We start from the raw sequence: 91705 nt of genomic DNA on the forward strand, positions 1-91705 counted from the left end.
ATGTCCTATTCGTTTCTGATGAAATTCAATCAGGACTTGGACGTTCAGGAAAAATGTTCGCCTCTGACTGGGATGGAGTAGTTCCGGATATGTACATTTTAGGCAAGGCGCTTGGCGGCGGGGTTTTCCCGATCTCTTGCGTAGCTGCAAACCGCGAAATCCTTGGCGTATTCAATCCTGGTTCCCATGGTTCTACATTCGGCGGCAATCCATTGGCATGTGCGGTTTCCATCGCTTCTTTGGAAGTACTTGAAGATGAGAAGCTTGCGGAACGTTCATTGGAGCTTGGACAATATTTTATGGATAGCTTAAAAGAAATCAAGAATCCCATGATTAAAGAAATCCGTGGTAGAGGCTTATTCATCGGGGTTGAATTGACAGAAGCTGCAAGACCTTATTGTGAGCAGCTTAAAGAAGAAAAACTGCTATGTAAAGAAACACATGATACAGTCATCCGTTTTGCTCCGCCATTAGTGATTACTAAAGAAGACTTGGATTGGGCAATCGAACGCATTAAAAGAGTTTTATCCTAATATCCCTATGAGGTGAATTCCATTGAGTACAACTGTCAAAGAAGAAAAAGAAACTGCCAGCTTGCTTGATTCAACACAGGTCGTAATCAAGGAGGCGCTTGATAAGCTTGGCTATTCTGAAGAAGTGTTCGAGCTCTTGAAGGAACCTCTTCGGATGCTGACCGTCCGGATTCCGATTAAGATGGATGACAATACGACGAAGATATTCACTGGGTACCGTGCCCAGCACAACGATGCTGTCGGTCCGACAAAAGGTGGAATCCGTTTTCATCCAGAAGTCGATGAGGAAGAAGTCAAAGCACTTTCAATGTGGATGAGTTTAAAATGCGGAATTGTGAATCTGCCATATGGCGGAGGAAAAGGCGGCATCATCTGTGATCCGCGCCAAATGTCCATCGGTGAATTAGAAAGGCTTAGCCGTGGGTATGTTCGGGCGATCAGCCAAATAGTTGGGCCGACTAAAGATATTCCGGCCCCGGATGTTTATACAAATTCACAAATCATGGCATGGATGATGGATGAATACAGTAGAATAAGAGAACACGATTCACCTGGTTTCATCACAGGTAAGCCACTGGTTCTGGGCGGTTCACACGGTAGGGAAAAGGCGACTGCTCAAGGAGTCACCATTTGTATCGAGGAAGCGGCAAAGCGTAAGGGTATAGAATTGAAAGGTGCACGCATCATCGTCCAAGGGTTTGGGAATGCAGGAAGCTTTTTAGCCAAATTCATGCACGATGCAGGTGCGAAAGTAATTGGGATTTCGGACGCATATGGTGCCATTTATAACCAGGATGGTCTGGATATCGATTACTTACTTGATAAAAGGGATAGCTTTGGAACGGTAACGACACTATTTGATAATAAAATCACCAATCAAGAACTTCTGGAACAAGATTGTGATATTTTAGTGCCTGCTGCCATTTCCAATCAAATCACCAAAGAAAATGCACATCTTATCAAGGCCCAAATTGTCGTGGAGGCAGCGAATGGACCTACCACTTTAGAGGCAACCAAGATCTTGACGGAACGCAATGTGCTTCTCGTACCCGATGTATTGGCAAGTTCAGGCGGTGTGACTGTTTCTTACTTTGAGTGGGTTCAAAATAATCAAGGTTATTATTGGGAAGATGAAGAGGTCCAAACCAAATTAAAAGCGTTATTGGTCAACTCATTTAATCAAGTATATGAAATGTCCGAGACAAGAAAAGTGAATATGAGGCTGGCTGCATATATGGTGGGTGTCAGAAAAATGGCAGAAGCCTCGATATTCCGTGGCTGGGTATAAGCTTTAGTCTAATAATGGAGGGTGGAGGAGTGATTCCGTGTTAAAACCGATTCATACCATCGAGTGTGCTCAGGATGGGACCATCGAACAAGTTTACGTTCAAAAGAATTCCTATGTTTATGAATGGGAGAGGCTCTTTTTAGTGAAAACGAAAGATGGGAAATTGATTGATGTTTCAATTGGTGCAAGTGGTCATATTACTGAAATTAATGTCTCGGCAGGGGATCCTATAAATAGAAAGCTTCCTTTAGCTTTGCTCCAAGACGATTTCGTTATAACTGGCTCTGATTGATCATAGGAAAAAGGGCGTTCCAAGGCGATTTAGCTTTGGGATGCTCTTTTTTTGTTGTGGTCAAATAAATGGTGATGACAAAGCCAGGAAGGAAAAAAGAACTATATAACGAAAAAACTTTTAACCAAGATAAATAAAAGCGCCTTCGCTGACCATACACCTTAACATGGTATGGTTTCGCGAAGGTATTTTTCATTTGGAAAGGGCATATTGCCATATTCCCTTTCATAAACTGTTATACAAACAAGCCAAGTCGATTTGGGAGGTGATCCTGATTGCTCGAAACTGGTTAAGCCGTTTTTCTTTATCCGTGAGTGCTTTCTAGGAATTTAAGCCCATGGCTAGAAATATTATGTTAAAATACTAAGTGAGATTTAGACATCAATTAAAAAGCGGTTTTTCTGAATTCATCCATATTTACAATGAAATGGTGAATGTTCAGAATTCTTCCGTATAAAAAGGGGAGTTAATCAGAGTATGAGAATCTCAGAATTAAAAAGGAAAGCCCTTCATTCGTTGGGAGGTAAATGGGGTGTAGCAGTTTCGCTTATGTTGCTCTTGTTCTTGATCAATTTCATTTTACCTATAATTGTCGATGTGATCGGAAGCGGTGGGTTTTCACAATGGTTCATGCAGGAAGAAACACCGTTATGGTCTGATATCTTCAGCATGGTCTTTTCCATTGCCTTAATCCCGCTTACCATTTCAACCACTTGGTTCTACCTGAATTTGGTTAGGGAAGGAAACCCTGATATTCCAGAAGTATTCGCTATCTATAAAGATGGAAAAACCTCTTTCAAGCTTATTGGGGCATCCATCTTACAAGCTATTTTCATTTTTTTATGGTCATTATTATTAATCATTCCGGGTATCATCAAAGGCATTGCCTATTCGCAGGTGTTTTTCATATTGAAGGATCATCCAGAATACACGGTGCTTGAAGCCATTACAGAAAGCAGAAAAAGAATGAAGGGCTTGAAATGGAAGTATTTCCTTATGCATCTAAGCTTCATAGGTTGGGGCATCCTTTGCATGTTCACGATAGGAATTGGTTTACTATGGTTGTTTCCTTATGTCGGAACTACATTGGCAGCATTCTATAATGAATTGATTGTGCCCCAAGAAGATACTGAAGATAAACAAATAGAGGTATAAAAGATTAACCGATAGCAAATTGGCTATCGGTTTTTTTATTCTCGTTTCTCCTTAAAAAGGTTAAAATGTTAATTTTGCCTGGTGTATAATAAATACTGAGAATGCCATTTTAGGGGGATCACATAGTGAGTAGTTTTAATATTGCTGATCTGATATACCAATTGTTTTGCCTTGTATTTCTAATCCTGATCATTGTTGGCGCCGTATCCCTTTTCCGTTCCAGCAAGCACCGTAAAACCAGACTAGATATCATGGAAAAGAAAATGGATGATTTACATGAACTGATTAAAAGAGGCAAAAATTGACGGCTGCATCGTACAGCCGTTCCAACTGCAAGCAAGCTTGATGAGAATCGAGTTTGCCTGCAGTTTTTTCTTTTAAAAAATTCCAGTTGATTTTAGAAATTCGCTCCCTTGCCGAAAGCGCCTCCGGGGTCTCGGCTAGCAGTTTCGGCAGGAGTGTCGTAAATTTCTTCAATCTAGTAATGGTTTTATTCCATATATGCGGGAAAAGCATGTCCAAGGGAGACCCCAAAGGCGCAAAGACCGCCCGCGGAAAGTTAGTGCCCTGCGTTCCAATCAACGTTCAGGTTTTACAAACTCCGGCAATTATAAAAAAATCTATACTGAAATAACTTAGTCAAAAGCACTGTCCCCGAATTTGAAAAAGAGGATTGGATTTTAAGCATCAATTAAGAGACATAAAAAAATAGAAAAAGAAAGGGAATTGTCAAAAATAAGCAGTTTTACATAGATTGTTGGGAATGTGGGGCAAATTTCATGTGAGGGTGCTGGTATGGAAGATGCATGGTCTGCTACAGTGTTTTACCCTATAATGGAATAGATTCATGTTTAAGGTAAATGGTAAAAGTCTATCAGGAATGCTCGACCCTATTCAAATCGACTGAGATTTAAGAATACTGAACATTCGATCCTTTTGTTAGGTATCTTTGAGAAGTGGGAGGAGTCGGTATCATGAAAGAAGTTATTGCAATAAAAGAATTTACTAGGTTTAAAACACGGACGGAGGAATTTAGTCCGTACGCTTGGTGTAAACGGATGTTAGAAAATGACCATGTGAGTTATCACGAAGGAACGGATACGTGGAATGTTTTTAAATATGAAGATGTGAAGCGGGTTCTCAGTGATTATAAACATTTTTCAAGTGTTCGGAAACGGACTACCATATCGGTTGGAACGGATAGTGGTGAAGGAGCAGTCCCTGAAAAGATCAGAATAACTGAAAGTGATCCACCTGAGCATAGAAAACGCCGCTCTCTGCTGGCCGCAGCATTCACACCTAGAAGTCTTCAAAACTGGGAACCACGCATTCAGGAAATTGCAGATGAATTGATTGGACAAATGGATGAGGACACGGAAATCGATATTGTGCAATCATTGGCGAGTCCGCTTCCGATCATTGTGATGTCAGATTTAATGGGTGTTCCCTCGAAAGATCGTTTATTGTTTAAGAAATGGGTGGATATCTTATTCCTTCCTTTTGATAAAGAAAAACAAGAAGAAGTAAATGAAATGAAGCAAGTGGCAGCAAAAGAATACTATCAATATTTATATCCAATTGTTGTGCAAAAACGATTAAACCCGGCAGATGATATCATCTCAGATCTATTGAAGTCAGAAGTGGATGGGGAAATGTTTACGGATGATGAGGTTGTCCGGACGACCATGCTGATTTTAGGAGCAGGGGTCGAGACAACAAGTCATTTACTGGCCAATAGCTTTTATTCCCTGCTATATGATGACGTTGAAGTTTATCAGGAATTACATGAAAACCTGGATTTGGTTCCGCAGGCGGTCGAAGAAATGCTCCGTTTCCGGTTCAATCTCATTAAATTAGATCGCACCGTACAGGAAGATAACGATCTATTGGGAGTGGAATTGAAAAAAGGGGAAAACGTGGTTGTTTGGATGAGTGCAGCTAATTTGGACGAAGCGATGTTTGAAGACGCCTTCACCCTTAATATCCACCGCCCTAATAATAAGAAACATTTAACATTCGGGAATGGTCCTCATTTCTGCCTAGGAGCTCCGCTAGCGAGGCTAGAAGCAAAGATTGCGCTTACTACATTCCTGAAGAAATTCAAGCATATTGAAGCGGTGCCAACATTCCAGGTAGAAGAAAATCTTACTGATTCAGCGACTGGGCAAACTTTGACATCACTACCGCTTAAGGCACGCCGTACACATTAAAAAACGAAAAGAACCTTGTGCACTAACCTGCATAAGGTTTTTTGCTTGTTGAAGTGAATCCCGAATACATCACGATAAACGAACCAATATCTTTTAAAACCCACCTTACTTCCTTTAGAGTTTCTTCTCTGTCAATTCAGTGCCAAGCCCTTAAAACGGTTGCGATGTCGAAAAATCACTTTTTAGGGTAGTGGTTTCTGCATACCGGGTTAAAGTATTATATAATCAGTTGTCCATCGATATTCTTGGCTTCTTCGATCAATTCTTTTTTGATGGTTCAACACTAATCACCGTTGCTCCTTCATTATATAAAGTACTGCCCAGAACCCCAAATCCAGAACATAGGTCTGCCACCTGAACCTCAGCAAAGTTCATTCCCCTCATTTTTAACTTTCCATCAATTCATCCGGTAAATCATTTCTCCATTCAGCATAATTTTTCGCTACTTGCCGAAATTTACATTCATGCTTCTTTTTCCTTTGGTTTAAGAATGAAAATACAAAATATGTATATTTTGATTGTGCCATGATCGATCATTAGAATGATTAAACAAAATGGTAAGTGAAACGAAACCGAAGATGTAACGATACATGTGAATGTATGAATCTAAAGTAACCTGAAGTTGAGGTGATAATGACCAATAGGGTAGTATGAAAAAGTAGATGGAAGTGTGCTCCGGCATCCTCTGGGTGAGGTTTGCGGGCGATGAAGCCTTTACATTCTGCCTATAATGAAGAAGGTTAGGATAAAATAGATATTTCCATTTGAAACGGTTTCAAAAGTGAAAGGATGTTATTATGAGATTAAAGCAACAATTAACCATTGCCTTTATAGTAAGTGTACTTTCTTTAATAGGGTTCAGTTTCATTGCATTTACCATAAGTGCAAAGGAATACCTGAAATTTGATGAAGTCGTGATTGCCTTAGTGCAGGGATTGGAATCGCCCTTACTAACGAGCATCATGAAGTTCTTTACCTACATAGGTTCAACCAGTGCCTTGATCATCCTTTCCTTGTTCATATTGTTTTTCTTATATAAGGTTTTAAAGCATCGTTTGGAACTAATTTTATTCAGTGCTGTCATAATTGGTTCACCTCTTCTCAATTTGATGGTTAAGCTTTTCTTTAGACGCGCCCGGCCCGATTTACATCGACTCATCGAAATAGGGGGGTACAGTTTCCCTAGTGGACATGCCATGAATGCATTCTCTTTATACAGTATTCTCACATTTTTGCTATGGCGTCATATTACGGCTAAGTGGGCAAGGGTTCTATTGATTCTGTTCAGCATGACGATGATCCTCTCAATAGGTATAAGCCGAATATACTTGGGGGTCCATTATCCTAGTGATATCATTGCCGGGTATTTGGCGGGTGGTTTTTGGATTGCGATCTCCATTTGGTTTTTTCAAAGGTATCAAGACCGGCGGAAGAACAAAGATATGTAATAAAGGGACAAGAATATTGCAAGATTAGCAGCCGGAGGGTAACAGGGTCAGATACTGACTCAATACAGTTAGGAGAGATTAAATGGAAAATTGGATTACGGAATTCATGAATGATTTTGGGTATATAGGAATCTTTCTATTAATAGCATTGGAAAATATTTTCCCGCCGATCCCGTCAGAGGTCATTCTGACTTTTGGCGGTTTCATGACGACGACGGCGAATATGACAATTATCGGTGTTGTGATTGCTTCGACACTGGGGTCAGTGGCAGGAGCGGTCGTCCTTTATGGGATTGGTTTACTTCTTGATGTGAAAATAATTGAAAAGTTCGTGGATAGATGGGGGCATATTTTTCGGTTAACGGTATCCGACGTCCATAAGGCGAATTCATGGTTTGATAAGTACGGGGCCTGGACCGTGTTTTTCTGTAGACTCGTTCCGCTGATCAGAAGCTTGATTTCGATTCCTGCAGGCATGTCCCATATGAGCTTTTGGCTCTTTCTGCTATACACTACATCCGGTACGTTAATTTGGAACGTCATCTTGGTGAATATCGGGGCGGCCGTTGGATCTTCGTGGGAAGATATTGTAGGGTATATGGACATTTATTCTAACGTCGTTTATGTAATATTGGCCTTGCTATTGATTCTTTTCGTTGTTTTGATTTTTAGAAGGGATAAAGGCAAAGGGAAATAATTGATTGGGGCCAAACGAAAACGGCACTTTCATTACATAACCGAACATAACCGCCAAAGGCTGTCATTGCGACAGCCTTTTTCTTGTGTGAGCAAGAAGGTGGAACTCAGAATAAAGGGAATGTGCTTTGGACAAAATGAGTGAAACGAAAAAGGAATGAGGTTCGGTGCTATGGCTTCTTTTTTCAAACAAAAAAGACAAATGAAACAAAATGAAAAGAAAAAGGAAGATGAAGGTCAATCCAAAACACCTGATTATATTGAAAGTTCCATTTCGGCCAATCTGGAAATCGTGAAGAATAAGACGGGAAACAGTCCGGACATTATTATCCGAACGTTGAAAATAGGTCAAAATCCGGAAATAAAAACGACTATTTTGTATGTGCAGGGTCTGATTGATAATCCAAGCGTTACGGATTTTTTAATTGAATCTATCATGAAAAACCCTCATCTATCAGAAAAAATACTTCCACAAGAAGCGTTGGATGTAATCTCTGAAGACGTGATTTCCCTCGGTGGTGTAGAAACCGTCAAGGAATGGGAAAAATTATTTTTGTCATTATTATCAGGGGATAGCATCATTTTTGTTGATGGTATAAACATAGCCTTGGTTGCCAGTACAAAAGGGGGGGAACGGCGCTCGATTCAGGAACCAAGCACGCATTTGACTGTCAGGGGATCAAGAGAAGGGTTCACGGAATCGAATGGAACGAACATCGCCATGTTACGCCGCATCATCAATACCCCGGATTTATGGATAGAGTCGATGAAAATAGGCACCGTGACAAAAACGGATGTTTCCATCATGTATATAAATGGGATTGCCAAGGAAGGGATCGTCGAAGAGGTCAAGAAGCGCTTAAACCGAATTAACATCGATAGCATTCTTGAATCAGGATATATTGAGCAATTGATAGAAGACCAGGTCATGACACCATTCCCAACCCTTAATCATACAGAACGGCCGGATATGGTCGCAGGGAACCTACTTGAAGGAAGAGTGGCTATATTCGTTAATGGAACGCCTTTTGTCTTGGTGGCACCGGCCTTATTCGTCCAGTTTTTCCAATCTGTCGAAGATTACTATAATCGCTTCGATATTGCTTCAGCCACACGCTTTTTACGGATCATCGTTTTTATAATCTCTATAATCGGGCCTGCTGTCTATGTTGCAGCCACGACCTTTCACCAGGAAATGATCCCAACGAAGTTGCTGGTCATCGTTGCGGCCCAAAGGGAAACGGTTCCTTTGCCGGCCGTCATTGAAGCGCTTCTCATGGAAATGACTTTTGAAATATTAAGGGAAGCAAGCCTACGGATGCCAAAGGCTGTCGGTTCGACCATGTCCATTGTAGGGGCATTGGTGATTGGGCAGGCTGCAGTCCAGGCTGGCATCGTATCGCCGGCAATGGTCATCATCGTTTCGATCACGGCGATTGCCAGTTTTGCTACCCCATCTTATGCAATAGCCATTTCAGCCCGTATAGTGCGTTTCGGATTTATCATTTGTGCCGGTGTTTTAGGTTTTTATGGCATGATTTTAGCCTTTATCGTCCTTATTGTCCATTTATGCAGCCTTCGTTCACTTGGAGTTCCTTATATGACACCGCTGGCCCCTCTTAATCCGGAAGGGTTAGGCGACACATTCTTCAGAAGACCGATGTGGGCGTTTAAAGAGAGGCCCAAATTAGTAACCAACCCAAATAATCTGATAAGGGAAGGCGATAATCAAAGACCACTGCCTCCTGAATCGCGTGGAATGAAAACTTCTGACCAGAAAAAAGGTGAAGGCAATGAATCGTAAACGATTAGTCCTGCTCTTGATGTTGATCTGCATTACATTCACCTCCGGCTGTTGGGATAAAAAAGAATTAAACGAAATGGCCATCGTTTCGGCAGTGGGAGTCGATAAAAATAAAGAAGGGAAATTAGTGGCAACGTTTCAAATTATTAATCCAAGCAATGTTGCGGGAGCTCTTCAAGGGGGCGGCGGAACAAATCCACCCATCTCCATTTATAGGGCCAGCGGAGATAATATATTGGAAATGGATAGTGTTGCTTCAACCAAAATTTCAAGGGATATGTATTTTGCCCATGCAAACCTGATTGTCATAAGTGAGGAAATAGCAAAAGAAGAGGGCATCAACGCGATTTTTGATGCCTTTGAACGTTCCCCGGAATTTAGGGCGACTACGAGGATCGTGATTGCCCGTGGTATAAAAGCAAGGAATATAGTCGAAACGCTGACGTCAATCGATAAAGTAACAGCTGAAAAAATCATCAGGACAATTGAATCTACGGAAAAACAACAGGGCGGAAGTGTCAATATCAATCTTCAAGAAGTGATCAAGAATCTTGTAAGTACCGGAAAAGAACCGATAATAAGTGGTTTTACCGTGAACGGTCAGAAAGGTAAAGAGGACAAAATGGAGAATACCCAGTCTTCAGATATTCAGGCAAACCCTATAGCAGCTGGTATAGGTGTTTTTAAAGAAGGGAAATTGGTTGACTGGCTGGATGGTGATAAGGCAATCGGATCCATGTGGGTATTGGATAGGATTGAAGGTACCAATCTAAACATGGATTGGAAGGATAAAAAAGACGCAATCACCTATCAGGTGATTCGCCAAAAAACCAATGTTTCGGTAAAAATGGAAAATGGTAAACCTAAGATATTTATAAAGGTCCGTGCAGAAGGAGATATTCGCGAAGCGGATGTTCCCTTGAATCTAAATAGTCCGCACGTCCTGATTGATATTGAAAAGAAGTTAGCCAAGAACTTGAAGAAGGAGATGGAAGATGCAATCGTACGGGCCCAAAAAAATAAATCCGATATTTTTGGATTTGGTGAAATCATGCATGAATCCCATCCAAAAGTATGGAAGAAGTTAGAAAAGGATTGGGACGATGTTACTTTTCCTAAACTGGAGGCACAGGTGCAGGTAGAGACTTTCATTCGCCGTACAGGATTACGTAATAAGCCGTATCTTTCAAATATTAAAAAGGGTGATCAATAATGGGAAGGAAGTGGCATCTTCGTGGAAAAGGCACAAATTAGCGGCTATCAGCTGTTCGTCCTTATTTTCCTGTTTGAAATGGGCAGTGCTCTATTGGTTCCTCTTGCAGGAGATGCTAAACAGGGTGCATGGCTAGTCATTCTTATTGCGATGATAGGCGGTTTTTTATTATTTTTCGTTTATTATAGTCTTTTTCGATACTACCCTGATCAGCTGTTAACTGATTTTGTAAGAAATATATTGGGGAACTTCTTAGGAAGGATAGTAGCCTTTTTATACATTCTTTATTTCATATATCTCGCTGCAAGGGTGTTGAGGGATTTCGGAGAGACACTGCTTACTTTTGCCTATCCTCACCTTCCATTATTTTTTGCTAATGCAACATTCATTTTGGTAGTGGTATTTACGGTTCGTAAAGGGATAGAGGTAATGGCAAGGACGGGTGAAATGTTTTTTGTCTTGGAGAATTTACTTTTACTGACATTCATTTTTCTGATAGTCGTTTCAGGCATGATCCATTTAAACAACTTAAAGCCCGTTTTCGAAATCAGTGGGGCGGAGATGATCAGAATGGCCTTTACTGAAACCATATACTTTCCATTTGGCGAAATCATTGTCTTTTTGATGATTTTTCCTTATTTGAACGAACCTCAGCTATTGAAAAAAATCGGGATCGGGAGTTTGGTTACAGGAGGTATTTTTCTCTCGTTTATAATGGCTATGAACGTAGCGGTACTTGGAGTGGATCTTACAACCCGTTCGCAATATCCACTGCTTACACTCATTCAGTCCATTGAGATCGCTGGCTTCCTCGAACGCCTTGATGTTTATTTTTTATTGAAGCTGATGATTGGCGGGTTCATCAAGTTAAGTATATTTACCTATGCAGCGTTAACGGGTACGGCGAATGTTTTCAATGTTAAACAGCCTTCCAGACTTGCTTATCCGATCGGCTTTGTCATTTTACTGATTTCCATTGTAATCGCAAGCAACTATTCGGAACATATCCATGAAGGATTAGACGCCGTTCCGATCTATATCCACCTCCCATTTCAAGTGATCATCCCGATGCTTCTCTTGATCATTGCCTTTTTCAAGAATCGAAAAAGAAGCAAGGCCAGCACCAAAATAAGTTCCTAAAAGGGGAATAGATGAAAAATGAAAATTTTCGGTATTACGGTTTTGCTGCTGATTCCATTAGTGGCCTTTTCTTTAGGTATGGATTTTCTTTTAGGATTTGATTTGGATAATTCAATGAAACATGCCTTGAACCCTTTTTTGGTGAAAGAACCGGCTGAACTAATCCTATTTCTTGTTCTTCTTGTGTCCTTATTGTTCAGCTTCATTTATCGAAAAAAAAAGAAAGGCAACAAAGTCAAGGGGCAACAATAAAGTTGCAATTCCCGTTGCTGAACTAAGATAAACTCCATCAATCAAATCTTAATTTGAATGATGGGTTTGTCTTTTTGCTTTTTTGCAACCTCGTATACCCATTTCATAGTATGATGATTAAATGAGCTTTATTTATCAGCGGAATGTAAAATCAATTAACAAAAAAACCTCAGGAGGGAGGACGGCAATTTGGATATCAAATTGAATCAAAAAATCATAAAAGACATGTGCGGGGCCGTCTCCTTCAAAAGAGGGGAAGCTTTTCATCGTGCCAATAAAGTGACATTTCAAAGTTACCGTCCTGATGGTTGTGAAGCAGCGGTTAAAGGAATGGAAGATTTCCATGTCTCGATCGAAGTGGATTCTGTCGGTGGTTTTCAGACTACATGCAGTTGTCCTTCGCTAGCTTCCTACCAAAGGGATTGTCAGCATATTGCAGCCGTACTGCTGTCGGTTTGCGATCATCAGCGAGAGGGAACGATCCCTGATGGCCTAAATGTACCTGGTTCTGATATTTCAGCCAATAAGAAGTTGTCTGAGGGCTTGCTGACCCTATTCAATAATCAGCCTGTACGCAAAAGCGGTCAGCAGCTCCACTTTGAAAACAGGCAATTGCTTGATGCAGAGTTTACGTGTAAACCTGTAAGGATAGTTACTGGACAATATATGTTAGGAATGGAAATGAAAATCGGTTCTTTCAATTTGTTGAATGTCCGGGATTTCCTGAAACGGGTAAAAGAAGGAAAAACTGCCCAATTGACCCTTTCATTTTTATATGACCCTGAATTGCATTGTTTTCATAAGGAAACGGATGCAGTGCTTCAGGAGCTTATTACAGTGATATCGGATGAAAAGGTTTATGTTGATGCCCTTACGGACAAATTTAAATATACAATGGACGATCACTTATTACTTCTGCCTCCATCTTCCTTTCAAAGACTTGTCCCAATCCTTGGTAGGGCGCCATTGGTGAAGCTTGCATATGGAGGCCATACATTTGATGGTCTTCGTTTATCCGGCGAACCGCTTCCTTTACAGTTTGATTTTACCCAAAGCGAGGGCGAAGATTATCAGCTGAATATTAAAGGTTTGAATGAGATGATGGTGATGAATGCATACAAAATGGTCCTATTTGAAGGGAATTTGGTTCAGCTCGAAAAAGAGGATTGCAAACGCCTTTCAGAATTGAAGCAAATGCTCGAGGATTCGGGAATGAATCGAATTCCAATCCATCATGACCAACTGGAATTATTCCTGGACAAAGTGGTACCAGGTTTGAAAAGGCTCGGTGAAGTCCATATAGCAAGGTCCATCACCCAACTGTTTTTGAAGACACCGCTGGTTGCTAAGCTATACTTGGATCGAGTGAAAAACAGGCTGCTTGCGGGGCTGGAATTCCACTATGAAAATATCGTGATCAACCCATTGGAAAAACAGGAATCCAAGGCGGTCGCCATGCTTATAAGGGATTTAGATAAGGAGGCGGAGATACTAAAGCTTATGAAGGAAAGCCTGTTTGCCGAGACTGACGGCGGCTATTTCTTACATAATGAAGAGCTGGAGTATGAGTTTTTATACCACATCGTTCCAAAACTTCAAAAGCTGGTACAAATCTATGCCACGACAGCTGTCAGAAACCGGATTTCCCGTGGGAATGCTGCACCCCGCATTAGGGTCAAAATCAAAAAAGAACGGACTGATTGGCTCGAATTCAAATTTGAAATGGATGCGATCCCCGATAAACATATACGTGAGGTCTTAGCAGCGCTTGAAGAGAAAAGGAAGTACTATCGTTTAAGAAATGGATCGCTGCTTTCCCTTGAAACAAGGGAGTTCGAGGAAATCAATCGGTTTCTGAATGCACTTCCCGTACAAAATGAAGACCTGGAAAACAGTCTGAACATGCCAATCGTAAAAGGGCTGCAACTCCTTGATTCCGTTAATGACAGCCAGACATTCACATTAGAGGAATCATTCCGTCAGTTTTTGGATAACATCGGGAATCCGAGTGCCTTGGAGTTCATGGTGCCAAATAGTCTTGGGCCGATTTTGCGCGATTATCAAAAGAACGGCTACAAATGGATGAAAATACTTGCCCAATACGGATTTGGCGGGATTCTGGCTGATGATATGGGACTGGGCAAAACACTGCAAAGCATCACATTCATTTTATCGGAGCTGCCTGGAATCCGTAAGAAAAGGGTTCCTGCGCTTATTGTCTGCCCTTCATCATTAACCTACAATTGGCTGAGCGAATTCACTAAATTCGCCCCTGATATACAAGCCGTCGTCGTGGATGGCCATAAAAAGGAAAGGTCGAAGCTGTTTAAGGAAGTAATGGACGTGGATGTAGTGATCACCTCTTATCCATTGCTCCGGAAGGATATCACGTGGTTTGAAAAAGAGGACTTCCATACGGTGTTTTTCGATGAGGCACAGGCCTTTAAGAACCCAGGGACACAAACGGCACGAGCGGCCAAGAAAATAAAAGCGGCACATCGCTTCGCGTTAACTGGTACACCCATCGAGAATTCACTAGAAGAACTTTGGTCCCTTTTCCATGTGGTATTCCCTGAACTATTCATGGGGTTAAAGGAGTATAGTAACCTCTCAAGGAAACAGATTTCCCGGAGAATCCGGCCATTTTTGCTGCGGAGAATGAAAGAGGATGTGCTTTCGGAACTCCCGGAAAAAGTCGAATCGCTGGAATCGATGGAACTGCTTCCAGATCAGAAGAAACTGTACGGCGCCTATCTGGCGAAGCTGCGGCATGATACGCTGAAACACTTGGACAAGGACACCCTCAGGAAAAATCGGATCAGGATCCTCGCTGGCTTGACCCGGCTTCGGCAAATATGCTGTCACCCCGCCTTATTTGTGGACGGTTATAAAGGCAGCTCGGCAAAATATGAGCAACTGATGCAAATTGTTGAAGAATCGAAGCTTTCTGGAAGACGGGTACTGATTTTCTCGCAATTTACAAAAATGCTTCAAATCATCGGCAGGGATTTGGCTATTAAAGGACAGGTCTTTTTCTACTTGGATGGACAAACTCCATCAAAGGAACGTGTGGAAATCTGCAATCGGTTTAATGCAGGAGAACGGGATGTATTCCTCATTTCATTGAAAGCGGGCGGTACGGGTCTCAATCTGACGGGTGCCGATACAGTCATTCTATATGACCTTTGGTGGAATCCAGCAGTGGAAGAACAAGCCGCGGACCGTGCCCATCGAATGGGGCAGAAGAATGTGGTTCAGGTCATCAAACTTGTTGCCCGTGGCACAATTGAAGAAAAAATGAATGAACTGCAAGAGAAAAAGAGACACCTTATTGAAGAAATCATCGACCCTGGGGAAAAATCATCATCTGCACTTACAGAGGAGGATATCAGGGAAATCCTGATGATATAAGGAGAGGGATACGGTTACACAGACCAGTAGAGCTAAGGGGAACCATAGTTATTAATTTATGAATTGAATAGTTTAGTTATGGAGCATTTCTTCGTAATGAGGAATGCTTTTTTATTTTTTTTAAAATGAAAAGGATATTTCGGTAACAATAATAATATAATAAAAAACAACAATGTTTTATTGTAAAACGATAAAAGGTGTGTTAAATTCAAATGGACAAAAAATTAATGAGGTGCTTTTTATGAAACAAGTGTCAACGATCTTTTTAAAGATAGCTGTTATTCTTATTGGAATGCCGATTCTTGCTTTGTGCATCTTTTTGGTGCCTGGGATAGCGAAGTTTGCAGCAGAATTGTATCCGGATATGGCTTATTTGAAATATCTCGTTTTAATCGATTTGTATGCATCGGTGATACCATTTTACTTTGCTCTATATCAAGCTTTTAAACTTTTAAGCTTTATTGACAAGAACAAAGCTTTCTCGGAATTATCCGTAAGAGCTTTAAAAAAGATAAAATACTGTGCAATCACAATCAGTAGCTTGTATGTGGCAGGCATGCCGCTCTTTTATCTTATGGCGGAAATGGACGACGCCCCAGGTATCATATTAATCGGATTGGTCGTCATTTTTGCTTCAATGGTGATTGCAGTCTTTGCTGCTGTTCTTCAAAGGCTTTTACAAGAAGCCATCGATATAAAATCAGAAAATGACTTAATAGTCTGAGGTGGAAAACATGGCAATTATAATCAATATTGATGTGATGCTCGCTAAAAGGAAAATGAGTGTTACAGAACTTTCTGAGAGGGTTGGAATAACGATGGCTAACCTTTCCATATTGAAAAACGGTAAGGCAAAAGCGATTCGATTATCCACTTTAGAGTCAATTTGTAAGGCTTTGGAATGTCAGCCCGGAGATATTTTAGAATACCGAAATGATGAAGATACCCAAGGTTAAAAAGTGGAAGAAAGGGGAGTTACTCATGAATTTAACCATTAAAAAAGTGGAGGCACCAATCATGAGAGCACTGAAACAACTCGTTCGTTTTGGTTGGGAGCAAGCCCTGTCATGTTTGTTTCCTGCCGTTATTTTTGCTTCTTTGGCCATTACAAGATTCATTCCGCTTCCCTTCCTGCCACGGTATGACTGGCTGCTCATCATCTGCCTTCTGATGCAGTGGTGGATGGTGCGTTCTAGGCTTGAAACAAGAGATGAGCTAAAGGTTATCACATTGTTCCACCTTATTGGACTTGCACTTGAACTTTTCAAGGTACATATGGGCTCCTGGACTTATCCAGAGGAAGGATATTTCAAAATTTTTGGAGTGCCTCTTTATAGCGGATTCATGTACGCAAGTGTAGCGAGTTATCTTTGCCAGGCGTGGAGGAGGTTAAAGGTCGAACTGGTCAAGTGGCCACCATATTTGGTCGTTGTACCTCTTGCTGCTGCTATTTATTTAAATTTTTTCACACACCATTATTGGATTGATGTTCGTTGGTGGTTATCCGGACTTGTTATCATCGTCTTTTGGCGATCATTGGTCATATACGAGGTTGGTGGAACTCGTTATCGTATGCCAATCGCACTTTCATTTATGCTCATCGGATTTTTTATATGGATAGCTGAAAATATCGCAACATTCTTTGGAGCTTGGGAGTATCCAAACCAAACCGATGCATGGAGTCTCGTTCATCTAGGAAAGGTAAGCTCATGGCTCTTATTAGTGATTGTTAGCTTCCTTATAGTAGCGACGCTAAAACAGGTTAAGGGGAACGATTCCACTAAGATGGATGCAAGTCAATTTTTATAAAATGACTTCACGTGAAAAATTCTTCTTAATTCAAGTTAGGTAAAAAGACGGCACATAATATATATGTACCGTCTTTGATTTTCTATGCTTTTATAAAAAATTGTAGTGTATATTCCTTTTTTTCTTTTGGAATTTCTACGAAAAATCGCCTTCATTCATTCCTATGAAACAAGTTTTAATCCCACTGCTGCACCAAGGACCATGGCTATAAAAACGATCCTTCTCCAATCTTTGGATTCTCCATATAAGAGCATCCCGATTATCGCTCCTCCTGATGCGCCAATCCCTGTCCAGATAGCATAAGCTGTCCCCATCGGCAAGGTTTGCATGGCGTAAGCAAGAAATAGAAAACTTGCTCCAAATCCGATGAATAACAGTAGCAAGGATTGCCAATTCCGGTCTTTATGCAATTTATTTATCATCGCAACCCCAAACATTTCAAATAGCCCCGCTAAGATTAAAGAGACCCAAGCCATTAAGATTCATCCCCTTTCTCAGCCTTATCATCAGTCACTAGCTTCAAGCCGATCACCCCTGATAATAAGAGGAGGATCAATAGCATTTTGCTCAGCTTGAAGGATTCTCCAAAGAAAATGATTTCGGAAAAAACGGTCCCCGCGGTCCCCATACCGACAAAAACGGCATATACCGTTCCGACAGGAAGCTTCCTTCCAGCCATAATCATCAAATAAAAACTGATGATGATCGAAATGACCGTTCCAGACCAAGTCCAAAAGTCATCTGCATGTTTTAAGCCAATCACCCAAAATACTTCAAAAAAAGCTGCAATGAATACTTTAATCCAGTTTGTGCCCATGAAATATCGCACCTCCGATTTTATTCTTTACCAAAAAAACAAAAAAGCCCAAGAGATAACCGTTAAACGGTTTCTCCCAGGCTTTTATCCTTCCGTGACACAGCATGCTGTGAGTTTTCTCTCGGACCAGACCAGCAATAGAACGCACTGCGGAACCCTAGAAAACCTTTGACATATACAATTACCTTTCATTATACATACTTTTTGAACTTACTCAAGGTAAAAGTTTAATGAAAAAAATGAATGGTGAACTTTTTTGCCACTCTAAAAATCATCAATTTATCATGACCTGTCAATGGTAAAAAAGAGCGTAACAGTTTCTTTTTTTCTTGCTATTTAAGCACTCACGGTCCGTTTCCCTGATGAACCTTCTTTTTTATGTGACACATAGCTATGAAGGATCATTCCTATGATAACGATAAAGATGCCGAACCACGATAACGGAGAAGGAATCGGTAACGATAGGAATAGTAATTCGCCAGCTAAGGCAAAAAGCACCTCCATTGATTGAGTAGCTTCAACTGAAGCCAACTTCTGCATATTTCCGCTTACCAAATCAGTCGCTTTGAAAAAAAGGACCGTGGCAATGACACCAGAAAATAGTGCTACCAAAAGGGATTGGAAACTCTGCATCTTCGTCGGGGCCCCTACTGTAAAGAAACCGTACAATGAAAGCAGAAACCAGAAAGGCAGACTCGCCAACGTCATTCCTAATACACGTTGATAAGCATCCAAACGTCCTTCGGATACTTCCATCATTTTTCGATTTCCCAAAGGGTATGCAAACGAGGCGATAACGATGGGGATGACCCCCAACCAGAGATTGGCCATTGAAATGTGCTTGGTGTGTTCGAGTTGCATCAGGATGATCCCAAGCAGAATGATCATGGACATGAGGAGGCCTTTCACAGAAACCTTACCTCTTTGCCTTTCGAGCCCATCCTTCGTTTGGACATTTTCAAAAAACAGCGGCGCAAGTAATGCACCCGAAATGATCGTGATTTGCCAAGTGCCGGCGATTAGCCAGCCAGGTGAGTAGGCGGATGCAAAGCATAAAGGAGCATAGAACAACCCAAATCCTACAAAACTCCAAAGCAGCCAAGGTCCCGGCCGTTCTCTCATCACCCGTAAAAGGGGGCGCAGGTTTTTTCTGCTTAATACGATACATAGCAGAAAAGGCACCATAAAGATATATCGAAGTGAAGCACTCCATATCCAACTTCCACCAGACAACTCCATGGATTGATTTAAAACAAACGTGAATGCAAAAAAGAAAGCAGAACAAATACCTAATATAATCGGACGCAATTGACTCACCTCAATCTGTTTTATGAGCCAGTAATTAGCCAAGACTCTTTAAGTGTGGCAATCGTTTCGGCTTTCTTCTTATTATAAAAGACTTTAAAACATTCTTATCAGAAGTATCACGTTCCACTGCATCAAAGGCAGAAGAAAAAATTTTCGAAATTTTAAAATCCATCCATTTAAATTGTCCTTCAAATGCAAAAGAAAATCAACAGGATTCTTTAAGACTAGTGATATTCCTTCTCCATCATTCGACATGGAATGAAAGGAGTTGTTGTTAAAAATAAAATGGGAACGTTGGCAGTGTAACTGTAAAATTAGTAATATATACCATCATAATAACAGGGAATGGCGGTATGACGGGCTTTATGAAGGGTTTACTAAAATTGAATGTAAAAATGTTATTAAGGCAGATAATATACGAAGATACGAGAATTGACGAATATGGTAGGGAGTGGTATCTTAATAGAAGTGCAAATAATGTCGAATGGTGACGAAATATATAGAATCCCCATTTGAAAGAAAATTAGTGAGGTAAATTATATGAAATCTACAGGTATTGTACGTAAAGTTGACGAATTAGGACGGGTAGTCATTCCAATTGAATTACGCCGTACATTAGGAATTAATGAGAAAGACGCTTTGGAGATCTACGTAGAACAAGAGCGCATAATCCTTCAAAAATATAAACCAAACATGACTTGTCAAGTAACAGGTGACGTTTCCGATGACAATATGAAACTTGCTGACGGTAAATTAATACTTAGCGCTGAAGGTGCTGAACTTCTTATTAAAGAAATTCAAGCCAGCCTGGAAACCGCTAAATAATTAGTTTTCTAGATAAATAGCATTAAAGTGTAGGGAAAAGAAAATTTTCCCTACACTTTTTTATATTAAATGGTGAAATGATAAAAATAATTCGATTCACGAACGAAACCAATTTTCTCGTAAAGCTTTTGTGCATTTACATTATCCTTACCTGTCTCAAGTAAAACCCCCTTGGCACCTGTTTCCCGTGCGTAAGTGATGGCCGCCTTCAATAACTCCTCGCCAAATCCTTTTTTGCGGGCGGACTCTTTCACGTATAAATCGTTCAATACCCATGACCGCACCATACTTACAGATGAAAAGGAAGGGTATAATTGAACAAAACCAATAGGATTCCCTTCTTCAAACGCCATAAAAACCACAGACTCTCCATTCGTCAGTCTTTCTCTTAAAAACTCCCTTGCACGATCAGGATCGGATGTTTGCTCATAAAACACCCTGTATAAATCAAAAAGTTCTGTCAGAGTTTCAAGCTCAAGTATTGTCGCTTTCTGAATGCTCATTTGGAAACCCCCATTGCTAGAATACTCTTAATTTACCATTTTTTTATGCTTTATGATATAAATCCCACTAAAAAATGAATAGTTCCCAGCTCAATATTCAGGAACCAAAAAGGCACCATCCTGAATTTTTTCATAACTAAGAGGGCTTTTAAACACAAGATGAGCAGCAAACTCATGAGATAAGAACGTTTACTCATGAATTTAGTGGATTTACTCGTGAAATTAGGCCATTTACTCGTGAAATTGGATCAAATACTCGTGAATTGATCTTTACTCGCCTGAATGAGCAGCAAACTCATGAGATAAGAGCGTTTACTCGTGAAATAAGTGGATTTACTCGTGAAATTGGGTCATTTACTCGTGAAATTGGATCAAATACTCGTGAATTGATCTTTACTCGCCTGAATGAGCAGCAAACTCATGAGAAAAGAGCGTTTACTCGTGAATTTAGTGGATTTACTCGTGAAATTGGATCAAATACTCGTGAATTGATCTTTACTCACATGAATGAGCAGCAAACTCATGAGAAAAGAGCGTTTACAAGTGAATTTATTTGTGTATCAAGTCCTAATATATTACCAGATACGTTAACGTCAAGATCGAGCTTTTATTTTTCATCCTTGAAAACAGTTTTTACTTAATGATGTGGATGGAAGCATAGATGTCTTGATTATTCAATCCAGCGTATAGCGGATTAATTAGAAAAGCGATCAAGATCAATATAGGGGTTGCATTAGCTAAGGGTTGCAAGTATAAAGGACTTGTCAGCATTGATAAAGAATTATATATAGGTGCATTGAACATAAAGGGGGAGAATGAGATGGATTTGAGATACCCGATTGGAAGGTTTCAGTTTGATGGGGAAATTACTAGTGGTGTGGCCGAGGGCTGGATCACGGAGATTGAGGCTTTGCCTGGAATGCTGCGGGAGGCAGTAGGCAGCATGGATGATGAACAGCTTGATACGGCTTATCGTCCTGGAGGATGGACGGTCCGCCAAGTCGTGCATCATGTTGCTGATAGTCATATGAATGCCTATATTCGCTTTAAATTGGCCCTTACGGAAAATAGCCCGGTCATTAAACCGTATGAGGAGGGGCGATGGGCAGAGCTGCCTGATTATGATTTGCCGATTGATATTTCTTTATCACTAATCGAAGCGGTACACACCCGCTTAGGCAAACTTTTATCACGCCTTCATGCAGACGATCTGAACCGGGCATTCATCCATCCTGATTCGGGAGAGGTAACGGTCGGTGAAAATATTGGCATTTATGCATGGCATGGCCGCCATCATCTTGCTCACATTACTTCTTTATCAAAGCGTCCGGGGATGGTGAATATAACTGTATCTCCTGAAAGTGAGTGAAAACTGTGAGTGCTGATGTGAGAGTAGAAAGTTTAACATCAATTGGAGCCTGTCTTAATGAGCTTTCGGACCTTTTGATGCAGGTGGTGGAAGATGGCTTGTCCATTGGTTTTTCCCTCCCATGAAACGGTCTTTAGTTCATTCCTATTGGGAGAGTGCCATAAATCCTGATGTAATTCTATTTGTCGCTAAATGGGTGAGACAGCCGGAAGTGTACAGATACATTTATGCTCAAAGCGGAACGGGGGCCATCGGGCGGAAATGGCAAAATTAATGACGTATACTGAGTATAGACGAGGCCGTTCAATCATGCAGCAGGCTGAGGAGTGGCAAGGAGGGACGGACATTGATGCAAGGGAAGTTTCCTGTATCTCAAAAGGAGAATTCCATCCTACCATTTTTTATCATAAAAATCAGATCTAGTAGGCCGGAACATTTGGACGAATTGAATGGGGAGGAATGTATATGCAAGCTGTAATCGAAAAAGAAAGAAATGGGATCATCGCAAGATTCGATCGCCAGCTCAATCATTCGGTGGAAAAGGTATGGGGTGCTTTAACTGAGAATGATCAGGTGGAAAAGTGGATGTCCAACCTGGAAATGAAGGACCTTCGAAAAGACGGGACCATAAAATTCAATATGAATGATGGGTCAGGGGACTCCTTTGATATGAAGATAAGGGATTTTCAGGAATCTGCCGTTTTAGATTTTGAATGGGGTGACGGCTGGGTTCGTTTCGAGGTATCCCCTGAAAAGGATGGATGCTCATTAGTATTGAAAGAATCCATCCGGCCAGTTAATGATCATACATCAAAAGATTTGGCAGGCTGGCATGTTTGCCTAGATATGTTAAGAGATTTACTGGATGGTCAATATAAGGATTTTCCAATGGATGAATGGGAAAAATGGCATAAGGAATATACGATCGCCGTCAAACGTATTGATGGATGAATGGCATGCAGGCTGATACATAAGGATTATAATAGGCGCAATAGGACAGCCATTCACCAAGGCGAATAAAAGGTAAGGGAAGGCACTTGCTTTTATGGAAATGATCAGCATCAATCAGCAGACCGGCATATCATCAGTCGGTCTGCTTTTATATTAAAATAATGCATTAGATGTTCGTATCATTTTCACTGGTACGCATTTCCTGTTTAATTTCATTCATTCTGTTTTTTTTTCCACGATCCATTGAAAGCATCTATCTACAAAAAGAAACGGTCGTTAAAGTGATAGAGGAAATAACCGCCGTATCTCAGCAAACGACGGCTTCATCAGAAGAAATTGCATCATCGATGGAAGAACAAGCCGCTTCATCCAATGAACTGGCGCAATATACGCAGCAGCTTACACAGCTAATAAATGATTTGGAGCATACGCTGGGGGAATTCCAGATAAAGAATGAGAAGACCGGAAACATAAGCTTTGCAAAAAGGGAGGCCACTAAAGTGGTTTTCCCTTTTTTGTGGGGTACGATGGACCGCCATACTATCATTCTGTAGGCACCTAACCATGATTCTTGGAAAGGGGCATCTCTCTTTAGTGGACAAAATGACTAGAAGTACAAAGGTACAATTTGGAGGGACTGGTTATATATCCATGCTTTTTTTACAAAGGTGAATAGTATATAGGAATCGGACAAGTAGGATCCAATGGCTCAAGGCCCAAAAAGGGGAGAACTACATGCATTTTGAAATTGGAATGACTATTTTTGTGTTCGCCATGACAATGATAGTTATATTATGGAGGCCGGGAGGAATAAATGAAGCATGGCCAGCTTCAATCGGTGCTGTGATTATTTTACTGACTGGCATAGTATCCCATGGCGATATTTTGGATATTATCAATAAAATCGGGGGCGCATCGATCACCATCATGGCAACGATTGTCATGGCTGTTATATTGGAAAGTTTTGGATTTTTTCATTGGGCGGCTGCAAGACTTGCCAGCCTTGCAAGAGGATCGGGGTATCGCCTGTATTGGTACATTCAATTATTGTGTTTTTTAATGACCCTGTTATTCAATAATGACGGCAGCATCATGATTACGACCCCCATCTTGATTTTGCTTCTGAAAAATCTTAGATTAAAACCACATGAGGCCATCCCGTATCTTTTGAGTGGGGCATTGATTGCAACAGCTTCAAGTGCGCCTATTGGCGTGAGTAATATTGTTAATTTAATCGCATTGCAAATCGTGCATATGACGCTTTATATGCATACTGCCATGATGTTTGTACCTGCAACTCTGGGGTTGGTCTTTATGTCATGGTTGATGTTCGTAGTGGTCAAGAAAAAATTGCCTAAGAAATTACCGGATATTTCTTATGACATTGAGGAAAGTTTCTTTACTAAGAATTTCCATCCTTTAAAGGGGAAAATGACAGTTGAAACAAAAAGGCAACGCACAAAGTTCATGTTGAAAGTATTGCTCTATGTGTTCGTGGTGCGCTGTTTACTCTTTGTAGCTTCTTATTTTTCCATTCCAATTGAGTGGGTTGCTGTACTTGGTTCTTTATCTTTACTGGTATGGAGATGGTATCATTTACGGACAAATCCTGTCGATATCTTAAAAAAGACCCCATGGCACATCCTGATATTCGCATTCTCCATGTATGTCATCATTTATGGTCTCCACAATGTAGGACTTACAACCATACTTGTAGAGATATGCGAACCGATTGTTAACCAAGGGTTAATGAGTGCGAGCCTTGTCATGGGAGGATTGGTTTCGATCCTATCGAACATCTTCAACAATCATCCGGCATTAATGATAGGCACCATTACCTTAACGGAAATGGGACTTGATCCAATCACCTTAAAAACTATCTATCTAGCTAATATAATCGGTAGTGACATGGGATCATTGTTATTGCCCATCGGTACTCTTGCCTCGCTTATCTGGATGCATATCCTGAAACAGAACAAAATGAAAATAAAGTGGAAAGATTATTTAAGCGTATCCCTGATAGTCATACCCATAACAACAGTGGTGACACTGCTATTATTATATTATTGGGTGCAAATGATTTTTAGCTGAATAAACCTCTAGGAGGAGATAGTAATGAGTGATGCTGTTGCATTACTGGGTAAACAGATTGATGTTCAACTCTCAGGAAAAGAAACCTTCAAAGGAATTCTGACTGATCTGAGCACGGATATTCTAGTGTTGTTCAATGGACAGCGGTATTTGTATTTTCCAATGCTGCATGTCCATAGATTCAATCTGAGTACAGAGATTGATAGCGAGATTAAATATCCTATTGAGTCCCCCATGATGGAAGAGATGGCGTCCATTTCCTATCGTAAAACATTAATGAATGCAAAAGGGGTTTTTTCAGAAATCCATGTTGCGGGACATATTCCTTTACACGGTTATATCACAAATGTTTTCAATGATTACTTTGGGTTCTACTCGCCTGTATATAAAATGATGTATGTATCGCTGCACCACCTTAAATGGCTTACTCCGTATTATCAACATGCCACACCATACACCCTCAATAAAGAGAGTTTCCCCATCAACCCGACAGGTGTGCCAATGCTTCGTTCTTTGGAGGACCAATTAAAGAAAAATGCAGGAAAGCTTGTAGTATTTGATGGGGGAGAGGACCCTATGAAAATCGGTGTCCTTAAAAAGGCTGAAAACAACTTGGTTGAGTTAACGACAGCTAGTGGGGATGATGTGTTTTTGAAGCTTTCACATATTAAAACCGTGTATATGCCTTAGATTAATAGAAATGAGGGGAAAGCCAATCATGCTTGCCCCTCATTTTCATCTTCTGCTAGATGATGGGGGATACCAACGGATTCGGGTTCCTGATTAAAAATCCATCGTCTTCGTAATCAATTTCCGTTTGATCTGTAAAATGGGAATCCGAGGGGTCAATCAAAATTTTAATATCGTGTAAAACAAGTATTTCCTCTTGCTCCTTTTTCGAGCTTGCCAAGCTTAAAGAGTAATTCATCTGGTTACAGCAAGTTCTGTTTATACCAAACCTCAAATACGTTTCCTCTCCAAAGCTATGTTGTCTATCTTTAATTGCCTGCCGGGCTTTCTCTGTCAGTTTTATCAAGATGTTCACTCCAATGTCGTTAGGCTGTTCATAAATAGGGCGAGCAGTATATGTACCACTTTATCAACGTTCGATCTTCACGGTTAAAGGAGCACTGGCGTACAAATAAATAAATTTCGCTGTTCCATAATCCTTTGGATTGCTCCATTTCCACTATGCACTTTCCTTATTCTTAAATCCCTCCCTTTTAAGAACGGTTATTTTGAAAGCGGTTCCAACGCGACTTCAGTATGGGTATAATGATTCATCTCAGATCGCATCATTGATAGCGACCATTAAAAGATAGGCTAAAAGTTTTATGTTGTTCACCGATAATACTATTGCGATGAGTATAAAGGTATATTCATATTGGTTAAAAGTAGGTCTAAAGATTCGAAAATGTTGCACTGTTTTTGGAAAATAGTGAATTTTAAAATATTTAAGCGGATAAAGGAAGGGTTAAAATGTTTAAAGGAAAATTAAGCTATATGGTAATTTTATTGGTATTCATGGTTAGTTTCACTTTTTTACCTGGTTTAAAGGTCGAGGCGGCAGATCATGTGCATACTGTAATTTCTAATGAAACGGTGGAATCGATTGCCAAGACTTATGATATATCGAAGGAGCAATTAATGAAAACGAATGGTTTACCGGATGATCAGTTATATGTGGGCCAAAAGTTGACGATCATTCAAACTGCTTATACTCCTTCCATTTATCAATGGTCGGAGAGAGGAAAACAAATTGCGAACTATGCGAAAACCTTTGTAGGGTTTAAAAAGACAGCAGGAGAAGAGACGCCTGAAAAAGGGTTTGATTCCAGCGGACTGATTCATTGGGTGCTTTCCCGGCAAAGTGTGCCGATCGACCGTTTGACAGTAGATGGCTTTTATAAGCAAGGGATGGATACCACCACTCCGAAAACTGGAGATATTATATTCTTCCTGGAAAAAGACAGCTTAAAGGTTGTGACTGCAGGTATTTATCTCGGCGAAAACCAATTTGTCAATTCTGGATATGGTGCAGAAACGGTTCAGGTTAGATCCACTACAGAAGATTACTTTGCAAAATACCAAGTGGCGTACAAAACATACTCGCCTAAAGGAGAGCATATCGTCCAAAGGGGTGAAACGCTTAAAAGCATATCGAAACATTACAGCATTTCCATGAGTACGATTAAAGATCGTAACGCTTTACCGACTGATGAGTTGATGCAAGGACAGTATCTACAAATATACAGCAACCCGTTGTATCCGTTTTATGTAAACCAAGAAGCTGCATATGATAAAGCATATGATGTCATCAAGTATGCATACACTTTACGCGGATTCACCTATGTTTTTGGGGGAGAAGATCCGATGACCGGAATGGATTGCAGCGGCTTCATTTATTGGGTCATGAAGGAGCAGGGCCTTTCAGTACAACGGGGTTCCTCAGCGGATTACTTCTCATTGGTACCCAAAATCGAAAATCCAAAAGCAGGGGATTTAGTATTTTTCAGCAACACAGGAACAAGGGTGGGTGTGACCCATGCAGGCATTTATCTAGGGGATGGCCGTTTTCTCAATGCAACGGAAAACGCAGGAGTTCATATCTCCAACCTTTCGTCAAGTTATTTTGCCGAGAGTTTCGAAAGCTTCGGTCAAGCTGAAAGCCTCATGGACTAAGAAGAATAGGAAGCCTGCTTGAGTGTTTCTGGTAGCCTCTTTAAAAAAAGACGATAGGGAAGATCATTCAAACTGTTTATATTCCAGAGTCGCTTTTTCAAGGGCACGAACGAACCGATTAAAAAGATCCAACGGATTTACCCTGTTTTTACTAGTAAAGTCATTACCTTTGAATAAGCTTTTTCTAAGCTTCGTGGAAAGCTCCAATTGCACGCCTGCACCCGCTTTGGATGTGTTGGTAATGTTGTTTCCATTCATGCCTGAAAGGTGCTGCGGTGCGTCTTCAGTTTGAAATCCAGCTTCATTGAGTGAATGTTGAATCAAGTTCTTATAGGGTTCATTCCGTCCTCCAATGTACACCAGCGCGTTATGAACGTCGTAGTGGCCATGGATGGAAAGGATGGTCTGTGCGTTCGCTGCCATTGAAACGCCGATCGGTTCATTGAATAAGTTGGATGTTATATGAAGAACCTGGTTCCCTCTTGGTTTAAGACCTTCGAATAGATATGTGCTTGCACAAAGCCTTTCTCCAAGGGCGGCAGCAATCTCGCTAGTGCCTGGTTCGATATTCCCGCCATGTATGGCTAAGACTGCAATATCAGGTATCCTATGATGAACGATGATGCGGTAATCGAGGTATTCGTGTTCATTTTGCTGCAGTTCAGCAAAATCAGTATAGCTTTTCATGGTTATCCTCCCGTATCTGTAGCCTATTTATATTCTATACCCGTTGAAAGCAAAAATAAAAAAAAAGCGGGGATGCCCCAGCTTTTTTTATTTTTCGATAGTCGTATATTGTTCTATTTTCTTTTGCTCATCGGGTGTTAAAGTTTCCGTGCGTTTGAACATATTACTGGTCACAAGCAGGGCTGCTATAAGAACTACAGGTATAACCCAGCTTGCTATTTTTTTTACGATATTCATATTCTAAGTCCCCTTATGCATTACTAAAATTCATATGGTATTTGAAAGGAGAAGCTGGATAAGCATTTTTATTGCCGCGCTTTCCAGCTTCCATGTCTTCTTTTATCTCCAGCTCCGGATAGTCGTCCGTCTTTCTCGTTTTTAACGAGTACTTGAACCCCGCCATAATACATGGGTGAAATCTTCTGAATGACTTCGTATCCTGAATTTTCCAAGTCGGATATTATTTCATTCGAAAGCCTGGATTCCGTATAAATTTTCTTTCCATCAAAGACGAACCGATTACGGTCGATGATATCCTGAAATGAGCCTTCATTCTCTGTATATGAATAAAGGACCTGCATCAATACTTGAGGAATCCTATCACCGCCGGGTGAGCCGATCCCAATCGATTCCTTCCCTGGTTTCTTGAGAATGGTTGGTGCGGTGAAAGTTCTTGACCGTTTATATGCCTCTTGAGAATTCAGGCCGGACCGGAAATTTTTCAATTGATCGTTAAGGAAAAAGCCATTCGTATAGTCACCAGATCCGAAAAAGTTACTGAGTGTATTTGTTGTGGAAACGACAGTGCCATATTTGTCCATGATCACAAAATGTGTCGTGCTTTCATGTTCTTCGGAACCAAACGCTTCCTCATTTTTCCAACTTCCACTATTGATCTTATTTTTAAGATTATTCAAGTGAATGGGTGAGAGCAATTGTTCAGCCTTAGAGTGACTTATTCCATCACCAGTATGTGCTGATCGATCTTGATAAGCAGTATTTGTGATGCCACCCAGGATTTTCATATAATCTGATTTGCTTGAAGACTCGCCCAGGTTGGTTTCCTCGGCGAGCTTTAACATTTCAAGAACTGTAATCCCTGAAAAGGGAGGAGGGGCTGTAAAAACGTCATAACCGGCAAATGTTCCTTGGACCGGGGTACGTTCTTTCACCTCATAGCGCTTTAAATCCATCAAGTCGATGTCTGTTTTTCTTTTAATATCCCGTGCAATTTTCCCTTTATAAAAACCATCAGGACCTTCCTGTTGAATCTTCTTCAATGTTTCAGCAAGTCTTTTTTGGATGAGGGTTTTGCCTGGTTCAATGGCATCACCATCAGGATAAAAAAGTGAAGTGTTATCGGAATAGACCCTTGGCTGAGCTGCTTCTAAGCGTGATGATAACGTTGCGTCCACTTTAAAACCTCCTTCAGCCAAATCTATCGCCGGCTGAAGAAGATCTGCCATTGGTACGCTCCCATACTTATCGCTTATAACCTGCATGCCGGCCACTAAGCCAGGAATCCCCGCATTGTGTCTTGAACTTGGGTCTTCCGGAGAGGATTCACGATAATCGATAAAATTGGGGTCTCCGGATCCAGGGGTAATCAGCATACCGCCGCCGCCACCCACTCCAGATCCAAAAGGTTCGACTACACCTAATACATAGGATACCGCAATTGCGGCATCCGCCGCTGTTCCGCCGTTATCCAATATTTCCATCCCGACATCTATTGCGATTGGGTTTGAAGAACTGACCCCATATGATTGTTCCGTTTTACTCTTTATCGGATCATTCGTGTCAGAAATAGGGGGTGTCTTCGAACATCCAGCTAAATATATGAGCATGCAAAGGGAAATGAATACTTTTCCCGTCATACGATTAATCATCGATTATTCCCCCTGTTCGTTGAGCTTCCAAGTTGTTTCACTTTTCACATAGTATCCAATCGTTCCTTACTGAATGGGTTGTATGTTCTGTGGTGTAGCTTTTACTTCTTGTTTCTCTTGTGCAGCTTTCTTTTCTTTTGCTGCTTTTTCTTCTTGTACAGCTTTCTTTTCTTTCGCTGCTTTTTCTTCTTGCTCACGTTGAACTTTATGGTCGATTACTTTCTTGTGATCCAATGTAATCTCGATGTTATCCTCTTTTTTCGACCATTGGGCTTTTTCACTCGTTTCCTTCGTCAACTGACGGTAAACACGTGATTTGTCGATTGAAGAGGTAGCTGGCCTTGGTGTTGCTTCTTCAATTTGCAGTGGAACGACATCGACCGTAGCTTTTCCGTCTTCCGCTAAATGGTATTGAACCATTGCTGAATCCTTTGTGCGTGTCCAGCCTTGATCGAATATGAAGTTTCCTAAGCTATAGAAAATGATTCCATCTTTATAAACATCAAACGATTGAAGCACATGGGGGTGATGACCGATGATGATATCAGCTCCCGCATCGATTATTGCTTTAGCCAATTCTTTTTGGCGATCGGTTGTAGATGTTGAATACTCTATTCCCCAGTGAACATTCACCACAACCAAGTCTGCGTTGCCTTGCTTGGCATCTTTTGCTTTTCCAATCATTTCAAATAATAAATCAGGGTTGGTGTTCAATATCCCGGCTTTATTATTTTTTGGAACGGCATCCTTACCGTAAACATCTGTAAAGCCAAGTGTTGCGACACGGACGCCATTAACATCCGCATAGTTGATGCTATTTTTAGCTTCGGTGGTGTTCGATCCAACACCGACATAGTTCATATCCGCAGTTTTGAATTCATCAATCGTGTCAAGCAGTCCTCGTTCTTCGAAGTCCATCATATGGTTATTGGCCAAATTCATCACAGAGAAGCCTGCATCTTTAACGGCTTTCACACCACTATTGTTGGAGTTTAACCTGATGGCCGTGTCTGCTTCCTTGTAGTTGGATGCCTCTTCTTTTAAAACAGGATGTTCATAATTCCCACTGACATAGTCTGAATCGGCAAAATAGGGTTTCATATAACGGAAGAGGTAATCATACCCGTGCTTATCCGTCACTTCTTGAACATAACGTCCCATCATCACATCACCGACCATTGTCATCGTCAATGGTTGATCAGTTTTTGAAGCAGGTGTTTTCACTTCTTCAGCCCGTCCCATCCAAGTGGTAATGACTAAAGCGATTAGTAATATAGGTAGTATGATTCCAGTGTATTTAAGATTCTGTTTCTTCGTACGTTTAATAAAGATAAGTGTTTTTTCTTTTGCATTTAAAGTCCGTTTCATTTTTTGCACCTCAGAATAGGTAGTACACGTTCATTAAACCGAAAGTTAAGCCGGATAATAAAAGCGTGCTGCCAAGTGTCAATGGCATTCCTTGTCTTTGAATGGTATTCGCTATCAATCCGGGTACGATTATACCGATTCCCCGAAACTCGAATATTTCAAATGGCATGACGGGGTAGACCATGTCCAATAGGAGTTTCAGGCAAATCCCGGTCACCATCATGGCTGCGAATTTTCTTCTTCCATATAAAATCACCCATCTTGAAAGGCCGTGAGTGACGATTAAATAAGTTACTACACTAATGACCAAGATGACCAGCATGATTTCCCATTGATCAAATACTAATGCCAAATAACCTGGCACAATAAGTCCTGCGGGTACGACACCCGTTTTTTCTGAAAATATAAGGCTAAGCGTTACTCCCAGTACTAGTGCTACATATAAATCCGATCCAAACATTAAGGTTCCTCCTACTTAACTTGCTTTCTGCTTTGTTTTAGATTTCATGAATGCTTCAATTAATGGTTCCGCTGCGCCGTGAATATTCCCGACACCGTAGACGATGCGATTTTTCATCAATGGGCGGAGACGGGCCACGATTTCTTCAGTTGACCAGTTTTCCAAATCCCAATATTCTTTTGTATCCAAATTACCTTGCTCGAATACCTTTGTTATTGGTGATGTAGTTTCACCAATGGCAATGACGATTTCAGATTTAATGTAAGGCAATACATCTCTTGCAAACTGCTCTGTACGGTCCACACGGTCAGCACGGCAGTTCATGATGACGATAGGAGGTTCTGTGCTGTATCCGAACGTTTTGACACGATCCCAGATGTTCAGCGTCGATGCCGCGTCGTTTGCAGCAAAGCCATTGACAAAGAAAGTTGGCTTGACTGGATCTCCAAATCTAGTGATCCGCATGGCCCCTGGATCTGGATGCGCATTTAACATGCCGCGAAAAGCTGTTTTTTCATCAATGCCTAAAGCTTCTGCAACAGCCAAAGCCAGTGATGCGTTATCCGGAAATACCATATAATCGAATTCGCGCAAGAAGTCTTCAGAGATTCTTGAATTATCTGCAACGATCACTTTTGAGTTGCGTTCTTTGGCAATTTTCTTGAAGAAGTCCAAATATTCACTTTCAATGGTAATCAAGTGACCATTATAAGGGATTGTAGCTGTAAAGGCTTCTGCAACCTCATCCATTGTCGGTCCCATGACATCCATATGGTCTTCTAATACATTCACGATGACCCCAATGTTTGCTTGGATCATTTTATTTTGGAAGATTAATTGATAGTCAGGCTGTACGGCCATACATTCACAAACAAGTGCTTCCGTTCCTAAATCTGCTACTTCTTTAACTACACGCCGTTGTTCTCCAATGTTCGGTCCCTCTGGGCGGCGTTTAATCGGTTTTTCTTTGTCGGTAAACCAGTAGATCATTCTAGCTGATGTTCCGGTTGTTTTACCTACTGTTTTGTACTTAGCTTCCTGGATCACACCTGTTATTAGACGTGTTACAGTCGATTTGCCTCGAATACCGTTTACATTCACACGTACCGGAATGGAATCGAGACGCTTCTGATGGCGTCTTTGTTCGAAGATGCCATAGCCAAGTAAAAAGATCGCACAAATAAATATTGGTGCCATTTTTTAACCTCTCTTTTTTTAAATATTTGATTTACTGAATACACACTACATGATTTTAAACTTAATAGGCAAGAGCCAATTATTCTATCGTAATATAACTGTAGTCAGCTTTTTGCAAAAAATGTATATAGGAGTGTAATAGTATCTAATGGAATAAAATGTTTTATGAGTCCAAAGATATGGCTGAAAGTCGAGTAAAACCTTGATTTATTTACACTAAAATATGGAAAGTTTAATATATGGCCATTATGAATACAATTAAAATAGTTTTATAGGCATTTGAACCCGATTCTTAATGGCTGTATTTGTATAATAAATTGTTATTAAAAGTGAGGTTTATTACAATTTATTGATTGTTTATACCCATTAATTTGACCTAAACGTTACAATATTTACGTATTTGTCATTCAATGTAAGATAGTGCATCTATAGACACATGTAGTCGGACTTTTTTGAATATGGCCAAAGATGAGTAAAAGAACACATCTCTTTTTTTGTAAGTTTTGGGTATTTTTCTAGAAAAATACCCGTGGGCCTATATTGTGACTTTTACCTAAAACATGAAATAAACTAAGGTTAATCCAATTTATTTAAAAAATACCTAGTTACTTCTATTAATATAGTGTTAATAGAAAAAAGAAAAATAAAAAAAGCTCAGAAGTATATCTGAGCTTTCGGCTTTTATATTTTAAAAGAATGATATGGGTAATGAATCTCCGTTTATCATGGAGAATGTGACGTTTGTAGGGTATAAACTACAACATTAGTAGCTTATTTTTTGAAGGAATCAGGTTAACTGGATTTTTTTCTGTCAGAAATTTCAATGTTGGGGCCTTTTTTACCGCCTTCAATCACATAAAGTCTAGGAGCTAATCTCCTCCTACCTTGATTTTCAGAATTCATCTTCATATAATTTTCGTATTCTTTGCGAAAGAATTTGTTGTTTTTCCGATCTAGTGCTTTTCTTTCGTTAAAATCTGCTATGAATTTGAAAAAACGTTTCATATGAATTCCTCCTTTTGGGGTTAAAAGGTCTTGGTTTAATAGTAACACATTATTGGTGAAATTTAACCTTTTTTTACAATTTTGGAGTGAAATTTATGCTTTTTGTGTGAAAAAAGTTGTGAATTGTTTGGTTTGCAAGAAAGCGTGCAATGAGCCTTACTGAGTATAAGGGCCCGTGCATTGGGTTGAAATGAAATGCTGGATCAAGTGAGTTCTTGTACTGGTGATTTCCAGTAAGTGGGTATTGGAAGTGAGAAGTATTTCAGTAAGAATATTCCTAATAAATTCATTATACACTAAATATTCTGAAAACAAAAGAAAATATTCACTTCCAACCCTTTTGATAGATTTTTCTTTTCATGATTATTAATGCGTATAGTCTTTTATACCCCAAATACACGAAAACGAAACAATCAACATGAAGGGGAGAAAAAGAAAATTTCCCGCGTTCAAGTGACGGGAAATTTTCTAGTATCATAATTGGAATTTCTTGACCTGTTCGGTTAGCAGTTCAGCAGAAGATGCGAGTTCACAGGCATGATTCGTGATTTCATCCATCGAAGAGCTGGATTGTTGAGCGGAGGCAGAAACTTGTTCGATTCCTGCCGCGGACTCTTCAGTAACGGCTGCGATATCTTCGATGGCCTGATTGATTTCTTTACTATTTTTGGAGATATAGTTCAATTCAGCTGTAATATGCTGTATTTTCATTCCCATATTCCCGACAGAGTGATTGATTGTTTCAAAGGTTTGGCCGGTGAGCGTAATCTGTTTCGTGCCTTCATCCACCTGTGTATAACCATCTTCCAGGGAGTGGACGACCGTTTTTGAATCTGTTTGAATAGCGGTGACAATATCGGTGATATCCCCAACGGATTGTGTGACCCCTTCAGCGAGTTTCCGCACTTCAGCTGCGACGACGGCGAAGCCCTTGCCATGTTCACCAGCGCGTGCAGCTTCTATGGCTGCATTCAGCGCCAATAGGTTGGTTTGATTGGATATATCTTTGATGACCTGCACAAGCTGTGAGATTTCCTGTGATTGAGAATCGAGCCTTTTCACTTGCCCGACGGCATTTTTGACAATTCCGTCAATCATTTGCATTTGTTGGACCGAACTGCGCATTAAAGTGGTGCCCTCCTTGGTCAAGGATAGGATCTCGGTCGGACTTTGAGATACCTCCATTCCTTCAAGATGGGCCTGCTCGATCTTGCCGGTGAAATCATCCATCATGCGGACCATTTCAGCTGCCCGGTTGGCTTGTGAGTCCGAGCCTTCCGAAAGTTCGTACATGGTAGTCGCAATCTGTTTGCTGCCCTGTTGCACTTCATTTGCTGATTGAGTCAGATCCTCGCTTTGGTTGGAAACGGATTCGGATACAACCAGCATTTTTTCAATCGTATCACGAAGGTTTTTCTGCATTTGGTTGGCGGATACCGTTAATTCACCCATTTCATCATTTGACTTTTGCTCCAGGGGCTCATGATTCAGTTTTCCGTCAGCAACCATTTTCATCCTGTCCCTGACTTTAAGGAGGGGGGTGGTAATGAGGTTTGCAGTCACAAGTGCAAGCACAAGGCCGATAAGGACTGCCGCAATGGATATGATGATACTTGTAGACTTAACCGATTTCCCGCTTGCGATGACGGTTTCACCTGAAGAGACAATCGTTTTTTCGCGTTCGGAAGCTAGCTCTCTAAACCCATCCATCAATTCATTGCTTATTGGTGCAACTTCATCCTTTAGTATTTCTATAGCACGTTCTTCATTTCCTTGATCATATTGTGTAAATACGCGGTCTATAATAATCGTTCTCCAATCCACGCTTTTCTCAATCAATTCCTTCGTTTTTTCAGAATCACTTAAGGCTAAAAGATCCTCCTGAATGACTTTGCTTTCTTCGGTATATTTTAAGAACTTCTCTTTATTACTTTCGTCGCCAAATAGAATATAGCCTCTTGCGAGTGCGCTTCTTTGTGCAACATTATTGAGTAGTTGTTCTTCATCAATTAGAATCGGCAATTTTTGGCTAATAATATCTTTGGAATGTACAAGTGACTTATTGCTGCTATAAATATTAAATGCTCCTAAGATGATACACAAAGATATGATGAGTGAAAATGCTGCCAATATCTTTCCTTTAATACTTTTCAAATTAATGAACCCCTTTATCGATATTTTATTCACTCTTTTTTATCGGATAAATAATGGGTTATTTAAGCAGATGAGAAGATAACCAAGTTTTCCGTTAGGTGTGATTTTCCATAATCCAAACATCTTGATTTCTTCTCGTTTTCAAGTTACTATTGACTTGGAAAAATATAATATTCCGCATTATGGCGGAAGAGGTTCTAGCTACCCTCTCAAAAAAACTAAGGAGAAACAGTGCTCTTTTCTTAGGGTGCTGTTTTTTTCCGTAAAAAGGAGTTTTATAGAAATGAAGAAGAAAGAAAAGGCAGTGGTTGTGTTTAGCGGAGGTCAGGACAGTACGACGTGCCTGTTCTGGGCGATGGAGAGATATGAGGAAGTGGAAGCGGTGACGTTTGATTATAATCAGCGGCACAGCTTGGAAATCGAATGCGCTCAAGAGATTGCCAAGGAATTGGGCGTGAACCATCATATCCTTGATATGTCGCTGCTGAACCAACTGGCACCGAATGCTTTGACGAGAAGTGACATTGCAGTGGAGGACGGGGAAGACGGGGAATTGCCGTCGACGTTCGTACCAGGGCGGAATTTACTGTTCCTATCGTTTGCCGGAGTGTTGGCCAGTCAGATTGGCGCTAAACATATTGTCACCGGTGTCTGTGAAACGGATTTCAGCGGATATCCGGACTGCCGGGATGTATTCATTAAATCGTTGAATGTGACCTTGAACTTGTCGATGGACCAGTCATTCGTGATTGATACGCCGCTTATGTGGCTTAATAAAGAGGAAACATGGGAGCTTGCCGATCAGCTTGGCGCGTTCGACTTTGTCCGCGAAAAGACCCTGACTTGCTATAACGGAATCATATCAGACGGCTGTGGAGATTGTCCGGCATGTAAGTTGCGGAAAAAAGGATTGGATGACTATGTAAGCAGACGGAAGGTGCTTTCGTGATGTACGGTTTTACTATAGTAGATAAACTCCAAAAAATAGATCAAGATATTCAGCGCAGCCAATTGAAATATACAACTAAAAGGGTCATGGTCAGTAAGGAATTTACCTTTGACGCAGCACACCATCTACATGACTATGAAGGAAAATGCAAGAACTTGCATGGCCATACGTATAAGGTCATTTTCGGATTGAGCGGGTACACGGATTCACGCGGTTTGATGATAGATTTCGGGGACATCAAGGATATATGGAAAAATGAAATTGAAATCCACCTTGATCATCGTTATTTGAATGAAACCTTGCCGCTCATGAACACTACGGCTGAAAATATGGTTGTCTGGATTTATGAAAAAATGGCCGAAGCCCTTTCATTAAAGGAATATGAGGGTGCTAGGGTCGAATTCGTTCGACTATACGAAACGCCGACAAGCTATGCCGAAGCCAGACGGGAGTGGATGGAAAGTGAGTAAACTCCCGGTTATGGAAATCTTCGGACCGACCATCCAAGGTGAGGGAATGGTCATTGGCCAAAAAACCATGTTCGTTCGGACGGCTGGCTGCGATTATTCATGTGCCTGGTGTGATTCCGCATTTACTTGGGATGGCACCGGTAAGGAAGATACCGTCCAAATGACTGCCGAGGAAATATGGGATGAGCTGAAGCGGATTGGGGGTGCCGGTTTTTCCTTCGTGACGATATCAGGCGGAAACCCGGCACTGCTGAAAAACTTAAACAGCCTGGTAGCGATCCTACATGAAAATAAAATGAAAATAGGTGTCGAAACACAAGGGAGCAGATGGCAGGATTGGTTTCTCGATATTGATGAATTGACTATTTCTCCTAAGCCGCCGAGTTCAAAAATGAACACGGACTTTACGGTGCTCGACCAAATCATATCGAACCTTGCCAATCGAAACCCTGAAAACCATGTCTCATTGAAGGTAGTCGTCTTTAACGAAGAGGATTATCAATATGCTAAAAATGTACATGGCCGCTACCCCGATATTCCTTTTTATCTGCAGGTCGGCAATGACGACAGCAGTACGGCGGATGATCGTCAATTGATCAGCGGGCTTTTGAGAAAATACGAGGAGCTAATTGATAAAGTGATAGCCGATGATGAATTGAATGATGTGAAAGTGCTGCCACAGCTTCATACTTATATATGGGGCAACAAGCGAGGCGTGTAAAGATCAGAGACAGAAGGCGGTGTGATGCGTAATCACACTGCCTTTTACATATGGAAAGCTACCTATACCTTTTGAAGGTGTGTAGCTTTGAAGGATGATGTGTATTTAAGGCCATACCCAAATAACCGATCCATTCCAATATGTGCGGTCCAAATTGACCCGATCATCATAAGCGCATCAGACTTTAGAAAAATGGCTAGCAAAATCATGAAAATGGACAGGGTATAAGTGTGAAATAGGTTATAAACCTTTGCTCCAACTCGATCATCAATTAGATAGGCCAACATGGAAACATCAGGCGATAAAATAAATAAAAGGAAAATCCACCAGCTGAATTCATATAACGAATAGATGTAAATCATCGCTAAAAGGACCATGAGTCCTTCGATATGAAGGAATTTCTTTACCATTTTCCAACCTCCCAAAATTTAATTAACCATTGGTCAATAATTTTAGTGAAAAATCAAACAATGTTCTTGATGATATTTTTCACGTGAAAATAAGCTAAACCTTTTACATCTGGATAGGATAGTTCAGAATTGATATAAAAAGTTATGAATCCGTGAAGGGAAAGGAAAATGGACCATATGGATGCAGGATTCAGTTTGTTGTCGGTTAATTCTGTCAAGGATTGGATTAGCTTTTCATAGGTTTTATTAGAATCGAATTGAAGTAACTGCTGAATTTCTTTTTCCTTGGATAAAAACATGATGGAATAATGATTCTGTTGTGTTAAACCAAACTCAATGAAGCATAATAAAATCTTTTCGATTTTTTGAGAAGGGTCATTTTCCGACATGGTGATATCATCGATTAAATGATTTAAAACGGAAAAATCCGTTTTCACCAAACTATAATATATTTCTGCCTTATTTTTAAAGTGATAATAGATGGCTCCATGGCTGCAATCCAATGATTTAGCCAATTGTCTCATTGAGACGTTCGAATACCCTAAGGTTGCAAAAAGGTTTCTAGCTTCAGTCAATACCATTTCCCTGGATAATTCTTTACCTGCCGATTTCCTTGGCGACATAATTCCACCCCCCCTTTTGTTTATTAACCACTGGTTAATTGGAATGATACCGTACTGATTTACAAATATCAAATATTAGACATTTTTCTAAATGGCTGTTTTTAAGTGAGGGTTTACCATTAAATGTAACTAGAATTTAACTATAACGTCAAACATAGTAAATGGTGAAATCATAGGATTCACTATTAACTAAATATATACTTTTATGGTAAAATGGAGGAAAACCAAGCCCATTGGAAGGGATGAATAGATGAAAAGGAAATTAGTTATTTTGTCTACAATATTCGTAGTATTTACCAGCTGTTTTTTATTCAATAAATCTTTTAATAATAAAACAAAACCTATGGAAGACATTATAATGGTGTATCCAGCAAATCGAGTAATAACAAATGAAGTGATACTCATTGGGGATGAAGCTGAGGGCAATCTACCTGATATCGATTTGAATGATGAAAAGGAATTGGAAAAATTGGCAAAAAAGCAATATGAGCAAGGTGAAAAGGGGGAAGTAATTTTTACAGAAGAAAATCAGTGAAATCACCTAACTGTAATGAGTAAACTAATGGGGGAGGCCGCAGTTATTGCTAGTTTCGGATAGTATCTATGGGGAACACATTATAGAGGGAGTTCTGGAAGAGCTGATAAAAAGCAAACCGGTCCAAAGATTGCAGGGAATACATCAGGGTGGGGCAAGTTATTTAGTTAATGAGAAGTGGAATGTCACACGATTTGACCATTCAATTGGTGTGATGTTGTTAATAAAGGCGTTTGGCGGTTCATTAGAGGAACAAATCGCGGGCTTGCTGCATGACGTATCCCATACTGCATTCTCACATGTTATAGATTTCGTTCTGGATTGTAAGGATGAAGATTATCATGAAAAGATATATGATCATGTCATTATGGAATCTGAAATCCCATTTATATTGAAGGAATATGGATATGATTGTAAAGTTATTGTTCAATCAAAATGGGAAATGCTTGAACAGCCAGCACCTGGGTTATGTGCCGATAGGGGGGATTATACTCTCCGGGATATGCATCAGTATGGATATATCACACTTGAATCCGTTCACGACTTTCTTGATCATGTAATCATAGTAAATGGAAGAATGTATCTGGATAATATTGATTCGGCGGAATGGTTTGTGAAAACGTATTACAGTGAAGTTATTGATTTTTTCATGGATCCACTTAATATATATGGCTATGATATCTTGGCAAAGACGTTAAAATTGGCTTTGGCTAAAAACCTGATCAGCCTTGATGACTTACTTGGTACAGATGAAGAAGTCATATCCTTGTTAAGCTCCACTGAAGACGATGAAGTGCAAAATCTGTTAAAAAGGATCCATGGTAACGTAAAGGTGAAAGAAGATCAATTGGACTATGATTTACATCGGAAAAATAAAGTGCGCCTGATGGATCCTTCCATCATTCAAGGAACCCAAGTGGTGAGAGCATCCAGTTTATCCGAAAAAGTGAAGAACATGGGAATTGAAGCCTATGAAAAAGCTTCGAAGGGCATGTATCTAAAAGTGATTTCCGATTGAATTTCGCGTCAAACCAAACGGAAAGTGAAAAACTCACGGAATCCATCCTTGAGTTTTTCCCGGAAACATTACCCGTAAATTTATATAGACTATCGACGACTTGTAAGCCGCTTTCTTTTAAGTGGTGGCATTTTATCGATATTCGGACACCATTAAATCGTAAAGGCTTATCAGGTACAACATAGTTAAATATTGTCAGTGTTATTGTTCTGGCAGGCGGCATGCCCAACTGCCGGTTTTGGAGATCTTTTTTCAGCTGAACCAGCAGCTTAAAAAATTAATGACGCTCTCAAATTAGTTACACCACTTTCTAAATAACCCTTTAAACAGGTTAAAGTATATACCCACCCCTCTTTTTGTCCTATCATTTTTTTTATTATTTCTGGATCGTCTTCCTTCAAACCTGATTCGTTTACTTCAATAATTGAACTTGTATTATCCAGCTCTTTTAATGTAATTGTAACGACCGTTTCTTGGGCGTTGCCTCCCCACGAATACACGATTTTCCTATTTTCCTCGACTTCTAATACATGTATAACCACTTCAGCATCGTATTCGTTATATCTCAATGTAAGCGTCCTGCCTTGCTCCCATCTTTCAGAACTCGATGAGAACCAGAAATTTCCGATTTTTTCGGGGTTTACTATGGCTTCAAACACCTCATTAGTTGGCTTGCCTATTTTAAATTTCGTAGTTATTTGAGTATCCATACTATATCAGCTCTCTTTCGATATGTTTAAATAAGTTCCAACTAACACCTAATTAACCCGATCTACATATATTGGCGGCAAGGTCCGTCCAGTTTCAAGCAAGCTCTTCAGGTTACATAGAATAGCTGGCCATCCATTATTTATGCCCTTAAAGGTATTGTCACCATATACGAAATCGGTCTCCAGTAGCTCTTCATGCGTAAGTGTTAACTTCACAGTAGATTCATCCATTGGCTGCAGTTGAAAAGTGACCCGAGAAGGATCCTCGCGGGGTGTTTCGTCTCCTGTCGTGTTCCATGTAAAAGAGAGCAGTTGCAGCGGCTCACACTTAAGTACATTTCCATGATCAGTGATTCGTCCATCTTCCAGCAAATATGTAACGGTTGCGCCTTCTTGAAAGGATGACTTGATTTGACATTCGAAGTGGTATTTTTTTGTAAATTCGCGACTCGTTAGGGCTTCCCAAAGCTTCTCTGGTGTGGTTGCGATATAAATAGGATAGACAAACGTTGGTTTTTTCATTATTCTTTTTCCTCCTCGCGTTTATACTTCTAGCATTCCTTATCAAGTCCGTGCCAAATAAAAACAAAAAGGGTTGCAATATCAAAATCGTATCATAGCTCTATCAATGATTGTCTGCTTTTTATAAACAGCCGGTCAAGCAGTTTTCTGCGACAGGAATCGGCAAAAGCCTTAAAATCAGAGGAACATTTGCTAAGTGTTAAGCTTTGGCAAAGCGGATATTGGCTTATCGAGTCTGCAAATGAAATCCATGGATTCGCACCATTCCCAGTGACCAAAACGAAATCAAACGGTGATTATTGAAAGGATATAAGCTTGAATACATTTTAGGATCAGGCCATATGGAAACTTCTTGATTTCCAACCGTTTTCAAGCTACGATAAATAAGGAAATGATAATCCGCTCCGGCGGAAGAGGTTCTAGCTACCCTCTCAAAAAAACTAAGGGGAACAGTGCTCTTTCTTAGGGTGCTGTTTTTTCTGTATAAGGAGAATGAATTAAATGTTAAGAATTCTATTTTATTTAGTATCCATCGTCACGGCGAATGTGGTTACAGCAGCTTTTGATCCATTACATTTGGGCATGTTCATCATTCCGATGGGTACATTGTTCATCGGAGGAACCTTCATCTTTCGAGATCTGGTCCAGAATAAATTCGGCCGTGCGAAAACCTATATGTGTATCGTTACCGCACTTATTTTATCTGCATGTGTTTCATTTTTATTAGGAGATACGTTATTGATTGTATTTGCTTCCGCATTATCGTTCGTGGTGGCAGAAACAGCGGATACGGAAATTTATACCCGGTTAAAGCTCCCGATGAGTTGGAGGGTGTTTTACAGCGGGATCGTTGGAGGGTTTTTCGATTCGGTGATATTTGTCGTGATTGGCCTAAGTCCACTAGGTGCTAATATATTGCCATGGGAAGCCGTACCCGCTGCGATTATCGGCCAAATCATCGTTAAAACAGTCATTCAGTCAATCGGTGCCGTACTGTTGGGACGAATCAACGTAAGACTGGAAAAGCGCGTAGTCTCCGGTTGAATTCTAGGAGGGATGCACCGATGGATGGAACCAAAAAGGAAGAAGATAAATGCTATTGCCTCGAGGCCTTTCGCGAAAAATATGGTCCGCATGTCCAAGGGGAATGTATGAAGCTCTCCTGCGCCAATTATCGGAAACATAAAGGAATAGACAAAAAAGGGCCAAATTAGGTCCTCTTTTTGCGTGACTGGAGTAACCCACTAGTAAACAGCGCGAAATCAAGAGTGTAGCATGAATTCACGAGTAAATGTGCGAAACTCACGAGTAAACGTGCAAAACTCACGTAAACAAGCCGAACCCACGAATAAACAGCGCGAAATCAAGAGTGTAGCATGAATTCACGAGTAAACGTGCGAAACTCACGAGTAAATAGTCCAAACTCACGAGTAAATGTGCGAAACTCACGAGTAAATGTGCGAAACTCACGAGTAAAAGTGCGAAATTCACGAGTAAACAAGCCGAACCCCGAGTAAACAGCGCGGAATCAAGAGTGTAGCATGAATTTACGAGTAAAAGTGCGAAATTCACGAGTAAACAAGCCGAACCACGAGTAAACAGCGCGGAATCAAGAGTGTAGCATGAATTCACGAGTAAACAGTCCAAATTCACGAGTAACCCCATAAAAAAAGGATTCCGGCACCGTTAATAATTGGTGCGGGAATCCTTTTTTATTAATTAGGCAACAAAATTTCTTCGGGGTTGGCTCCATCAATCTCCACTTTATATAGGTGATACTGTGGATCGCTTTTGCCGAATTTCTTGTCTACCATAAAGTAGACATTTTTTGAATCGCTGCTGATGACTGGGCGATCTGTGTATCCTTGAAGATGGGTCAGCTGCTTTTCGGTCTTGGTTTTGAGGTCATAGCTATATAGCTCATAAATATAGGTACTGCCTGATTGCTCATTGGAGATGGACTGGAAAATTATCGTTTTTTCATCAGGGGTAATTGTGAAATCAAAAATGTCGACATCACGTTTAGAATCTGTGACAGTTTCGACACTTGATTTGTCAAATTTCACTTTGAAAATCCGTTGATGCGTTTCAAAAATATCATCAGCCGTTTTAGCATCCGCGTCATCATCGGTTTGATAATAAGCGGCTTCTCCATCAAGGGCGACATTTAGGGAACTAAGACCATATTTCTTAAAAGAGGTTAGTTGGATGGACTCCTTTTTTTCTATATCAAACTCGTAAATATCGAGATCGTGAGGGCGGGGACCCGTGATCGGCGAGTAGTTTTTAAACGTACCGGCTCCGATATAAAAGAGAGAGCGGCCGCTTTTTGTGAAATCGAGTTCTGTGACCAGGAAGTCTGCTTTGAATAATTCACTGATTTTCTGTGATTTCATATCAAAAAGGTGAATGGAACTGGTTGAATCTTCTTCTTGGTTCTTTTTAGCTACGATAAAGGCAAGTATATCCCCTTCGTAGGAATAAGTCGGGTCGAGGATTTGTTCATCGTTGCTCAATTCAAGGACTTTTTCTTCAATGGATAATGCAGGATTATAGAGCTTTAATTGTGGTTTCCCCTTAATGTGTGTGACGTATGCAATTGTTCCTTGGGCGGATACGTCGTATTGATTGGTTAAGCCCTGCTGCTTTTCATTTTCTTCTTTTTTAAAGATCAATCCGGCGATGACAAACAATACAGTCACAATCGCAAGCGTGATCAGAATGAGATAGATGTGCATCTTTTTCATTTGAAGGACTCCTTAACGGTAGAGTATCATCATCGTAACAATAATGGCTAGAACAAGTAATACCTGAAAAACAGCACATATATTTGAAGCAACAGGAAGCTTTTTTAACAGTTTAATCTGTAGGGTATATAACGAAATCCATAAGACGGTCGGGATGAAAAATAAAAGCATAAACGGCTGGACTTCACTTGAGAAGATTAAAAAAGCATATAAGAAAAATAAGGTAACTGACAAAATCAAGATGCCGAGTGAAATATTGAAAATGTGCAGAAGTTTTGCTTTTTTTAAAGTCTTTCCACTATATCCCGGAAGAACCAAGGCTGTTTTGTAAATGAGGTAAAGAGATAGTAGGAGAATTGCTGCCATAATCAAGCTGAATAAAGGAAATAATGTGAAGTCAAGGGCGGAAGCGATTCCCCATCCATATACATAGACAAGGGCATGGGTCACTAACACGGTGTTGACCATGATTTTCCGGTTGATAGAGACTAGGAGGTTAAGTGTAAGTGAGAGTAAAGTTGCACTAGTCAGTATCGAAAAAAGAAGCCAGCCGATGTAAGCATCTCCTTTTTGGAATAGTTGCAGCGCATACACCGAAAACGTAAAAAGAATTGAAACGATGGATAAAGTAAGCATAAACTCTTTTCGGTATGGAAAGATGGCCTGCTGAATTTGACTGCCGATTTCCCATTCGTCGCCAAAAAGGATTAATGCCATTTTCTCGGCTTCTTTTGGGGTCTTCCCCTGCTTCATTAAATCATCCCGGCTCAACTCCAAATGGAGGAGCAGTTCTTCAGACATATCTTCTTTTTCTTCCTTGGTACAATCAGTTTGGTTGACGATTTTTTTTACATACTTTTCAAATGTTGTTTTCATCAGAAATCCTCCGCGCTTTTCCGAACTAAATTTTCAAGGAAGGTAAAGCTGCTGCGTTTACGTTCAAGCTCGGTTCTGCCGCTGTCCGTGATACGATAATATTTCCTTCGTCCGGATTCAGACTCTTTCCAATACCCTTCTATAAATTCCTTTCTTTCTAAACGCTTAAGAGCCGGATATAGGGTACCTTCACTGATTTCGTATTGCCCCTCGCTCATTTGCTTAAGAATCTTCGTCATTTCATAGCCATAAAGCTCTTTTTGTGAAAGAAGTGAAAGCAAAAGGAGGTCAATGCTTCCCTTCATCAATTCTTTATCCAAATAATCACCTTCTTTTATCATTTGCTTTTAGTGTAATACGATGTACATCGTATTACAAGGTGCATTTTACTTTTCTTAAAAAAAATGGTTAAATGACGATTGCTAAATAAAATCAATCATAGTAAAATGTGCTTCGGAACGGATGAGTTGTAAAGAGTGTGGTAAGGATAATAAATACATGATTTATCTGTTTGAATGAAAATACGGAATAGGATAGAAGAAATCCCACTCAAGGGGTATTAATTGATTTTTTTTTGAAAATCATTTAGATTCTATTTATCAACAAGAGCAGAAAGAAGGTCCTAGATAGATGAAAGTGAAAGCACCTGAGTCATTCACATACAGAGGTGGAAAAAGAGCTGTTCTTTTACTTCACGGGTTTACCGGAAGTACAGGAGACATGAAGAAATTAGGGAAATACCTGAATGATCGCGACTATACTTGCCACGGACCCCTTTATAGTGGGCATGGCGTATCAGCCGAGGAACTTGCTAAAACAAGTCCAAAGCAATGGTGGAAAGATGTAGTGGAAGGTTATCAATTCCTTAAAGATGAAGGCTACGAGGAAATTGCTGTTGCAGGAATTTCTTTAGGAGGATTGTTCTCATTAAAAGTAGGAATTGAACTTCCTGTAACAGGGGTAGTTGCAATGTGTGCACCGACACAAGGGAAAAGTAGCGATCGACAAAAAAAACGCTTGCTCAATTATGCACAGGCCTATAAGAAGTTTGAAGGCAAAGATGCAGACCAAATTGCTGCCGAAGTGAAGCTGTTGGAAGAAGACCCTATGACTTCGCTGAATGATATGGTGAATATAATAAATGAGACTGGTGAAGATTTAGATTTAATCACATCACCAACTCTTGTTTTACAAGGGCGTTTGGATGATCCCGACTATACGAACAGTGCTACAGCGATTTTCAATGAAGTCGATACGCAGCATAAACACTTGATATGGTATGAAAACTCTGGCCATATAATCACATTAGGTAAAGAACGTGAGCAGGTTTATGAGGATGTGTACAAGTTCTTAAATACTCTGCATTGGTCGGAGTAATAAGAGAGTTTTCTTGAAGGTCATGAATGTGATATGATCCCCTTTAAGTTTGAAAGTGTAAAGCCGACATTTATATGTAGGTTTTACACTTTCTTCTTGAGGGGATTTTATTTTGTCTGCAAAAAGAAATAACTCAAATTTTCACCGGGAATTATTTTTAAGCGAGAAAAAAGTATTTATATTCTTTCGCAGTACTAAGGGCTTCAAGGAGCTATTTGTAAAAAAAGACCTTTATGTTATCGTTATTATCAATGGTTGCTAATAAAATATCGTTCACGTCCGCATTATAAGTCATTTTGAGACTTTTTTTCAGCCATACTTCGTCTTTACCGTCTTGATTTAATTCTTTAAAATCAATCTTCCCCTCTTTAATAATCGTTTTAGGTAAAGTGAAGGCTTTAGTTGCTATATGCATATCTGCTGGAGTTAGCGCTTTATATTGAGGATCTAAAAACAATGAAATAGTACCATCAGGTTCCCATAGTGCGAGTGATACTTTTTCAATATCGACAATTTTTTCTTTTCTTAATTCAGATAGTAAAAAATCGATGGAGATTCGAGCCCTTGCTAAGCTTTTGTAAACGATTTGCCCATTTTCGATAAGGGTAAAGGGTGAGGGGTCAAAGAACCTTCGGAGTTTGCCCCACTTAAGACTTGTGAACACATTAATGATATATAAAATGACTAATACACAGGTCGTTATCATTGAACCCTTCAAACCTGAATGTGCATCAGACAAAGGGTGGGCAAGAATGTTCCCAATAATTAATGCCATTATAAAATCAATTAATCTTAACTGAGAAATGGCTCGTTGCCCCATCAATTTAACCGAAAAAAGTAAAACGATGAAGGATGTAATGGCTCTCAACATCCACTGAACTGTAGTAAGAGTTTCCTGGCTAAAAATAAAATCCACCAAAATCCACGTCCTTATCAAGGAAATATACTATTTAGTATGAAGCATTGAATCAGGGATTATCACAGGTGGGAAGTTTTTTTAAAACGGCATGACTCTAAAGGGTAATATGGCGAATTTACTCGAGCTATAACAACACCGCTATAAAGCAGGTGTTTTTTATTGTTGATGGGTGGGATATACTACTTCATAAGTATTACCCAACATTGGCCCTTCGGAGACTTCTTTTTAAAATGTTTTCGAAAAATTTATATTAATATAACAATTGTAAAACGTATTGTAATTGAAAATAAACTGATTTAAAATGATATCTTTCCTAAGAATTTATTTTAAAAATATCCTTGTATATTATCAGTAACAATGGTCTGATAGTTTCTACCTGGCAGCCGTGAATAATGCCGGACTACAAGGAAGTATGAAAATAAAAGAGATGAATAGGTTTATGGTTGGTTCGCTTGAAAACTTGATCCAGCATACCCCCTTTTTAATGAAGGCTCTTACTTTTTCACACTTTCTTCCTGCGGCTGAAAGTGTAAAAAGGTAAGGGCTTTTTATATAAAAAAAATGAATGGGAAATGATATATCCAAAGGGGATGAAAGCATGTATTTCTTATTGAATATACTGGGTGTTTTAGTTGTAATGGGCATCGTTTACCTTTGTTCACCTAATAAAAGGAGCGTTAAGTGGAAAGCCATTCTTACCTTACTGGTTCTTGAATTGCTTATCACAGGGTTCATGTTATCAACTAAGATAGGGGCGTGGGTCATTAATCTGATCGCTTCATTCTTCACCTGGTTGATTGGATGTGCAAATGAAGGGATTTCATTCGTCTTTCCTTCAGTTATGGCAAATGAACATGTGGATTTCTTTTTCAGCGCATTGATGCCAATTATTTTCATTATCACGTTTTTTGATGTTTTATCGTATTTCGGTATACTTACCTGGATCATTGATAAAGTGGGATGGCTCATCTCAAAAGTATCCGGTTTGCCAAAACTTGAGAGTTTCTTTTCGATTCAGATGATGTTCCTTGGGAATACCGAAGCACTTGCTGTTCTCCGCGTTCAACTCGGCGCGATTAAAGATCAGCGACTTTTGACATTTGGAATCATGAGCATGAGCAGCATCAGCGGTTCAATCATTGGAGCCTACCTATCCATGGTACCGGCAACCTATGTATTTGTAGCGATACCTTTGAACTGCCTAAATGCCTTGCTAATTGCTAACATGCTAAATCCCGTCGATGTCAGTAAAGAGGAAGACGTCGTTTATGTACCTTCTAAAGAGGAACGTAAAGATTTCTTTTCCACCATTTCTAACAGTATGCTGGTGGGGGCCAAAATGGTCTTCGTCATCATGGCAATGGTAATCGGTTATGTGGCGTTAACGGCCAGTGTAAACGGTATTTTCGGTTTCTTTGTGGATGGCCTGACCATTCAAAAAATCTTCTCTGTCATTTTTAGTCCATTTGCATTCCTGCTTGGACTAACAGGACATGATGCCATGTATGTCGCTCAATTGATGGGAATCAAGCTTGCCACGAATGAGTTCGTCGCCTTGCTCGATTTAAAAGATAAAATCAGTACGCTGTCTCCGCATACAGTCGCTGTTGCTGTCACTTATCTGACGTCATTTGCCAACTTCAGTACAGTGGGAATGATTTATGGAACATTCAATTCCATCCTAAATGATGAGAAATCGAACATTATCGGAAGGAATGTCTGGAAACTGCTGCTAAGCGGGATGGCTGTTTCCTTGTTAAGTGCCATGATGGTTGGATTATTCGTTTGGTGATACATTATAAAAGAGAGGGCATCCATTTTTAAAAAATGGATGCCCTCTCTTTTATTCTGGAGAAAAAAGCTGTGCTGGGATTCTCCATGCACAGCTTTTTGGTTTATTTCCTCAAATAATTCTCCGTATAATATGGTTTATTTTCCTCATCGAAGGCCACTCCGACACCGAGCGATTCAAAATCCTTCTGTAATTTGTTTTCCCTGTGGCCAATGGAATTCATCAGGCCTTCATGGGCAAAGATACTGCTATTCTGACCGGCAGCCAAGTTTTCCCCAGCCATTCGAAACTTGATTTTGTCATCTTCCATCCTGTCGAACGGGGATTCTCCTTCAAGGTTTGTATGGTTGAAGTATTGATTCACGGCCATATCTGTACTGTGATCCTGTGCAGTGACCTTCACTCGTTTATCCCATGAAAGCACTGAGAGATCATGATTGACCCGTGATGCATTGGTCAAATCGAATAATTGATATTCGAAGCCTTTCTTTAACTCGGGGCTGGCTTTTGCAAAATAGCCGCTCTTTTGCTTTTCCAGTTTTTCGTCGATGATCTGGATCGATGTGACTGTATTATTTTCATGTTTATCATAAAAAATGGTCACATAGCTATTATCCATTTTAAACATATCGTATTCGCCATCACTTCGAATCTGATAATAGACGTTGCCTTTAAGAAGTTTTGTTACAGGCTCGCCCAATTTCGCAGTCACGGTTTCCTTAGGGGTGCCGCGTTTAATGCCTTCCTTTGAGGAAATCAAATCTTGATTCGTATATAAACCAACAACTTTATTGTTATTATCGTAGGCAACCATGAAGAAGTTTTGATAATTTTCGTGATAGGCGAACCAGTCTACGCCATATTCATTCCGCGTTTTCCGCTTTGCTTCCCCAGCCAGTTTTTCTACGTCATCCTTTGTGTCGCCAATTTCGATATTACTGACTGAAAAGGATGCTTCAGAAGGTGCTTCCAATGCTGGTTTTTTCACTTTTTCCGTTTCTTGCGTTTCTTTTTCTGAAGCGGTATCCAAAGTTTCAGCCAGCGAACCCATCAGGTTGTTGACTCCGGTGTTCAGTTTTTCCAAGGCAGTTGAAACCTCGGGCCCGTTTATGAAGGAACGAACATCGGATGCAAAGGAACCAACCCCCGCCTTGAATCCAGACTCCTGAATATTTTTACCATATCCATACCAAAATCCACCGAGTAGGAGTATGAGAACCACAATATTAAACAAATTCCGCAAATCGTTCACTCCTGCTCTATCTGGGATAAAGAATCCCGATTATTGAAATATCAGCTGCAGCACACTTAAAACAGGTGGGGCACATAACAAAAAGAGTGAACACATGATTAGTATTTGGGAGGCCGTTTTTGGAAGCTTTTCCTTCCCTTTTCCCGAATACCAGCCACTGAACTGAAGTTTATTTCTATACCAGACAAATAATAAAATGAGTATCGCAATCGAGCCTAGCCAGCCATACTGATTCTGATTAACTCCTATGTTTATATATATACCGTTTACAATATTTGAAATGATCGATCCGGCTATCCCGAATATTAATATGATGCGCATCAATTCTAATAAGACCCTCATATGTCACTCCTTGGTTTCACCATTATACTCATTTGTTTACAAAATAAAAACTTTAAGTGATCAACACTGTCCTGCTTGATCACATACAGAGTTTACATATTAAATCGCATACATATTATACCAAAAATGCAGTGGGGAATAAAACGGATGCCTCTTACGATGGTATTTTTATTAGGTTTGTTATAATTTGTTAAATTAATAAACTGAGGCGGAATTCTTTATGGATAACAAAACCCAGCTGGCTTTCATTCTTGTTTTAATACCTCTCGCAATATCGATTTTTATTTGCTTCAAACCTGAATTATTAATATCTGGAGGATATGATTCAGCTCTTGATGGGTATGTAGTGTCCATGATCATTTTCACTTTGCATTTATTAGTTAAATTAGGAGGATTCATTATAAACAAAAAAAATAGCACATTTGAGCTAATCTTTTTTGTTTTATTCTTCAATGATGATGTTTGATCGGTTCAGCAAAAAAACGGAATCCCTTTAGTGGACTCCGTTTTTTTGTTTTGAATTACTTTAATTGATCATTCAATACACTTTCCTCGAGAACGGAAAACTTATCCCCATACACTCTGGTTATGTGATTTTCCCCCCACGTACACAGTGCGGATAGGATACTTTCCAGGCTTTGCCCATACTCACTAAGTTCATATTCCACTTTAGGGGGGACTTGGTTATAAACGATACGATTGATGACCTCGTCCTTTTCTAACTCCCTCAATTGTTGGGTCAACATTTTTTGGGTGATGTTCGGCATAAGGCGCTTCAATTCACTGGTCCGCTTTTTTCCGTGGGTCAGATGGCAGAGGATTACGCATTTCCACTTTCCGCCCATTACTTCCAGTGTCGCTTCAACTGATATATTGTATTTCTTTTTTTGCATGATTGGCATACTCTCCTTGTTTTATAGGTACTAAAAGGTGCCTATACCACTTTAAAGTACGTACTGTTTTTTATTTCTATTATAACTCATAATAACATCTGCACACCGAATTCAACTGTACCATTTATAAAAAAAGTTGCTAAGGCAATTTCAATGATAGTACAAAAGACGAGAAGGAGAAGAGGATATGATTTCAAGTAAAAATAGAAGTACATGGGCATTGCTGGCTTTAGCGATCAGTGCCTTTGCGATTGGAACAACAGAGTTCATCAGCGTTGGACTATTACCACTCATTTCTAAAGATTTACATATTACAGTGACGACGGCGGGATTGACGGTATCCTTATACGCCTTAGGGGTCATGTTCGGGGCACCTATCCTGACATCCCTGACATCGAATATGTCGCGAAAGACTTTATTGCTATGGATAATGGTCGTGTTCATTGCCGGAAATGCATTAGCGGCTTCTGCGACCACGGTCGGTGTATTATTGATCGCACGTGTCATTTCAGCGCTTGCACATGGTATCTTCATGTCAATCGGCGCTACGATTGCTGCTGATTTGGTTCCTGAAAACCGCAGGGCAAGTGCCATCGCCATCATGTTTACAGGCCTGACGGTGGCAACGGTGACCGGAGTTCCTTTTGGAACCTTCGTCGGGCAGCAATTCGGCTGGAGATTCGCTTTCATCATCATTGTGGCAATTGGCGTGATTGCTTTCATCGGGAACAGCATCCTAGTCCCATCCGATTTAAGAAAAGCTGCACGGACAACGTTCCGTGATCAAATCAAATTGGTTACGAATGGCCGATTGCTGCTAGTATTCATCATTACAGCATTAGGGTATGGAGGTACATTCGTTGTCTTCACGTACCTCTCGCCATTACTTCAGGAAGTGACAGGGTATAAAGAAGGAACTGTAGCATTGATTTTGCTAATATATGGAGTAGCCATAGCAATAGGAAATACCCTTGGCGGGAAATTCGCGAATCGCAATCCTATTAATGCCCTATTCTATATGTTTCTTATTCAAGCCATTGTACTTGTTGTCTTGACTTTCACGGCACCGTTTAAGATAGCCGGTCTAATTACGATCATTTTAATGGGATTATTTGCATTCATGAATGTTCCGGGGCTTCAAGTGTATGTCGTCATGTTAGCGGAGCGTTTCGTGCCGAGTGCAGTAGACGTGGCGTCAGCCATCAATATTGCTGCTTTCAATGCGGGAATCGCCATTGGTGCCTACTTAGGCGGGGTGATTACGGATTCGATCGGACTGATTCATACAGCGTGGATAGGTGGAGTTATGGTGTTTGCAGCAGTGGTTTTAACAGCTTGGAGCCGTGCCTTGGAAAGTAAAGACCGTTCCAGGGGAACTGGCAAAATAGCATAGGATTGAAAAAGTGATGCATGTTAGAAAAAGCATGCTATGCGTTTAGAGTATCATTAACCAAGTATCATTGCATCCCTTCAGCGAATGATGGGAGGTTCCTTGAAGGGATGTAATGATACTGATACTTAAACGCATTACAATCTTAAAAACAATGAAGAAAAAATTTGGGGGTAGAGTATAATGGTGAAAAATTTACAAGATACAACTACGTTGCATAATGGCGTTAAAATGCCTTGGTTCGGATTGGGCGTATTTAAGGTGGAAGAAGGACCGGAGCTGGTAAATGCAGTTAAAGTGGCCATTAAACATGGTTATCGCAGTATTGATACGGCTGCCATTTATGAAAATGAAGAAGGGGTCGGACAAGGGATCCTTGAAGGCTTAAAAGAAGCTGGAATCTCAAGGGAAGATTTATTCGTAACATCAAAAGTCTGGAATGCTGATTTAGGATATGAATCAACAATCGCGGCTTACGAAAAAAGCTTAAAGAAACTTGGCTTGGAGTACTTGGATTTATATCTTATCCATTGGCCTGTGGAAGGAAAATATAAGGAAGCTTGGAGAGCGTTGGAAACTCTTTATAAAGAAGGAAAAGTAAAAGCGATCGGTGTGAGCAATTTCCAGATTCACCATCTTAAAGATTTAATGAAAGATGCGGAAGTGAAGCCGATGGTCAATCAAGTTGAATGCCATCCGCGTTTAACTCAAAAAGAAGTTCAGGCATTTTGTAAGGAACAAGGCATTCAACTAGAAGCTTGGTCTCCTTTGATGCAAGGTGAACTTCTGGATAATGAAGTTTTACAAGCAATTGCGACCAAGCATGGCAAATCAGTTGCACAAGTCATTTTGCGCTGGGATATACAAAATGGGATTGTAACGATTCCCAAATCCACTAAAGAATATCGTATTGTAGAAAACTCATCTGTATTCGATTTCGAATTGACGGAAGAGGAATTGAACCAAATTGATGGATTGAATCAGAATCACCGTGTTGGTCCAGATCCTGATAATTTCGACTTTTAATCAAGTATGAAGGAGAGGGACGGGATATCCGTCTTTCTCTTTTTTTATTGGAAGTCCGCATTAGTGGAGATGGACATGCCGACCGATTGCTGGAATTCGAGCAGCCTCAGTTTTTCTGGTGTTTTTGATTGGGATTCAAGCATTAACACAGTTTCATTCCTTATAACGCCAGCGAATATACTATATTCGCTGGCATTTTTACATCCTGGTCCCATTGTGACTATAGTAGGGATTTTTCGGTTATGTATGGACTTGATGTATTTACGTTTTGAACGTAAATACATATAAAATTGAATAGTTTGTTGCATTTTAGCCGAATGGCCATCAAGGAAAATGGAAAGAAAGCCCTAAGAATCATTGCGCGGGCGGTTTCCGACATGGGAAAGGATGTAAGCCTTTTCACGTGAAATGAAGTAGGGTTTATTTTATGGTTAATAATGGTTGTTATTCCAATTGGTGGGCTAATCCCTGCCTTGGGAATGACAAACGATTGTATGTTCAAAAGGGGTTTATTTTAATTCAAAGGGATGGAAGGGGAGCAAATAATATGTATACAGAGAGATTCAACAATGCTACTGAGTCCAAAGATATCGTAGGGGGAAAAGCTTTAAATTTAATTAAAATGACTAAATTGGGCATGCCCGTCCCAAATGGGTTTGTTATTAACAATGATTCCTTTATGCACTTTGCGGAAATGAATGAACTGGATTTAAAGAGTGAAACCATTCAAATCGAGATTATGGAAGCGGGCATCCCGGAAGATTTATCAAGCATCCTGTTGAGTTCTTTTCATGAGCTGCGAGAAGAATATACATCCTTGGCAGTCCGTTCTTCTTCGGGTACAGAAGACCTGGAAGGGGCATCCTTTGCCGGTCAGTATGAAACATATCTGAATGTTAAAACGGAAGAAGAATTCCTATCAAGGGTAAAAGGTTGCTGGGCCTCCTGCTTCGAGAACCGAGTCCAGCAATATACCGAAACCATTCATGAAAAAGTTGAAAAAATATCAATTGGCGTTGTGGTTCAAGGTCTGATACATTCAGAGGTTTCAGGAGTGGTTTTCAGCCATGATCCCGTTACATACAATTCAGAACATATATTGATCAATGCCAGTTATGGGCTCGGGGAGGCGGTGGTATCCGGTGTCGTTACACCAGATACCTATTTGGCTAAACGTGATGGTACAAAAATCAAGAAAATCAAGGGCAGCAAGGAACTGAAAATCGTTTCCGGCTCCACAGGCACTGAAGAAGTGGAAACCACTAGAGCGGAACGGGATGCATATTGCCTAAATGATGCGATGATTTCACAATTGATCGAATTGACACTAGAGGTGGAGAAGCATTATCGGCATCCTGTCGATTTGGAATTCGGAATTCAAGATCAAAAGGTATATCTCCTGCAAGCCCGTCCGATCACAACGGTGGTCGAAGACACAGAAGACATTCCATTCGCCAGGAAAGAGTTTATTTTGGAACGGAATGATAAGGATGAATTTTGGTTTTTGATCGATTCCAGATTTCCTGATCAAATTTCACCACTATTCGCTTCGATTTTCACTCAACCATTTTATCAAGGAATGGCTAAAGCGACAGAGGAGCTGAGGGAACCGACGGGATATCTCCAAATGAAAGTCCATAACGGTTATTATTACGGAAAGCAGATCCAATCCGGAACGGACCCACAGCAATTGAACATAGATAACGAAAAGCTTATGGAGGACTTGTATCCAGAGATGACTAACAGGATGTATGATATCATCCATGATCATTTGCTGCCCATTTATCGATATATGGATGAGGAAACATCGAAGGAATTCACGGCTGAAAAAGTCAAAAGAGGGTTAGATGAGTTAGAAGGGTTTTTCAAGGAGGTCTATTATTGGCACTTTATGATCGTCCTTCCACATATGAGCATTAATATTAAGCTTGAAAAGCTATTTCAAAGCTTGTTAGGGAGCGAGCCACGCCATGAACTTTACCAATCCATGGCCGGAGTCATGAATAAGTCACTGGAATCCGATCGAATCTTATGGCAATTATCATTGAAAGCGAAGAATGAACCTCAGTTGCAAAAGGTCATCATGGATTCTGATGAAGGAAACTTATACCAGATGCTGAGCGCTTTTGGGAAAGGGAAGGATTTTCTGGACCGAGTTGATAATTTCGTCAATGTGTATGGATACAGATGTCTTAAGGCACATGATTTCGTTGGAGAAACCTGGATTGAAAATCCTGAGCATGTACTGCAAATCATTAAGAATTTCATCATCAATGGATATGATTTTGATAAAGAATTCGAAACTGCAGTGGCTGCCGGGAAACGGATTTACCAAAGGTTTTTAAATGGAATTGAAGACCCCGGAGAGCGGGAAGTATTTAAAAAATATTACCAAATGACCTTGGATGCAGTTGTTATCACGGATGATCACCATTTTTATATTGATGCCATGTTTGATGCAAAGACACGTTTATACTTATTGAAGGTAGGTGAGCTTTTAGTGCAGCAGAACGTGCTGGATGACGTGGAAGATATTTGGTTTTTATATAAAGATGAGATCATATCGGTTTTAGATGCTCCACACTCTTTAATGGATACGGTATTGGAACGGAAAAGGCAGTATGATTTGCATGAGAAAATGAAAACTCCATCATTTTTTGGCGAACCAACGGATGAAGAACGTGCTTTCGTGGAAATGGTGTTTGGTCCATTGGACGAAAACAAGGGAAATACGTCGAATACGATTAAAGGCATTTCAGCATCCGGCGGCGTATGCGAAGGAAAAGTCAAAGTGATATCCGGTATGCATGAGGCCTCTGATTTTAAAAAGGGAGATATACTTGTCTGCAGGACCACGACACCAGTCTGGACGTCCTTTTTCCAGGATGCAAAAGCGATCATTACTGATACTGGCGGCATGCTGTCCCATTCAGCGATCATTGCCAGAGAATATCAGATTCCCGCAGTGTTAGGGACAAAAATAGGAACGGATCGATTGAAAAATGGAGATCATGTCATTGTCGATGGGAATACAGGAACCGTTACGATAATCGATGCATGAGTAAATTAAACCTGAAGCGGATTAGTAATGCATAGTGTCATCCGTTCAGGCTATTGTTTTCCCTTATAAGGATGGAGGTGAAAGAATGAGTAGACAGAGGGAATACCTGATGATCGTTTTTACTTTAATGGCGGCGTTTCTAGTACCGATCAATTCAACGATGATTTCGATAGCGCTCGGGTCGATTTCAGACTTTTACGGTTTGGATATACACAGTGCCACATTGGTTGTCACTATCTATCTCATTGTAATGGCCGTTACCCAGCCGATTGCTGGTAAACTTGGCGATATATATGGCAATCGGAAAATCTATATAATTGGCATATTACTATTCTTTGCTGCGTCTATTGGATGCGGGCTTGCCCCAAATATAAATATGCTTGTCGCTTTTCGGTCACTGCAGGCCATAGGGGGCGGGCTGCTGATCCCGAATGTCGTAGCCCTTATCCGTCAGACCGTTTCACACGGGCGGCTGCCGGGGGTTTTGGGTTTTTTCGGATTGGGAATGGGTCTAGGAGCGGCAGTAGGTCCATTAATAGGCTCGTTTTTAATTGCTGTAGCTAGTTGGAAAGCGATATTCTGGGTTAACGTCCCGTTTTTATTGGGTGCACTTGCTGGAGGCGTTTTCCTTATACCTAAGCTGCAGAAAAAGAATGCCCGACAGCCATTGGATGTTATCGGCTCCTTTTATTTAGCCGTTACGATCACTTTATTGATTACTTTGACTCATGCAGAATCGATGACGATGTATATCGTACTTGGTATCGGGAGCCTTCTATTCGTGGGATTATTCGTACGGAAAGAACGTTCTGTTCCATCCCCGATTATCGATTTTAGCTTATTTAAGAGTCCCGTATTCGTAAATGCCAATTTATCTGTATTGATCAATAATTTCACGATGTACGCGATTTTGTTGGTCATGCCGCTGATTATGACCACAAAAATGGATATATCGACTTCCATGAGCGGTGCATTGTTATCCTTGTTCTCGATTTCCATGGCAGTCAGCAATATGATAGGAGGACAGCTTAACCGGAGATACGCATCGGAAAAGGTCATATTCCTTTCATTCGCCATCACGGTGTTAACGAATCTATTATTCTTATTCGTCATCCAAACCCAATCACTTCTGTATTTAGCCTTCACACTCATTGTGAATGGGCTGGCGATCGGTTTAGGACTTACAAGCATGCAGATAGCTTCCCTGGAAGCAGTGGATGAATCGGTATCGGGCTCGGCTTCGGGTATCTTTTCTACCTTTCGATATTTCGGGAGTATCTTCTCATCCACTTTGATAGGGATCATCGCAAATTATTCGATTCTATTCGGTATTCTGATAGTGGCGGCCTTATTAGGAGCCATTTTATCCAGAATGGTTTATAGAAACGGTAAAAAGTTGAGAGTTGATAAAGATGGAGTTCTTCCCCGATAAAATGAGTGAGGACCGAACCTTTTTAACTGCTATATGGTAAACTATTACAATGGTGATGCTCGGAGAGGTATACGGATCAGGTTGCATTCAATGCAGGAACTCAGATCAAGTGAGGAATTTCAGGCGGTACCTAAAAAACGAATGACGGGTATGGCTTTTTTCATTGCTGTTCCTAGCAATCATGTATGGATGCCAGTAATGAGTGTTTTGATAAAAATGGCATGCCGACAGTAGAAAAAAGTGTACATGTCTTTTCAATCAGCTGGCCGGTTGAATGTGAACCTTAAAAGCCGAGGATTCATTAAGTGATGTTTAACTGGAAATTTTGTTATAATGAATTAGATAAATCATACGATAATTCGAGGTGCTAATTATGGAAGAAATCAAAATCATTACAACTGAAGAAGTGGAAGCAAAGCTTGAGGCAGGCGAAGCGATGGAACTTGTCGATGTTCGTGAAGACGAAGAAGTGCAAGAAGGAATGATCGAAGGCGCGAAACATATCCGCATGAATGATATCCCAGCTAACCTTGATTATTTTGATAAAGAAAAAGAATACATCTTTATCTGCCGTTCAGGACGCCGCAGTGAAAATGTATGCCATTATCTTCAGGAACAAGGATATAAAGTGGCAAACATGGAAGGCGGAATGCTTGAATGGGACGGCGAAGTCATCGTTAAGTGAAGCTCTTCAAAAAAACCTGTTACTTTTGTAAGCGTAAATCCAAGAATGTAACGACATATTTGAATGAAGAAAGAAAAAAAATCGCGGTTTGTTCACATTGCCGAGAATATGCGGAAAGACGTGCATATTTAAAGGCATGAAAAGGGTCCTTTCATGAAAGGGCTCTTTTTGCATTATGGACCTTTCCGATAAAATTTTTTTTTGCCGTTCACATTTAAGCGTTTCCATTAGGAGCGGGAATGCAAAAGTTATATGTTAAAATTAGGGTGTTGAAATCAGAAAATATAGATAAAGGAGGGCGAAGAATGGATGTTTATAAAATAGCGGTCATTGCGGGTGACGGAATAGGACCTGAAGTGATTAATGAGGGTGTTAAGGTCCTAAAAAAAGTGGCTGGGATTGCCGGGGATTTTTCTTTCGAGTTCACATATTTTCCATGGGGATGCGAATATTATCTTGAGCATGGTAAAATGCTGCCCGAAGACGGGCTGGAACAACTTATGAAGTTTGATGCCGTGTATCTTGGGGCGGTTGGTTATCCTGGTGTCCCGGATCATATTTCATTACGTGAGCTTCTGCTGAAAATCAGAAAGCAATTTGACCAATATGTAAATGTTCGACCCGTTAAATTGCTTCAAGGTGCACCTTGTCCATTAAAAGACGTGACACGAGACCAAATCGATATGATTGTCATCCGTGAAAACAGTGAAGGGGAATATTCCGGTGCTGGTGATTGGCTTTTCAAAGGCAAGCCAGAAGAAGTTGTACTGCAGACGGGGGTCTTTTCGCGAAAGGGAACGGAGAGAATCATCCGTTATGCGTATGAACTGGCGCGTAAAACGGGCAGGACGCTAACGAGTATAAGCAAGGCGAACGCATTAAATTATTCAATGGTTTTTTGGGATCAGGTTTTTGAAGAAATCGGGATTGAGTATCCGGAGGTAGAAACGAATTCCTATCTGGTCGACGCGGCAAGCATGTTTTTTGTCAAACAGCCCGAACGATTTCAAATCGTTGTCACCTCCAATTTGTTTGGTGACATCATCACGGATTTAGGTGCTGCCATTGCAGGCGGGATGGGTTTGGCAGCCGGAGCCAATTTAAACCCGGAACGGATTTATCCTTCGATGTTCGAACCGATTCATGGCTCAGCGCCGGATATTGCCCATCAAGGCATCGCCAATCCACTTGCGGCCATATGGTCCGCTAGTCAGATTCTTGATTTCTTCGGGCATGAGGAGTGGGGGGCAAAAGTGTTGGACGTGATCGAAAGAGTGATGGTCGATAAAAGGGCACTGACGCCTGATATGGGCGGGGTAGCCTCTACAGAAGAAGTCGGGGATTGAAGTGGTAGCATTATTAGCCGCTCTACAAACAAATCAGGTATAATCAACATGAAAAATGGGCATCCTGCACAATAACTATCATTATAGTAAAAGGGCAGGGGAAAGCCGATGATACAAGTCAAATTATTCGATTATGAGCATGAAAAGGATCTAGAGGATGAAATGAACGTTTTCTTGGAAGACATTCGTGATAATCAAATCGTTGACATCAAATATAATGTCGCCACTACAGGTGAAGAGGAAGAGGAACAAATCTACTGTTTTAGTGCGATGATCATTTATAAGAAAAAATGAAGGCGGGATTCGCCCTATCGTTTTCCGTACATATAATCAATATGAGACTACCTATTGCTGTAATTCGGGCAAATCAAGGTAGTCTATTTTCGTGAATGTTCCAAGAAAGTGGAATGCCGTGCATGAAGAACAGGTTTAGGTACGGGCTCGTTGCCGTGCTGTTGGAATATGCTAAAGGATAGGAAAAAAATTTTTGGAGGCCTCCATATGCCATATTATTATAGCGAAAATGTGAAGTTGCTATTGGTCGGACAATCGGATGAAAAAGTGGAGTTGTTATATGATTCCAACCCCAATACCTTTGAATTGCCCCTCATAGGGCCAAGACCGCCATATTATTATAACCCGCGTTATGTACCGTATTATCCCGTGATTTAAGTACGAACATCAAATTGGGAAAATACATGAAGAACGAGCCTGTTGAATTGGGCTGCTTGGTCTTTCACCGTGTGGACTAAAAGCAGCCCCAATTCGAATCAACAAATTAAAACAGCTGAGGATTTCACCCCTTTAATTAAGAAAAACTGACTATATTTTTCTATGAATTTTACAAACTTGCTGATAATGGGTAAAGTTAAACGTAATACATAGGAGCAATTGGAGAAAGTGCATCTTATTAATAATTTTGATTTTTATTGTTTTCATGGAGACTTCCATCCTTCAACGATGGTTAATTGTTTCTTGAAAAACATCGATACATATTCTAAAACGGAATCAACTCGTGCGGACATGGGGCAATGAGGATCAAGTTAGAGAGCGATAGGGGCATATGAAAAATGAATCGATAAATGGATCAATGAACGAGGATTGATTTCTATCTATGCTTACGATGACTGTAGAGTGCCTGCTGAGCTTAAAATCGACTTGATCAAGCATCATGGGTTCCTGATAACCGATAAAAAAATTACGATTGGTAAACGGATAGAACAAAGGGGTGAGTAATTTGGAAAGTTTTACAGAACGGGTGATTAAGATCATTCAACATATCCCTTCCGGCAAAGTGATGACATATGGTCAAATAGGACAGCTCGCCGGAAGTCAGCAAGGTGCAAGGCAGGTCGTAAGGATCCTTCATTCAAGCAGCAAAAAACATGACCTTCCTTGGCATCGGGTTATCAATGCCAAAGGCGAAATCGGCATAAAAGCAGAGGGAGCCGCAGAACACCAGAAGGCGATGCTGGAGAGTGAAGGCGTCACATTCACGAAGAGGAATACCGTTGACCTCGAAGCTTTTCGCTATCATCCAGAATTTTCCAATAGTGAGCCGGAATAAAAGAGGAAGCGGTCGATTAAGAGAACGGCCGAATAAAAACGTTATGGGTCGAAAAAAGTAGGAGTACGGTCGAATAAAAGCGCTGTGGGTCGGAAAAAGTGCAAGAATGGCCGAAAAACCTGCGCCAGCGCCTGAATTAATGTCCATCAAGCACTGAATGATTATAAATCGCATAAAAAAGAGGCTGATCCAAACGGATCAGCCTTTTTTAGGAATTATGAACGGGCATACATGGCAGCATTCATTCCGGCGAGTCTTCCGGTTACTAATGCCGAGGTGATATTGTAGCCGCCAGTGTATCCGTGTATATCCAGAATTTCACCGCAAAAATACAGGCCATCCATTAATTTGGATGCCATTTCTTTTGGGTGGATTTCCTTGACGGATACGCCGCCCCCCGTGACGAAGGCTTTTTCTAGCGGCTGGGTGCCATGCACTCCAAATTGGAAGTCCTTGCATAGTTCAGCAAAGCGGCGGATTTTTTCATTTGATATCGTCGCTCCTTGTTCTTGAAGATCGATGCCGCTTCGCTCAAGCAGAAAGTGAAGGTATCGTTCAGGAACTAATCCTTTTAACGTATTTTTAATGGCTTTTTTCGGTTCGGCTTTGATTTCTTTCATGATGTCTTGAAAGACCTCTTCCTTGTTTCGGTCGGGAAGGGCATCGAGTTTCATTGTCACTTCCGATAGGTTCCATTTTTTCATCGCCTTCACGACGAATTGGCTGCACCTTAGAACAGCTGGACCGGAGACGCCGAAATGGGTGAAGAGCATATCCATTTGGTGTGTGATCAGGGCCTTGCCTTTTGGGTTGAGGACACTCAATGAAACATCCCGAAGTGCAAGGCCTTGAAGTGTTCGATCTTTAATGAATGTTTCATGGCTAAGTACGGGAACTTCAGTTGGGAACAATTCGGTAATCGTATGCCCCGCCTTTTTAGCCCATGCGTAGCCATCCCCGGTTGAACCGGTGTGAGGAACTGATTTTCCGCCGACAGCAATCACGACTGCATCTGTGTCAATGGTCTGTCCATCTTTTAACCGGACCCCGCTTGTTTTTCCATGTTCATAGAGAACTTCGGCAACTGGTGAGTTCTTATAAGTCGTAACCTTTAAATTCGACAGGCGCGTCAGTAGGGCATCCACGACACTCTGTGCTTTATCGTTAACTGGGAACATCCGGCCATGGTCCTCTTCTTTTAGAGCCACGCCCAATTTTTCAAAGAATTGAATAATGTCTTCATTGTTGAACTCTGAGAAAGCACTATATAGAAATCGCCCGTTTCCAGGGATATGCTGAATGATTTCATCGATGGAGAGCCTGTTCGTCACGTTGCAGCGTCCGCCGCCCGAGATTGCAAGTTTCCTTCCAAGCTTCTCGCCTTTATCCACTAACAATACATGGGCACCTTTTTCCCCGGCTGCAATTGCTGCCATCAATCCGGAAGGACCGCCGCCAATTACCACTACATCATATTTCAAATTGATCACCACTTTATCATTTTCAGTCCCTTCATTATATAGCAAGAGCCCGTCAGATTGCGAATGTAGAAAAAGAGAAATTATTTGTTTGTGTATTATCTTCGAAAAAGATAAACTTGAGAGTAGTTTTTATAGAAAAATTAATTTATTATGTTAAGATAAAAAGCGTGTAAAACGTAACTGACAGAGGCAGGATGGGATTAGATGTCGTCTAAATTTTTAAAAGGGGCTTTTATATTAACGCTGGGAGCGATTATTTCCAAGATTCTTGGTTTGTTTTATGTCATCCCCTTTGAACATATGGTTGGGAATAAAGGGGCTACCCTCTATCAATATGGGTACGTTCCATATACGATTTTCATCAGCTTTGCAACGGCAGGCATGCCGCTTGCTGTTTCTAAATTCATTTCGAAGTATAATGCGCTCGAGGAGTACGCCGTCGGTGAGAAGTTATTTAAATCGAGCCTGAAATTAATGGCTGCCACCGGTTTTCTCGCTTTTTTGATTCTCTATACCATGGCACCGATGTTTACTGGAATCTTTGGAGTCAAGAAGGAAGATGTAGGGGATGTCACGGAGATCATACGGGCTGTCAGCTTCGCCTTGATTTTTGTACCGTTCATGAGTATCATCCGCGGCTTCTTTCAAGGTCATGAAGCGATGGAGCCAACGGCCATATCTCAGGTTGTTGAACAAGTTGTCCGCATCGTGTTCCTTCTGGCCGGTGTGTATGTTGTTTTAAATGTCATGGATGGAGATTTAGTGAAGGCCATCCAAATGGCTACATTCGCGGCGACGGTCGGGGCTGTCGGCGGTTTAGTGGTGTTATTTTGGTATTGGAAAAAACAAAAGCCCCATTTGGACAGTTTGATGGAGAAAGACCGGGGAACGTTGGAAATTTCCCTGCCGGAGATTTATAAAGAAATATTTCTTTCGTCGATTCCTTTCATATTCGTCGGGATCGCGATGCCAATGTTTCAGTTTGCGGACTTATTGTCTTTCAATAAAGCGATGTCGTCCATCGGATTACAGCATGTCGCGGAAGATGCTCTTGGGGTTTTGAACGTGTATGCCCAGAAACTTGTCGTGATTCCAATGACGCTTGCAACCGGGTTTTCGATGGCACTTCTTCCTTCGGTGACGAAGGCATATGTAAGCGAGGATTCGGAAGAGTTCAACCGCCAGCTGAACCAGGCCTTTCAAATTTTGTTGTTCATTACGATTCCTGCGGTCGTTGGCATGTCGGTGCTGGCCGATCCAATCTATAGTGCCTTTTACAGCCATGACCCGCTTGGAATCAGTGTCCTGAAGGCTTATGCTCCCGTTTCCATCTTATTTGCGCTCTTTTCCATTTCGGCGGCTGTTTTACAAGGGATCAATCAGCAAAAATATACGGTGCTAAGCCTGCTAGTTGGCTTTTTAATCAAATTGAGCTTAAATATCCCGCTGATCAAGTTGTTTGAAACGGAAGGATCCGTTTATGCCACGGCCTTCGGCTACTTGGCAGCTGTCTTGCTGAATTTATATGTCATTACCTACTTTACTGGCTATCGTTATAGCCTTACCATCAGAAGATCCGTATTGATCACTGTATTTTCAATCATAATGGGACTGGCTGTATGGGGCATGAACAGTTTATTATCGCTGTGGTTTACAACGGAAGGGCGCTTTCAAGCGATTTTGATCGTGGCCATTTGTGCAACCTTTGGAGCTCTCATTTTTGCAGCGCTATCCTTAAAAAGCAAACTTGCCCATCGTTTGTTCGGTACCCGGATCGATCGGTTAAAAGCTAAATTAGGATTATAAAGGATAGAAGTTTGATGTGTAAAAAAAAGGGTATGATAAAGTGAATCCCGGATTAAATATTTTGCCTTGCCTGTCATTATAGTGGGCAAGGCCTTTTACTGAAAAGGCTTTAGGAGGAAATGATGAGAATTGATAAGATATTATCCAATATTGGGTATGGAAGCAGGAAAGAAGTGAAAAAGCTCCTGAAATCCGGCGCCGTCAAGGTCAATGAAAGGCTACTGAAGGATCCTAAAGAACAAGTGGACCCTGATAAGGAAATTGTGACGGTTCATGGTGAACGGGTTGAATACAGGGAGTTCATATATTTAATGATGAATAAACCGCCAGGCGTATTGTCGGCAACGGAAGACAAACACCAAGAAACGGTCATCGATATCTTGGAGCCAGAGGATTCGGTGTTCGAGCCATTCCCTGTGGGCCGTCTGGATAAGGACACAGAAGGTTTATTGCTGATCACTAATGACGGAAAGCTTGCCCACCAACTGCTTTCCCCGAAGAAACATGTTCCTAAAACATATTTTGCCGTCATTGATGGCGAAGTAACGGAACGGGATATCGAGGCATTCCGCAACGGCGTGACCTTAGATGATGGGTACGAGACAAAACCAGGGGAATTGAATATTTTAAAATCAGGACTGACATCGGATATCGAGTTGACGATCATGGAAGGAAAGTTCCATCAGGTGAAGCGGATGTTTGAGGCCGTGGGCAAACGTGTCGTCTACCTCAAGCGCCTTTCCATGGGAAGTTTACAACTGGATGAAGAACTTGAGCTTGGTGAATACCGTGAGTTAACGGCGGAAGAGCTTGAACAGTTAAAGGCGGGCCAACCTGCTGAATGATAAATAAGCATGAAAAAATGAGGCGGACAAATATTGTCCGCCTCAAAGTATTTTTTTTACATATCGATTTTGTTCGGGTGGTCGTTCTTTTTACGATGACATCTTCACCTTTTTACTTGTTGTCGTCCAAAGGCCACGGCTGGGGCTTTGAACAAGGTCATTGTACGCTAAGACATTTAAATCGCGCTGCACAGTTCGAGGAGTGATGCCAAATTCTTCTACAAGCTCTTGAGTAGAAACCGTACCGTTATTACTAATGAACATATAAACGGATTTAATACGGGTTAACATGCGATTTGTTGAAGGTTTCAAAAAATCACTCCTTATTCTTTTCATTGTTATTCTGAACAAATGAAAACAACCGATATGTCGGACAGCATTTTAGCTGTCACTATGTACTTGCTTACCCACCCTATAACTCCTCGGAAACATTTAGAAAAAATAAGATGTCATTAGCTTCATTTTACCCCTTTATAAAAGCGAATTCTATAAAAAGATACCAATTGACTAAATATTACATTTATTATATCAAATTTTAACAAAATTATTCTCTTTACATATATAAAAATTAATAAAGGTTGTGTTGCTCCATTTGTTCATACACATATTTTTCCAAAAAAGTATGCTAATTATGCATCAAGAGCTGTCATACAACACGAACGTTGGCTATGAGGCTTATACATGTACTTTACTTAAAAAGGAAATCGTAGTCGTTACGTTTTGTGTTTGATTACAGGAATTGCTTGATGGCTTGCGGTTACGGTGTCATAATGAGGTGTTGAGCAATGTAGCCTTTTCATACATGATCTCAAGGAATGTAAATATTAACAAATTCGAGGTAGAGCCGCATGAACGAAAGATTAATGGAGTTTTTATTGCGCGACGAAGTGACCAGACTTTCTGGCGTGAAAAAACAAGTGTATGAATTCATCGTGAGCGAGGAAGATTATCTTGCATCGAAGGCGGACACGGTCGATCAATTCATGAGATTGCTGGTAAAGCATTCTCCGCCCCGGCTTGCAGCCCGTCATTTCAATATGCCTTATGGGGAAATCATTCGTTTCATGAATGAAATAGAAGATGAACTGAATGAGAGATTAGAGGAAAGATGCAAGAAAGTAAAGTGGATGGACTACACGGAAAAGGACCAGCAGGCATTTGTGGAATATCATAGGAAGTTATATCTTTTCGTAAATTAATAAATTGGATTATGAAAATGCCCTCGGTATGAAAGGGCATTTTTTTATTTTTCGGATGAAAATGAATGAATAACTAACCGGAACACTTAATAGCAATACAAAGCCATATTCGGTAACGAAAGATAATACCATACGTCTAATTGAATGGAGGTGTATGATGAAGAAAAACATATTGGTTTTCATGTTAATCGTTTGCATTTTTTATTTGTCGGGTTGTGTTAAAACAGAAATCAAAACCGTGACATCTAAAAATCCAGATGCAGAAGAAGTTTTAAATCTTGATAAAAATGCAGACATTCTCCAATGGGAAAAGATCATTTATAAAACGGATATTGAATGGGTGAATGAGCTTAAACTGACTAAGAACGAATTTGTTGGAGAAATTACAGAGGAATTCTCAAACGATTTCAGTAAATCTTTTAAAGATGGTATGGCCAATCAATTACCCATAGGAACAAAAATATACACCACAAAAGAGCGAGATGATGTTCTAATCGTTGAATATAACGGGAAAGTAAAGCATTACTTAGCACTTACCGAAGGCTAACTACCCTTAGTCGTCTTAATTAGTGGACGTAAACCCAGATGATAAGCCCAATGCGGATCAAGAAAAAGCAAACAAACAGATGCTAATGAAACAGAAAACTCGGATATTAAGAAAATGCAGATGTAAACAAGAGGGACATTTGCCTTTGGAGTAGGACGTGAGACATCATTATTGATCATTCCTTTGGCACGGGAATCGATTCGACTATGGATTTTAGTCAAATTTCCTCTAAGACGGTAAGAGACCTCGTACAAACTAAACATTAATTCAGTAAAAAAAGTGCAGCATATACTCTTTTCTTGATTGAGAAAGAAGTATGGCTACATCTTTTTTATGGTTCTTTTTTATTTGTCGGCTGTGTTAAAAGTATTGTTGAAAATAATCGAATAATAGGGGACTTCATCGACCTGGAAATTTCCATTATTTCAAGTGACAATCACAATTGTTCAACAAAAAGTTGATTTCTCTTAATTAACATCACAGAAAAAAGAGTATTTAAGAACCAAGAAATCCTTTTCTACCACTGGATTTCCTTCAGAGAAGTTGTAGAGAATTGTATTGCTCACCAAAGTCAATAACGGATTGATTGGGAAGAATCGAGAGGGTAACAACAATCTCATTGAGTGTTTCATATCCGCAATCACAAGAGCGTCTTTTTTATCACTTTTGGACTGAGTGTTATCTCGATTCTCTTTATTTCTTTTTACAAGGTGAGGATTGACTTACGGCATCAATCTTTTCGTTAGATAACCATTTCGATAGATTAATCCAAAAATGACCTGTAGGTCTCATAACGACATAGTTGTGTCTAAGCCGTTTTTCATCTTTCTTATAAACATCGTGACTTTATTTTAAATCTACACTATATTTTCTTCAATTTTCAATACTGGTGGCTGTTTTTTAAGTCCTTTTGTCAATACAAGTAAATAAATGAAGCCTATTATTAACCAACTTACTCCAAGTACCTTTGAGTGCACATCAAGATTCACAAGTAGTAAAATATCAAGAGCAGCTCCAATAATAGGAATAATTAAATATAAGACAGTTCCTTTTACCGAACGTTCTCTATTTCTAATATAATAATGAGCAATTACGGCAATATTAACACAAGTATACGCAAGAAACGCCCCGAAATTAATAAATGATGCTACAAGATCTAAACTTAAAAATAGAGCAAGCAAAGAGACAGAACTAATGATCAGGATATTATTTACGGGTGTTCTATATCTCGGATGCAGGGTGCCAAAGAACCTTTCAGGAAACTGTCCATCTCGCCCCATCGTATAGAGGACTCGTGATGCACTTGCCTGGGACGACATGGCACTACCCAATACAGCTAATGCATAAAGCGCAAGATATACTGAGTACATCGCCTTTCCACCAACAAGTTTAATAATTTCGTAGGCAGCCGAATCAGGATTATTAAACGTGTTATACTCTGGCCATACAAGAAATGAGAAATATGAAACACTTGTAAAGATTAAACCACCACCAAGAGTAATTAAAATAACAGCTCGGGGAATTGTTTTCTTAGGGTTCACTGTCTCTTCCGCAAACGCTGTAACTGATTCAAACCCAAGGAAGCAAAAGCATAATAATGCTGCTCCAGCTATTGTATAAGAAAAGGGCTCTTTCGAATTATAGAATGGCTCAAGAGATAAAAGAGTGGCCGTGCTTTCTCCCATGAAAATTTCCTTAATAGAAAAACCTATAAAGATAAGGATAAAAATAAAAGCAAAAATCGTTATGAATGCGTTTACATTTGTTGCAAACTTCAATCCTTTAATATTAATATAAGTGACGAGCATCAGCATACCTGCAATCCAGATGTAACTTGGAATTGTAGGAAAGGCTGCTGAGAAAAAAATACCAAATACTAAATAATTTACCATTGGCATAAATAAATAATCCATTAAGATCACCCATCCGACAAGAAATCCAACAGAGGGATTGATCGATTTTTGCGTATAAACATAAGCAGAACCGGAAGATGGAAACGCAATTGCCATTTTCCCATAACTGTAAGCAGTAAACATCATTACCACTAGAGCAACTATCATTGCCCCCGGAACCATACCGTGGGAAATATTAGCCGCAATACCATACGTAGTAAAAGCTGTGGTTAACCCCATAAATGAAAAACCAAACAACACAACGGGAATGAGTGTAAGTGTTCTATCTGTTTTCCTTAAATTTGACATGTAAAATACTCTCCTCCTTTACCTGATTTAACCTTTTACAAGAAATGGGATCTATATTATTACTTCCATAGCTTTTTTAATACGTGGTTTTCTAGAAATCATAAAAAAGTCAGTAAGATGCTAGGGAGCATACTTTGAATTATCCATGAATTTATTGTGTAGAACTTATCTCCCCATTCCTCGCAAAGAATTCCGGCTGCAGAATGGATAATTCATTGGAATGTATATTATATCTTATATAATTCCTGGAAAAATCTTCTCGCTGGCATCTTTACTGACTCCTGGAATTTCTTTAGTAGCGACTCGTTCAATAACTTGTATACTGATTTCTATTCATAGAAATGAAACGTTGAAATATGAGATGACTCTAAGGATGTTTTATTATTTGGACAATAGTAACTCTGTATTTATATCTGTATAAGGCATGTTATGATTGATCCCAACTTCGTGATGAACAATTTCACCGTTCAAAGTGCTGATACAATTTCTTACGATTACATCATTTACTATAACGTCCTTCAATCCATTATTCGCAATATTCATAATATATGGGCCGGTTGTCATCAACATCATGTTTGTCGAGGTTTGTGGACATAGAGCCGGCATATTCGGGACACAGTAATGTAGGACTTCTTGTTCATAATATACTGGTTCCTCTAAAGTCGTATAACGTGAGGTTTCAATTATACCCGTTCCTGCAATATCAATAATAATAGAATTAGGTTTCATCTTACTGACCATCTCTCGTGTTATGAGAGGTTCGGTTACCCCTGGCATCGGATAAATTGTATTAATTAAAACATCACTTTGAATAAGTTCTTCGAACATCGTATCTTTATCCCAACACAAAATGTCCACCTGTGGCAACTGATTGTTCAAATAATCAATGCGTTTCATTGATGCTTCCATGATTGTTACATTCAATCCAAGACCCACAGCAACTTGCGCAGTATTGAGTCCAGCATTGCCACCACCAAGTATAAATACTTTGCTCGACGGCAAACCGGCCAGTTTCCGGAGAAGTATTCCCTTTCCACCATAACCATATTGTGCATATTTGACTGCTTCAAGCATTGCTAATGTTCCTGCAATTTCACTCATTGGTTTAATCGTAGGTCTCGTCCCATCAGGTAAAACGATTAATTCCATTGATAATGAAATTGCTTTTGTATCTAGTAATGCCTGTGTCATTTCATGATTAACATCTTCCGCCAAATGAAACCATGCCATTATCATTTGATTTTCTCTAAGAAGGCCGTATTCATAGGGTTGAAGTTCCTTCACTTTAACAACAAATTCTGCCTTCTCATAAATGTCGTCAATCGTGTTTACTATTTTTGCTCTAGCCAAAACATATTCCTCGTCACAAAAACCACTAGCTTCCCCAGCCATGCTTTGTATTAGTACTTCATGACCGGAAGCTGTTAATTTTTTTACCCATGTTGGATTTAATCCCACTCTAGTCTCTGCAGTTTTTAATTCTTTAGGAACTCCTACTATCATTGTTCATTCTCCTTTTTATTTGCATTTAATTAATTGAACATTCTAAAATCTTACAGGAAAATGATAACCCTTACATTAGACACGAGGTTAAATTTATATTAGTTTTTTTTTAACCAAGCACGTTTATTTATCTGGACTTTCAAGAATGCAAAGTTAGTAAAAAGTGATAATTTTTACATTTTTTATCTAATGTTTTGGTTGTTTTCAGTTTCAGTACTCCACAGTTATTCTATAGAATAGATTCATGCGCACATATAACTGATGAAAAAAGGTGTAAATGGATAACGTTATGAAAGATTCTCAGGTTGATTAAGGTATTTCATCAAAGCACGTAAAGAACGCTCTTATAGACACTTGTCGTATTACTTGGGGTTAAACAGAGATAGGAGGGATCCATATATTATGGGCTTAGACTTTCTAGTATAGTTATAATAAAATGATACAGCTAACAATAATTCAATGAGGAGGTACATATGCTTACAGTACAAGATGTTCTTAAGCGCTCACTCTTTTCAAAAACGGAGGTGGTTGCGGGGGCAAACGGGTTGCACCGTCAAGTCAAATGGACACATGTCCTTGAAATCCCGTTTTTTGATGATACCATCTTTCAGGGAGGGGAACTGATACTCTCCACCGGATTTGGGTTTGAATGGAGAGACTCCTCTAATACTTCATTTTTGTTAAATCTTATCGAACGCAACGCCTCATGTTTATGTATAGAACTTGGACACTACTTCGAAAAGGTCCCTAAAGAAATGATCGAGATGGCAAATGAGTATAACTTTCCGATTATTATTTTCAAAGAATTCATAAACTTCGTCGAAATAGCACAGGATCTACATTCGTTTTTAATTAATGCTCATCATGAGAAGTTGGTTACATTAGATTCTATTTCAAGAGAGTTCCATTCATTGTCACTCACTACTCATGGGTTATCAAATATTTTAAAGTTGTTGCAACAGAAGACAGAAGCACCAATTATCTATCTTCCTATAGAAGGAACACCTTTTTCGATTCCAGGATTGAAAAATGAATTTATGGAACAGCTACTTCAAACCATTTATGAAGATAAAGAACACTGGCATGACCGAATTACAAATGATTCGCCCGTTGAATGGAAGGCATTAAACCATACTATTCTTCTCCAACCGATCGGGGCAATGGATCAAATCTGGGCGTACCTTGTTATGGTTTTAGATCGTGAATCGGATGAATTCGATTTCCTAATCCTTGATCGTGCTTCTCTAGCAATCTCACAAGACTTACTGCGCAAACATTATTTGGACGAAAAACGATTACGTTTAGAATCTACATGGCTAAATGATTTACTTTATAGACGCATCAATAATGAGGAACAAGCAAGGGGATTTATTTCGTTAAAATCTAAGCGCGCTTCTATACATTATCGAGTTGCAATCGTTGATATCGAAGATGTTTTTCATTCGTCTTCATTAAGTTTATCGGATGAAGAAAATGAATCTGCTATTTATCATTATTCTTTAAAAATTCGATCTGGGTTCGCAAAATATTCTTTTACACCCTATATCACATCAATAAGAAATCAGATTATTGTATTAGCTATTGATCTTGGAACTGCCGATTCCTCTAAGGCACGCTTCTTGAAAGTGATAAATGCCTTGCTATATGTTAAAGAAGGTGAATCTAGCCAAATCCGTATAGGCGTTGGGCGACAATACCAGTTACTTTTGGATGCTCATACTGGTTATCGGGAAGCGCAGTTAGCTTTAAATTATCGTACGTTTTCAACAAGTGCCTTTTACGAAGACCTTGGCATCTTTCGGTTGATACAATTAATTCAGCATGATCAAGATACAGCCCATTTTATTGAGGACTATCTCTCTCCTTTAATATCCTATGATAAGGAATATGGAACGGAATTGCTTCTGACTTTAGCAAAATACTTTGAGCTTGATCGCTCAAAGAAGCTTACTGCTCAAAAATTACATATTGTAAGACAAACACTCTATCATCGGCTGGAAAAAATAAAAAAGATTCTTGATCTTGATTTTGATATGCCGGAGAACAGATTAAACGTTGAAATGGCTTTGAAAGCATATCAACTTATACATCAAGTGGAAGTACCTACGAAGTAGTTATCAACCGCAAAGTAAATGTTATTAAATGTATAGATGGCTCTAAGAATGCTAACAAAGTGACCATCTTAAAATTGCTTGATATTGAAGATAAAACAATTTACTGTTACCGGAAAAAATATTAAAGAGATAAGGCTACATGCTCACCAAGCTAACAAGATGATTTTTATGTCTCATAGAGGGTGTAATTCTAAAACGAGGAAATCGATTTATTATGGAAGTAGAAGTTGAGGGGGGAGTTTATGATTGTCATTGTCCAACCACGGGGCGAATAGGCAGCATTGTGTTTCGCAATATCTCTTGTCTACTTTCTAAGAGTAATGATACGAGAGAGCTATCCTGTTAAACTGCTGTATTTATGAATAAGGCAGGTTAACTTCCACATTACACCTGCAGAAGTAAATCTAATACGTTATTTTGAGATAAAAGCTATATGCCTTAAACATAATGATACTTACATGTAGGAGTATGTCGTAGCACCCATCACTTGCAAGTTTTATTTCCGAGGATTAAAAACAATTTACTTTCCAAGATGCAGCAAATGCCGTAAACAAGGCAATGCAATATATCCAGCCTGACGCTCACGGAGTGGGTATGGTCTCGTCACACAATGAAATCTTTAAAAAGCGCAACAGGGAATTGATCAAGGAAATGCTGAAACCGGCTGGAGTACTTTAAAGGGAAACGGAAAATGAAAGCTGGCAGACAGTCGGCGGAAAGGAAGCGGATTTCCGAAAACAGCTGGAACTTCTTCGGATTTTTCTACAGTTTAAAAGCTCCAGGGCCTAATGGACCCTGGAGCTTTTTAGATTATAGTGATTCTTTAATGACCTTCTTGTAATGAAAAACGGATAGGATTCCGAAGATTGAATACAATGCCGTGTATAGTGCCATAACGATGATCATCGGTGTCCAAACTTCGGTCCCGAAAAAGAACCATCCTGATTGGACTGCGAAATAACTGTGAAGCAGCCCGACGATTAAAGGAATACCGAAATTGAAAACTTGTTTTGCTTGGATTCCTTTTAGTAAGTCACCTCTCGTGAATCCCAGTTTTCTTAAGATCGTATAATTGGATTTTTCACCTTCACTTTCATCCATTTGTTTGAAATAGAGGATACAACCGGATGTGATGAGGAAGGTTAATCCCAAGAATCCGACGATGAACATGATAAGACCCATATTCTTCTTCTGGGTGTTGAACATTTCTAATTGGGAATCATTCACATGTTCTTCTTGGAAACTCATTTTATTGAATAGATCATTCGCCTTCTCAAGTTCAGCTTCATCCTTCACATTAATGCCGATATTTACAGATGAAACTTTTTGGATTTTCGGGTCGATATCCTTTTTCAAACGGTCGAATATCGTTTGGTCTACAATGGCAACGGGCATTCCGCCGTTCGTGAAGTAATAGGACACGAAGGTATCATCATTCAATCCCATATATGTTTGCGGAATCACTTCGTGTCTGCCCTTCAGTTCTATCTTTCCGGAATCCTTCAAGGATATGACCTTTTCCATCATATTACTGTATCCGCTGAAAAGTGTCTCATCTTCAGCGAGGTTGATTCCTTTAACGGATTCATCACTGATGACGGAAACGGTCATGATGTCCGGATCAAAGTTCACTTCATCCAGACTGGTCTCCATTATTTCCTTTACATTGGCATCCACTTGAATGACATCGATCACCTTTTCGTCATAATTAATTTTACTGTCTGTTAAAGCTTTTTTGAATGAATCTGCATCTTTCATATCCGTCATCGAAAAATCGGTAGGGATACTGCTTTGTGCACTCTTCTCCGCGGAGTAGTAGGAGATATAGCTTAATGATAATAATCCAATCGCCAGAGCGGAAACGGTTGTGATGATCGTCAATAATACCGCATTCGATTTCATCCGGAACATGATGGATGAAAGGGACAATACTTCATTGATATTCAAATAGCCATTTTTCTTTTTACGGACGATATTAAAGATAAAGCTTACGGATCCTTTATAGAATAGGTAGGTCCCGATGATGACGCATGCCAGAATGATGACCATGGCCATAAAAAGCTCGGTCATATCTGAAAAAGCTCCATCGAATAACTTGGATGAGACGACATAGCCGGCAATGATCAGGATGACTCCGAATATCCCGATGATCATTTCGAACATCGAAACCTTTTTCACTTTTCCTTCCGTCATTGAAGTCACTCTAAATAATGAAAGAATGGTCTGCCTTTTAATGAAGGCATAATTCATCAACATGATGAAAAGATAGATGGCGCTAAAAACGAGCACGGTTTGAACAAGCGGCTGAAAAGAAAATTGAAGGGTCGCAATCGCCTCGACACCCATTATTTTAAATAAAATCATGATGATTAATTTAGAAGCGGCAAACCCTACAAAGATTCCCAGGAATACGGAACAGAAATACAGGATCAGGTTTTCCACGCTCAGGATACGGAATATCCTGTTCTTGGTCATGCCTATCAATTGGAATAAGCCAATTTCTTTACTGCGCCGTTTTATGAAAATGCTATTGGCATATAAAAGGAAGATGGAAACAATCGCAACAAGCAGGATCGATGCAGCCTTGATGGAGGCGGACCCTTTCATCGTACCCTCCACTTCATCAAGCGATGGGTCATATTGCAAGGTGACAAAGGCAAAGTACAGGGAAGCGCTGAAAATCAGGGCAAACACATACAGATAATAGTTCTTCAGATTCTTCTTCAGATTTCGAAAGATGAGTTGATTAATGCTCATTTTGAATCCCTCCCAAAACACCTTGTGTTTTCATGATGTCCTTGAAGAAGGTTTGTCTGGATTGTTCCCCTTTATTCAATTGTGTATATATTTGTCCATCTTTAATGAAAATGACCCGGCTGCAATAACTGGCCGCCACTGGATCATGGGTTACCATGATGATCGTCGCTTTGCGCTTTTGATTCATTTCGCTCAGTTTGTTCAGTAAATCGGAAGCTGATTTGGAGTCAAGCGCCCCAGTCGGTTCATCCGCAAAAATGATGCTTGGATCATGGATGAAGGCCCGTGCTGCAGACGTACGCTGTTTTTGACCACCGGAAATTTCATTTGGGTATTTATCCTTCACTTCATATATGCCCAGTTCTTTCGCTACGGTATCAAACTTTTGTGCCGCTTCATTTTTTGGTGTTTTTGTAATGGATAAGGGCAGAAGGATATTTTCTTTGACAGTCAGTGTGTCCAATAAGTTATATTCCTGGAAGATGAAGCCCAGATGGTTCTTCCGGAATTCGGCCAACTTCTTTTCTTTCATCCCTGAAATCTCTTTTCCATCGATCGTAATGGTGCCGTTGCTGATTTTATCGATCGAGGAAAGGACATTCAGCAAAGTCGTTTTCCCTGAACCGGATGCACCCATGATGCTTACGAATTCACCTTCTTGTATGCTTATATCGAGACCCTTTAATACTTCTTGTTTATTGAATTTATTTCCATAGCTTTTATGGATTTTTTTCGCTTCTAATATATTCATATCGATACACTCCTTTTTTTCTATATCCTTATTATAAAAGGCGATGTATTTCTTTTCCTTCGTTTGTCCGAACAAAGAATAAAAGCATGTGACATTTTTGTCACATGCTTGTGATATTCACGAAATCATTTCTTTTTGGGAAGGTCAAGGTAATGGTCGTCCCAGTTCCTAGCTTTGATTTTACAGCAATGGAGATGAATAGGGACTCTGCTGCTTTCTTGGTTAAATATAAACCCATGCCAGTTGCAGCATGGTCACGATGATTTGTCGTGGATGTAAAGCCTTTATCAAATATGCGGGGTATATCCTTTGGGTCGATGCCCCGACCAGAATCCTTCAATTCAAGAATCGTTTGTTCTGCTTGTTCATGGCTGTATATCGTAATATCCGAGTTTTCACTGTATTTAATGGAGTTGGTCAAGAGCTGCCTCATGATGAAGGCCAGCCATTTCGCATCACTAAGCACTTCGGTTACATCCAGCTGTATGTCGAAGCCGATTCCTTTTTGAATGCACCATGATTGCAGCGTTTTAATCTCATCAAAGATTATAGTTTCCAAATCCGTATTCTCAATATACAAATCATTTTCGATGAAAGGAATGCGCCTTTGATGGAGCTGCTGATCAAGAAGAAGGTGAATGCGCAGCCACTCATACGTCAAATGGGATTTCAGCAATTCATCATCCAAGCGGTCAATCATTAAATGCATTGCCGTCAATGGTGTCTTCACTTCATGAATCCAAGATAATAAATCATCCTTCTCCTGCTCTAAAGTCATTTGGCCAATTGCTGCGGATTGCTTCAATATTTCGGTTTGGTTAATGATGCTGTTTTCTATGATTTTTTCGAAAGGGCTTTCTGGTTCTGGTATATTCGTTATATCCAGGCTTTCTTCCCGAGCTTCCAAACTTTTATAAAAATACGTTTCTTTTTTATAGCGGAAAATCAAAAAAATACTGAACATGATCAATGATAAAAAAACAATATACAGTATTGGCTTTAATGGAATGGCCGAGTCAAGAAAAGCGACAAAGATGATGAATAGATGAAGAAGTATGTAGAATATGATCCAGCTGAACCTTTCCACGAAATATTTTCTGATCATGCATTAGCCTCTTCAACTGCGATATAGCCCTGTCCGACCTTCGTTTCGATAAAATGCCCTAAACCAAGTTCATCCAATCTCTTTCGTAAACGGTTCACATTTACTGTAAGGGTGTTATCGCTTATGAAACGTTTATCATCCCATAAGCTATTGATCAATTCTTCCCGGCTTACGATCTTGTTTTTCTGTTCAATAAGCTTTTTCAAGATGAAAATTTCATTTTTTGTCAATTCGATTGAGCCAGCCTCGGCCGATACCGTGTTTTTCTCGTAATCCACTGTTGCACCGCACCAGGTTTTCAATTCGATCTTTTCTGTATTGTAATTATATACCCGGCGAAGGATGGCTTGTATTTTTGCGATGAGTACATCGAAATGAAAGGGCTTCTGGATAAAATCATCAGCGCCAAGCTGCATGGACATCACCATATCGGTAGGGTGATCACGTGACGATAAAAAGATAATGGGAACATTAGAATGGGCACGGATCATTCTGCACCAATGAAACCCATCAAACTTCGGCAACTGTATATCAATGATGACCAAATCAGGTTTTATGTCCGTGAATTCCTGAACCACTTTACTAAAATCGCCAATTCCGTAAATATCATAAGACCATTGCGCCAATCTATCTTTAATTTCATTGAATAACGTCGTATCATCTTCTATCAATAGTAGTTTAAACAAAGGGTTCACCGCACTTTCCAGCTTTTCTTAAAAGTATATAGTAAAACCATTATAGGTTCTATAGGAGGGGCAAAACTCAAAAAACATTACCGGTTGTATGCAAACCATTATTATATTAGAATTGACAATAACGAATGGAGGAAGTGAATTTATGTCTGATTTTCCTAATTGCCCTGCATGTAATTCAGAATATACATACGAAGACGGAAGTCTTTTTGTTTGCCCAGAGTGCGCCAATGAGTGGACGATTGAATCGGAAACTGAAAATAGTGACCAAAAGATTATCAAAGATGCAAATGGAAATGCCTTAAACGATGGTGATACCGTAACGGTAATCAAAGATCTTAAAGTGAAAGGCAGTTCATCCGTCTTGAAAATGGGTACAAAAGTCAAAAGCATCCGTTTAGTTGATGGAGATCATGATATTGATTGCAAGATTGATGGTTTTGGTGCGATGAAATTAAAATCCCAATTTGTTAAAAAGATATAAATGCTGTGTTAGCGCAACAGAACCAAATGTTTTTCTATGATTAATTCTGGTAGATATTGAAATTCTACCAGGATTTTTTTAGTTTATGAAAAGTTGATTGAATAACCTCTCCCGAATCATAATAATATTTCGATATATTCCCAAGATAAAAACATATAACTTTACTTATTCCCATTAAAGACAAAAGGTTTTCCAACTTAATAGTTCGTCATAATGTGGAAGAAGTTAATTGTCATGATACGCAAATTAACTTCTTTTCTTTTGAATTCACAATTGGAGGAATAGATGTAAAAAAAATAGATGGAGAGTTTTCACGGTGGTCAGTTATTTGGTCTGGCGAGGAACCTTTTGCTCGGCGTTAATATAGGGACTTTTTGTTAACTTTTTTTTTGAAAATGCAGGTTGAAAAGAGGATGAAAACTTCGTAATTGACAAAATACAGAAAATCAAGATATATATTTAAACATTGATTGCTTTCCTGTAAAATAACTTTTATGGCAGAAACTCTGCCAATTTTCTTATCAAATTATTTAGGAAGCTTGAGGGAAACATAAATTATGGGTTTTGAAAGAAATCTTGAGAAAAGTTGGAATAATCAACCAAACATAAGTTTAAAAGCGTATTTAAAGAAAATGAAGGGCGAAGCTAGAGATAAAGACAGAATTGATTATATTGATTCCTTTGTTTCAGCTATAGGTGGACTCATTGCTATTATTATCATTAGTTTTGTAGCTGTCTATTTAGGATATCCTATGGCATTAGCTCCTCTAGGTGCAAGTTGTGTAATCGTATTCGGTTCCCATAAAGGTATCTTGTCTCAACCTCGTAACGTTATTGGGGGACATTTAATTTCTACTATTTCAGCACTTATTATTTGGAGCATATTAGGTAAGAGCCTATTCATTATTGGTCTAGTATTAGCTATTGTATTATTAATAATGACTCTTACAAAAACTGTTCATCCTCCCGCAGCAGCAAGTGCCCTTGTTGCTGTTAATTCTCAAGCTGGATGGGGATTCCTTATTTCGATTGCAATAGGTACGGTATTATTGGTTTTTATATCAATGATCTATAATAACTTATTTCAAACAAGACAGTATCCAAAGCACTGGTTATGAGACTAAAAACGTATCTAACTGAGATAACTCATTGATAAGTTATTTAACTAACAGAGGTGTTTATTAAGTAAAATAGTAATGTAGTTGTCTAGGAATATATTAACGTTCTAATTAGTGCTGCAGCTTCTGGTATCGGTAAAATGGCTCTTTTTCATATTAAAACGAGCATATAGCTTAATTATCTGGATTTTACTAGTCTTTGTAAGTTTGATACGCAAAAATAAAAAGCCATTTCCATATGCTAGAGGTTAGGGCCTTCAGCATATGGAAATGGCTTAACCCTGTTTGTCTGATAATCATTCATAAATGACGTTAGAGATATACAATAGGATTAATGAGTTATCTGTATAAAAAAGGAATTACCTTCCAACGTAAAGATGAGCAAGTACTTAATAAAGTATCTTGCTCACCAGGTTGTGGAATATAATAATCTTAATATACCTTGTCACCGTTAAAGATAGAATTCTTAACGACCACATAATCCACATTCCGGATGGCATCCAACTTGGTTCCACCGGCATAAGAAATGGATGACTGAAGATCTTGTTCCATTTCCTTCAACGTATCTTCCAAAGAACCTTTGTGCTCGACAAACATCTTTTTGCCTTCAACGTTTTTCTTTTCACCTTTTTGGAATTCAGAAGCTGAACCAAAGTATTCTTTAAAAGCTTTTCCATCTTTCTCGATCGTTTGACCCGGAGATTCTTCATGTCCAGCAAATAATGAACCGATCATGACCATGGAAGCCCCAAATCTAACTGATTTAGCTATGTCACCGTTCGTGCGAATACCGCCGTCAGCTATGATTGGCTTGCTTGCCGCTTTTGCACACCAGCGAAGTGCAGCTAATTGCCAGCCACCCGTTCCAAATCCAGTCTTGATTTTAGTGATGCATACTTTCCCTGGCCCAATGCCTACCTTTGTAGCATCGGCACCGGCATTTTCCAATTCCCGTACCGCTTCCGGAGTTCCCACATTTCCTGCAATGACAAAACTTTCAGGTAAATGTTTTTTAATATGCTGTATCATCTTTATCACGGCATTGGAGTGACCGTGCGCAATATCTATCGTAATGAATTCAGGAACAATGTTGTCATCTGATAATTGTTGGATGAATCCGTATTCTTCTTCTTTAACCCCGACACTGATGGACGCGATTAATTCACGTGAGTGCATATCTTTAATGAAAGTAAGACGCTTTTCTGGTTCAAAACGATGCATTACATAGAAGTAACCGTTTTCAGCTAAGTAAATGGCAATCTTTTCATCAATGATCGTTTGCATATTGGCAGGTACTACAGGTAACTTGAATGTATGTATACCCAACGTAACGGATGTATCACACTCAGAACGACTGTTTACTACACATTTTGCAGGAATTAATTGAATATCTTCATAATCAAACACGTTTTCCATGATATGCACCTCTATATACGAATATTTTTGTCTGTTTATATAAAAATTGTTCGTCCCACTAGGTAATGTACATCATTTTTATCAGTAAGTCAAAAATTTTAATGGGTTTATTTTGTGTAACTTCAGAAAAGTTATGAAAAAAAGAAAGGGAGAGGGGTAACTTAAACGTACATCATCGTTTAATTAACAAAGAGAAAACAGATATTTGGCGGTAACAAATTCTCAGTGAAAAATGGCTTATAGTGCGATTAATAATACTGAATACAAAGCGATCTATAAACAAGTGAGGGCAGCTATTCGTTTTAAGAACTGCGAGAGAAAGGCAAATCACATTAGCACAAAATGCAGAAAAAAAATTACCTTCATTTGAAAACAGTAAAAGCTAGGCACTCCCTAGAATTGAGTGCCTAGCTTTTTAAATCCTGGCTGCTCTTATGCCATTAATGAATCAAAAGCTGTTTTCCTTTTTCTATTTCCATGTTAATTGAGTCAATCATGAGGAAGGGAAGGTAGCGGCAGAAGAATTAAATCATGTCTATTCCAGCGGCAGGAGGGATCATTATACCGATGACTTTATTTCTTGTATCTGTTTGATATGCCTTTGTTCATGTAAGGATAATAATTCAATCCATTGATCCAAAGAGAGATCCCCGAACATGGGATGCTTGGCTTTCTTTCTATTTAAGATGGTATCTGTATCCATATCATAAAGAACCTGTAATAATCGATCCCTTGATTCTCCCAGTAAATCCATGAGGGTCGATAATTGAAATGGGTTTGCAGAGGGTGAAATGTTATCAGGGGATGCAAATTTCCTTGTTCTATCAGTAACAAAGTAAATGTTTTTTTGAATGATATTATTAAAATCCCTTTCTCGAAGGCCATAAGCTATAGCTTCAGTAAACACCTGTTCCGTGAGATATAAATGATGGCAAATTTGGGCGATGTTCCATACCTCAGGCACAGGCCTATGGTTCAGCATATTTTCATCCAAATCCATAATTTCCTCTATTAATTGGTTTCTTGATTCGAATAGCAAATCATACTCGATAAAATTCATGTGAACTCCCCCTTTTGTGGCACCCCCATTTGAAAGCATCACTGATTTTTTGATATTTAAGAAAAATAAAGGGATATCGGACTGCATGACGAATAAGGCGATGGGAAATTATTTTAAAAAACTTTAAACCGATTTGGATAACAAATGGATTCATGATTTCGATTCATTGCTGGAATATGTGTGATTCATGATTGTAGGGGCGCGGCATATGCTTGTAAGGAAGGTCTATTGAGCAAGAGTTAAGAGATACCTCGAAAAGGCATGTTTCATTGGTATGAGCATGATTCCAAAGATTCGCTCTGCTTGTTAGCGGAAGAAACTGAATTTCCAGGGTTTTGAATTTTTCTTGAGCATCGATACCCTATCATGCTATGCATAAAACTTAGATTTATGCCTGCAATTGACGCATTACTTGTTTAACGGAAATCATGGATGTTGCATATAAGCTGAGTTAAAAAAGGTCAGACCAGGAGTTTCTTCCTTTCATAACACTCTACCATATAAGTTTATCATAAAGGCACTTCATTATCTGAAAAGAGAAGGGTAAAAAAATTCATATGCTTGCAGCCGGGGCATGGTTGATGGCGGTTCCATTAAATTACGTTAAAAGATGATTGCTAAGTATGTACTTACCGCTAGCATTCAAAGGGAAAAAGAAACTCGAAGAAGATTGATTACTAATAGAATGATTATAATAAAAAAGACGGGAGGTTCACTCTTCGTCTTTTTTGCTTTTTTATCGAAAGAAAAGTTGCGGGCCAAATGGGAAACTTTTAAACTGAAAATAGACTATACGAAATGGGACGGGTGATGCCGATGGCTAAAACAATAGTCGAAAAACTGAATTTACATAAATATGAACGGGTGGCTGTCTTGGATCTGCCAGCAGGGGCGGATTATTTTGCGGAGCTGCCGGATTACGATACAGAGCTTACTAAGGGTGCATATGATCTTATATTTGCATTTGTATTTGATATGGATTCTTTAAAAGGAATCGTGGGTAAGGTGATCGAGAAAAATTATCTGAGTAAAAACGGTTATATCTTTTTGGCATATCCCAAGAAGGGAAATAAAGAATATGATGCATATATCCATCGTGATGATTTGATGCAAGGCCTTGGGGCGGATGAAAACGGTTATGTCGGATCGAGTGACATGAAGTTTGCACGTATGGTTGGATTGGATGATGTCTTTACGGTAGTCGGACTGAAAGAGGATTCGGCAAATAGAAACCGTCCATCTACCAAGGCAAGCCAATCGGTGGATGATTATATCGAAATGATTTCTGAAATTGAGAATGATTTACAGGATTCCCCTGATTTGCTTGCGTTCTATCAATCACTTACCCCAGGCTATCGTAAAGATTGGGCTCGCTACGTGTATAGTGCAAAACAAGAGGCGACCCAAGTGAAACGGCGCCAGGAAATGAAAACGATTCTAGGAGAAGGGTACAAGAGCAGGGATTTGTATCGAAGAAATAAATGAGGGTGGAGGAATGTCTTCCATTCTCTTTTGTTTTTTGTCATGTTCACCCTATCAAAAGCATATACTAGACCGATTCGAAACTTAAATCGTAATAATTATGATTTGCGAGGTGGTTGAACATGCTTTTGAAACGTTATACGGGTAATTTGCTGTTATTGATTCTATTGTTTTTACTGCTGGCATTCTTTTTTGTAGGCGATGTGTTCATTCCAAAAGGGATTGATCTCTCGGGCTACCCGATGCTTCACTCTGTGTTCGTCGTGTTTTTGGGGTTGTTTTTAGAATCGATTCCTTTCCTGTTCCTGGGTGCCATTGCATCTTCGTTCATCCAGTTGTTCATCAGTGAGGAAATCGTTCAGCGAATGATACCAAAACGACCAATGACAGCTATTTTTGCTGCGATAGGGGCAGCGCTGATCATACCGGTCTGCGAATGTGCAATCATCCCGGTCGTACGGAGATTGATTCAAAAGGGTGTCCCGGTCCATGCAGGTGTTGTCTTGCTCGTAACTGCCCCAATATTGAATGTCATCGTGTTCGGCTCAACTTATTATGCGTTCCAAAATAACCCGTCCATTCTATATGGAAGAATCATTCTTTGCGTCCTGACAGCTGTAATCGTAGGTTTATTCATTTATATATTCAGCAAAAAAGATGTGGTGAAAGAAGAGAAATTTGAAGTGGTTCACGGGCATGAACACGATATTCGATCAACTAAATGGACAAGCTTCATTGATCATACTTCACAGGAATTTTTTATGGTCGGCAGATACTTTATCATCGGGGCTTTGTTTGCCAGTATATTTCAAGTGCTTATGGATCGGAACGTAATGGCCGATATTGGTCTGGCGCCGATAAAAGGCACAGCTTTGATGATGGGGATTGCGTTTGTGCTTTCACTCTGTTCATCTGCTGATGCATTCGTTGCCGCTTCCTTTTCCCATAGTTTTTTACCAGGTTCGATATTGGGTTTCCTTGTATTTGGGCCCATGCTGGATTTGAAAAATATCTTGATCATGATGTCCTGCTTTAAACGGAGCTTTGTCATAACATATGTCTTGCTTGTTTTCGCAGTCGTCTTCAGCCTATGCCTGATTGCAGGCGGATTGATCAGTAAGGGGGGCTTCTGATGAATCGTTTTTTTATCCAAAGACTTGAGGGATTGCTGCTGCTTGGACTGGGCCTCATGATTTTTAAATTGTATGTTTCGGGACATTTAACGAAATTGATTGCGCCCAAAATGGTTCCATATGCATTGGCGGCGCTTTTTGCTTTTTTAGTGATCAGTCTTCTCCGTATGAAAAAACAAAAACATGGTGTACATCATTGTGATTGTGAATCGGACGGAGAGTCTTCCCCATCCGCGCTGGTCCTGAAATATAGTTTGTTCTTCAGTCCGATTCTTCTGGGCTTCATCTTGACCGATTTTACATTAAGCGGGGAAGTGCTGGCGAAAAGAGGGATGGCGAACCAGCAGCCACAGAAGGTAAGCTCGTATGATAAAGGGAAACATACGAATGGGGAGAAAATTACCGTTACGGATGATAATTACTTTGAGGTACTGGATGATTTACTGAACAACCTCGATACGATCGAGGGGAAAGAAATAGAGCTTACGGGGTTCATATATCGTGAGGATACTTTTACAGAAAAACAAATGGCCATCTCCCGCCTCTCCATGTCCTGCTGTGTAGTGGATGCGACGCTATATGGATATATGGTCAATGGGAATGTAGAAGGGATGAAGACGAATGATTGGTACACCATTACGGGTACATTAAAAAAAGGAAGCTATAAAGGGGAAGCCGTACCTGTGATCGATTTAAAAAAGTCGAAGAAAATAAAGGCACCGGAAGAAGCTTATTTATATGGGAATGTGCAAATCATTCAGTAGTATTGGAGACCGGGCAAAAGGTGGTAAATGGAGTTATGGAATCAGCAGGCTTATAGACGAAGAAAAAGACCAAATATAGGGGCCGATCTCGGGAAATGTTTAAAAAGGATACTTTGATTGTGCTTTAAACGATTAATATTATATGGAATATTGTTCCTTTAAAGGATATGTGCTACAATACATGACAATTAGGAGTGATGAAAATGAAAGAACGAAAAACCTTCTTGAATTCACAACTTCATCATCATACAAAATAGCTTTGCTATCCGATTGTTAAAAAATCGTTGATAGGAAAGCTATTTATCATGAACCGTATTTGATTAGTAAGATAATCAAATGCGGTTTTTTATTTTAGCCAATAAAGGAGGAGGGGCTTCCATGAAAAAGATGGCTTATCAAAATGTAAAAGGGACACAGGATTATTTACCCCAAGATGAGGAAATCCGGTATGAAGTGAAAAGGACGTTAGAGGAAGTGTTTCTACTTTATGGATGTAGGCCCATTGAAACACCGATCTTGAGTCATGCCGGGTTGCTTGCCTCGAAATATGGAGGCGGAGCGGAAATCTTAAAGGAAATGTACACACTGACCGATCAGGGAAAGCGGGAATTAGCGCTCCGTTATGACTTAACCATCCCTTTTGCAAAGGTTATCGCGATGAATCCAGGAATAAGAAAGCCTTTTAAACGATATGAAATTGGCAAAGTGTTTCGTGATGGACCGATTAAAGCCGGGCGGTTCCGTGAGTTCACCCAATGTGATGTGGATGTGGTCGGAGTCGAATCCCAGGCAGCGGAGGCCGAATTGATGTTGATGGCGGCAGAGGTTTTCGAAAAACTGAAATTGGATGTGCGTATCGAATATAACAATCGGAAACTATTAGCGGGGATGCTTGAAGTGCTGGGGGTCCCCAGGTCTGAAATAGCTGAAGTGACATTGACGTTGGATAAACTTGAAAAAATATCGATAAAGGGTGTCTCACAAGAGTTAGCGGGGAAACAAGTCAATGAAGCGACGATTCAAGTCATAGAGGGCTGGCTGAATGAAGCGGAGACAATCGATTTGAATTACTTCAAAAAAGTGAAAGCCACCAATATCACCCTCCAAGAAGGACTCAAGGAACTATCGGAGTTAAAAGGATTAGTGGATTATCTACAACTGGGTGATATCTGCATCTTTAACCGTTTTTAGCCCGGGGCCTTGAGATTTACTCCGGAACGGTATATGAAATCTTTCTTGCAGACGGCGAATTAAAGTCAAGCATTGGAAGTGGAGGAAGATATGACAATGCAATCGGCGGGCTTGCAGGTACAAATGATATAGTTTCGACAGTTGGCATATCTTTTGGTCTGGATGTGATTTTAACTGTATTGAAGGGTGAAAAAACAAAGGTCGTTTCTGCCGCTGACTATTACATCATTCCGATCGGGATGGAAAAAGAAGCGTTATCCGTGGCAAAAAAATACCGCCAAAAGGGTTTTAAAGTGGAAGTGGAATTATCAGGTAAAAAGGTGAACAAAGCATTGGAAAGGGCAAACAAAGAAGGAATTCAAGCTGTCATGATCATTGGGGAAAATGAAGTGAAAGCAAATCTCATAAAAATCAAAGATATGAAAACCGGGGGCGAGACTTCTATTCCGTTCATATTTTGAAGGCATAAAATGATCTGATGGGCACCTGATTCTCTGTGTTTCATACTATATGGAATAAAGAACGGGGAGGTATTATGCCATGAATGAACATGAAATATATGAAGGTCATTGGAATAGACAGCAGGATAAGTTGATTCGCCAGCTTGAAAAGGCGATAAATGGCGAGTACAGCGCAATCCAGTGTTATGAGAAATTGGCTGCATTAGCGTTAGATGAAAAACAGAGGAAACAAATCATTGAAATAAGGGAAGATGAAATAAAACACTTTCAAGCATTCACCCATATATACAACAGTTTGACAGGGGTGCAGCCACAACCTAAAGTAACGGAAACATGCCCGGACTCCTATGCAGCCGGATTGGAATTTGCCGTTCAAGATGAACAGGAAACCGTGGATTTTTATCTGGAAGTCGCAGATGGTGCGGCTGATAGAAGCATTCGAAAGGCGTTCCGGCGTGCTGCCGCCGATGAACAAAACCATGCCGTCTGGTTTTTGTATTTCTTAGTTAAACTAAAGGGTTGATTCATTCGAATAAGGGTCGAATTATCCTTTTGAGGGACGAATTATTTGCATGAAGGACGAATTATCCTGACCAACGGACGAATTATCCTTTTGAAGGACGAATTAATCCATTTACAGCTTATGTTGTGATCATACAAAAAATATGTTAGGAAAAATCCTAGCTTATTTAATTATGCTGCAAAATCCAACTCTGTAAAAGCGTCACTTTTTTGCAGACAACTTCTGGTTCATAATAGCAGGACTCTTTGACGATTTTGGCGATATCGTCAGTGAGATGATTCCGCATAAGAGTAGTCCAACACCAAACTAAGATGACAGTATTGCGCCAAGTATGACGAGTAAATAGGGGTATTTTTCCTTCATGGAAGATCTCCTGTGATACAGATTTACCATTTAGCCTATATGTTTGAATCGATTAAGTCCAAGGGTCCATTTGTTCGGGAGAACGTAACATAGTATAATGGGCTTACTATGGATAGGGGTGTAAGGGGGATAAGCATGTCATCAGGTAATCGAAATAATCAAATTGGACCGCCGCGGTTTGCTATTGCCATTCACTCTCTGGTTTGGCTCGCACAAAGCGAAAAGCTCCTTACAAGTTCCGTAATCGCCTTAAAGGTTAAATCACATGCCACTTTTTTACGAAGGGTGATGGCTCAGCTTGCAGCGGCGGGGATCGTCGAAACAAAGGAAGGACGGGAAGGCGGATATAGCTTGAAGGTGGCTGCCTCTCAGCTTACTTTGGCCGATGTGTATCAAGCGGTACGGCCGGAATGTCTAGTTTGTATGGAAACGAGCGAATGCGGTGAAGTAGGGAAGCAGCTGGATACGGCTTTGGAGGAAATCATGAATGAGGCCGAAAAGGAAACATTGCGCTTATTAAAGGGCTATACATTAGAAGAATTCATGAAAAAAGTCGATTTGGCCAATTTTGAAAATGAGTGTCTAGGGTAATATCCTTGCAAGAGGATACCCAAGATTATATAATGTGCTTAATGCGATTGCATTTAAAATGAGGGGGTATTTACATGAAGGTGGAAATTTGGTCGGATTATCAATGTCCGTTTTGTTATATAGGGAAGCGTCGATTCGAAGAGGCTTTGAAACAATTTGAAAATAAAGCTCAGGTAGAGGTTTCATTTCGCAGTTTTGAGTTGAACCCAGAGGCTGAGCGGGATATCAATATGTCTCAAAATGAAATGCTGGCCAAGAAATACGGCATGTCTCACGCGGATGTGGAAGCGAACAATCAAAACCTGACACAGCAGGCTAAAGAATTGGGTCTCGAATATCATTTGGACAAAGTGGTTTTAACGAATTCTTTCGATGCTCATCGCTTGATGCATTTTGCTGAATCAAAAGGTAAAGAGAATGAAATGAACGAGCTCCTGTTCAAAGCATACTTTACCGAAGGCAAGCATATTGGCGATCATGCTACATTGGTTAAGTTAGCCGAAGAGGCTGGTCTTGATAAGTCTGAAGCTGAAGCCATTCTCTCCGGGACGGCATTCACGGCGGAAGTAAGGGGGAATGAGCAGGAAGGAAGCCAGCTTGGAATTACAGGCGTTCCATTCTTTGTCATTAACCGCAAGTATGGCATCTCCGGCGCACAGTCAACAGAGGCGTTCCTGGATACGCTGAAAAAAATATGGGCTGAGGAAAATCCGCTGCAAATGGTGAATGATCCAGCAACAGGCGATGCTTGTACGGACGGTTCTTGTAACGTGCCGGAAATATAAACCGGCTAGGAAGGACAAGGGCTTTTGCTTTAAATGTAAGGCTCTTTTCGTAAAGATTGTTGTTTTTAAAACGAAACTATTTAAGGTTGATTGGAGCGGAAGTGCGAGACTCC

The 91705-nt window shown here is 40.0% G+C and carries 94 protein-coding genes, 3 pseudogenes and 4 riboswitches (1 of these 101 running past the window's edge); of the genes and pseudogenes, 60 read left to right on the top strand and 37 right to left on the bottom strand.

What is annotated here, in order from left to right:
• The 5 genes from ACFX4X_RS05320 to ACFX4X_RS05340 all read left to right on the top strand — a co-directional run.
• A protein-coding gene (locus ACFX4X_RS05320) for an ornithine--oxo-acid transaminase (RefSeq protein ID WP_317778861.1) crosses the window boundary here: on the top strand, nucleotides 1–533 show its 3' end. Its footprint begins 661 nt before the window's first position; 533 of the gene's 1194 nt are visible here — the last part of the coding sequence; its start codon lies beyond the left edge, outside the window; the stop codon is at nucleotides 531–533.
• Between the two features lie 22 nt (nucleotides 534–555).
• Complete coding sequence (locus tag ACFX4X_RS05325) at nucleotides 556–1821, top strand: Glu/Leu/Phe/Val family dehydrogenase (RefSeq protein ID WP_377382244.1); 1266 nt, start codon at nucleotides 556–558, stop codon at nucleotides 1819–1821.
• A gap of 37 nt (nucleotides 1822–1858) precedes the next feature.
• A complete protein-coding gene (locus tag ACFX4X_RS05330; protein ID WP_089364895.1) occupies nucleotides 1859–2113 on the top strand; it encodes a biotin/lipoyl attachment domain-containing protein in 255 nt (84 codons plus the stop codon).
• Between the two features lie 477 nt (nucleotides 2114–2590).
• Nucleotides 2591–3268, top strand: coding sequence for a DUF975 family protein (locus tag ACFX4X_RS05335; protein WP_284469928.1), 678 nt, complete (start codon nucleotides 2591–2593; stop codon nucleotides 3266–3268).
• A gap of 125 nt (nucleotides 3269–3393) precedes the next feature.
• Nucleotides 3394–3573 carry a hypothetical protein gene (locus ACFX4X_RS05340; protein WP_061464519.1) on the top strand — a complete coding sequence of 60 codons (180 nt, stop codon included), beginning with the start codon at nucleotides 3394–3396 and terminating at the stop codon, nucleotides 3571–3573.
• Here the strand turns inward: ACFX4X_RS05340 and ACFX4X_RS05345 are convergent.
• A complete protein-coding gene (locus tag ACFX4X_RS05345) occupies nucleotides 3554–3790 on the bottom strand; it encodes a hypothetical protein (RefSeq protein ID WP_377382248.1) in 237 nt (78 codons plus the stop codon). The two genes, ACFX4X_RS05340 and ACFX4X_RS05345, sit on opposite strands and share 20 nt — an antisense overlap.
• A 449-nt stretch (nucleotides 3791–4239) precedes the next feature.
• Here ACFX4X_RS05345 and ACFX4X_RS05350 point away from each other — a divergent pair, with 449 nt between their 5' ends.
• From ACFX4X_RS05350 to ACFX4X_RS05400, 11 genes are all read left to right on the top strand, one after another.
• Nucleotides 4240–5478, top strand: a complete 1239-nt coding sequence (locus tag ACFX4X_RS05350; protein ID WP_377382404.1) for a cytochrome P450 — start codon at nucleotides 4240–4242, stop codon at nucleotides 5476–5478.
• A 797-nt stretch (nucleotides 5479–6275) separates the two neighbouring features.
• Entirely contained in the window at nucleotides 6276–6926 is a 651-nt protein-coding gene (locus tag ACFX4X_RS05355) for a phosphatase PAP2 family protein (RefSeq protein ID WP_377382251.1), read from the top strand.
• Nucleotides 6927–7008: 82 nt separating this feature from the next.
• Complete coding sequence (locus ACFX4X_RS05360; protein ID WP_377382254.1) at nucleotides 7009–7623, top strand: DedA family protein; 615 nt, start codon at nucleotides 7009–7011, stop codon at nucleotides 7621–7623.
• A gap of 171 nt (nucleotides 7624–7794) precedes the next feature.
• Nucleotides 7795–9426, top strand: coding sequence for a spore germination protein (locus tag ACFX4X_RS05365; protein ID WP_377382258.1), 1632 nt, complete (start codon nucleotides 7795–7797; stop codon nucleotides 9424–9426).
• On the top strand, nucleotides 9416–10639 hold the full coding sequence (locus ACFX4X_RS05370) for a Ger(x)C family spore germination protein (protein ID WP_377382261.1): 1224 nt from the start codon (nucleotides 9416–9418) through the stop codon (nucleotides 10637–10639). Before ACFX4X_RS05365 ends, ACFX4X_RS05370 begins: the two co-directional genes overlap by 11 nt.
• A 21-nt stretch (nucleotides 10640–10660) precedes the next feature.
• Nucleotides 10661–11779, top strand: a complete 1119-nt coding sequence (locus tag ACFX4X_RS05375; RefSeq protein WP_377382264.1) for a GerAB/ArcD/ProY family transporter — start codon at nucleotides 10661–10663, stop codon at nucleotides 11777–11779.
• Between the two features lie 18 nt (nucleotides 11780–11797).
• Entirely contained in the window at nucleotides 11798–12031 is a 234-nt protein-coding gene (locus ACFX4X_RS05380; RefSeq protein ID WP_125163426.1) for a YczF family membrane protein, read from the top strand.
• 189 nt (nucleotides 12032–12220) lie between these two features.
• Nucleotides 12221–15442 carry a DEAD/DEAH box helicase gene (locus tag ACFX4X_RS05385; protein WP_377382267.1) on the top strand — a complete coding sequence of 1074 codons (3222 nt, stop codon included), beginning with the start codon at nucleotides 12221–12223 and terminating at the stop codon, nucleotides 15440–15442.
• Between the two features lie 241 nt (nucleotides 15443–15683).
• The gene (locus tag ACFX4X_RS05390; RefSeq protein WP_377382270.1) at nucleotides 15684–16166 is read left to right on the top strand and encodes a DUF2975 domain-containing protein; all 483 of its coding nucleotides are present in this window, start codon (nucleotides 15684–15686) and stop codon (nucleotides 16164–16166) included.
• A 10-nt stretch (nucleotides 16167–16176) separates the two neighbouring features.
• Entirely contained in the window at nucleotides 16177–16398 is a 222-nt protein-coding gene (locus tag ACFX4X_RS05395) for a helix-turn-helix domain-containing protein (protein WP_061464508.1), read from the top strand.
• 61 nt (nucleotides 16399–16459) lie between these two features.
• Nucleotides 16460–17251, top strand: a complete 792-nt coding sequence (locus ACFX4X_RS05400) for a DUF817 domain-containing protein (protein WP_377382407.1) — start codon at nucleotides 16460–16462, stop codon at nucleotides 17249–17251.
• A 161-nt stretch (nucleotides 17252–17412) separates the two neighbouring features.
• Here the strand turns inward: ACFX4X_RS05400 and ACFX4X_RS05405 are convergent, their stop codons facing one another.
• The 3 genes from ACFX4X_RS05405 to ACFX4X_RS05415 form a co-directional block, all read right to left on the bottom strand.
• The gene (locus ACFX4X_RS05405; protein WP_061464506.1) at nucleotides 17413–17727 is read right to left on the bottom strand and encodes a DMT family transporter; all 315 of its coding nucleotides are present in this window, start codon (nucleotides 17725–17727) and stop codon (nucleotides 17413–17415) included.
• Nucleotides 17727–18068 carry a DMT family transporter gene (locus ACFX4X_RS05410; RefSeq protein WP_061464505.1) on the bottom strand — a complete coding sequence of 114 codons (342 nt, stop codon included), beginning with the start codon at nucleotides 18066–18068 and terminating at the stop codon, nucleotides 17727–17729. Before ACFX4X_RS05410 ends, ACFX4X_RS05405 begins: the two co-directional genes overlap by 1 nt.
• Nucleotides 18069–18139: 71 nt before the next feature.
• Nucleotides 18140–18240, bottom strand: a riboswitch (guanidine-I (ykkC/yxkD leader).
• Between the two features lie 164 nt (nucleotides 18241–18404).
• Complete coding sequence (locus tag ACFX4X_RS05415) at nucleotides 18405–19376, bottom strand: DMT family transporter (protein WP_377382274.1); 972 nt, start codon at nucleotides 19374–19376, stop codon at nucleotides 18405–18407.
• A 540-nt stretch (nucleotides 19377–19916) separates the two neighbouring features.
• Between ACFX4X_RS05415 and ACFX4X_RS05420 the strand changes: the two genes are divergently transcribed.
• Nucleotides 19917–20201, top strand: a complete 285-nt coding sequence (locus ACFX4X_RS05420) for a transition state genes transcriptional regulator AbrB (RefSeq protein WP_061464502.1) — start codon at nucleotides 19917–19919, stop codon at nucleotides 20199–20201.
• 65 nt (nucleotides 20202–20266) lie between these two features.
• Here the strand turns inward: ACFX4X_RS05420 and ACFX4X_RS05425 are convergent, their stop codons facing one another.
• Nucleotides 20267–20704 carry a GNAT family N-acetyltransferase gene (locus ACFX4X_RS05425; RefSeq protein ID WP_377382277.1) on the bottom strand — a complete coding sequence of 146 codons (438 nt, stop codon included), beginning with the start codon at nucleotides 20702–20704 and terminating at the stop codon, nucleotides 20267–20269.
• Between the two features lie 263 nt (nucleotides 20705–20967).
• Between ACFX4X_RS05425 and ACFX4X_RS05430 the strand changes: the two genes are divergently transcribed.
• The 8 genes from ACFX4X_RS05430 to ACFX4X_RS05465 all read left to right on the top strand — a co-directional run bounded on the left by ACFX4X_RS05430 (nucleotide 20968) and on the right by ACFX4X_RS05465 (nucleotide 25805).
• Nucleotides 20968–21345 carry a hypothetical protein gene (locus tag ACFX4X_RS05430; protein WP_377382280.1) on the top strand — a complete coding sequence of 126 codons (378 nt, stop codon included), beginning with the start codon at nucleotides 20968–20970 and terminating at the stop codon, nucleotides 21343–21345.
• 179 nt (nucleotides 21346–21524) lie between these two features.
• On the top strand, nucleotides 21525–22073 hold the full coding sequence (locus ACFX4X_RS05435) for a YfiT family bacillithiol transferase (protein ID WP_377382283.1): 549 nt from the start codon (nucleotides 21525–21527) through the stop codon (nucleotides 22071–22073).
• Between the two features lie 121 nt (nucleotides 22074–22194).
• On the top strand, nucleotides 22195–22347 hold the full coding sequence (locus tag ACFX4X_RS05440) for a hypothetical protein (RefSeq protein ID WP_377382286.1): 153 nt from the start codon (nucleotides 22195–22197) through the stop codon (nucleotides 22345–22347).
• Nucleotides 22335–22496 (top strand): hypothetical protein, encoded by a 162-nt coding sequence (locus ACFX4X_RS05445; RefSeq protein ID WP_284469945.1) that lies wholly within the window; start codon nucleotides 22335–22337, stop codon nucleotides 22494–22496. Before ACFX4X_RS05440 ends, ACFX4X_RS05445 begins: the two co-directional genes overlap by 13 nt.
• Nucleotides 22497–22538: 42 nt before the next feature.
• Complete coding sequence (locus ACFX4X_RS05450; protein WP_284469946.1) at nucleotides 22539–23024, top strand: SRPBCC family protein; 486 nt, start codon at nucleotides 22539–22541, stop codon at nucleotides 23022–23024.
• 170 nt (nucleotides 23025–23194) lie between these two features.
• Nucleotides 23195–23578 (top strand): hypothetical protein, encoded by a 384-nt coding sequence (locus tag ACFX4X_RS05455; protein ID WP_377382291.1) that lies wholly within the window; start codon nucleotides 23195–23197, stop codon nucleotides 23576–23578.
• Between the two features lie 181 nt (nucleotides 23579–23759).
• Nucleotides 23760–25115, top strand: a complete 1356-nt coding sequence (locus ACFX4X_RS05460) for an arsenic transporter (protein WP_377382293.1) — start codon at nucleotides 23760–23762, stop codon at nucleotides 25113–25115.
• 24 nt (nucleotides 25116–25139) lie between these two features.
• Nucleotides 25140–25805 carry a DUF2642 domain-containing protein gene (locus ACFX4X_RS05465; protein ID WP_284469949.1) on the top strand — a complete coding sequence of 222 codons (666 nt, stop codon included), beginning with the start codon at nucleotides 25140–25142 and terminating at the stop codon, nucleotides 25803–25805.
• A gap of 55 nt (nucleotides 25806–25860) precedes the next feature.
• On the opposite strand, the gene ACFX4X_RS05470 is transcribed toward ACFX4X_RS05465, so the two are convergent.
• Nucleotides 25861–26151: a HesB/IscA family protein gene (locus ACFX4X_RS05470; protein WP_289319844.1), complete on the bottom strand. Its 291-nt coding sequence runs from the start codon at nucleotides 26149–26151 to the stop codon at nucleotides 25861–25863.
• 443 nt (nucleotides 26152–26594) lie between these two features.
• Here ACFX4X_RS05470 and ACFX4X_RS05475 point away from each other — a divergent pair, with 443 nt between their 5' ends.
• Complete coding sequence (locus ACFX4X_RS05475) at nucleotides 26595–27797, top strand: C40 family peptidase (protein WP_377382296.1); 1203 nt, start codon at nucleotides 26595–26597, stop codon at nucleotides 27795–27797.
• Nucleotides 27798–27860: 63 nt separating this feature from the next.
• Here ACFX4X_RS05475 and ACFX4X_RS05480 read toward each other — a convergent pair whose 3' ends face one another.
• The 8 genes from ACFX4X_RS05480 to ACFX4X_RS05515 form a co-directional block, all read right to left on the bottom strand.
• Nucleotides 27861–28484 carry a poly-gamma-glutamate hydrolase family protein gene (locus ACFX4X_RS05480; RefSeq protein WP_377382298.1) on the bottom strand — a complete coding sequence of 208 codons (624 nt, stop codon included), beginning with the start codon at nucleotides 28482–28484 and terminating at the stop codon, nucleotides 27861–27863.
• An 87-nt stretch (nucleotides 28485–28571) separates the two neighbouring features.
• Complete coding sequence (locus ACFX4X_RS05485; RefSeq protein ID WP_377382301.1) at nucleotides 28572–28721, bottom strand: CapE family protein; 150 nt, start codon at nucleotides 28719–28721, stop codon at nucleotides 28572–28574.
• 68 nt (nucleotides 28722–28789) lie between these two features.
• Entirely contained in the window at nucleotides 28790–30373 is a 1584-nt protein-coding gene (locus ACFX4X_RS05490) for a gamma-glutamyltransferase family protein (RefSeq protein WP_284469953.1), read from the bottom strand.
• A gap of 66 nt (nucleotides 30374–30439) precedes the next feature.
• Nucleotides 30440–31741 (bottom strand): CapA family protein, encoded by a 1302-nt coding sequence (locus ACFX4X_RS05495; protein WP_377382304.1) that lies wholly within the window; start codon nucleotides 31739–31741, stop codon nucleotides 30440–30442.
• 10 nt (nucleotides 31742–31751) lie between these two features.
• Nucleotides 31752–32201, bottom strand: coding sequence for a poly-gamma-glutamate biosynthesis protein PgsC (pgsC, locus tag ACFX4X_RS05500; protein ID WP_061464491.1), 450 nt, complete (start codon nucleotides 32199–32201; stop codon nucleotides 31752–31754).
• A gap of 15 nt (nucleotides 32202–32216) precedes the next feature.
• Nucleotides 32217–33398, bottom strand: coding sequence for a poly-gamma-glutamate synthase PgsB (gene pgsB / locus ACFX4X_RS05505; protein WP_061464490.1), 1182 nt, complete (start codon nucleotides 33396–33398; stop codon nucleotides 32217–32219).
• Nucleotides 33399–34190: 792 nt separating this feature from the next.
• Entirely contained in the window at nucleotides 34191–34403 is a 213-nt protein-coding gene (locus tag ACFX4X_RS05510; RefSeq protein WP_061464489.1) for a hypothetical protein, read from the bottom strand.
• Nucleotides 34404–34877: 474 nt separating this feature from the next.
• Nucleotides 34878–36557, bottom strand: a complete 1680-nt coding sequence (locus tag ACFX4X_RS05515; protein ID WP_377382309.1) for a methyl-accepting chemotaxis protein — start codon at nucleotides 36555–36557, stop codon at nucleotides 34878–34880.
• A gap of 185 nt (nucleotides 36558–36742) precedes the next feature.
• Nucleotides 36743–36785, top strand: a riboswitch (PreQ1 riboswitch).
• A gap of 55 nt (nucleotides 36786–36840) precedes the next feature.
• Here ACFX4X_RS05515 and queC point away from each other — a divergent pair.
• The 3 genes from queC to queE are packed head-to-tail and all read left to right on the top strand — an operon-like array spanning nucleotide 36841 to nucleotide 38697.
• Nucleotides 36841–37506: a 7-cyano-7-deazaguanine synthase QueC gene (queC, locus tag ACFX4X_RS05520; protein WP_061464487.1), complete on the top strand. Its 666-nt coding sequence runs from the start codon at nucleotides 36841–36843 to the stop codon at nucleotides 37504–37506.
• Nucleotides 37506–37976: a 6-carboxytetrahydropterin synthase QueD gene (gene queD, locus ACFX4X_RS05525; protein ID WP_061464486.1), complete on the top strand. Its 471-nt coding sequence runs from the start codon at nucleotides 37506–37508 to the stop codon at nucleotides 37974–37976. Before queC ends, queD begins: the two co-directional genes overlap by 1 nt.
• Entirely contained in the window at nucleotides 37969–38697 is a 729-nt protein-coding gene (gene queE, locus ACFX4X_RS05530; RefSeq protein ID WP_061464485.1) for a 7-carboxy-7-deazaguanine synthase QueE, read from the top strand. Before queD ends, queE begins: the two co-directional genes overlap by 8 nt.
• Nucleotides 38698–38759: 62 nt before the next feature.
• On the opposite strand, the gene ACFX4X_RS05535 is transcribed toward queE, so the two are convergent.
• Both ACFX4X_RS05535 and ACFX4X_RS05540 read right to left on the bottom strand, forming a co-directional pair.
• Nucleotides 38760–39107: a DUF4260 domain-containing protein gene (locus ACFX4X_RS05535; protein WP_061464484.1), complete on the bottom strand. Its 348-nt coding sequence runs from the start codon at nucleotides 39105–39107 to the stop codon at nucleotides 38760–38762.
• Nucleotides 39108–39160: 53 nt separating this feature from the next.
• Complete coding sequence (locus tag ACFX4X_RS05540) at nucleotides 39161–39730, bottom strand: TetR/AcrR family transcriptional regulator (protein WP_377382314.1); 570 nt, start codon at nucleotides 39728–39730, stop codon at nucleotides 39161–39163.
• Between the two features lie 250 nt (nucleotides 39731–39980).
• Between ACFX4X_RS05540 and ACFX4X_RS05545 the strand changes: the two genes are divergently transcribed.
• Nucleotides 39981–40265, top strand: a complete 285-nt coding sequence (locus tag ACFX4X_RS05545) for a hypothetical protein (protein WP_377382317.1) — start codon at nucleotides 39981–39983, stop codon at nucleotides 40263–40265.
• Nucleotides 40266–40311: 46 nt separating this feature from the next.
• On the top strand, nucleotides 40312–41283 hold the full coding sequence (locus ACFX4X_RS05550; protein ID WP_377382320.1) for an HD domain-containing protein: 972 nt from the start codon (nucleotides 40312–40314) through the stop codon (nucleotides 41281–41283).
• 269 nt (nucleotides 41284–41552) lie between these two features.
• Here the strand turns inward: ACFX4X_RS05550 and ACFX4X_RS05555 are convergent, their stop codons facing one another.
• Together ACFX4X_RS05555 and ACFX4X_RS05560 are read right to left on the bottom strand one after the other, a co-directional pair.
• Nucleotides 41553–41993 (bottom strand): SRPBCC family protein, encoded by a 441-nt coding sequence (locus tag ACFX4X_RS05555; protein ID WP_377382323.1) that lies wholly within the window; start codon nucleotides 41991–41993, stop codon nucleotides 41553–41555.
• A gap of 48 nt (nucleotides 41994–42041) precedes the next feature.
• The gene (locus tag ACFX4X_RS05560; RefSeq protein ID WP_377382326.1) at nucleotides 42042–42515 is read right to left on the bottom strand and encodes an SRPBCC family protein; all 474 of its coding nucleotides are present in this window, start codon (nucleotides 42513–42515) and stop codon (nucleotides 42042–42044) included.
• A gap of 407 nt (nucleotides 42516–42922) precedes the next feature.
• A riboswitch (PreQ1 riboswitch) is annotated at nucleotides 42923–42965 on the top strand.
• A 51-nt stretch (nucleotides 42966–43016) separates the two neighbouring features.
• Here ACFX4X_RS05560 and ACFX4X_RS05565 point away from each other — a divergent pair.
• Nucleotides 43017–43559: a VUT family protein gene (locus tag ACFX4X_RS05565; RefSeq protein ID WP_284469964.1), complete on the top strand. Its 543-nt coding sequence runs from the start codon at nucleotides 43017–43019 to the stop codon at nucleotides 43557–43559.
• A gap of 671 nt (nucleotides 43560–44230) precedes the next feature.
• On the opposite strand, the gene ACFX4X_RS05570 is transcribed toward ACFX4X_RS05565, so the two are convergent.
• The 3 genes from ACFX4X_RS05570 to ACFX4X_RS05580 are packed head-to-tail and all read right to left on the bottom strand — an operon-like array spanning nucleotide 44231 to nucleotide 46458.
• Complete coding sequence (locus ACFX4X_RS05570; protein WP_377382329.1) at nucleotides 44231–45262, bottom strand: TolB family protein; 1032 nt, start codon at nucleotides 45260–45262, stop codon at nucleotides 44231–44233.
• Nucleotides 45263–45274: 12 nt separating this feature from the next.
• Nucleotides 45275–46138 carry a permease prefix domain 1-containing protein gene (locus tag ACFX4X_RS05575; RefSeq protein WP_377382332.1) on the bottom strand — a complete coding sequence of 288 codons (864 nt, stop codon included), beginning with the start codon at nucleotides 46136–46138 and terminating at the stop codon, nucleotides 45275–45277.
• Complete coding sequence (locus ACFX4X_RS05580; RefSeq protein WP_089364730.1) at nucleotides 46138–46458, bottom strand: PadR family transcriptional regulator; 321 nt, start codon at nucleotides 46456–46458, stop codon at nucleotides 46138–46140. Before ACFX4X_RS05580 ends, ACFX4X_RS05575 begins: the two co-directional genes overlap by 1 nt.
• Nucleotides 46459–46768: 310 nt before the next feature.
• Between ACFX4X_RS05580 and ACFX4X_RS05585 the strand changes: the two genes are divergently transcribed.
• Complete coding sequence (locus ACFX4X_RS05585; RefSeq protein ID WP_061464478.1) at nucleotides 46769–47515, top strand: alpha/beta hydrolase; 747 nt, start codon at nucleotides 46769–46771, stop codon at nucleotides 47513–47515.
• 211 nt (nucleotides 47516–47726) lie between these two features.
• Here the strand turns inward: ACFX4X_RS05585 and ACFX4X_RS05590 are convergent, their stop codons facing one another.
• Entirely contained in the window at nucleotides 47727–48431 is a 705-nt protein-coding gene (locus tag ACFX4X_RS05590; protein ID WP_061466171.1) for a DUF421 domain-containing protein, read from the bottom strand.
• Nucleotides 48432–48752: 321 nt separating this feature from the next.
• Nucleotides 48753–48857, top strand: a riboswitch (purine riboswitch).
• A gap of 175 nt (nucleotides 48858–49032) precedes the next feature.
• Between ACFX4X_RS05590 and ACFX4X_RS05595 the strand changes: the two genes are divergently transcribed.
• Nucleotides 49033–50226 (top strand): nucleoside transporter C-terminal domain-containing protein, encoded by a 1194-nt coding sequence (locus ACFX4X_RS05595; RefSeq protein WP_061464477.1) that lies wholly within the window; start codon nucleotides 49033–49035, stop codon nucleotides 50224–50226.
• Nucleotides 50227–50329: 103 nt separating this feature from the next.
• Here the strand turns inward: ACFX4X_RS05595 and ACFX4X_RS05600 are convergent, their stop codons facing one another.
• Nucleotides 50330–51469, bottom strand: a complete 1140-nt coding sequence (locus ACFX4X_RS05600; RefSeq protein ID WP_284469966.1) for a CAP domain-containing protein — start codon at nucleotides 51467–51469, stop codon at nucleotides 50330–50332.
• A 39-nt stretch (nucleotides 51470–51508) separates the two neighbouring features.
• Nucleotides 51509–51820 carry a hypothetical protein gene (locus ACFX4X_RS05605; RefSeq protein ID WP_284469967.1) on the bottom strand — a complete coding sequence of 104 codons (312 nt, stop codon included), beginning with the start codon at nucleotides 51818–51820 and terminating at the stop codon, nucleotides 51509–51511.
• A gap of 220 nt (nucleotides 51821–52040) precedes the next feature.
• Between ACFX4X_RS05605 and ACFX4X_RS05610 the strand changes: the two genes are divergently transcribed.
• A complete protein-coding gene (locus ACFX4X_RS05610) occupies nucleotides 52041–52286 on the top strand; it encodes a hypothetical protein (RefSeq protein WP_284469968.1) in 246 nt (81 codons plus the stop codon).
• Between the two features lie 55 nt (nucleotides 52287–52341).
• Here ACFX4X_RS05610 and ACFX4X_RS05615 read toward each other — a convergent pair whose 3' ends face one another.
• Nucleotides 52342–52713: a winged helix-turn-helix transcriptional regulator gene (locus ACFX4X_RS05615; RefSeq protein ID WP_034309370.1), complete on the bottom strand. Its 372-nt coding sequence runs from the start codon at nucleotides 52711–52713 to the stop codon at nucleotides 52342–52344.
• 187 nt (nucleotides 52714–52900) lie between these two features.
• Between ACFX4X_RS05615 and ACFX4X_RS05620 the strand changes: the two genes are divergently transcribed.
• Both ACFX4X_RS05620 and ACFX4X_RS05625 read left to right on the top strand, forming a co-directional pair.
• Nucleotides 52901–54106, top strand: a complete 1206-nt coding sequence (locus ACFX4X_RS05620) for an MFS transporter (protein ID WP_377382338.1) — start codon at nucleotides 52901–52903, stop codon at nucleotides 54104–54106.
• A gap of 180 nt (nucleotides 54107–54286) precedes the next feature.
• Nucleotides 54287–55129, top strand: a complete 843-nt coding sequence (locus ACFX4X_RS05625) for an aldo/keto reductase (protein ID WP_377382341.1) — start codon at nucleotides 54287–54289, stop codon at nucleotides 55127–55129.
• Nucleotides 55130–55173: 44 nt separating this feature from the next.
• On the opposite strand, the gene ACFX4X_RS05630 is transcribed toward ACFX4X_RS05625, so the two are convergent.
• Nucleotides 55174–55437: an NADPH-dependent FMN reductase family protein gene (locus ACFX4X_RS05630; protein ID WP_377382343.1), complete on the bottom strand. Its 264-nt coding sequence runs from the start codon at nucleotides 55435–55437 to the stop codon at nucleotides 55174–55176.
• 239 nt (nucleotides 55438–55676) lie between these two features.
• On the opposite strand from ACFX4X_RS05630, the gene ACFX4X_RS05635 reads away from it, so the two are divergent.
• The 7 genes from ACFX4X_RS05635 to ACFX4X_RS05665 all read left to right on the top strand — a co-directional run bounded on the left by ACFX4X_RS05635 (nucleotide 55677) and on the right by ACFX4X_RS05665 (nucleotide 63220).
• Entirely contained in the window at nucleotides 55677–58190 is a 2514-nt protein-coding gene (locus ACFX4X_RS05635) for a PEP/pyruvate-binding domain-containing protein (protein WP_377382346.1), read from the top strand.
• 85 nt (nucleotides 58191–58275) lie between these two features.
• Nucleotides 58276–59622 carry an MFS transporter gene (locus ACFX4X_RS05640; protein WP_377382349.1) on the top strand — a complete coding sequence of 449 codons (1347 nt, stop codon included), beginning with the start codon at nucleotides 58276–58278 and terminating at the stop codon, nucleotides 59620–59622.
• A 373-nt stretch (nucleotides 59623–59995) separates the two neighbouring features.
• Nucleotides 59996–60307, top strand: a complete 312-nt coding sequence (locus ACFX4X_RS05645; protein WP_061464470.1) for a rhodanese-like domain-containing protein — start codon at nucleotides 59996–59998, stop codon at nucleotides 60305–60307.
• A gap of 305 nt (nucleotides 60308–60612) precedes the next feature.
• Entirely contained in the window at nucleotides 60613–61653 is a 1041-nt protein-coding gene (locus ACFX4X_RS05650; protein ID WP_377382352.1) for a tartrate dehydrogenase, read from the top strand.
• 108 nt (nucleotides 61654–61761) lie between these two features.
• Nucleotides 61762–61947 carry a sporulation protein Cse60 gene (locus ACFX4X_RS05655; protein ID WP_057913195.1) on the top strand — a complete coding sequence of 62 codons (186 nt, stop codon included), beginning with the start codon at nucleotides 61762–61764 and terminating at the stop codon, nucleotides 61945–61947.
• Nucleotides 61948–62154: 207 nt separating this feature from the next.
• Nucleotides 62155–62325, top strand: a complete 171-nt coding sequence (locus tag ACFX4X_RS05660; RefSeq protein ID WP_167555996.1) for a hypothetical protein — start codon at nucleotides 62155–62157, stop codon at nucleotides 62323–62325.
• A 565-nt stretch (nucleotides 62326–62890) separates the two neighbouring features.
• Nucleotides 62891–63220, top strand: coding sequence for an MGMT family protein (locus tag ACFX4X_RS05665; RefSeq protein WP_377382355.1), 330 nt, complete (start codon nucleotides 62891–62893; stop codon nucleotides 63218–63220).
• Between the two features lie 215 nt (nucleotides 63221–63435).
• Here ACFX4X_RS05665 and ACFX4X_RS05670 read toward each other — a convergent pair whose 3' ends face one another.
• A complete protein-coding gene (locus ACFX4X_RS05670; RefSeq protein ID WP_377382358.1) occupies nucleotides 63436–64701 on the bottom strand; it encodes a BaiN/RdsA family NAD(P)/FAD-dependent oxidoreductase in 1266 nt (421 codons plus the stop codon).
• Between the two features lie 204 nt (nucleotides 64702–64905).
• On the opposite strand from ACFX4X_RS05670, the gene ACFX4X_RS05675 reads away from it, so the two are divergent.
• Complete coding sequence (locus ACFX4X_RS05675; RefSeq protein ID WP_377382360.1) at nucleotides 64906–66507, top strand: putative polysaccharide biosynthesis protein; 1602 nt, start codon at nucleotides 64906–64908, stop codon at nucleotides 66505–66507.
• 122 nt (nucleotides 66508–66629) lie between these two features.
• Nucleotides 66630–67352, top strand: a complete 723-nt coding sequence (locus tag ACFX4X_RS05680) for a pseudouridine synthase (protein WP_061464464.1) — start codon at nucleotides 66630–66632, stop codon at nucleotides 67350–67352.
• Nucleotides 67353–67442: 90 nt separating this feature from the next.
• Here the strand turns inward: ACFX4X_RS05680 and ACFX4X_RS05685 are convergent, their stop codons facing one another.
• Complete coding sequence (locus tag ACFX4X_RS05685) at nucleotides 67443–67664, bottom strand: DeoR family transcriptional regulator (protein ID WP_034309346.1); 222 nt, start codon at nucleotides 67662–67664, stop codon at nucleotides 67443–67445.
• A 536-nt stretch (nucleotides 67665–68200) separates the two neighbouring features.
• Between ACFX4X_RS05685 and ACFX4X_RS05690 the strand changes: the two genes are divergently transcribed.
• Nucleotides 68201–68551, top strand: a complete 351-nt coding sequence (locus ACFX4X_RS05690; protein WP_061464463.1) for a hypothetical protein — start codon at nucleotides 68201–68203, stop codon at nucleotides 68549–68551.
• Nucleotides 68552–68708: 157 nt separating this feature from the next.
• Entirely contained in the window at nucleotides 68709–69098 is a 390-nt protein-coding gene (locus ACFX4X_RS05695) for a hypothetical protein (RefSeq protein ID WP_377382364.1), read from the top strand.
• Between the two features lie 629 nt (nucleotides 69099–69727).
• Here the strand turns inward: ACFX4X_RS05695 and ACFX4X_RS05700 are convergent.
• The 3 genes and pseudogenes from ACFX4X_RS05700 to ACFX4X_RS05710 form a co-directional block, all read right to left on the bottom strand.
• Nucleotides 69728–69896 (bottom strand): annotated as a pseudogene (locus ACFX4X_RS05700) (IS110 family transposase); the annotation flags it as partial.
• Nucleotides 69897–69955: 59 nt separating this feature from the next.
• Nucleotides 69956–71299, bottom strand: coding sequence for an APC family permease (locus ACFX4X_RS05705; RefSeq protein ID WP_377382365.1), 1344 nt, complete (start codon nucleotides 71297–71299; stop codon nucleotides 69956–69958).
• Nucleotides 71300–71680: 381 nt separating this feature from the next.
• Nucleotides 71681–72802, bottom strand: a complete 1122-nt coding sequence (locus tag ACFX4X_RS05710) for an alanine dehydrogenase (RefSeq protein WP_377382368.1) — start codon at nucleotides 72800–72802, stop codon at nucleotides 71681–71683.
• Between the two features lie 473 nt (nucleotides 72803–73275).
• Between ACFX4X_RS05710 and ACFX4X_RS05715 the strand changes: the two genes are divergently transcribed.
• From ACFX4X_RS05715 to ACFX4X_RS05725, 3 genes and pseudogenes are all read left to right on the top strand, one after another.
• Nucleotides 73276–74916, top strand: coding sequence for a PucR family transcriptional regulator (locus ACFX4X_RS05715; protein WP_377382371.1), 1641 nt, complete (start codon nucleotides 73276–73278; stop codon nucleotides 74914–74916).
• A 187-nt stretch (nucleotides 74917–75103) separates the two neighbouring features.
• A complete protein-coding gene (locus ACFX4X_RS05720) occupies nucleotides 75104–75262 on the top strand; it encodes a hypothetical protein (protein WP_377382410.1) in 159 nt (52 codons plus the stop codon).
• A 179-nt stretch (nucleotides 75263–75441) separates the two neighbouring features.
• Nucleotides 75442–75594 (top strand): annotated as a pseudogene (locus tag ACFX4X_RS05725) (thioredoxin reductase); the annotation flags it as partial.
• Nucleotides 75595–75726: 132 nt separating this feature from the next.
• Here the strand turns inward: ACFX4X_RS05725 and ACFX4X_RS05730 are convergent.
• The 4 genes from ACFX4X_RS05730 to ACFX4X_RS05745 all read right to left on the bottom strand — a co-directional run bounded on the left by ACFX4X_RS05730 (nucleotide 75727) and on the right by ACFX4X_RS05745 (nucleotide 80215).
• Entirely contained in the window at nucleotides 75727–77673 is a 1947-nt protein-coding gene (locus tag ACFX4X_RS05730) for an FtsX-like permease family protein (RefSeq protein ID WP_377382374.1), read from the bottom strand.
• Nucleotides 77663–78424 (bottom strand): ABC transporter ATP-binding protein, encoded by a 762-nt coding sequence (locus ACFX4X_RS05735; RefSeq protein WP_284469979.1) that lies wholly within the window; start codon nucleotides 78422–78424, stop codon nucleotides 77663–77665. The genes ACFX4X_RS05730 and ACFX4X_RS05735 overlap by 11 nt, the downstream gene beginning before the upstream one ends.
• A gap of 100 nt (nucleotides 78425–78524) precedes the next feature.
• Nucleotides 78525–79529, bottom strand: coding sequence for a sensor histidine kinase (locus ACFX4X_RS05740; protein WP_377382377.1), 1005 nt, complete (start codon nucleotides 79527–79529; stop codon nucleotides 78525–78527).
• The gene (locus tag ACFX4X_RS05745) at nucleotides 79526–80215 is read right to left on the bottom strand and encodes a response regulator transcription factor (RefSeq protein ID WP_377382379.1); all 690 of its coding nucleotides are present in this window, start codon (nucleotides 80213–80215) and stop codon (nucleotides 79526–79528) included. The genes ACFX4X_RS05740 and ACFX4X_RS05745 overlap by 4 nt, the downstream gene beginning before the upstream one ends.
• Before the next feature lie 151 nt (nucleotides 80216–80366).
• On the opposite strand from ACFX4X_RS05745, the gene ACFX4X_RS05750 reads away from it, so the two are divergent.
• Both ACFX4X_RS05750 and ACFX4X_RS05755 read left to right on the top strand, forming a co-directional pair.
• Nucleotides 80367–80705 (top strand): zinc ribbon domain-containing protein YjdM, encoded by a 339-nt coding sequence (locus tag ACFX4X_RS05750; protein ID WP_125160225.1) that lies wholly within the window; start codon nucleotides 80367–80369, stop codon nucleotides 80703–80705.
• Nucleotides 80706–81262: 557 nt separating this feature from the next.
• A complete protein-coding gene (locus ACFX4X_RS05755; RefSeq protein WP_377382382.1) occupies nucleotides 81263–81823 on the top strand; it encodes an HPP family protein in 561 nt (186 codons plus the stop codon).
• Nucleotides 81824–82255: 432 nt separating this feature from the next.
• Here ACFX4X_RS05755 and guaC read toward each other — a convergent pair whose 3' ends face one another.
• Nucleotides 82256–83239, bottom strand: coding sequence for a GMP reductase (gene guaC, locus ACFX4X_RS05760; RefSeq protein WP_284469984.1), 984 nt, complete (start codon nucleotides 83237–83239; stop codon nucleotides 82256–82258).
• A gap of 559 nt (nucleotides 83240–83798) precedes the next feature.
• Entirely contained in the window at nucleotides 83799–84299 is a 501-nt protein-coding gene (locus ACFX4X_RS05765; protein ID WP_061464455.1) for a DinB family protein, read from the bottom strand.
• 816 nt (nucleotides 84300–85115) lie between these two features.
• Between ACFX4X_RS05765 and ACFX4X_RS05770 the strand changes: the two genes are divergently transcribed.
• The 7 genes and pseudogenes from ACFX4X_RS05770 to ACFX4X_RS05800 all read left to right on the top strand — a co-directional run bounded on the left by ACFX4X_RS05770 (nucleotide 85116) and on the right by ACFX4X_RS05800 (nucleotide 91592).
• Nucleotides 85116–85784: a YdeI/OmpD-associated family protein gene (locus ACFX4X_RS05770; RefSeq protein ID WP_089363583.1), complete on the top strand. Its 669-nt coding sequence runs from the start codon at nucleotides 85116–85118 to the stop codon at nucleotides 85782–85784.
• A gap of 119 nt (nucleotides 85785–85903) precedes the next feature.
• Nucleotides 85904–86914 (top strand): permease, encoded by a 1011-nt coding sequence (locus tag ACFX4X_RS05775; protein WP_377382387.1) that lies wholly within the window; start codon nucleotides 85904–85906, stop codon nucleotides 86912–86914.
• Nucleotides 86914–87678 (top strand): TIGR03943 family putative permease subunit, encoded by a 765-nt coding sequence (locus tag ACFX4X_RS05780; RefSeq protein ID WP_377382390.1) that lies wholly within the window; start codon nucleotides 86914–86916, stop codon nucleotides 87676–87678. The genes ACFX4X_RS05775 and ACFX4X_RS05780 overlap by 1 nt, the downstream gene beginning before the upstream one ends.
• A gap of 387 nt (nucleotides 87679–88065) precedes the next feature.
• A pseudogene (locus tag ACFX4X_RS05785) lies at nucleotides 88066–89330 on the top strand (histidine--tRNA ligase).
• A 79-nt stretch (nucleotides 89331–89409) separates the two neighbouring features.
• A complete protein-coding gene (locus ACFX4X_RS05790) occupies nucleotides 89410–89853 on the top strand; it encodes a ferritin-like domain-containing protein (RefSeq protein WP_377382392.1) in 444 nt (147 codons plus the stop codon).
• 498 nt (nucleotides 89854–90351) lie between these two features.
• Nucleotides 90352–90807, top strand: coding sequence for an RrF2 family transcriptional regulator (locus tag ACFX4X_RS05795; RefSeq protein ID WP_089363590.1), 456 nt, complete (start codon nucleotides 90352–90354; stop codon nucleotides 90805–90807).
• A gap of 74 nt (nucleotides 90808–90881) precedes the next feature.
• Nucleotides 90882–91592, top strand: coding sequence for a DsbA family oxidoreductase (locus ACFX4X_RS05800; protein WP_377382395.1), 711 nt, complete (start codon nucleotides 90882–90884; stop codon nucleotides 91590–91592).
• Nucleotides 91593–91705 lie beyond the last annotated feature (113 nt).

The sequence above is a fragment of the Peribacillus sp. YIM B13481 genome (genome assembly GCF_042787985.1).
In the GTDB taxonomy this organism is placed as follows: Bacteria; Bacillota; Bacilli; order Bacillales; family DSM-1321; genus Peribacillus; species Peribacillus simplex_A.

Excerpts from the sequence above, each read along its gene's own strand:
- ACFX4X_RS05335 (WP_284469928.1), top strand. The coding sequence starts at position 2,591 with ATGAGAATCTCAGAATTAAAAAGGAAAGCCCTTCATTCGTTGGGAGGT.
- ACFX4X_RS05355 (WP_377382251.1), top strand. The coding sequence starts at position 6,276 with ATGAGATTAAAGCAACAATTAACCATTGCCTTTATAGTAAGTGTACTT.
- ACFX4X_RS05360 (WP_377382254.1), top strand. The coding sequence starts at position 7,009 with ATGGAAAATTGGATTACGGAATTCATGAATGATTTTGGGTATATAGGA.
- ACFX4X_RS05365 (WP_377382258.1), top strand. The coding sequence starts at position 7,795 with ATGGCTTCTTTTTTCAAACAAAAAAGACAAATGAAACAAAATGAAAAG.
- ACFX4X_RS05370 (WP_377382261.1), top strand. The coding sequence starts at position 9,416 with ATGAATCGTAAACGATTAGTCCTGCTCTTGATGTTGATCTGCATTACA.
- ACFX4X_RS05380 (WP_125163426.1), top strand. The coding sequence starts at position 11,798 with ATGAAAATTTTCGGTATTACGGTTTTGCTGCTGATTCCATTAGTGGCC.
- ACFX4X_RS05390 (WP_377382270.1), top strand. The coding sequence starts at position 15,684 with ATGAAACAAGTGTCAACGATCTTTTTAAAGATAGCTGTTATTCTTATT.
- ACFX4X_RS05395 (WP_061464508.1), top strand. The coding sequence starts at position 16,177 with ATGGCAATTATAATCAATATTGATGTGATGCTCGCTAAAAGGAAAATG.
- ACFX4X_RS05400 (WP_377382407.1), top strand. The coding sequence starts at position 16,460 with ATGAGAGCACTGAAACAACTCGTTCGTTTTGGTTGGGAGCAAGCCCTG.
- ACFX4X_RS05405 (WP_061464506.1), bottom strand. The coding sequence starts at position 17,727 with ATGGCTTGGGTCTCTTTAATCTTAGCGGGGCTATTTGAAATGTTTGGG.
- ACFX4X_RS05410 (WP_061464505.1), bottom strand. The coding sequence starts at position 18,068 with ATGGGCACAAACTGGATTAAAGTATTCATTGCAGCTTTTTTTGAAGTA.
- ACFX4X_RS05420 (WP_061464502.1), top strand. The coding sequence starts at position 19,917 with ATGAAATCTACAGGTATTGTACGTAAAGTTGACGAATTAGGACGGGTA.
- ACFX4X_RS05425 (WP_377382277.1), bottom strand. The coding sequence starts at position 20,704 with ATGAGCATTCAGAAAGCGACAATACTTGAGCTTGAAACTCTGACAGAA.
- ACFX4X_RS05435 (WP_377382283.1), top strand. The coding sequence starts at position 21,525 with ATGGATTTGAGATACCCGATTGGAAGGTTTCAGTTTGATGGGGAAATT.
- ACFX4X_RS05440 (WP_377382286.1), top strand. The coding sequence starts at position 22,195 with ATGAAACGGTCTTTAGTTCATTCCTATTGGGAGAGTGCCATAAATCCT.
- ACFX4X_RS05445 (WP_284469945.1), top strand. The coding sequence starts at position 22,335 with ATGGCAAAATTAATGACGTATACTGAGTATAGACGAGGCCGTTCAATC.
- ACFX4X_RS05450 (WP_284469946.1), top strand. The coding sequence starts at position 22,539 with ATGCAAGCTGTAATCGAAAAAGAAAGAAATGGGATCATCGCAAGATTC.
- ACFX4X_RS05455 (WP_377382291.1), top strand. The coding sequence starts at position 23,195 with ATGTTCGTATCATTTTCACTGGTACGCATTTCCTGTTTAATTTCATTC.
- ACFX4X_RS05460 (WP_377382293.1), top strand. The coding sequence starts at position 23,760 with ATGCATTTTGAAATTGGAATGACTATTTTTGTGTTCGCCATGACAATG.
- ACFX4X_RS05465 (WP_284469949.1), top strand. The coding sequence starts at position 25,140 with ATGAGTGATGCTGTTGCATTACTGGGTAAACAGATTGATGTTCAACTC.
- ACFX4X_RS05475 (WP_377382296.1), top strand. The coding sequence starts at position 26,595 with ATGTTTAAAGGAAAATTAAGCTATATGGTAATTTTATTGGTATTCATG.
- ACFX4X_RS05480 (WP_377382298.1), bottom strand. The coding sequence starts at position 28,484 with ATGAAAAGCTATACTGATTTTGCTGAACTGCAGCAAAATGAACACGAA.
- ACFX4X_RS05485 (WP_377382301.1), bottom strand. The coding sequence starts at position 28,721 with ATGAATATCGTAAAAAAAATAGCAAGCTGGGTTATACCTGTAGTTCTT.
- ACFX4X_RS05490 (WP_284469953.1), bottom strand. The coding sequence starts at position 30,373 with ATGATTAATCGTATGACGGGAAAAGTATTCATTTCCCTTTGCATGCTC.
- ACFX4X_RS05495 (WP_377382304.1), bottom strand. The coding sequence starts at position 31,741 with ATGAAACGGACTTTAAATGCAAAAGAAAAAACACTTATCTTTATTAAA.
- pgsC (WP_061464491.1), bottom strand. The coding sequence starts at position 32,201 with ATGTTTGGATCGGATTTATATGTAGCACTAGTACTGGGAGTAACGCTT.
- pgsB (WP_061464490.1), bottom strand. The coding sequence starts at position 33,398 with ATGGCACCAATATTTATTTGTGCGATCTTTTTACTTGGCTATGGCATC.
- ACFX4X_RS05510 (WP_061464489.1), bottom strand. The coding sequence starts at position 34,403 with ATGAAACGTTTTTTCAAATTCATAGCAGATTTTAACGAAAGAAAAGCA.
- queC (WP_061464487.1), top strand. The coding sequence starts at position 36,841 with ATGAAGAAGAAAGAAAAGGCAGTGGTTGTGTTTAGCGGAGGTCAGGAC.
- queD (WP_061464486.1), top strand. The coding sequence starts at position 37,506 with ATGTACGGTTTTACTATAGTAGATAAACTCCAAAAAATAGATCAAGAT.
- ACFX4X_RS05535 (WP_061464484.1), bottom strand. The coding sequence starts at position 39,107 with ATGGTAAAGAAATTCCTTCATATCGAAGGACTCATGGTCCTTTTAGCG.
- ACFX4X_RS05540 (WP_377382314.1), bottom strand. The coding sequence starts at position 39,730 with ATGTCGCCAAGGAAATCGGCAGGTAAAGAATTATCCAGGGAAATGGTA.
- ACFX4X_RS05545 (WP_377382317.1), top strand. The coding sequence starts at position 39,981 with ATGAAAAGGAAATTAGTTATTTTGTCTACAATATTCGTAGTATTTACC.
- ACFX4X_RS05555 (WP_377382323.1), bottom strand. The coding sequence starts at position 41,993 with ATGGATACTCAAATAACTACGAAATTTAAAATAGGCAAGCCAACTAAT.
- ACFX4X_RS05560 (WP_377382326.1), bottom strand. The coding sequence starts at position 42,515 with ATGAAAAAACCAACGTTTGTCTATCCTATTTATATCGCAACCACACCA.
- ACFX4X_RS05565 (WP_284469964.1), top strand. The coding sequence starts at position 43,017 with ATGTTAAGAATTCTATTTTATTTAGTATCCATCGTCACGGCGAATGTG.
- ACFX4X_RS05570 (WP_377382329.1), bottom strand. The coding sequence starts at position 45,262 with ATGAAAAAGATGCACATCTATCTCATTCTGATCACGCTTGCGATTGTG.
- ACFX4X_RS05575 (WP_377382332.1), bottom strand. The coding sequence starts at position 46,138 with ATGAAAACAACATTTGAAAAGTATGTAAAAAAAATCGTCAACCAAACT.
- ACFX4X_RS05585 (WP_061464478.1), top strand. The coding sequence starts at position 46,769 with ATGAAAGTGAAAGCACCTGAGTCATTCACATACAGAGGTGGAAAAAGA.
- ACFX4X_RS05595 (WP_061464477.1), top strand. The coding sequence starts at position 49,033 with ATGTATTTCTTATTGAATATACTGGGTGTTTTAGTTGTAATGGGCATC.
- ACFX4X_RS05605 (WP_284469967.1), bottom strand. The coding sequence starts at position 51,820 with ATGAGGGTCTTATTAGAATTGATGCGCATCATATTAATATTCGGGATA.
- ACFX4X_RS05610 (WP_284469968.1), top strand. The coding sequence starts at position 52,041 with ATGGATAACAAAACCCAGCTGGCTTTCATTCTTGTTTTAATACCTCTC.
- ACFX4X_RS05615 (WP_034309370.1), bottom strand. The coding sequence starts at position 52,713 with ATGCAAAAAAAGAAATACAATATATCAGTTGAAGCGACACTGGAAGTA.
- ACFX4X_RS05620 (WP_377382338.1), top strand. The coding sequence starts at position 52,901 with ATGATTTCAAGTAAAAATAGAAGTACATGGGCATTGCTGGCTTTAGCG.
- ACFX4X_RS05625 (WP_377382341.1), top strand. The coding sequence starts at position 54,287 with ATGGTGAAAAATTTACAAGATACAACTACGTTGCATAATGGCGTTAAA.
- ACFX4X_RS05630 (WP_377382343.1), bottom strand. The coding sequence starts at position 55,437 with ATGCAACAAACTATTCAATTTTATATGTATTTACGTTCAAAACGTAAA.
- ACFX4X_RS05635 (WP_377382346.1), top strand. The coding sequence starts at position 55,677 with ATGTATACAGAGAGATTCAACAATGCTACTGAGTCCAAAGATATCGTA.
- ACFX4X_RS05640 (WP_377382349.1), top strand. The coding sequence starts at position 58,276 with ATGAGTAGACAGAGGGAATACCTGATGATCGTTTTTACTTTAATGGCG.
- ACFX4X_RS05645 (WP_061464470.1), top strand. The coding sequence starts at position 59,996 with ATGGAAGAAATCAAAATCATTACAACTGAAGAAGTGGAAGCAAAGCTT.
- ACFX4X_RS05650 (WP_377382352.1), top strand. The coding sequence starts at position 60,613 with ATGGATGTTTATAAAATAGCGGTCATTGCGGGTGACGGAATAGGACCT.
- ACFX4X_RS05655 (WP_057913195.1), top strand. The coding sequence starts at position 61,762 with ATGATACAAGTCAAATTATTCGATTATGAGCATGAAAAGGATCTAGAG.
- ACFX4X_RS05660 (WP_167555996.1), top strand. The coding sequence starts at position 62,155 with ATGCCATATTATTATAGCGAAAATGTGAAGTTGCTATTGGTCGGACAA.
- ACFX4X_RS05675 (WP_377382360.1), top strand. The coding sequence starts at position 64,906 with ATGTCGTCTAAATTTTTAAAAGGGGCTTTTATATTAACGCTGGGAGCG.
- ACFX4X_RS05680 (WP_061464464.1), top strand. The coding sequence starts at position 66,630 with ATGAGAATTGATAAGATATTATCCAATATTGGGTATGGAAGCAGGAAA.
- ACFX4X_RS05690 (WP_061464463.1), top strand. The coding sequence starts at position 68,201 with ATGAACGAAAGATTAATGGAGTTTTTATTGCGCGACGAAGTGACCAGA.
- ACFX4X_RS05695 (WP_377382364.1), top strand. The coding sequence starts at position 68,709 with ATGAAGAAAAACATATTGGTTTTCATGTTAATCGTTTGCATTTTTTAT.
- ACFX4X_RS05705 (WP_377382365.1), bottom strand. The coding sequence starts at position 71,299 with ATGTCAAATTTAAGGAAAACAGATAGAACACTTACACTCATTCCCGTT.
- ACFX4X_RS05710 (WP_377382368.1), bottom strand. The coding sequence starts at position 72,802 with ATGATAGTAGGAGTTCCTAAAGAATTAAAAACTGCAGAGACTAGAGTG.
- ACFX4X_RS05715 (WP_377382371.1), top strand. The coding sequence starts at position 73,276 with ATGCTTACAGTACAAGATGTTCTTAAGCGCTCACTCTTTTCAAAAACG.
- ACFX4X_RS05730 (WP_377382374.1), bottom strand. The coding sequence starts at position 77,673 with ATGAGCATTAATCAACTCATCTTTCGAAATCTGAAGAAGAATCTGAAG.
- ACFX4X_RS05735 (WP_284469979.1), bottom strand. The coding sequence starts at position 78,424 with ATGAATATATTAGAAGCGAAAAAAATCCATAAAAGCTATGGAAATAAA.
- ACFX4X_RS05740 (WP_377382377.1), bottom strand. The coding sequence starts at position 79,529 with ATGATCAGAAAATATTTCGTGGAAAGGTTCAGCTGGATCATATTCTAC.
- ACFX4X_RS05750 (WP_125160225.1), top strand. The coding sequence starts at position 80,367 with ATGTCTGATTTTCCTAATTGCCCTGCATGTAATTCAGAATATACATAC.
- ACFX4X_RS05755 (WP_377382382.1), top strand. The coding sequence starts at position 81,263 with ATGGGTTTTGAAAGAAATCTTGAGAAAAGTTGGAATAATCAACCAAAC.
- guaC (WP_284469984.1), bottom strand. The coding sequence starts at position 83,239 with ATGGAAAACGTGTTTGATTATGAAGATATTCAATTAATTCCTGCAAAA.
- ACFX4X_RS05765 (WP_061464455.1), bottom strand. The coding sequence starts at position 84,299 with ATGAATTTTATCGAGTATGATTTGCTATTCGAATCAAGAAACCAATTA.
- ACFX4X_RS05770 (WP_089363583.1), top strand. The coding sequence starts at position 85,116 with ATGGCTAAAACAATAGTCGAAAAACTGAATTTACATAAATATGAACGG.
- ACFX4X_RS05775 (WP_377382387.1), top strand. The coding sequence starts at position 85,904 with ATGCTTTTGAAACGTTATACGGGTAATTTGCTGTTATTGATTCTATTG.
- ACFX4X_RS05780 (WP_377382390.1), top strand. The coding sequence starts at position 86,914 with ATGAATCGTTTTTTTATCCAAAGACTTGAGGGATTGCTGCTGCTTGGA.
- ACFX4X_RS05790 (WP_377382392.1), top strand. The coding sequence starts at position 89,410 with ATGAATGAACATGAAATATATGAAGGTCATTGGAATAGACAGCAGGAT.
- ACFX4X_RS05795 (WP_089363590.1), top strand. The coding sequence starts at position 90,352 with ATGTCATCAGGTAATCGAAATAATCAAATTGGACCGCCGCGGTTTGCT.
- ACFX4X_RS05800 (WP_377382395.1), top strand. The coding sequence starts at position 90,882 with ATGAAGGTGGAAATTTGGTCGGATTATCAATGTCCGTTTTGTTATATA.